Source organism: Anaerocolumna sp. AGMB13020 (assembly GCF_033100115.1).
Lineage (GTDB): Bacteria > Bacillota > Clostridia > Lachnospirales > Lachnospiraceae > Anaerocolumna.
On record NZ_CP136910.1, the window covers coordinates 4,073,358 to 4,188,700 of the forward strand.

Below are 115,343 nucleotides of genomic sequence, written 5' to 3' on the forward strand. Positions count from 1 at the left end.
TCGTCTGGATGATCCAAATAACAACCTGATTGAGAAGTATGCGCCAGATCTTTGGAAACAGCTGCCTACTGTACTTACAGATGGTGCCAAGATCAATGGTTCTGATGGTTACGGTGTATATGCAGTACCCGGCTATAAAGATATTGCTACGCAGAACTGCTGGGACATAAATGTGCCTCTTCTTGAGAAATACGGATATACGGTTGATGATATCAAGAAGGCAGATTATTACAGCTTCGGAGATATCCTTAAGAAGGTAAAGGAAGGGGAAGGTGCAGATTTTTACCCTCTGTTAGTTGAAGGTGCCGTATTAGAGAGAATGGTAAATAACTCTATTATCGTAACCGGTGACTCTGGTACCATCAACCTGTTATCTTATTATATGAACCCTGTAGATCCTTCTGCGGAAGGCATTTACGGCAACAAGATCTTAAGCAAGTTCGAAACACCGGAATATAAGAAGTTCGTAGAAAAGACCCGTGAATACTTCCTGGCTGGTTATATTGATCCTGCCATGGGTAATGCAAACCAGGCAAATGATACCCGTAGTGCAAAACAGCTTACCGGTGGATATCTGATCGGAACACAGAGCTATGCACTTGGTTATGAAGTGCAGGCTACCACAGAGCGTGGTTTTAAAGTTGATATGGTTCCCTGTACACCTGCATATGTAGATACAACCTCATCCCAAGGTGCCATGATGGCAATTTCAACTTCTTCCAAGAATCCGGAACGTGCCATGATGTTCTTAAACCTGTTAAATACAGATCCTTATCTTTTCACATTACTGGAATATGGTGTAGAAGGTGTACACTATAATCTAAAAGACGGTAAGGTTGAATTCACAGATAAACGTGCTGAATACACACCTTGGACCAATGGGATGGGTAATGTAACCCAGCTGCCTCCTCTGGACGGCCAGGATATCAACTTCTGGGATGATTTCAAAACTTATTATGGCTCTGCAAAGAGTATACCCGCTTTAGGCTGGGCATACGATCCCACAAACAAGCAGACTGAAATGGCTGCTCTTGCAAATGTAGCAGCAGAATATGCGCTTGCCTTAAATACCGGAACTGTCGATCCGGCACAGGCTTTGCCTGAGTTTATCAAGAAATTAAAAGATAACGGAATCGATGGACTAGTAGAAGATGCTAATACTCAGTTAACGGATTATCTTGCAGCAAAAGGAAAATAGAGAATTTCAACCAACAGCCCCATCAGGCCAGGTAATACTACAGCTGATGAGGCTGTTTTTTTGACCGCACCGAAGGAATACTTCCTTAAGTTTAAAGAGTAATATCAGCTAGAAGCTTAAACTAGTTTTAGCAATATGTGGCAAGCTCATAGCAATATTTAAGAAGTAAAAAGAAAGCTTATAAGTTATAATAAATTAATGGTAAAAAATCACAAAATATTACTGCATTCTACTTCAATTCTAACCATTATCATAAAGATACTGTCATGACACAATTATATTATTATGTTGTTCCCTTTATCAGACTGTCAGATAACCTCAACCAAAACCACAGGGAAATAAAATGAAGTAACCCATTCTCAGGGATACTTTTGCATGTTTATATTTCAAAGAAAGAGGTGTGCAATGAAAGCTTCAACCGATAAATTATCTTTAAGAACCAGAAAGACTATCGCATACATAAAGCGTTACTGGACCTTGTATCTTCTTCTGGCAATTCCCCTGACATATTTTCTGGTATTTAAGTATATTCCTATGATCTATATCCAGATTGCCTTCAAGAAATACAGCATTATACAAAATGTCTGGGACATGGAGTGGGCGGCTAATCACGGTTTTGAATATTTTATAAAGGCTTTTTCGAACAGAGATTTTCTCTATGCCCTGCGTAATACCCTGACACTTAATCTTCTTGACCTGGCACTTGGTTTTCCGGCACCGATTATATTGGCACTTTTATTAAATGAGCTGGTATTTAAGCGTTTTAAACGAATTACCCAGACAATAGTATACATGCCCCATTTCCTTTCCTGGATTATTATATCCGGTCTTGCCCTACAGCTTTTTGCACCTACCAACGGATTTGTAAATATACTCTTGAACAAGCTGGGATTAGAAGCCATTCCGTTTTTAAATGATCCGACCCATTGGATATTTACATATATTTTTCTGGGTATCTGGCAGAGTGTAGGTTGGAATACCATTATATATCTGGCAGCCATTACCGGTATAAACCCAGAGCTTTATGAAGCCGCGGCTGTTGACGGAGCTAGCAGATTGAGAAAAATCTGGCATATTACACTGCCGGGGTTAAGACCTACCATTGTAATCTTGCTTATTATGAGTCTCGGAAGAATTCTTGGAAGCGAGTTTGACAGGCCCTTTGCTTTAACAAATAAACTGGTAATAAGTGTATCAAATGTAATATCCACCTTTGTTTACACCTATGGTATCAGAGGTCTGCAATTTTCACTGACCACAGCAGTTGGTTTGTTCCAATCGGTTATTTGCGTGATCTTCCTTCTGATGGCAAATACAATTGCAAAAAAATTTGGTGAACGTGGAATCTGGTAGAAAGGAGAGTCAGGTAAGATGATTAAATCAAAGAAAACAAAATTAGGTGACTGGATTATTGTTGGGATCTGTGTTCTGGTAATTTCAGTATGCCTTATTCCGCTCTTGAGTGTACTGGCACGTTCCTTAAGCTCTCCGGAAGCCTTAATCCGCAATAAGGTGCTCCTGATTCCCGTAGGATTTAATCTGGAGGCATATAAGACCGTATTAGTGGATGCCAAGTATATTTGGTCCATTGCATGGACTGCAATATTAGCAGTGGTATTTACGATTGTATCCATGCTAATGACAGTTTTGTGCGCGTATCCTCTGATCTACGATAATTTAAAAGGAAAGGCATTTTTTAATACGGTGATTATTCTGACTATGTACTTTAATGCCGGTGCAATCCCCAGCTATCTGCTGATAAAGGATATAAATCTGTTAAATACCCCCCTGGTATTGATAATTCCCGGATGTTTAAGTGTATTTAACATGATCATAATGCGAAGTTTCTTTTACGGGATACCAGACAGTCTCAGAGAATCCGCACAGATTGATGGAGCAGGCTTTCTTCAGGTGCTGGTGAAAATTTATCTGCCCTTGTCCACTCCTGTAATAGCTACCCTTTCTCTTTTTTATGCAGTGGGCCGCTGGAATGGATTTTCAGATGCCTTAATGTATATGAATAACCGGAAGTTTTATCCCATACAGCTGCTTCTGTATAATATTTTAAATAATATGATGCAGGTCGAGGTTGCGACCCAGGAAGGCTTTAGTGCACCAGGTCTGTCAGAAACCTTAAAGGCGGCTACTGTAATCTTTGCAACGGTACCAATATTGCTGGTCTATCCCTGGCTGCAGAAATATTTTATAGCAGGTGTAACCTTAGGTGCGATAAAGGAATAGGATAGGTACCCTTATGGTTGGACGTAATAAGTCAAATTATATATATTAATAGGAGGTTTCAATGAGAAAGCTGATTTCTGTTTTGCTTGTAAGTATACTGATAGTACTTTCACTTACGGCATGCGGCGGCAAGGGGAACTCAAACAATACGCCGGCGGTATCCAAGGAAACAAATACGGATAAAAAAGGAGAAGTAACTCCGACAAAAGAAGCAGAAGATAAGAATGCAGAAATAGTGGACGGTAAATTCACGACTACCAGAAAGATTACGGTGGAAGTATTTGACCGTGGCAATGACGGTGGCTCCAAACCGGAGGATAATTTTTACACAGATTTTATCAAAGAGGGTATGCTAAGAGATCATAATGTAGAAGTAACTTTTGTACCGGTACCCCGCTGGACGGAGGTAGAGCAGATAAACAACCTGCTGGCAGCAGGAGATGCACCGGATATTTGTGTTACCTATGATTATTCTACTATCCAGACCTATGCTAATATGGGTGGTGTTACCGATTTAAATTCCTATGTAAATGATAACAAAGACATACTTCCCAATCTCTGGGGTTTACTACAGGAAACAAATATCAACTGGGATAAAGATCCCCAGGCCGGAACAATCTGGGCACTAGAGGCCAGACTGGCCAATTCCGCCCGTATCAATACCTTTGTAAGAGAAGACTGGCTAAAGAAGTTGAATCTTTCAGAACCCACTACACTGGAAGAGTTTGAGAGTATGCTAAAAGCCTTTAAGGAGAATGCTTCAACCCTCCTTGGTGCAGAAGCAGATAAAATGGTACCTTTCTCCATCAGCTTTGATGTTGGCTGGAGAGCAGACCATCTGATTGCCTCCTTTGTACCGAATGGTATATCCGACAAAGATAAATACATTAATGGCTTTGATGACAGGAAGCTCTTGTATCCGGGCATTAAGAACGGTATACAGGTATTAAATAAATGGTACAACGAAGGCTTGGTATGGAAGGATTTCCCCTTATACGGTTCTGGTGACCCTACAGAAGATAACATGATGAAAGCCGGATATGTGGGAGCTTTTATACATAACTGGGATTATCCTTATCGTAACGGAGAAGACAGTATAAACAATAATCTGAAACGTCTTGTAGGAGAAGATGCAGGTTATGTAGCGGTAATGCCCTTTAAGAATGAAGCAGGCCTTTATACGAAGTTCCTGCCGGGACCGATTGACCGAAAAATCTTCTTCCCCGCAACCAATGATGAGCCAGTTGCCTCCATGTTATACCTGGATTGGATCAGTAACCTTGAAAACCGTATCTTTTTACAGACCGGTGAAGAAGGTGTAACCCATGAAAAAATGGAAGACGGAAGTATTAAGACAATGGCAGCTACCGGTGAGAAGATCATGAATTCTCAGAATAACATTGACTATACCATAACCATAAATGGACTGGATCTTGGAAATGAGGAATTGACAGTAAAATCCATTGCATTAAGCTACGTGGGAGTGACTCCCAGCTATATTGAGAAAGCCTTCAAACTTTCCACCTATGACGGTGTTTATGAGAATAAATATAATGTGGGTGAAATTAAGTCAGAAGAAGGAATGGGAACAGCGCTTAGTGAGAAACGTAATACGTTATTGACCCAATCAATTGTAGCCGAAAGCGGTAAATTTGATTCTGTTTTTGACAGCGGATTTGCAGATTACTTAAATTCTGGCGGTCAGGCAATTATTGATGAACGCAAGGCGGCCTTTGAAAAGACCTTTGAAAAGTAAATGTAATTTTAATTTTATGTTATTTTATAAGTGAGTAAGATTGAAATTGTTAGAATTATTGATTATATTGAATTTAACAGTCACTTAGTTTTCAGGGTCAAAAGCCCACAGAAATATTGGGTATAGAATGAATACTTGCAGAATAGACGTAATTTGTCTATTCTGCAAGCTTTTTTTATGAATAGTAGTTAATTACCAAAATTATTATGTGCTTAAGAAGAGCAACTAAGCTTATCATTCAGTATGGTTCCCCCTGATATCCTTGACAATTTAGAAATATGTCCATATAATGATAATGAAACTCAAATGCATAAATATTAATTTAGGGGATTAGTTGTGAAAATGGATAAAGATAAATTAATACAAAGTTTCTCAGAAGGTATTTTCAAGGTAGACGACTTTTTTATCATATCAGTTCAGCCTTTTACAAAAATATATGATAATTATACAAAACCGGAGGTCTGCGGTCTTGTTATCCCCCTCAAAGGAAAAGCTGTATTTACGCTGAAAGGGGAGGCACATGAACTGGAACCGGGGATAGTTCTTCATGCCGGACCCAGTATGGAGCTTGATAAAAAGGTGGTAGGAGACGGAATATGGGAATTTGCTTTGCTGCATTATTATGTCAGCGGCCCCAAAGAAGTGAAAGAGTACCTTGAGAACCTGCATGGCAGGCTGTATTTAAATCCCGCCTGTTATAATGATCTGATGACCCTGGTAAAACAGCTGCATCAGGTAAGGAGAAGCCCGGGAGCTCTTAATGAGTTTCGAAGCAAAACGCTGCTTTATTCCATTATGGAACATTTACTGTCCCATGGTATGGATAAAAAGAAAAATTCTGACGAAGATACCGTAAAAGAACTGGTTGATTATATAAATAATCAGTATGACAGGAACATAACTGTCCTGGAATTGTCAGAAATGGCAGGTATGGATGTCAAACGTTTTTCCTATCTGTTTCGTAAGCTTATGGGAGAGTGCCCTAAAAAATACATAACCGGTTTTAAGATAAACCGGGCCAAAGAGCTGCTGATACATGATACCATCTCCGTATCAGAGATTAGTAGCATGATTGGAATTGAAGATTCGCTGTATTTCAGCCGCTTATTTAAGAAGTATACAGATTATTCACCAAGCAGTTTCCGTGAAACCTTCGGAAAAAATCCATGGTGAATTAAAATTATGTCTATTTCCTTTTGCTACAGGGTATGATATATTTCTGATGATAATGACAATCATATTCATAGATACATGGAGGACATAATGAAAAAAATAGTAAGGATAGTGGCTGTAACAGCCCTTTCAGCTATGGTTTTAGCTGGATGCAGTAAAGCCAATGACAATGCACAGACAGCTGCAAACAACAGTACAGAAGCAGAAGCAACGGAAGTACCGGCAACAGAAGAACCGGCAGCAACGGAAGCACCGGAAGAGACAGGCGATACTTCTGATTCCGCGGTTACACCACTGCAGGTGGAGGAAACCACCTATCCCTATACATATACAGACGGTGAGGGCAGAGAAGTAACCATAGAGAAGCAGCCAACTAAAATAGCAATCAGCTATCTGCCTCACTGGGAGTCCTTAATTCTTCTGGACGCAATGCCTATCGGTACTACAAATGCTGAGAACTATGCAAAGACCTGGGATGCTTTTAAAGGATACGATTTAAGTTCCGTAGTGAATCTTGGAGACACAGATATCAATCTGGAGCTGTTAGCGGAATTAGAGCCGGATATTATCTTACAGCAGAGCTACAACAAAGAGGCAATTGAGAATTTAGAGAAGATTGCACCTGTTGTTGTATTTGGCCCTCAGGTTAAAATGGACTGGAGATTCAGCTTAAGAGAAATTGGTAAAGTAATCGGTAAAACACAGAAAGCAGAAGAGGTTATTGCGGAAGTTGATCAGAAACTGGCGGATGCAAGAGTTAAACTTCAGGAAAAATATAATGGTAAGACAGTTATGCTGCTATCCTTAATGGGCGAAGATGAATACTACATGGCATACCGTCCGGATTTATATGACAGTGAGACTGGTCTTGGATTAAATGTACCGGAAGGCTTTACAACCAATACGCAATATGAGCAGGTATCCCTGGAGGCACTTGCCCAGATGAATCCTGATTACCTGTTTGTCAATGTTTTTGATGGTGATGAAGCATATTTTGAGGAATTGAACAATAACAATTCCGTATGGAAATCCCTGACGGCTTCCAAAGAAGGGCATATTTATCGTCTTGACGGTTCCGGCCACGCTGCCAGCGCCATTTCAACCGTATATACAGTAGATACCATTATTGAGACATTACTGGGCAGTGAATAAATAAAATCAGAAAAAGCTGTATAAAGGCAGGGGTGTCGAATAAAACAATATGGTTTATTCGGCAGCCCCTTTTATATGCGGAGGCATAAATGAAACAGAAGGTTGAAAATGAAATGAAAGGGAAGAGAGGAGTAAGGGCTATGTTCTTAATAATAGTCGGCTGCTTTTTTCTACTTTTATCCATGCTGATATCGATAACTCTGGGAGCGGCGACTATTCCGCTGTCTACAGTTGTGGATGCCCTGCTACATTTTGAAGCGGATAATTTACAGCACCTTATGGTAGTGGATTTGAGGCTTCCCCGGGTAATCAGCGCAGCTTTGGTGGGCTCAGCGCTGGCAGTAGCAGGTGCAGTGATGCAGGGAATGACAAGAAATCCACTGGCAGACTCCGGGCTAATGGGACTTAATTCCGGTGCTGCGCTTGCAATTGCAGTCTGTCTGGCGTATGGAACAAATGTTTCTTATAACCAGATCATAATAAGTTCCTTTATCGGAGCGGCAATTGGTGCCCTGGCGGTATATGCAATCAGTAATCTGGTGCCAGGAGGAAATAAACCCATGAAACTGGTTTTGGCAGGAGCTGCTGTCAGTACTTTTTTGGTGGCTATGAGCCAGGCCATAGCAATCGGTAATAAAATGAGCCAGAATCTAAATTTCTGGACCATGGGAAGTGTATCCGGTAACAGCTGGAATCAGTTAAGGGTAAGTGTTCCCGTAATAATCGGTGGATTGATTATAGCAATCGTTCTCTCAAGAAAGATATCCATACTGAATATGGGAGAGGAGGTTGCGTTAGGCTTAGGAGTTAAGCTGAGTTTTGTAAAGACGGCTGGTACCATTGTGGTGGTCTTACTGGCCGGAACCTCAGTGGCACTTGCCGGCAGCATAACCTTTGTCGGTATGCTGATACCTCATTTTGCCAGGTTTTTAGTAGGACCGGATTACAGGCTGATTATTCCTCTTAGTGCGGTAATGGGCGGGTTCCTCCTGGTTATAGCTGACATTGGGGCCAAAACCTTAAGTGCACCCAGTGAAATACCCATCGGTGCCTTAATTTCCTTAATTGGAGTTCCGGTATTCCTATATTTTGCAAGAAGACAGAAGGGAGAACTCTAATGAAGAAGAATAACAGGAAATACATATTACTACTCCTGCTCTTATCAATTCCCCTTATGTTCTTTATCAGTATCAATGCCGGTTATACGGATTTAAGCTTACCGGATATCTTAAGAATTCTTACAGGCGGAGGTTCTGTAAAAGAAAATCTGGTGGTGCTGCAGTTTCGCCTGCCAAGAATTATGGTAGCAGTATTAATAGGGGCAGGTTTTGCCTTGTCCGGTTGTATCATACAGGGAATCACAAGAAATCCACTGGCTGATCCGGGCATTCTTGGTATTAATGCAGGTGCGGGAGTTGTGGTAGTTATCTACGTAGTACTTAATGGAGCAGTGTCTTTTGGATCGGTATTCGGGCTGCCCTTTCTGTCACTGGCAGGTGCACTGCTTACGGGAGGCCTGATCTATTCACTGTCCACCAGAAAGACAAGTGGTGTATCCTCCATGCGGTTGGTACTCAATGGTGTGGCGATACAGGCAGGTATAAACTCCGTAATGACCATGATCATTATTCGTCTGGACGATTCTCAGCATGAATTTCTGGCCAAATGGCAGGCAGGAAGTATCTGGAATTCGAACTGGAAATTTGTAACGGCCCTTCTGCCCTGGATTGTTTTAGGGATAGTATATTTAATGCTCCGGGCAAGACATCTTGATATTCTCACTATGGGAGATGAGATTTCCTTTGGACTTGGAGTAAGAGTGGCAAAAGAAAAATACAGATTACTTTTTACTGCGGTAGCGCTTGCTGCGGCATGTGTAGCCGTCAGTGGAAGTATAAGCTTCGTGGGTCTTATGGCGCCCCATTTATCCAGAAAGCTTGTTGGTTCAGCTCACAGAATTCTAATTCCAGTGTGTGCCCTGGTGGGAGGTCTGTTGGTTTTGATATCCGATACCATAGCAAGAACTATCATTGAACCGTCGGAAATACCTACGGGTATCGTGGTATCCCTTTTGGGAGCACCTTATTTTGTATTTCTGCTGGTAAAAGAGAGAAAGAAAACCGTAAAAGTGTAAGGAGTTTGCGCCGTTATGCGGCAGATTGAGAGGTTGATATGAAAAGCGGTATTCAGGCGGAGAATATAGTAGCAGCATATGGAGAGAAAGTTATTATAGAAGATTTAAGTATTTCTATTCCCATGGGGCAGGTCACTACCATTATCGGACCCAATGGCTGCGGAAAATCCACCTTTTTAAAGACCCTTGGAAGAATTCTGGGGATAAAAAAGGGATGTATTTATCTGGATGGGGAAGAAATACATAAGCTTCCCACCAAGGAGCTGGCTAAGAAGATGGCAATCCTTCCACAGACACCTCAGGCACCCGATGGGCTGACTGTGGAGGAACTGGTGGCATACGGCAGATTCCCCTATCAGAAAGGACTTGGAAGACTGACCAAAGAGGATAAGGAAATCGTAGCCTGGGCAATTGATGCGACCGGCTTAACGGGGCTGGAAGACAGAGGAACCTCTGATCTGTCCGGCGGACAGAGGCAGAGAGTCTGGATTGCAATGGCACTTGCACAGGAGACGGAGATTATTTTATTGGATGAACCTACTACATACCTGGACATGGCATATCAGTTAGAGGTACTGGAATTGTTGGAGGAACTAAATAAGAAACATGGCTGCACCATTCTGATGGTATTGCATGACTTAAACCTTGCCTCCAAATTTGCAGATCATATGATTGCCTTTCGAGAAGGAAGAGTAATGAAAGCAGGTTCACCCTTTGAAGTTATGAATAAGGATATCCTGAAAGAAGTATTCGAAATAGATGCCAATATCGTAAATGATCCGGATTCCGGACGACCTATCTGCATTTCTTATAAGCTTTTAAACAGGCTTAAAAAAGCAGTAAAAAAGGGAGCATAGATGAATACGAGGGTGGTTGGATTATTAAAGAGGAGCAATCAGCATAAATAAATATTTTCAAACACGTTTAGAGAAAGCGCATAAGTTAATAACTGGCAGATTATTCAGTAAAGGAAAGCACATAAGTTAATAACTGGAAGATTATTCAGTAAAAGAAAGCGCATAGGTTAATAATTAGCAGTTTATTCAAGTAAGAGAAAGCGCATAAGTTAATAATTAGCAGATTATTCAAGCAAGAGAAATTATCATATACGGAAAAAGAAAAGAGGTATCATGAAAAAGATAGCAATATACGGTAAAGGTGGAATTGGAAAATCTACTACCGTTTCCAATCTCTCAGCTGCCATGGCGGCCAGAGGGCTTAAAGTAATGCAGATAGGCTGTGATCCCAAAGCAGATTCTACCAGAAACCTTACGGGAGGAAGTAAGATTCAGACGGTTCTGGATGTTTTAAGAGATAATACAGATATTACTCTTGAGGATATCGTTGTAGAGGGAGATCTGGGCGTACTGTGTGTCGAGGCAGGGGGGCCGGTGCCTGGTGTAGGCTGTGCAGGCAGAGGTATCATAACCGCCTTTGAGAAACTCAGTGAACTAGAAGCTTATGAACGATATCAGCCGGATATTGTATTGTATGACGTATTAGGTGATGTTGTCTGTGGTGGATTTGCTATGCCAATAAGAGGCGGTTATGCGGAAGAAGTCTGTATCGTGACCTCAGGTGAAATGATGGCGCTTTATGCCGCCTCCAACATTGCCTATGCGGTGAAAAGCTTTGGCAAGAGAGGTTATGCTTCCCTTAAAGGTTTAATCTTTAATGCGAAGAATATTGAGAGAGAGGATGAGCTGGTAAGCGATGCTGCCAGAGAGATTGATACAGATATACTGTTTAAGATTGACCGAAATCCAATGATACAAAAAGCAGAAGATCTTGGGAAAACAGTAGTAGCAGCTTTTCCAGACAGTGCTTTGGCAGAGGAATATAATAAATTATCAAGAATTATTTTCCCTTAACAACCCATTAAGTTGTAACTGGTCTTTTTACAGAGGTTAAAAGACTTAATTGGATTACTATCAACCAATGATACAACGAAATATAGCATAAGAAGCAGTAGGAGATATGAAATGAAAGAAAGAAACAAGCATGGCTGGTTACCTCTTTCCAAAATAAACGCAAGAACGGTCATACCTTTTTCCGGTATTCCTGAGGACCCCGGCAGGCACTGCCCGATGCATACTGCGTTGTCCCTGATAAGAAATATAAGCGGGGTTTCCACCCTTGTAGTTGGAAGTGCAGAATGCGGCTATTACAGCCGCTATGTCATGACAGATCAGAAAGGGCGAAACGGAGAACTTCATTATGTATATGAACTGGATGCAGGCGAAGTGGTATTTGGCTGTAGAAAAGGATTGCTGGAAGCTCTTAAGGAAATGGACAGGGAAGGTGCAGAAATAATAATGTTAATTCTGACCTGTGTACCTGCATTAATCGGAGAAGATATGGAGGCTGTCATAAAGGAACTGGAAGGCAAGATATCCGCAAAGCTTTTCTTTGTAGATGGAGCCCATTTTAAATATAACGGTTATTATCCAGGATTTTTAGATACTTATAGTGGTTTAGGTCTGCTTTATAAGGAGGCTGCCCTGAAAGAGGAAGCAAATAAGGGGGAGAGAAATGTAAACCTCCTTGGTGCTTTATTGGGCAAAGAAGGAAACGCTCTGAAGGAGTGCCTGCAGGAAGCCGGATGCAATCTATTAGAGGTAAATCTTCAGACAATTGTAAAAGCAGCAGAAAAGATCAATAAGGGCACCTTGAATGTGCTTCTGGATGCCAATCAGAGTCTGTTATCCGAAAAGCTTCATAAGCCTGAAATTCTCTTATGCAAAAGCTTTGAAGCAGAAGCCATCAGAACAGCTTATCAAAAGTTATTCGATCAATTAGAAATAGAGCGGGAGGATCAGAATTTTCTCCATTCTTCTTATCAGGCTTTGAAAGAGAAAGAGAAGCAGGCCAAAGAAGTATTAAAAGGAATTCCTTTTATTATGACCAGCCAGGAGCTGCTGGCATTGCCAACCGCTGCCTATCTGTCTGAGTTAGGTATGGAGCCAAAACTTCTTTCGGTAGAGAATCTCTATGAAACAGACCTTCCCTGGAAAGAGGATATCTTGAAGCATGGAAATGATCCTTACCTGGTAACCATAACAGAAAACAACAATATAGGTCATTGGGCAAGGGATTATAATCTGTTTTCCATTGGACACTGCTTACATATACCAAAGGAAAGAGTACTGTTTAATCCTGCTGTTCATAGAATTTTTTCGCTGACCGGTTATGAGCGAAGTATAGCGTTGCTTGACCGGTTGTTGGAATTAGCTGAGAATATGGAAGAAGTACCGGTTAAATTACAAAATAATTCAAAGCAGCTGGCAACAGATAAGGCAGCAGTTGAGTTACAAAGACCAGAGCAAGGGTCAGCAGAAAAGGCAGCTGTTAAGCAACAAAGAGCAGAGCAGGAGTCAGCAGAAAAGGCAATTGTTGAGTTACAAAGAGTAGAGCAGGGGTCAGCAGAAAAGGCAGCAGTTGAGTTACTAAGAGCAGAGCAGGAGACAACAGAAAAGACGACTATTAAGTTGAAAAGATCAGAGCAGAAAGTATTAAAACAGCCGGATAATATATAGCTAAAAGGAGGGGATAGTCATGGGTCTATATAAACAGCAGCCACTGCCCTCCGGAAGGATGGGTGCTCTCTGGACTCTTGGAACCATTAAAGATGCAGTTGTGCTGGAATTTGGTTCCATGGGGCATATGATATATGCCAGGAGATGGTTTGAACAGGCCGGTTATAATGAAGAGGATGTCAAGCTATATGTTACACATCTTGATGAGAAAGACATTGCCCTTGGTATCACAGACCGTATTGGCAGAGCTTTGGATGAGATCTTAGCGGAGTATAGAGCTGAGGCAGTATTTTTGATTCCGTCCTCCGTACCTGAAGTTATTGGAATTGATATGGAGGCCATCTGTGAAGAATTAAGTTATCAGTATGAGGATCTGCCAATATTATTCTTTCCGTGCGGAAGCTTTTCCTATAATTATCATAAAGGTATTGAGACCGCACTGTACGAGCTTCTGAAACATCTGCCGGTAAAGGTTGAAAGGACAGAAGAGCTTACCTGCAATATCATTGGTTCCTGTATAGACCTGCATTTGTTTGAGCAGGATGCAAGAGAGATCGAGAGAATCCTTAAGGGAGCTTTCGGAATGAAGGTATCCTGTGTATTATCCACAAAAGCAGATGTAAAGAGCATTCAGTCAATGGGAGCTGCGCAGGTTAATCTTGTTATCAGGAGTGAAGGCAGGAAAGGAGCGGAGGTATTAAAGAAAAAATTCGGAACCCCTTATCTGCTTGGCAGACCTTATGGCTATAAAGGAACGCTGGGATGGATAAAACAATTAGAAGAGCTGACTGGTCTGACAGCTGATGTTAAGTTTATCGAGGAAGAGCTCAGGGAAGGAAGAAGAGCATTTGAGAATATTGCGCATATGCTGGAATACTTCGGTGACAGGGCTGTTTTTCATGCCGGTGGTAACGCAGATGTGGTTCAAGGTTTAAGAGAATTTGCTTGCGGTGAGCTTTCTTTAAAAGAAGGGATTTTCTGGTGTGATTCCAAAGAATATGAACAGGCTAACCTGCCCTTTAGAACAGAAAATGAGTTACAGCTGATACTGGAGGATATGAGAACGGGAATTCTGATGGCACGCAAGGAGGTTCAGAAGAAAGTACAGGGAAATACTTCTGAGCTGGTTACAGAAAGAAGCATAAATGAATGGAGCTTTAATCCGCATACACCACCTTATGTAGGATTTCGGGGGGCTTTAAATCTATGTGCCAGATGGTTTGAGGAAATACAGTAAAGTCAATTTAGAACGTTAGGTAAAAGAGTTAGGTGAAAAGTAAGTTTTTCGCAAGGGGACGGCAAATTACAGAAAATAGAAAGAACTCATGCTTCGATTCCAAGGCATAAGAAGTCCTAATTTCTCTGAATATTTTGTGCTTGACATATGATAAAACAGATAACTCGCTTCGCTCAAACAATCTGTTTTATCATATAGCACAAAATATTCAGAGAAAAGGACGTCTAATGCCTTTCCATAGGCGCATTCGTTCTTTCTATTTTCTGAAATTTGCCTGAGCTCCTATGGATATATATAGTACTTTGATATTTAAATTTGTTTTAAAAGGACTTAAAACAGGCTGCACCTTCCAGTTAGGAGCTTTGTTCCCGGAAAGGTTCCCAGTTCTCTCCGGGTAAAACTCCCAAGTGGAAGGTGCAGCCTGTTATTATGCTTTACTAGCTATTCATTAAATTATATCCAGCGCTATCTGGGGTTAGAAGGCTTTCTAGAAGGTATTATAATTCTGAAAGAGATTGCAGGATTCTATTTAAATTATGTAGTAAAGCTCTTTAGAAATCAATTTCAGTTCCGTAATAAGTAGCTGTTAAGAGTTTCTCCATCTCAGCAGGAGTAATGGTCCTTGGATTGGAACCAGTACATGCATCCCCTACAGCAAGTTCTGCAATAGTGGCAACTTTTTCTTTGAATTCTGCTTCGTTGACACCGAATTCTTTTAAGGTCTTTGGAATGCTTAAATTAACATTGTAGGCATCGATCTTATCACATAGTGCTTTCACACATTCAGTATCTGTACCTGTGATTCCAACGCTTCTTGCAATTTCAGCATAACGTTTTTCCGCAGTTTTAGCATTGAATTTGATTACATAAGGCAGGTAAATTGCATTTGCACAGCCGTGAGGAATATGTCCGGTTGAGAAAGCAGCGCCAGTCTTATGTGCCATGGAATGTACAATACCAAGGAGAGCATTTGAAAATGCCTGTCCTGCAAGACATTGTCCATAGTGCATTTGTTCTCTGGCTGACATATCACCTTCATAGGAAGCAGGCAGATATTCAAATACCATCTGGATAGCCTTGATAGCAAGAGGATCTGTAAAGGGACTGTTAAGAGTGGATACATATGCTTCCACTGCATGTGTCAGAGCATCCATACCGGTATGAGCTGTTAAAGTCTTAGGCATGGTTTCTGCAAGGTCAGGATCTACAATAGCAATATCAGGAGTTATATTAAAATCTGCAAGAGGATATTTGATTCCTTTTGCATAATCAGTAATTACGGAGAAAGCAGTAACCTCAGTAGCAGTACCGGAGGTGGAAGGAATAGCAATGAATTTAGCTTTCTGTCTTAAAGTAGGGAAAGAGAAAGGCTGAATAATTGCTTCAAAGGAGGTTTCGGGATACTCATAAAATACCCACATAGCTTTTGCAGCATCGATAGGTGAACCACCGCCCATGGAAATAATCCAGTCAGGCTGGAACTCACGCATCATTTCAGCACCCTTCATAACTGTTTCTACTGATGGATCGGGTTCAACATTTTCAAAAAGTTTCGTTTCAATGCCGGCCTCTGTTAAATAATTAACTACTTTATCCACAAAACCAAAGCGTTTCATGGAACCGCCTCCTAAAACAAGGATAGCTTTTTTACCTTCAATGTGTTTTAACTGTTCTAATGCACCTTTGCCATAATACATATCTCTGGGCAGTGTGTATCTCATCATATGAAATTCCTCCTTATTATTAGCCAAATGTGAGCAGTTGCTTCAACATATATCATAAAAAGTAATATCTGTTAACTGGCACATTGTTTCTATTTCTGTATCTATTATAATATTGTTAAAGAATTAACACAATCATAATTTTTAACAATATTCCTTCGGATATTTGTATATAATTTAATAAAAATGGCAGGGACTTTTCGAATCTATATGAATAATTACTTATTTTGTTATGATATTGTCTGGATTCTTTATGCCAGCTATTATTTGCTTATAGAAAAGCAGTAGAATAACCTTTAAATCTCGAGATTTTCTATGTTCTACTAAAATAGCTGTTGTTGAGCTAAGGATAAACATCCGGTTGTTTTACTTTTCTTAAACACAATGTTATCATTGCCAGGAAAGATAAAAAAAGAGGAGGTAATTGATATGACGGTAAGAGGATTTGAAGAAAGATTAATGAATTTAAGAAAAGACGGTAATTATACCCAGGAGGAATTAGCAATGCGCCTTGGTGTCACTCCCCAGGCTGTTTCCAAATGGGAAAGAGGAATGGGATATCCGGACATAGAGCTGTTAGTAGCGCTCTGTCGTATTCTGAATTGTTCCATTGATTACCTGCTGGAAGGTGAGAATAAGGTGGATTTTTATGAAGAAGCTGGCTTAAAACCTACCCAGGAGATTCTGAATAACCTGCTTGCAGAACCGGTGCTGCTGGAATTTGGTATCGGTCTGTTAGGAGCTGCCTCTGAAGAAAGCAGTAAAGGTTTTCCCGAGATAAATGAAATACGTAAAAGAGCAGCAGCATCCCTTGGAATATTGATTCCTCAAGTCAGAATTCGTGATAATACTGATTTAGGACAGTTTACCTACCGTATCTGGGTTTATGATACAAATTTGTTTGAATATTCTTTTGAGAAAGAAGAAGCAGCGGCTTTTGGACAGATCTACAAGGATCTGGAAGAGACCTGTATAAAATATTACGGTAAGATATTAAATAAACAGCTAACAAAACAGCTGACTGATAATCTGGAAGAGAAATACCCCGAGGTTATAAAAGGGGTAATACCGGATAAGGTTCCACTCATTCAATTTCAAAACATCTTAATTCATGTCTATGAGAAAACGGGAACTATACATAATTTGATTAAAATAGTAGAGCTGTTGGATGATCTGGCTGGTAGAAGTAAGAGAACAGAAGAGCTAGCAGAAGAAATAACAAAACGATTAAAAGAAAGATAATTTATCCGAAATACAGGAAGGCCAGTCATCAGCTTCTGGCTTTTCCTGTATTAATAAATTAATATACTGAACCATTAGTATGCGATAAACAGGAATCCTGCTGCAAAAGTTTAAGAAGAATGTTTTCCAAAGCGGATCAAAAATTTATAGAAGCTGATAATTCCTGATTATAGAAAGAGGAGTATTGATTAATAAAATAAAAAACATTGAAACCTAGGTTTCAATGCGACGAGAATATTTGTTAAATTGTCAGATAATTCGACTACTTATTTTTAGGTAAACTTCATTATATATGATACCATAATTAAAAATAAAAGTCTAGTATTTTTTAAAATTTTCCATTAATATGATACAGGTAGCCTGTTAAACGGACTTAAACCATTAGTTCGCAATAGACCTGAAGGAGGTATCATGGAAAATAGTGAAAGACATGAAGAGCTAAGAAGTGAGTGGAAAAGAGAAGAAGAACATTTAAAGGAATGCGTTGCGCTTATCAGGTTTAATGTAGATAGCCAGAGTGCGGAATTAGCCAGAGTCCGTTCTGAAACCAAGGAGCTCTATGATAATTACCGTTCCAATAATCCGGAGCTGCATAATGACCTGGTTATCGGGCTTAGTATGCAAACTGATCTGGAAAAATCCCTGAGTAAGAATATGGCTGCCTTGAAAAAGCCTTTTTTCGGAAGAATCGATTACAGAGAACTTGGAGTTGTAACAAATGGAGAAGAATTAGAGGAAGAAAAGAAGGAATTTTCTTTATACATTGGTAAGAACGGAGTAAGCAAGAGCAGCACGGAGATTATTATTATTGACTGGAGAGCACCGGTATCCAGTGTTTATTATGACAGTGATGTTGGTGAGAGTTCCTATCTGTCACCCTATGGGGACAGAATCCTGATTGGTTTGGATTTAAAGAGAACCTTTGAAATACAGGACAGCAGTCTGGTGGATTTCTATGATACGGATGTTATCGCCAACGATGAATTTCTAACCAAATACCTTGGAAAGAACAAAGAAGTGGTATTAGGGGAAATCATTGCAACAATCCAGAAGGAACAGAATGAAATTATCAGAGATACACCCTGGCACAGTGTAATCGTACAGGGAGTTGCGGGCAGCGGAAAGACTACGGTGGCAATGCATCGTATTTCCTATATTTTATATAACTACAAGGAAAGATGCCGCTCCGATGAATTCTATATTATAGGCAGTAATAAAATGCTGCTGAATTATATCACAGGTGTACTGCCAAACCTTGATGTATATAATATTAACCAGATGACGCTGGAGGAATTTCTGATCTCTCTTTTGGATAAGGAATTCGATAAGCTCAGGAAAAAGTATAAACTTACGAATCCTTTTGCCAGAAGCCGTACAATAGGAGACAGAAACAATCATACGATAACCCGTCTGAAACGGTACAAAGGTTCTTTGGACTTTATAAAAGCCCTGGAGTATTACCTGGATTGGTATGAAACCACAATTATTAAGACAGAGGATATTAACTATCATGGCAAGAGTGTATATTCAGAAACGGAAATAAGAGATTTTCTCACAATCTTTCAAGAGAAGCCGCTGCAGGAAAAACAAGAGCTCCTTAATAAACGCCTGGTCAGTAAGATTAGGCTTATCAATGAAAGAGAACAGCAGGAAAAGGAAATCATAAGCATAGAGACTAAAAAATACAAAGACTACTTCGGAAAAAAAGTAGCGAAGTTCGATTATGAAAAGATGTATTTAAATTTCATGGAAAGTCTTCTTACAAAGGAACTCTATAAGGAATTCACACATCACCTTCCAGAGGAAGAGGTGGTGAAGGAGCTGCAGGCAGGTTTTCTGAGAAAAGAAATTGATCTGTATGACCTTTCCATGTTTGCCTATCTGAAAAGAAGAATCAAAGATACCAAGGATTTTGAGTATGTAAGTCATATAATTGTTGATGAAGCACAGGATTTCGGTGTGTCAGTATTTTATTGTATGAAGCAGCTTTTTTCCGGCTGTACTTATACTATAATGGGGGATATTACACAGAATATTCACTTTGATACGGGTATGAATGACTGGGAAGCTCTGCGCAGTGATGTGTTTTCAATAGACAAAGATAAATTTTATGTACTTGCTAAAAGTTATCGTAATACAGTAGAAATCTCAAACTATGCCAGCCGGGTGTTAAAGCACTGTACCTTCAAAACCTATGATATCGAGCCTATCATACGTCATGGTAAAGAGGTAGAGGTGTGTAAAGCAAAAGACCAAGAAGAGATGTTAAAGAAAACAGCCCGGATTCTTAAAAGCAGCAGGGAGACCGGTTATACCACACAGGCTGTTATTTGCAGAACGGAGGAGGAGACCAAGGAGGTATATCTTAAGCTTAAGGAATTAATCGAGGTGGAACCTCTAAATGAGGATATGGAGCAGATGAACTTTACCAATGGAATCATGGTATTACCCATTCATATGACCAAAGGTTTGGAGTTTGACAGTGTATTATTATGGAACCCTGATGTAAACAATTATGAAAAGAGTGATGCTGATGCCAAACTCTTATATGTAGCAATTACACGGGCACTCCATGAACTTCACATAGTTTACATGGGTGAGCTGGCTGAGCTACTGGTATAAGAAAACAAAAGGATTTTATAAAAGAGATAGCTGTCTGAAAATAGCAGCGAAATAATATTGCCGATCTTGTGTGAAGTGATCTTAACTATCAGATCACACACAATCGGCAATATCTTTCATTATACGCATTTCCGTTCAGCATTTAACAGCTGGCTATAGGTTCTGTACATTGAATACCAGGTAGCAGCGTCCACGACTCCGGTGGCAGGCAGCAGGACAAGGTTTTGATAATTTTTCACTGCACGTTCTGTTACCGGTCCAAAAACTCCATCCTCCTCAAGGGGGGGTATGACCAGATATGCCCTTGCTATCAAATCCAGCATTTTCTGCAGGGCATTGACATTTCCGCCAATTGCACCATTGCTTAGGTCCTTGCCCTGCCAGGGATATATAACATTGGCTATCTCGTCGGTATAACTAACATAAAGATCATCATCATAATAATAATGCAGGATGAACATGACATCATAGCCCGTATCCCCTAGTAATTTTGAACCCCAGATAGATAACATTCCAGTGCAGTCGGTAAGTGTCCCCCGACAGCTCTGGGTTAATATAGGCTGCAGTATCCCCGGCCTTGCCAAAAATAAATTAAACAAATAATCCACCGAAACACTGATGTTATCATAAATATTACGCCCATAGATCCATAACTGGTCATAGGCCGGTGAAGAGGTAATATTAAAGGTATAACCCTGTCTCTGATACCAATTGGTATAATAGCGGTTCATGGCGAAGGACAGGGTTGTAAGAATAATGGCATTAATGGTGTCAGCAGGCCAATTGGGATAACAGATACTGGATACAACATTTTTGATATAATCTCTGTACTCCACAAAATAATCCCCTGCTTTATAATCGCTGGGTATACCATTGCGTACTACCAGAAATTCAGGCACTACTATGTGGGGAGGATTATTCGACTCAGGCATTTCCTTTACTTCATCTTCGTAAACCTTGAGGGGATAGGTTCCATAGAGATAATGAGGTTGTATCACGATTACTTTTGAACTTTCATCAGAATCTATATTACGCGGCATAACGACTCTTTGCCTGGAGGAAGAATCGGGAAATATCTGAACACCGTCAATAATAACTGTTTTTAGACCCTGTGCCGTTACTATAAGAATGTATTCCGAATAAGGCCTTTCACCGGGAGGCTCCATGCTGTATTCAAGGGCAGGTGCCGGGAGGTTTATTGGTTTTGTCAGGCCGGAGTAATCAGTAGTAAGAGTGTCTATTAAAGTATCGGGATCGTCGCGGTTATAAATTTTAATGGTAGCTATATCAATAGGTCTGGAACCTGCTTCACAAATAACCTGTACCTGAAGCTTACCAAAGTACGGGCCTTTGTTTTTAGGAAGTAAAATTTTCTCGTTATTATCCATTGCCTTCTCCCGCTATAAATGCATCCATAAAAAGAATAATATAAATTACTTTTATATATGCAGGGAAACACAAAAAGATGCAGAGATTCAGCCTTTTGTAAGCGACTCCAGAGTGTCCCAGAATGAAAGGGCTTCCTGTATATTAATACCGCAGATTTCCTCGGTAGGTGTCAAACTTTCACATACCTTAGGCCTGGTATCCAAGCCGAAAATCTTACATTTATTATCACTTGTAAGCTGGATACAGCGTATACCTGCAGGCTTACCATCAGGCATACCGGGTATGGGGGATGAGATGGAAGGAGCGATGCAGCATGCACCGCAGCCAATTCTGCAATTCATAGTAACTCCTTTCTGCGAGCAGTAGCACGCTCTAAATCAAATGCAATTAATTTTTTACAATTCACCTGACTCTATTTTGTATGCATCTATTTTGTATGCAATCACATACATTGAAACGAAAATTTTAAAGTTTCTAACAATTACACAAACACCTAATTGTGTACGGTAGTCTGAAACAGCTGCCAAAGATTCACCCTTAGACACTCAAATCACAGTATAGCACACCCCAATTCATGAAAAAAGTCTGATATGTATAAAAAGTAAATTAAGAATGCCTTCAATCCATTGACAAGACTCCTTTACTACTGTAAGGTTGTAACAGAATTAATAATTTATAAACATTATTCCGTGCTGTAAGAAAAACGGAACTGAAAATAGAATTGCAAAGAAGCAGATGGAGGTCATTATGAAAGAAAAATTCAGGCAGTTTATGGTTGGCAGATATGGAATGGATCAATTAGGCCAGTTCTTGTTATGGATAGGTGTTATTCTAATGCTTTTGTCTACCTTCCTTACAAATGCTATCATATCTTCTCTTTCCTTTCTCTTGCTGATACTTTGTTATATCAGAATGTTCTCTAAAAACACAAGCCGCAGATACAGCGAGAATCAGAAGTATCTGATGCACAAAGAGAAATTTCTTGGTTATTTCAAAAACTTTAAAAGCCGCAGAGAGAAGAATAAGAATTACCATATCTATTCCTGCCCTACCTGTAAGCAGAAAATCAGAATACCAAAAGGCAAAGGGAAAATCTGCATTACCTGTCCAAAATGCCATGCTGAATTTGTAAGAAAGAGCTAACTGACAAATGAAATAGCCGCTTGTTAAGGATAAAAACATCTTATAGGGCATTATTTAAACAAGCCCTATGGGGCGCTAAAAAACTTAAGTTGAAAGATTCTGAAATGAGCATACTTAAAGTAGCTCATTTCAGTTTTTGTATTTGAGACAAGAATGAATGAACAAAGGAGTCATGATGTTTGGTTATATCACCATAAATAAACCGGAACTAAAAATAAAGGATTTTGAGAAATACCATTCCTATTATTGCGGTCTCTGTCAGGCACTAAAAAAGAAACATGGTGTAATGGGACAGGCTACCTTAACCTATGATATGACATTTCTAGTAGTACTTCTAAGCGGCTTATATGAACCGAAGGAAAAGATGGAAAGTCATCGCTGTGTAGCTCATCCCACAAAAAAACATAATATGAGGATGAATGATATCTCCGAATATGCGGCTGATATGAATATCTTACTGGCATATCATAATCTTATGGACGATTGGGTGGATGATAAACACCTTGGAAAGCTTTCCTTAGCCAAACTTATGGAAAAGGATTATAAGAGACTTAAAGTCAGGTATCCAAGACAGGCTCAGGCTGTTGAGAAATATATGGAAGACCTGAAAGCTTGTGAGGAGAAAAAAGAGACAGATATCGACCTGGCAGCCGGCCTGACCGGCAGAATGTTAGGCGAGATTTTTGTGTATCAGGAAGATGAGTGGGCACAGAATGTCAGAAATCTTGGTTTCTATCTTGGTAAGTTTATCTATCTCTGCGATGCCTTTGAAGACAGGGAGAAGGATAGGGAAAGCGGCAGCTATAACCCTTTTCTTCTGCAAACAGAAGAGATTTCCGCAAGAGAAATCTTAAACCTTATGATGGCAGAATGTGCCAGAGAATTTGAGAGGCTTCCGGTATTAATGAATGCAGATATACTCCGTAATATTCTTTACGCAGGAGTCTGGGTCAAATTCGAAAGAGCTCAGGGAGAAACGAAAAAGGATGCATAAATGGCAGATTTGCCTGTATTCTATAGTAATTGGCAGTATCCCGGGTGAGCCTGAGATATGCATTGGAGGTAATTTATGATATATGATCCATATAAAATCCTGGGAGTAGCACCGGATGCAACTGCCGATGACATTAAGAAAGCTTATCGTGCCTTAAGCCGCAAATATCATCCTGATGCAAATATCAATAATCCCAATAAAGATCAGGCAGAAGAACGATTTAAAGAAATACAGGTAGCTTATGACCGAATTATGAAGGACCGGGAAAATGGTAACTATACCGGCAGCAGTGCCTATGGTGGAAATACCTATGGTCAGGGGTCTTATGGGGCAGGAGGTTTTGGAGCCGGTGGTTTTGGAGCTGGTGGGTATGGACAGGGAACCGGCGGACAGAACTACGGTCCTTTTGGTTCTGGGAATACCGACAGCAGCTCCTCCTCCTATCAGAACCCGGAGGATATGAGAAGACTCAGGGCAGCAGCTAATTATATCAATGCAGGCAATTACAGAGAAGCCATGACGGTACTGGATTCCATAGGAGAAAGAGGAGCTATCTGGTATTATTATGCCGCAGTTGCTAATCAGGGACTTGGCAATAACATAGGAGCATTAAATGCTGCCAGACAGGCAGTTGCACTAGATCCCGGGAACCCCTCCTATCGCATGCTGCTGCAGAGAATGGAAGGCGGGGGAATATGGTATGAAAATATGGGAAGCGGATACGGAAGGGCAGCACAGGGAGCAGGCAGTGTCTGTACCACCTTATGCTGGATGACACTTTTATGTAATTGCTGCTGCAGGCCGTATTGATGGCAGGTTATACGATATGCAGCGGGCGATTGCAGAGTTATCATTTCTATGATTACCGCAGTATGGTAAAGAATGAAGTATTGACTTTATAAAAAAAATTTTATAAAATAGTTGTTAGACATCTAACTAATTGGATAACAAATAAAGAATGGATATAGGTATGGATTATGTGTAATAAGGGACGTCCGGAGGATTACGGATATCACATTCAAAAGCTCGGGAAAAATATAAAATATCTGGCAGATGAAAATCTGATAAAACATGGCATTACCTTTGAACAAGTCAGGGTAATGCGTTTTCTTGACGGCTATAGTAGTGATAATCCTGCGAATCAGAAGGATGTGGAGATTATGTTTGAGCTGAAACGCTCCAGTGTCACGAATATTCTTCAAAATATGGAGAAGCATGGCCTGGTTACACGAAGCGGAGATGTGTTGGACGGAAGAATTAAAAAGGTCTGGCTGACAGAGAAGGGGAAAGAACTATATCTGCATTTAAGAAGTTATCTGGTTATGTTAGAAGAAGTTATCGTTCAGGGAATGACGGAAGAAGAGAAAGATATGTTTCGGCTTCTGCTTAAAAAGAGCATTCAGAATGTAGAGACTTTTATGAAATAGCAGGAAGGAGAATGTCAATGTATAAGAAAATACTTGGCTGTGTTGGTGAATATAAGAAATACACCATTTTGACACCGCTGGTTATGATCGGGGAAGTAATAATGGAAATTCTCATCCCTTTTGTTATGGCCAGCATGATTGATAAAGGTATATTGGGAGATGGGGGTATCAGCTATATTGTTAAGATGGGAGCGCTTATGGTAGTTATGGCTCTTATCTCCTTAAATTTCGGAAGGATGGGAGCAAAATTTGGAGCGAAGGCGGGTATGGGCTTTGCCAAGAATTTAAGAAAGACTATGTTTGACAAGGTGCAGGATTTTTCCTTTGCAAATGTGGATAAGTATTCTACCTCATCGCTGATCACAAGACTTACGACAGACGTAACAAATACACAGAATGCATTTATGATGATTATCCGTATGGCAGCCCGGGCTCCGGTAATGCTTATTGGAGCAACCATAATGGCTGTTATCATTAACAGAAGCCTGTCAGTGGTATTCCTGGTAGCCGTTCCTCTTCTAGGAATAGCACTTGGAATTATTCTGGTGAAAGCGCATCCAAGATTTGTAGCTATGCTTGGGCTGTACGACCGAATGAACGGAGACGTACAGGAGAACCTGACTGGTATCCGCGTGGTGAAAGCTTTTGTCAGGGAGCCGCAGGAAATAAAGAAATTTGAAGCTTCTGCGGATGCTGTTAGAAAAGCTCAGATTTTTGCTGAGAAGCTGATTATATTAAACGGCCCTATCATGCAGTTAAGTATGTATGGCTGTATGATAGCCATTCTTTGGTTTGGCGGAAATATGGTTATTGACGGTCAGTTTGAACTTGGTCAGTTATCAAGCTTTATCAGTTATATCTCACAGATTCTAATCTCACTTATGTTAATTTCCATGATATTTATTATGGTTGTAATCTCACGAGCTTCCATGACACGTATTTATGAAGTCCTGTCAGAAGAGATAGACCTTACAGATACAGGGGCTGATAAGGAGTTAAAGGTTGCTGACGGTTCCATAGAATTTAAGAATGTATCCTTTAGTTATTCCAGGGATAAAGAGAATACTACTCTTTCAGGCGCTAACTTTACCATTAAACCCGGTGAGACCATCGGTATCATTGGAGGCACCGGTTCATCAAAAACTACTCTGGTACAGCTTATTCCCAGACTTTACGATGTGCTGTCGGGAGAAATTTTAGTTGGCGGAAGGAATGTAAAAGACTATACCTTAGAGCATCTGAGAAGTGAAGTAGCTATGGTATTACAAAAAAATGTGTTATTTTCCGGTACCATCATTGACAATTTGAGATGGGGTAACAAGGAAGCGACAAAAGAAGAAATAATGGAAGCCTGTAAGGCAGCACAAGCCCATGATTTTATTTCCGCCTTCCCCGAGGGTTACGATACCTGGCTGGGTCAGGGTGGTGTCAATGTGTCGGGTGGACAGAAACAGCGGTTATGTATTGCAAGGGCGTTACTTAAGAATCCTAAAATAATTATTCTGGATGACTCCACAAGTGCGGTCGATACGGCAACGGATAAGAAAATAAGAGATGCTTTAAAGAGTAAGCTAAAGAATACTACAACTATAATCATTGCACAGAGAATCTCATCCGTCAGTGAGGCCGACAGAGTACTGGTATTGGATGACGGTGAAGTGAATGCCTTTGATACTCCAAAAGCGCTAATGGAAACCAATGCAATCTACAAAGAAGTATACGAATCCCAGCAGAAAGGAGCATAAAGATGGAAAAACAAAAAGAACAACAGAATGGATTTCTGACAGAAGGCTCTATGGGAATAGAGGATAAAAAGAAGAAAAAGAAGATGATAAAACCCGGCAGCAGGCCTAAAAATGCAGGTAAGACCTTAAAGAGAATCTTTCTATACATGTCTGCTTACCGATTCCGTTTAGGTTTGGTGTTAGTAGGTATAGCCATCAGTTCCCTGGCACAGATAGCAGGAACTGCTTATCTGAAGACAGTGGTGGATGATTATCTGGCACCACTCTTAAAAGAATATGACAGTTCCTTATTTCAGGGCTTTGTTAAGACACTGTTCATCATGGCTGGCATATATCTGGCAGGAATCTTATCAACGTATATTTACAGCAGGATAATGCTCAGTATTTCAACTGGCACATTATACCGTCTCCGTACAGACCTGTTTAAAAAGATGGAATCCTTGCCGGTTAAATATTTTGATACCCATCCCCATGGCGATGTTATGAGCCGTTACACCAATGATACGGATACGATCAGAGAGCTTTTCAGCAATACCGTTGCAAACTTTATAGCATCTGCTATCAGTGTGACAGGTGTATTCATCATGATGCTCTACTTAAGCTGGCAATTAACCATACTGGTAATCCTTATGGTAATTCTTATGGTATTTATCATCAAGAACATAGGGAAACGAAGCGGTTCACGCTTTAAAGCACAACAAAAATACTTAGGTGAAGTAAACGGCTATATTGAAGAAATGTTCGAAGGACAGAGGGTTGTTAAGGTATTCTGCCATGAGGAAGAATCCAAAGAGCAATTCAGGGAAATGAATGATAAGCTTTGTGAGGCTGCAACCAGCGCCAATGCCTCTGCCAGTGTATTGATGCCTATTATGGGTAATCTTTCTTATACACTGTATGCAATAACAGCGATATTTGGAGGTATTCTCTCACTTGGCGGCTATTTGACCATTGGTGCGGTCGTTGCGTTCCTTCAATATACCAGAAATTTCTCCATGCCCATAACACAGATGTCACAGCAGTTTAATTCCATACTGGCAGCCTTAGCTGGTGCGGAGAGAATCTTTGATATGATCGATGAAGAACCAGAAGTGGATGACGGTTACGTAACGCTTATCTATGCAAAAGAAAACAGTGATGGAACTCTCTCAGAAGCCACTGGGAAGACTGGAATCTGGGCTTGGAAGCATCCTCATCAGGATGGTACCATAACTTATACCAGGGTAAAAGGCGAAGTGGAATTTGATAATGTAACCTTTGGTTATGTTCCGGAGAAGACGGTATTAAACGGTGTATCCCTCTATGCAAAAGTTGGACAGAAAATCGCCTTTGTAGGCTCTACCGGTGCCGGTAAGACTACCATTACGAACCTGATCAACCGTTTCTATGATGTACCCGATGGTAAGATTCGTTATGATGGCATTAATATCAATAAGATTAAGAAAGATGATTTAAGACGGTCCCTTGCCATGGTATTACAGGATTCCCACTTGTTTACCGGGACGGTTCTTGAAAATATTCGCTACGGAAGACCTGATGCTACAGATGAGGAAGTGAAGGCAGCCGCCAAATTAGCCAATGCCCATTCCTTTATCAAACATCTGCCAAAGGGTTATGATACGCTTCTGACAGCTGATGGTGCAAACCTGTCCCAGGGACAGAGACAGTTGCTTACCATTGCCAGAGCTGCAGTGGCTGATCCCCCGGTACTGATACTGGATGAAGCGACTTCCTCTATTGATACTCGTACAGAAGCGCTTATTGAAAAGGGGATGGACGGACTGATGGAGGGACGAACGGTATTTGTTATCGCTCACAGATTGTCTACTGTACGTAATTCTCATGCTATTATGGTTTTGGAAAATGGTCAGATCATTGAAAGAGGAAACCATGAGAGCCTGATTAGCCAGAAAGGTAAGTATTATCAGCTTTATACGGGGATGTTTGAATTGTCGTAGAAAGAATTGGGCTGTATTAACGGAAGATAATAAAGGGGTTGTTTATATGTTTTGCTTTTCGAGGACCCTTATTCTACTTAAGTGCCAGTAACCGTTCCTGAAGGTAAAAAAGTGCCAGACTCACTGTTAGTTTGTGAGGATGGAGGGCATTATGCTCCAGCTATTGGCACTGTTTTACCTGGTCGCGGTTTCTGACTCTTAAGTGCTAGAAGGAATCTCTCCAAGCAAAACGAGGAACATAAATCCCTTATCATCTGATTGTTGCTCTACGGTTTACTTAGAGTTGGAGGCATTAAGTGTGAAGCAGAATGGCTATTAAGGATAGAAGAAATAATTAGAGGTAGTAATTAATTGTAGTAATCATCTAAGTAAATGGATACAGCGATTCGTGTGATATAATGTAATTAATTAAAATAAGATTGACAATTAGTATAGTTTTTAGGTATTATTTAGTAAAACAGATTTTTATCCGGTTGGCAGCTGCTAATGCTGTTTCAAGTTTCGGCTTCAGGGTGGTAGCTTCCTTTCAGGAAGCTTTTTTTTATTTAATATAATACCTATTTGGGGAAGGAGGTAAGAAAGATGCCTGTGGGAGATAGCTTAATATATGCATTTTTTTGTATGTTAATCGTTTTTATTGTTCTGATTATGTTATGGGTAGTAATTAAAGCTTTTTCAGCTATTATATGTTTCATTGAAAAGCAACAAAAGAAATAAGGCTTTATTAAATGGATTAAACAGAGCCTTGAGCAGAATAAAATAAATAATATATAAGTTTTACATACACAGTAGAGAAGATTCAATCATAAATTGGAACTTCAGGAAAGAGGTCAGTATGTTAATCGATGCATTATTAAAATTATGGAATCAATCAGGATTTACCCACTTAACCTGGCAAGGGTGCGTTATGCTAGTTGTTTCATGCGTTTTAATCTATCTGGCAATAGCAAAGAAATTTGAACCTCTGTTGCTTTTGCCGATTGCTTTTGGAATACTGCTTGCTAATCTGCCTTTGACTGGTCTAATGAATGGACCTTTAAGCAGTTCAGAACCAGGAGGATTACTTTATTATTTATATCAGGGTGTAAAGCTTGGGATATATCCTTCTCTGATTTTTCTCGGTATTGGAGCTATGACAGATTTTGGACCGCTTATCGCAAGACCCAGCAGCCTGTTAATCGGCGCAGGTGCACAGTTTGGAATTGCCATAGCTTTTATACTGGCAATAGCTCTTAAATTTCTTCCAGGGGAAGCAGCTTCCATTGGAATTATAGGCGGAGCTGACGGACCTACTGCAATTTATCTTGCAACGAGACTGGCTCCGGGGTTATTGGCACCTATTTCAGTGGCCGCCTACTCTTATATGGCTCTTATCCCAATGATTCAGCCTCCCTTAATGAGAATGCTGACGACGAAGAAAGAGCGGGAAATAGTGATGGAACAGGCTCGTAAAGTATCAAAGCTTGAAAAAATATGTTTTCCTGTGATTGTCGCTACACTGTGTATTTTACTGCTTCCTTCAGTTGCACCCCTTATTGGAATGTTAATGTTTGGGAATCTATTAAAAGAATCAGGGGTAGCGGAAAGGCTGTCGGATACGGTGCAGAATGCTATGATTAATATTGTCACTATTTTTTTAGGAGTTACAGTTGGAGCAACAGCGCAAGGGGAAAAGTTTTTACAACCAGAGACGGTTAAGATTATACTGCTTGGTTTAATTGCCTTTATATTCAGTACAATTGGTGGTCTGCTGATAGCGAAAGTAATGAGTGTTCTTACAGGCGGCAGAATCAATCCACTGATAGGATCAGCCGGGGTGTCAGCCGTACCGATGGCTGCTCGTGTGGCACAAATAGAAGGGCAGAAAAGCAACCCCAGAAATTACCTGCTAATGCATGCTATGGGACCAAATGTAGCAGGTGTTATAGGGTCTGCTGTTGCAGCCGGTATATTATTGTCTCTATTCGGCTAATTGGAAGAAAACACTTGAAAAGATTGTAATTTACATAAAATGGGATATAATTTACTTGGAATATCTCTAAATATAAGGGGTTTATTCAGTGACTTTAGGTGTGCAAAAGCATACAGATAGGAACGAGGTATGAAAATAGAAAAAGCTGTACTGGGGGATTTAGATAATATTATTACAGTACTTGATGAAGTAACTTTGAGACTTCTTGAGAAAGAAATTCCTCAATGGAGTTATCCCTGGTATAGGGAAGAGATAGAAAAAGACCTTCCGTCCCAGTATGTTGTAAGAGAAGAAGGAAGTGTCATAGCAGTATTCTCACTCAAACCTCTTGATAGCTGTTTTGATAATAAGGCTCAAAGCAAAGAGGATTATTATCTGCACCGGATTGCAGTTTTGCCGGAATATCAAGGGAAAGGGATTGGTGAGAAAATCCTGCGCTTTGTACAGAAGTTTAGTATAAAGCAGGAGAGAAATATCTATCTGGACTGCTATCAGGGGAATAAGAAGTTAAGACAATTTTATGAAAAGGCAGGCTTTTATTATCAGGGGGATTATCCGGAAGAAAATTATCTGGTCAGTGTTTTTCGATTTCTATGGCAGAAGGATTCCCCGGCTAAGAATCGCTTTCGTAATGCCTGTAAAAGAAGACAGAAGGAACTGCGGGTTGCTAAATGGTCCTTACTTTCAGTCCTCCTCCTTATGCTGATTTTTGGAGGCTTTTGGATGTGGGATAATGTCTTTCATCAGAAGATTCCTTTGAATCCAGCCATTGTTGTTGGAAATACGGTTTACTGGCAGGAGGAGGGGAGCCTTCTTACGGAATTACCTTATGGTGCTACAGAAGCAGGAAAGATTGAGGATGTTTTAAAGGACGATATATGGCCTTCAAAAGAAATGCAGGCGGTAGGAATCTCTGGAAAATTAAAGGGCGAGACGGTTTATCTTGATTCTAATCATGATAAAGTTTATATAAAGGATGAGAGTAAGAATTACCTTATTTTCAGCCAGGAATTTACGGTGGCAAACAACAATTACAGCAATGGGTTTTATGAGATGCTCTTGAAAGCCTGCGGTGAAAAAGATACTATCCCACTAATGGAAATACCAGCTGATTATACCGTGGAGCAGGCAATAGAGGATAAGATTCCATATTACAAGGAAATCAATAATGGGGTCACATTTGATGGAGTAGCCTATAGCGGCATCACCAGTGAAGGTGTGGAATACATGGAAGCTTTTATGCAGAAAGCAAAAGATAAAAAAAATACATTTATAAGAATTGGTTATTTTGATAAAAATAATACTTCTATGGAAAGGTTTATAGATTTATTTTATTATAAAGGTGGTTATTATATATTTTCCGGTATTAACCCGGATATAGTCAATGCTAGGTTTTCCTACTTGATATCTGGAAAATATTACTATGATAATGTAAGCAATGTATTTTTATTGACTCGGGAGAAAGAGGATACTTCAATTCTTGATGGTGAAATAGGGATGTCAAGTATAAGTATACCGATATTTATAGAATATCAGCAATAGACTAGACGGTATAAACAGACGCTAACAGACGCATTAATAACAATGGTCATTGTAGAAAGGACTACGTATATGGAGAAGAATAATGGAAACCCAGGAAAATATAAAAAAGCTGACAAAGAATTCCTGAAAGAGAACCTGACCTCCCTTCAATACAAGGTTGTTATGGAGAATGGTACGGAGCCTCCTTTTCAGAATGAATACTGGAATAACTTTCGTGAAGGTATTTATGTTGATATTACTACCGGCGAACCTCTTTTTACCTCCAGGGACAAATTTGAATCCGGCTGCGGGTGGCCTAGTTTTACGAAACCCATTGACGCAGAGGTACTGCTGGAAAAAACGGATACCACCCATGGAATGCATCGTACGGAGGTCCGCAGCCGATTAGGAGACGCACATATGGGGCACGTATTTACGGATGGTCCAAAGGAGATGGGAGGATTGCGCTACTGCATAAACAGTGCGGCGGTTCGCTTTGTTCCTGTTGAAGAAATGGAAAAAGAAGGGTATGGACATTTGCTTCCCTTATAAGATAAAAACAGATAAAGTCTGCAACTTATATCAAAAAATAATCTGACCGATATAATATAATAGACGAAAGGAGTGAGTGTATGTCAGCAAAAGTAATTGAAACTATGGTAAACTGGATAGATGAAAATATAACAAATGATCCCACTCTGGAGAGAATGGCAGACTTTATCGGTTACTCCCACTATTACTGTTCCTCACAGTTTCATGAGGCGGTAGGAATGACTTTTAAGCAGTATGTATCGGAAAGAAGATTAACCCACGCGATTACCGATATCACCCAATCCAGAGAGAAACTTTTGGATATAGCAGTGAAATATGGCTATTCTTCTCAGGCAGCCTTTACCAGGGCTTTTGTCAGCAATTTCGGATATACACCGAATCAATGCAGGAGAGATGCTTACAGGATGTGAAAACTAACGGATGTATACTTTTTAAAATCCTGATAAGTATGTGTGTAAAAGCACACGGATGGGAGTTCGTATGGAGAAAAAAATAGGTAAAAATGATCCCTGCTGGTGCGGCAGTGGAAATAAATACAAATTTTGTCATGCAGGCTTAGATGATAAGCTTGAGGTATACAGAAGAAACGGTCATAAGGTTCCGCCAAGAAAAATAATTAAAACACCAGAGCAGATAGCAGGTATCAAGGAAAGCTGCAAGGTCAATATTGCTGTATTGGATTATGTTGGTGAGAATCTGAAAAGCGGGATGTCCACAGAGGAGATAAATCGAATGGTCCATGAGAAGACTCTCCAGCTGGGGGGAATTCCTGCGCCTTTGAATTACAATGGTTTCCCCAAGAGTGTTTGTACCTCCATCAACAGTCAGGTATGCCATGGCATTCCGTCTGAAGAAGATATTTTAGAAGACGGAGATATTATTAACATTGATGTGTCCACTATTTACAATGGTTATTTCTCCGATTCCTCCAGAATGTATATGATTGGCGAAGTCAGTGAGGAGAAGCAGAAACTGGTTCAGGTCGCCAGAGAATGTCTGGAAAAAGGGCTGGAGCAAGTGAAACCCTGGGGTTTCTTAGGGGATATGGGGCAAGCTGTTAATGAGCATGCAAAGAAAAATGGTTATACAGTTGTAAGGGAAATCGGCGGTCATGGTGTAGGTATTGAGTTTCATGAAGAACCCTGGGTAAGCTATGTCAGCAGAAAAGGCAAAGAAATGCTGTTGGTTCCGGGTATGATCTTTACGATTGAGCCTATGGTGAATATGGGTACGAATGAGATCTTTATCGATGAAGCAGATGACTGGACTGTTTACACAGCAGATGGTGCGCCCTCTGCACAGTGGGAGATCATGGTACTGGTAACGGAAGAGGGTTATGAAGTGCTTTGTTATTAGACGTGAAAGCTATTATAATTTTTACAGGGGAACGGCTAATTTCGTTCTTTCTGTTCTGTGCAAGTTGCCTGAAGTTGTATGGACGTTATGCTTTAACAATAATTTTTGTAAGAACAGCAGCTTAAAAAGGTGTTTATAAAAACATATTAGAAATTGAAAGAAGCTCTTCCTGACATTTATGAATATTTCTGTCAGTAAGAGCTTTTATATTACAAGGATTGAAGCTTATGCTTTGGGTTATGGGTAAAATTAAATGCCCGGAAGGCTTGAAATAAATGACGAACCCTTATAATTTTCCAATAAGTATCGAATTATGAATTGGGCGTCTGCTCCATGTACTCTATCATAGCTTCCGCTACGACTTTGGATACACGTACCGCCTCAACTACAGTTTTTGCACCGGTAACAACATCACCGGAGGCAAAGACTCCTTCTCTGGTGGTTCGGCCAAATTCATCGGTTAACAGCAGTCCTCTGTTATTGACATCAATACCTTTGGAATTATTTACGATGTTTCGTCTTGGACTCTGTCCAACTGCAAGAATAACAGAATCACAGAGAAAGAGTCCTTCGTTATCTTCCAGTAGCTTAACCGTTTCTTTTCCTCTTTCGTCCGTACCTGTTACTTCTGTTTCATGATATTTAACACCGGTATCGGTAATCTCAAAAGGAGCTCGGTAGAAACTGAACTTAACACCATCAAGCTTCGCATATTCTATCTCGACAGGCTCTGCTTCTATGCTGGTTTCTCCTTTTCGATAGAGAATCGTTACTTCCCTGGAGCCGTTTCTTAAGGCAGTTCTGGCAACATCCATAGCAACGTTACCGGCACCGATGATACAGACTCTTTTACCCAGTGTATAAGCATCGGGACTCTTGAGATAATCGATGGCAAAATGCACATGTCCCAGAGTTTCGCCTTTTATTCTTAAAGTATTCGGATTCCAAACGCCGGTTCCGATAAATACAGCACTATAACCGTCACGGAACAGATCTTCTACCGTAATAATAGGTCCAATCAAAGTATTGGGACGGATTTTAATTCCCATTTCAATTAATTTATCTTTAAGCTTATCCAGTACAGATTTCGGCAGACGGAACTCTGGAATACCGTAACGCAGTACACCGCCGATCTTATCATGGGCTTCAAAAATCGTTATATCGTAACCTTTGGAAGCAAGGATAATGGCAATGGTGATTCCCGCAGGGCCAGAGCCTACTATCGCTGCCTTTTTACCGGATTTTGGCACCTTAGGGCTTTCAACGTAATTCAGGTAATAATCAGAGATATAGTTTTCAACCATACCAAATTTGATGGGGTCACCTTTTCTGTTAAGTATACAATGACCTTCACATTGCTTCTCATGGGGGCATACAAGTGAACATACAACGGAAAGTGGATTATTGAGAAACAGCTTTTCTCCCGCCTCTACGATGTTTCCGTCAAGCAGCATATGAATTACTTCATTTACCGGTGTGTGAACGGGACATCCTTCTTTACACAAGGGACGTTTGCATTGCAGGCATCTTTTAGCTTCGGAAATTGTTATATCAGACATTAGGTCCTCCTCGTATATTTTAAAAAGTAAACAATTTAATTACATGTAATGAAAATGAAACTATTGTAATTCTATCACAAATAAAGTAAAATGACCAGTAAACCTTTACGAAAAACAGCGAAAAATTAAAGGACTTGACTTGATGATGTAAATTATATTATTATTACAGTGCGAAAGCGAAAATGGAGATATATAAGCTGAATTCTGCTTCTGCAATGACCATTGGTTGAAGGTGGTCATGAAAATGTTACATAATAAGGGGTCAGGTAATGAGTGAGAAGGCAATAACTGTATATGACATAGCCAGAGAAGCGGGTGTATCTCCGGCTACAGTATCAAGGGTATTGACAAATAATGCCAGGGTTAGTGAAGAGAAAAGAGTAAGAATTGAGGAAATCATTAAAAAATATGATTTTGAACCAAATGGTTTAGCCAGAAGTCTGAGCAAACAGGAAACCAAAACCATCGGAATGATGGTTCCAGATATCCGCAATCCGTACTTCTCTAATATATTTATTGAATGCGAGATGGTAGCCAGCCAATATGGCTATAATATGATTCTATGCAATACAATGAACGATCTTTCATCCGAATTGAGCCATCTTAAGAACCTGTGTGAAAAGCATGTAGACGCGATTATACAGGTAGGAGGCAATGCCGATGAAATCAAACCGGATGAAGAGTATGTGAAGTTAATCAATAAAACAGCGAAAAAGATGCCCGTGGTAGTTGGCGGTGAATTTCCCGGAGCGGAATGTTACAAGGTCTACACAGAAAAAGAACATGGAATGAAAGAACTGATAGATTACCTGTTAAGCTGCGGTCATCGGAAGGTGAATCTGGTGGGAGGACGCAATACAGTTATACCTACCGTAAGAAAGCGGGAGTCCTTAAAGAACTGTCTGAAGCTTCATAATCTTGAGCTGGCTGATGAACTTATAATTGATTGTAAATATGATATAGATGGCGGATATGAAGCGATGAAGCAGCTTCTTAGCAGTGATAACCTGCCGGAAGTTATCATAGCAGTGAATGATCAGGTAGCAATGGGTATATTAAAAGCTTGTCAGGAAATGAAAATTAAAATTCCAGCAGAGATTTCTCTGGTGGCTTATGATGATACCTCCTTTTCTGAAATAGCAACGCCTCAGTTAACCTCCGTTAACTACAATTTAAAAATGCATTCTGAAAAAATGATGAAAACGATAATTGATATAATTAGCGGCAATGAGACAGAAAAGATAAAGTCAGTTGATACCTATCTGACGATCCGTGATTCCTGTAAACATGTATTAGTTTAATTAATTAAAATAAAAAATATTGAAATGAGAAAAGACCATACTCCAGCTAGACAGAGTATGGTCTTTTCTTCGTAAAAATACTGATTTAATGGTTATTATGCTGATAAGTACAAAACGTTATTTTACTAACAATGTAGAATATGTGAAGTAAATAACAGCATTTATAAAGCATTCATAAATAAAATGTTAAAAATCACAAATATACCTCTTGACAAGAAAAAAGCTTATTGTTATAATCGTGATATGAAAGCGATTTCAATAACTACCATTACAACAGAATGCACAATTCAAAGTACGATAAAGGTAAACATGTTATTTGAATATAAATCGCATTTTTTTAATAATCACTATGAAAGCGGTTTCGTAAAAGGTATTGTTAGGGCAGAATTGCTGATAATAACATAAACAATACAATTGCCTTAAAAGCTATTATGAAAAGTATACAAGGCTAAAGCAACAGAGAATATTTTTCGTCTATGAATTTTAATGTCTGATTTTACAGATATTATGGAGAGAGGCTGGAATGAAAGTTGGATAAGGAGAAGAAGCATGAAAAGAAATCAAAAAGCAGAAGCAGCTAGCGTATCGACAGTGGGAAAGACATCATTTATCAAAAATTTATGGAAATACAGGGTACTTTGCTTCATGTGTCTTCCTGCTATTTTATTTTTCCTGGTATTTTCCTACATACCTATGCCAGGTGCGTACATTGCCTTTACCAATTTTAATTATGCCAAAGGAATTTTCGGCAGTGAATTTGTTGGTTTCGACAATTTTAAATTCCTCTTTACTTCCGGTAAGATTACAATGCTGACAAGGAATACACTCCTTTACAATCTAGCATTTATATTAATAGGAAATACACTTCAGATTTTTGTAGCTATTCTCTTAAATGAGATTAAAAACAAACACTTTAAAAAGGTCACTCAGACATTTATGTTCCTGCCATACTTTATTTCGGCAGTACTTGTAGGTCTTTTAGTTTATAACCTGTTAAATTATGATTTTGGTTTTATCAACAGTATTATCAGACAGTTCGGCGGAGATCCCATTAAAGTTTACGCCAACAAGACGGTTTGGCCCTTTATCATAGTACTTGTTCATTTATGGCAGCAGACCGGTTATGGTTCCATCGTTTATTTTGCGGCAATTATGGGTATTGATGCAGAAACAGTTGAAGCTGCAAGGGTAGACGGAGCAAACGCTTTCCAGAAGATCAAATACATCATTCTTCCCGGCTTAAAACCTACTATTATTATATTATTATTGTTCTCTATGGGTAGCATCTTAAAAGGAAACTTTGGATTGTTCTATAATATTATCGGACCTTCCAACTCCATGCTGTTCCCTACAACAGATATTATTGAAACCTATGTATTCCGTACCATGATGAATAACTTTAACTTTACTCAGGCAAGTGCGGTAGGTCTTTATCAGTCAGTTTTTGGTTTTGCTCTGGTACTTTTCTGTAACTGGATTGTAAAGAAGATTGACAGTGATTATTCATTATTCTAAATTTCGTTGTTGCTAAAAGTAATAAATGTAGAAAAGAGGTCAAAATGCAAGAGAATAGTAAAATTAAACTGGGTTCATCAGATATTATCATAAAAACTATTGCTTATATATTTATCGGGCTGTTTTCCTTAGCCTGCCTGTTGCCTTTCATATTAATGATATCCACTTCCTTCAGTACGGAAGGCTTGATCAGAAAAACAGGTTTTGCAATTATACCAAAGGGTTTCACCACATACGCTTATGAACTGGTATTAAGAAACTCCAAGCAGCTGTTCGGCTCTTATGTGGTAACAATATTAATGACAGTAGGTGGTACCTTACTTGGTTTATTCATTATTTCCATGACAGGATACGCACTGCAGAGAAAGGATTTTCCTTTCCGTAATCAGATATCCTTCTATATTTACTTTACAACACTATTTTCAGGTGGTTTAGTTCCTTTCTACCTGTTGATATCCAAATATCTTGGATTAAAAGACAATTACCTGGCAGTATTTCTGCCGCTGCTGATGTCACCCTGGCTGATTATTCTTATGAAGAATTTTATTAAGGCCATACCCTTTGAGATTACCGAATCCGGTAAGATTGACGGTGCCGGTGATATTACCATCTTTGTCAAACTGATTCTGCCAATGTTAAAACCGGCCCTTGCAACAATCGGTTTATTCCTGGCTCTTGGTTACTGGAATGAATGGTATAACTCCATGTTATTCCTATCCGCTAAGGTAGAATACAGACCCTTACAGTATCACTTGTATAAAATCGTCAACGAGGTTGCATCCTTAAAGAACTCCGTTGCAGGCTCCAATGTCGTAGTAACTTCACTTCCTCTGGAAACGCTCAAAATGTCTACAGCGGTTGTGGCAACTGGTCCTATTATTTTACTTTACCCTTTTGTACAGAAGTACTTTATCGCAGGTATCACAGTTGGTGCTGTAAAGGGCTAAAGTGCAAGTAACCCGGTGGTGTTTTTCTTCGCAAGACGAAGTAAACATAGATTAATTATATAACAGGAGGAAATTTATGGGGAAAACATTTAAGAAACTACTTAGCCTCTGCCTGATCTTAAGCATGGCTGTCAGCCTTGCTGCATGTGGTTCAAAAAGCAACAATTCAGGACAGGGAACAGATGGCGGTACAACAACTGCTCCGACAGATGGCGGATCAACCGGCGCAATTGATACATCAAAACATGAAGTTATTAAATTCGTCGTACTTGGTAACAAACCTACCAACGGCCGCTTAGAAGCAATGATGACAGAGCTTAACAAAAAGCTTACAGAAAAAGTTAACGCAGAACTTGAGTTATATTATGTAGAGTGGGCTGACTGGCAGACACAGTATAACCTTCTCTTAGCATCCGGAGATTCCACAATTGACTTAATCGGTACAGCTACCGACTGGTTAGATGCATGGCCTAACTCCAAGAAAGGTGCTTTCTTAGAATTAACAGATGACATGTTAAAAACTTATGCACCTCAGACCTATGCTTCCGTTTCAGAAGATCATTGGAACATGTGCAAATATGATGGCAAGATTTATTTAATACCTGAAGATAACTACAAACAGTGGACAAATCACGGTTTCATGTACCGTGGAGACTGGGCAAAACAGTTCGGTTTAACAAACGGTGTTAACAGCTTTGCTGATCTTGGTAAGTACTTCCAGGGTATCAAAGACAACTATCCTGATGTTATTCCCTGGGATGCAGCAGCAAGCGGCCAGGCATTTGGTTCTCAGTTAGCTGGTGGTTACTTCCAGTCCAATACACAGACTCTTTTCCTTGACGGTTTAGAAGTTCCCGTTTTCTTCGGTGCTTCCAAGGATGATCCTTTTACACTTGTTTCTCCTTACATGGAAGGTCAGGAATACATCGACTTTGCTAAGATGATGAAACAGTGGGGCGATGCTGGATACTGGAGAGAAGACGTACTCAACTACACAGGAGATACCCGTGAAGAGTTCTATGCAGGTCAGACTGGTGCAGATCAGCATCATACGCAGACTTACTACACAACGGTACGTCCTCAGATGGATACCAAACAACCCGGTTCTGATGTTCAGTTCTTCTCTTTCTCAGAGCCAAGCAAGAACCTTGTAAACCTTATTATCACACATGGTGCTTTAGCAGTAGGTGCTAACTCCAAGCATCCTGAAAGAGCTTTAATGGTATATGACTTACTTCGTAATGATGAAGAAATCTACCGTTTATTCAACTATGGTATTGAAGGTACAGATTACGTTGTAACAGATGACGGTAAACTTGGTCGTCCTGAAGGATATGATGATTCAACAGATGCTCTTGGAACGAACTACTGGTATGGACGTAACGATAACTTAGAGCTTGATAACGAAACCTGGTATTCAGGAAAAGCTGATATCTTTGCAAACTATGATTCTTATGCAATTGACTCACCTTACTCACAGCTTGTATTTGAAACAGATGACATTGCATCTTATATGGCTAATATGTCTGATGTATTTGCAAGTTATGTAACTGCTATTGCTTTCGGTAAAGCCGGAGATCCTGAGAAAGCTGTTGCTGATTTCAGAAAAGCAATGAAAGATGCAGGATATGATGAAGTGTATAAAGTGCTTCAGGATCAGTTAACTGCTTACAAAGAGTATTTAGGTAAATAATAATTACGGAGTTACTGATTGAAGAGTAACCTGTATAAATAAGTTGCCCCAAAAAGCTTCATACAAGTTGCAATGTTAATTTGTGGCTTGTATGAAGCTTTGCAACTTTATAGAGAAAGAAAATTGCAATATAGAGAAAGAAAGCTGCAATATAGAGAAAGGTTTGTCATAATTGTTTTTAACATTTTTGTTTCTTCCAGATATAAATACCTCATATGCTAAGCCTGTTTATACCTGGAAGAGGTAAAAATAAATCCGATGAATACATCAGGTAAGAAATACAATAGCGTTATATATTTCTATACATCTTAGAAAGTTTAAGAAAAGAATAGAATTTTAAATCCGGAAATAAGCGCAAGAGCTTTAACAGGTGAATGCCGCTTAACATAAAGAAACATTCAGTTGCAGAAAGGAAGGTTATCTAGCATGCAGAACAAGTTTGACATAAGGGATAAATTTTACCTTAATGGAGATGAAATACAAATAATTTCAGGTGGAATACATTATTTTCGAGTTGTACCTGAGTATTGGAAAGACAGATTAGAAAAATTAAAAGCCATGGGATGTAACACCGTTGAAACGTATGTACCCTGGAATCTTCATGAGGAAGAGAAGGGGAAGTTTAATTTTGACGGTATTCTTGATATAAAGAAATTTATCGAAGTGGCAGGAGAACTGGGATTATGGGTTATTGTAAGACCCTCACCTTATATCTGCGCGGAATGGGAATTTGGCGGGCTTCCAGCCTGGCTGCTAAAAGAGGATGGAATGCGCCTGCGCGGACTTTATGAGCCTTTCTTAAACCATGTGAAGAGTTACTACAAGGAATTGTTTAAGATATTGACCCCTTTACAGATTAATTACGGCGGACCTGTTATTATGATGCAGGTAGAAAACGAATACGGTTATTATGGAGATGATACCGAATATCTTAAGTGGATGGCACAGGTAATGAGAGAGGAAGGTACTGTAGTTCCTCTTGTAACCTCAGATGGGCCTTGGGGAGATGCATTAGACTGCGGAAAAGTAGAAGGTGTACATCCTACCGCTAACTTTGGATCCAAGGTGGCACAGCAATTTGAGATTTTAAAAAAACATACAGACGGACCTTTGATGTGTATGGAATTCTGGGTAGGCTGGTTTGATAATTGGGGAGTAGACAAGCATCAGACTTCAGACCTGGAAGAAAATAAGAAAGATCTGGAAGAAATCATGAAGACCGGAAACGTTAATATCTATATGTTTGAAGGTGGTACGAATTTCGGATTTATGAACGGTTCCAATTATTATGATGTACTGACCCCGGATGTTACTTCTTATGATTATGATGCGGTACTGACGGAGAGTGGTAAGCTTACACCAAAATACGAAGCCTTTAAAGAGATTATCGGAAGATATAAGGAACTTCCAGAGGTGACCTTAACTACAGATATACAGGAAAAGGAATATGGTACAGTTAAACTTCACAGTAAGACCGGTCTGTTTGCAAATCTTAATAATTTGACGGAAAAGCAAACCGGTAAATACCCTGTATCCATGGAAAGAGCTGGGCAGAATTATGGATATATCCTCTATCGTTCAACTCTTAAGAAAGAAAAAAACATAGAAAAAATAAGACTCTACGATGCCAACGACAGGGCACAGTTATTTGTCAACCAGAAGCCGGTATTAACGCTTTATGACAGAGAGCTGTTAACAGAAAGTGAGCTTGCAGTAGAGTTAACGGCTAATAGTCAGCTTGATATTCTGGTGGAAAATATGGGACGTGTGAATTTCGGTCCCAGATTAGAGAAACAGAGAAAAGGAATTGACAGTGGCGTTCAGGTAAATGGTCATCTTATATTTGATTGGGAGATGTACACATTACCTCTAAAGGATATTGATAAAGTAGATTATGAGAAGGATTATGAGGAGGGCAGACCCGGATTTTATAGATTCTTCTTTGAAGCGGAGGAAGCAGGGGATACCTACCTTGATTTTACCGGCTGGGGTAAAGGCTGTGCATTTATCAACGGCTTTAACCTGGGAAGGTTTTGGGAAATCGGCCCGCAGAAAAGACTTTATATACCGGCACCTTTGCTTAAAAAAGGTAAAAATGAAATTGTGCTGTTTGAAACGGAAGGTAAATGGAAGGATGAAATTTACCTGAGCAATGAGCCGGATATCGGCTAGTTCTCCGCAATAAATATAGGAAGAAAAGCACCGTAGCTTCCTGACCGAAGTAGAGCGTGTTTGAAAAATTATTTTTTCAAACACGCTCTAAAATGCCATGGAGCTTCTTCTGCTTAGCGGAATAAAGGGGTGCTAAACAATGGTTTTTGCCTTCCACTTACCGCTTTGAAAACGTCTGAAGTATAATATACCGCGGAACAGCTCATCCATAGCAAAGGCAATCCAGCAGCCTAAGAGCCCCAAACCAAAAACGATACCCAGAAGATAAGCAAAGAGGATGCTTATGACCCAACAAGAGGTGAGAGAAATTATCATGGGGTAGAAGACATCTCCGGCTCCTCTTAAGGAACTATTCTCAATGTGATTAAATCCCCGGCCTATTTCTACCAGTATGTCAAAGAGCATAATCTGATGACCTACTGCAATTATGGCAGGATCGTCCGTAAATATACCAAGCAGATGTTTTCCCAGTAGAAAAATAACCACAGAAAAGAAGATATTACACAGTAAGGTGATTTTCAGATTCTGCTTATTTAGCTGCATAGCCTGTGTGTATTTGCGGGCACCTGCCAAACGGCTGATTATAAGGGAAGTTGCCTGTCCAAGAGCCAATCCGATAACATATACATAGAAGAATATGTTATCCAGATATATCTTGGTGGATACAGCTTCCGTTCCAATGAAGGCCACAATAGAGGTTGAGACCACCTGGGAAAGTGAATAGGACAGATTGGCAATGCCCCCCGGAACACCGATGTAGAGTATTTTCGTTATAAGATTCAGCCTTCTAAAGATTTCTTTGTGAAGATGAGGAAAGAAACCGGAGCGTTTTAGCAGGAAGAACATAAGTATCATACCAAAACATTGGCTGATTACAGAGGATACTGCGATTCCCCAGACCCCTCTTAGTGGAATTTCAAAGGGTCTGAAAACCACCAGGATATTTAACAGAGCATTGATTAAATTTACAAGCAATGAGATTTTGACAGCTGTTTTGGGTTTGCCATAACTCCTGAAAATGCTTGATAAGGCGGAATACACTGCCTGAAAGAAGGAAAAAGTGATGCAGATACGGAAGTATAGGATTGCATCTGACAAAAGCTCGCCTTTTAAGTTCATCATGGTAAGTATAGGTCTGGCTGACAAGGCAAGGATTAGGCCGATTACCAGACTAAGGGCAGCGCTGAAGCAGATGGAGATTATACTTGCATCACCTGCGGTTTCCTTCTTGCCTGCTCCTAAATTCTGACTGATGACGATGGAAGAGCCGGCACTGACCACACCGTAGAAGGTAAATATCATATTAATAAGCTGTGTTGCTGCACCAACAGCTGCAACAGAGTTTTGGGAATAGTGGCTTAAGGAAAGTGTATTAATGGTACCCATGGTATTGATAAGGACCATTTCAATAAAAAATGGGAGAAACAGTGAAGATAAAGTTATGGTACCAGAGGGAGTCTCAATTTTATTCAACTGTTTATCATAAGAAAACAAAGCCATAGCAGGATCCTTTCATTGTAGCGTTCTGACCGACCCACTTAAGAGTATACTTGCGTTGCGATTGTGGAAAAATAACAGTAATTAGAAAGGCAGTGTGTAATATGTTCTATGAATTGAATTCCAGACAGATTCCCAGAGTACGATTAATGAATACAGCAGCCATACAACCGCCTTTTGTACATAACAAAAGAAGGGCAGAGGAGTATATCGTCTACGTGATAAAAAAAGGTGAGATGTATCTGAAAGAAGGCAATGTTAATTATGTGCTTCGTACAGGTGATTTTCTTCTTCTTGACAAAGAATACTTCCATGAAGGTTATAAGGCTTCCCACTGTGAATATTATTATCTGCATTTTAAACAGGAAGATATGAAAAGATTTCCCATGCCTCCGGAAGAGGAGTTTATTAAGTTTATTCTGTCAAGACACAACGATTCTCTGAAAAGTGATCCTTTTTCTTATAAAACCATAGACAATGATGTCTTGTTGCTGCCCAAGTATTATCATTTTAACAGTATGGCGGATTTTATTAAGGTGAGCTGCCTTTTGGATGAGGCCATAAAACATAACAAAGACCATATGGACAATTATAAAATTATGTGTTCCATTAAGGTAATGGAAGCCTTTATAGAAACATATCGAAGCTATTTGCTGTACACACTTCAGAAAAGTACCTCTGTTATGCCCAAATCCTATCATAAGGTTCAAATGCTGTTGGAATATCTAAACACGGAATATGCCAGAAAGATTACCAGTCATGATATAGAAGAAATATCGGGCAGTAATTTTGATTACATAAACCGCATATTTAAGAAAATGACTCATAAAACAATTTTTACTTATCTGAATTCTGTACGTATTAATCATGCAATGGAGCTGATCACCACCACAAACATGAAAATGTCTGAGGTGGGTCAGTCCGTTGGATTTACGGATTTATATTATTTCAGTAAGGTATTTAAAAAAGCGGTGGGGGTATCTCCTTCTAATTACAACAGAGAAGGCTGAAGTAATTCTTCAAAGCTGTTAAAGAGTTATACTTCTTGTCTTCAGGCTGCTGCCTTTTACAGTAAGGACCCCTTGGCTATCTTCGCTAAGGGCAGCATAGATAAGAAGCTTTCCGTTATAAGCGCGACGTTCTAAGGAAGTATATTCTCTTACATCGGCTAAATTACCATTCTCAAGACCAAGGATCTTACCACCCTCTAAGGAGACTCTTAGTAAGCTGCTGTCTGTTAAGCAAGGAAGGCCATTACCGTCAATGAGGGTTACTTCTATCTGTTTTAAGCGAAAGCCGTCAAAGGTTAAAATATCTTCTACATAAGCTTTATTAAAGGCTAAGATTTCAGCAGAGGGTTCCCAGTTTGTAAGAGAAATATCGCAGGGTGCACCATTTGTAAGAAGAAGATCTGAAGTAATTTCCGTTTCGTTATTCTTTAAGTAACCAACCGCTTTTAATTCTCCGGGTTCAAAGGACAGGGTAAAAGGGATGTAGCCCAGAGTGTCATCATAAGCTTTTCTTCCCAGGCTCTTACCATTAACAAACAATTCGATACCATCCAGATTGGTATAACATCTTATTTCAACCTTTTCTTCCGGAATATAATTATAACTGCGGAACATTTCTTTCCATTCCCATTCGGTAGCGGCTTCGTTCTCAGTTTCTGCAGCTCTGGCTGTTGTTAAATATACCGTAGGCTCTGACTGCCAGAAGCTCTTTCTGCGGTAGAAGGAGGTCTTTTTAAACCCTGCGGTTGTAAGCAGTCCGGCATAGGAGCCTCTTATGGGCCAGCCGTGGGCTTCTCCAAGGTAATCAATTCCTGTCCATAGGTATTGACCAGAGATATAGTCACAGTCTCTTACTGCTTTCCAGGCACTTAAGGAGTGACTGTTCTCACTGCCCAGGAAAGGTTTGTCAGGAAAACGTCCATGATCTCTTTCATACCATTCTTCCTTATAGTTGTAACCTACCACATCAAAAGAATCAATGTAGCCTAAGAAGGTTGAAAGCTCAGGAAAAGCTACGGCAGCGGTAACCGGTCGGGTTGTATCTGAAGTCTTTACAATGCGGGTTAAATTGGCTGCTATTACAGAAAGTCTTTCTGCATTAGGTTTATTCGGGTTATACTCTCTTTCGGCAGAGGGTTTGTCTTTATCATTGTTTCCGGTCATGGTTGTAAAGAGGGGATGGCAATAAGGGTCGTTTGGATAATCTATTTCATTGCCGATGCTCCACATAATGATACTTGGATGATTTCTGTCTCTTTTAATCAGATCGGTCAGGTCCTGTTCATGCCACTGAGGGAAATCCTCCGCATAACCCTGATGTCTGGGCGGATACACATTATGTCCTGTCCACCATTTATTCTTAGGGCTTTCCCACTCGTCAAAAGCTTCATCCATTACCAGGAAACCTAAAGCGTCACAAAGGTCATAAAGCTCAGGCATATGAGGATTATGGCTCATTCTGATGGAATTACAGCCCATTTCCTTTAAAGCCTCCAGTCTTCTAAGCCATACGGAGGGAAGCACGGCGGCACCAAGACAACCTGCATCATGGTGAACGCAGACACCTTTTAATTTCAGTGGTTCATCGTTTAAGTAAAACCCATTATCCGCTGTGAAACGGAAACTTCTGATTCCTACCATGGATTCATAGTTTTGCTGCGTGTTGCTTGCACCTGTAATCGACTGAGCTTTGATTTCGGTAGTAAGTTTATAAAGATTTGGTTCATTTACTGACCACAGCATAGGAGAGGAGAGCAGACCTTCTACAGTTATCTCCTTCTTCTCATTAGGACTTAGTCGTAAGGAGCTGGTGACAGTAAGAGCTTCTTTTGCCTTAAAACCAAGAGTGTGCTTCACTGTGACTTCAGCAGCTTCAGCAGCTTCATTTATAATAGTGGAGGTAATCTTTACAGAGGCCTCCTCTTTTGAAACCTCAGGAGTGGTAAAGAAAATGCTGTTATACTCTGCGTAAACGGGTTCTTCAGCAGTGACAGTGACTTTTCGGGTGATACCGGAACCTGTAAACCAGCGGGAATCAGAGATATCCTTGTGGTCTACTCTGACAGCCATAACATTAGGGGTGTCGCCAAAAACGGCCTGCTCGGTGATATCATAACGGAAGGTTGCATAACCGAAGGGACGTTTTCCAAGATAATAACTGTTGCACCATACCTGACTGTTCTTATAAACACCGTCAAAGGTTATAAAGATCTTCTTTCCCTTTAATTCCTCCGGAAGATAAAAGGAACCACGATACCAGCCGATTCCTCCTGCCAGATAACCGGTACCGCTGGAATATTCCTTGGAAAAAGGCATATGCACGGACCAGTCGTGTGGAACGGTAACTGCTTCCCAGCTGCTGTCATCGTAACCCTTATACCAGGCCTCCGGGCAGTCATTATATTGGAATTTCCAATTGTTTAATAGTTGTGTATTCATATTTTGCTCCCATCTGCATGCTTTAGCACGCGTTTTAAAATCAGGCATAGACTTCGGTATAAGAACTGTCTGTTTATTTCGTATTACATCCTGCATAATACAGGTTTGGAATTACTACTTATCTACAAGCTATGCTTTCTAAATTTGTGTGCACTTACCTACACAAATGTTACTTTTATTATAGTTTTTTCCCTGCTTAATACAATGGCTAATAAATGTTTAAATTGTAATATAGCGACTTTTAGTTGGGTTTTCAAGTAATTTCGTTGTATTGCACAAATATTACTGAGAGTATATTATTTAAAAGAATGAATTCGGTTTCATAAACTGTGGATAAAGTGGTTTTTTAAGAAAATATAAAAATTGATTATTTGTCAATATTGCATAAATGTTGTTACTAAAGATTTATAAATAGGACTACTGGTGATACCATTTTGTACTGGATATCCTTATCCTTTGACAGAGGACTGCTTTCTTTTTGTATTTATGAAGTGAAGGAATAGTTAACGCAAGACCGCATTATAATTTTTCCTTATTCTTTAATTTTATATGCGGTATTTTTTATTTAATAGGAAATTGTGTTTGCATTCTATTACATAAAAGCCCTGCTGGGTTGAGAATATGACATGCGAAAGCGAGAATATCACTATGTTGAAATCGAAGTATTGGTATCCGTCAGGGCAGATGCTTTCTCGGCCTATCCTTATCCTATTGGAAATGCTGTATACTGCAGTATTTATTGTGCTTCGCACCTTTCTGTTATTCCCCAAAAGGGCACAGACGGTATTCTTTGGGGATTTTCATGAATGCCAGAATATAATGAAGCGGTTGGCTAAAAGAAGAATGCCGAAAGAGACGGAAAAAACAAAAAGCCCTGCAGCAGGGAAAGGGTAAAAGAGCTGCAGGGTAAGAGATAGGTTATTTCAGATGATACATAAATTTATCTTAAAGCATCAATCGGGTGGATGACGGAAACAGTAGCTCCTTTATCAAGTTCACCCGGCACATTTATATACTCTGCAAGTGCTGTCTTGGGCTTCTCGATTAACTCTATGAGCTTCAGTCCGGCATATCTGCCGATTTTATCAGTGTCCTGACTGATGGTGGTAAGCTGGGGTTCCAGGTATTTGGTGGTCTTAATACCATCGTAACCTGCTATGGAGATATCCCTCGGAATTTTTAATCCCTTGGATTTGATAGCATTTATTCCTCCTAGACACGCAAAATCATCCGGAAAGAGAATACAGGTTGGAGGATCAGGCAGTTCTAACAGCTGGCTGGTCATCTCGGCAGTCGTAAAGATATCTCGGAAGGCTGAAGCCTTGATATATTCGTCGGGAATCTCTACACCGTATTCCTCTGCTGTCCGGTAAAGGGCAGTGAGCCTTATGGTAGTTACATAGTTGTTTCTTTCGCCGTGAATGTATGCTATCTTGCGATGGCCGCATTCATAGACATATGTAAACAAATCCTGCATACCTTTAATATTGTCAGACATAATACCGGTTCTTCCGTTGAATATATGATCTATGGTCACCACCGGAAGATCACTCTGTATCAGCTCTGTTACCTCTGGATTATCATAATCGATGCAGGCTATGATTACTCCGTCAAAACCTCTGTATCTGCAATGCTCCAGATAAGACATCTTATCCTTACGCTGCTTGCTGCCGCTGATGAAGGTGATATCATAACCCTGCTGTTCTACCGTCACCTTAAAGCTTTCAAGTACATTCCCAAAGTAATCATGGGTCAGACCGCTTCTTGCTTCATCTATGAATAACACACCAATATTAAAGCTCTTGTTGGTTTTGAGTGCCCGGGCTGATGAATTGGGAAAATAGCCCATTTCCTTGGCGGTTTTTCGTATCAGTTCCCTGGTATCCTCCCCGATATCTTTGTGGCCATTCAGTGCTTTACTAACGGTGGCTACGGATACTTTACAGGCTATGGATATATCTTTCATGGAGACCATGCTTTAATCCTCCCAGTAATTCTCTCAATATTATAACAATTTATATGTATATTTTGACCAACGTAAACGATTAAGGATAGGATTAGTGTATAATATTTTACTAGAAAAAGCAAGAAAATTTTCCGGATTTTTTCGGTTTTCGTACAGTTGTTTTCTAAAAAACATGGAAATAATTTCATTTGCCTGAAAAAAATTAACAGGTAGCAATAAAATCAAAAGAGTTCTTATTGATAACCATTATCAAATTATATCTTGTATTCTGATTTCGTTTGTGGTAGTATTTGGGTAGGTCTAAGGTAAATGTGACTGTTCAGGCTCAGCCGATATATATAGGAAATGTATGAAACATCTGAAGGGCTTAACGGCCACGACGACTAATTATAAAAGGAGGAACACCAAATGAAATACTTAGAAATTGAGAAGGTAACAGGCAGAGAAATTATTGACTCCAGAGGTAATCCTACTGTGGAAGCAGAAGTGGTGTTAAAGGATGGTACAATAGGAAGAGGAGCAGCTCCAAGCGGTGCCTCCACCGGTATCTTTGAAGCATTGGAATTAAGAGATGAGGATAAAAACAGATTCGGCGGAAAAGGTGTATTAAAGGCAGTTGCGAATATCAACGGACCTATCAGTGAGGCTTTAAAGGGTAAGAATGCTGCGGATATCTATGCAGTAGATGCAGCAATGATCGCTCTTGATGGAACCAAAGACAAATCAGGACTTGGTGCCAATGCTATTCTTGCAGTATCCATCGCGGCAGCAAGAGCAGCAGCAACTGCACTTGAACTCCCTTTGTATAAGTTCTTAGGCGGCAGCGCAGGCAACAAACTTCCGGTGCCTATGATGAACATCCTAAACGGTGGTGCTCACGCTGCCAATACCGTTGACGTTCAGGAATTCATGGTTATGCCTACCGGTGCAGAAAGCTTTAAGGAAGGACTTCGTCAGTGTACAGAAGTATTCCATGCACTTGCGAAAATATTAAAAGAAAAGGGTCTTGCTACTTCCGTTGGTGATGAAGGTGGTTTTGCACCTGACCTTGCCAGTGATGAAGAGGCAATTCAGTTAATCCTGCTTGCTATTGAAAAAGCCGGTTATGTACCTGGTAAAGACTTCGTACTTGCTATGGATGCTGCCTCCAGTGAATGGAAAGGCAAAGAAAAGGGCGAGTATGTTCTTCCAAAAGCAGGGACACATTTCACAAACAAAGAATTAATTGCTCACTGGAAAGAGCTTACAGAGAAATATCCTATCTACTCCATTGAAGATGCTCTGGATGAAGAAGACTGGGAAGGCTGGGAGTTACTTACCAAAGAGCTTGGTAGCAAAGTACAGTTAGTTGGTGATGATCTGTTCGTTACCAATACCAGCAGACTGAAAAAGGGTATTGAACTTGGCTGCGGTAATTCCATCCTGATCAAACTGAACCAGATCGGCTCCGTATCAGAGACGCTGGAAGCTATTAAGATGGCACACAAAGCAGGCTACACCGCAATTTCCTCTCACCGTTCCGGTGAAACAGAGGATACTACCATTGCAGATCTGGCTGTAGCTCTTAATACCTGCCAGATTAAGACCGGGGCACCCAGCAGAAGTGAGCGTGTTGCGAAATACAATCAGCTGTTACGCATAGAAGAAGAACTCGGAACAAGTGCTCAGTATCCTGGCTTTGATGCTTTTAACATCAAAAGGTAATTGGTAGAGGTTGTAAGTAATGTACTGTTATAAAAGCAGGTTTGTAAATTGCTCAATCTGTAAGATAAATCTTAGTATAATAGATATCTGTATTTAACAATAAAAGCTGCGGCAGATTACTGCCGCAGCTTTTATTGAAAGGAAATCTATGGTTGATTCGTTGTAAGCTTATTATTTAACAAAAACCATGTTACCAAATTTAGCTGTCTGGGGTTTAGCCCATAGCCACTCGTTGGTGGAACTGTCGTCAAAGTAGAACATTGCGCCTTTTGAGGGATCGGTTCCTAACAGGGCTTCTCCTGCAGCTTTGATGGCTATATCGGATGCGGGTTTCTTAATATAACCATTCTTAACGGGTGTGAACTGGTAGTAACCGCCGGGGACATCATTTATAACAGCAGTTATGGTATCAGGCCATTCTTTACTTTGTACACGATTGACTACGACACCTCCGATAGCAACCATTGCTTTATAAGGCTGTCCGGTAGCTTCTGCAGTAATCAATCTTGCCAGTAAATCTTTTTCTTTCTGAGTATATTTAATTACTGCTTTTGAGGATGCAGCCTCTACTTTAGCGGAAGTTGTAGCAGTTGTGGCAGTTCTTGCAGTAGCAGTAGTTTTTGCAGTGGTTTTTATGCCTGGAAGTATCAGTTTCTGGCCTACTTTTAAGGTATCATTGTACTTGTTATTGGCTTTTCTTAAGTTGGCAAGGGAAATCTTATTTGCTTTTGCAATCTTATTGAGGGTATCCCCTTTCTTTACTGTATATATCTTAGCGGAGATCGTTAATTTCTGCCCCTTTTGTATTGTATCGCTTTTTAAGTTGTTGGTTTTCTTTATGGTAGCCACAGTAGTCTTGAACAATTTACTGATTTTATATAAAGAATCGTTTGCTGCAACCTTGTATGTGGCGGCAGATACATTTGCCTGGCAAAGTACAAGGGATAGTAAAGATGCAGCTAACACAACTCGTACAGATTTCAATTTTATCATAAAAGCCTCCTATTGGTGGGCCAAAGCTCGGCGTCAACGGGTTAACAATATTGTAATATATTTGTCACAATTAGACCATATGGCATTACTGGAAATAAAGCCAGATCTAAACAAAACTACAGATAACAGGTGAGTCTGGAAGGAAAAGGGGAGAAAGTAGTTATAGGAGGGAACCCCTTCAGAATAACAAAAAGCTGTTATACTACCCATTTATAATGGAAGGAAGGTCAATCAGACAGAACTGCTTTCTGTAAGTCTGCAGTGAGGCTAATTGATATTTCTTCCTTGTATAAAGGGATAGCTAACAGCTAATGAGTGAATAAATTTGTTAAGAAGGATACTTTAAACGTTTTGGAGACGAATGTCAGTTACAGCTCCGGTTAATTTCTGTTCTTTCAGCTTATCGTTTATAATCTTTAGCACATCCTCACGATAAATAGAGAAAATTCCGGAGAGTAGTTTATTCATATCCTGACCAGGAAGTTCGGCAAATGCAGCCGTAAGCATTCTGGCAGGGGCGTCACCCAACCCGTTAATGAGGTTTACGACCTCTTTTGATTTCTCGTCCCTGGAGGAGAGATTATCAAGGATCATAGGAATAAGTCCTGCTAGAAACTCACCATAATTGATTTCATCAAAGGTTACTTCTAATTTTAACATCGTTGGCTCCTATCTGCGTGTTCTGACACGCCTTGCTCTATAACTCTTTTTGATATTTCAACTGAATATTATTTACTTTAAGGGGAAGGGATTTTTTTTCTGTATTTTTGTTAATTTCCCGGATTATCTTGTCCCTGTTAGCATTAATAAGGAAAGCAGTAAGCTGTTCTTTGGCAGGGAGGATACGTATGCCGGCTTTAAGCAAGATACCAGCCAGGTCCTCGGGAAGGAATTTTTCCGCAGCCTCGTTAAAGTTGAGATCTCGGATATTGACTGAAAATCTTAGCATGGGAATCTCCTTTCTTGGCAGTTTTTTCTATTATATATGATGTGTGGGAATTAGACAAGGTTGGATATAGAACGGGAATAGATATTGGAAATGCTTGGTGGTAGTGAAAGGCTGACGGTAGTGAAAGGCTGACGGTAGTGAAAGGCTGACGGACGAGGATTTGTGGTTCTGTTTCGCTGTATTTTCTTCGAGAATCCCTATTCCACTAAAGTGACAGGAACTATTCATGGCAGGTAAAAAAGTGCCAAACTCGCTGTATCTCTTTGGGGATGGAGGTGTATTTTGCTCAGACAGTGGCACTGTTTTACCTATTCATAGTTTCTGTCACTTAAGTGTCATAAGGATTCTCTCAAGGCAATACTGCGAAACAGAACTACAAATCCTCTGTGTGTTGGCTGTTGCGTAGGTTGGATGTTTTTCGTTGGAGGGTGGAGAGGAAAATGATGTACAATTAGTTTGATTTGCAATATTTTTAATCGGTTTAGTGTATTTAAGGTATGGCTGCCTTTTATAGTGTATGGGGAAGAGATTGGTTTGTGCAGAATTATTAGTTGGATTGTAAAGATTTATTACTTTACTTGAAATATTTCTATATTTGTCATGTGAAGATTTATTGCTTGAATTGTAAGCTATTATTCCGCTGGTTTATGAGTGTATGTATTTTTGTTTGGAGCTAAATTTATGTTGTTAGAAATAATTAGAAATAGTATAATAATTACAGAGATTGTAGCGGGTTAAGGATTTTTCTATATTGGGAGTAAATTTTATGTATAATCGTTTAACAGATCCTTCAAGTATTAACAAACAAGTAATTCCTAAGAAGAAAAATGAGATTTATAACAGGGAGTACCTTGATGACCTCTTTATTATCTGCTTTTTGAGATGAATTTATCATACCAGCCTGCCAAGGGGTTGGAATTTCAGGTAATGGAATATTCAAAGAAAGATAAAATACTTACTCTTAAGATCAGCAGTGGTACTCCGTTAGCGGATAATTATAGCATTGAATCCTATGAAAGCAATAACAAGGATGTTTTTATACGCATTCGTAAACCGTTGTTAGCCTTAAGACCCGACAAGGGTAGAAGTGGAGAGGATTCAGATTCCTTTAGTATTACCTGCCAGATTTTTGCTGAGTTAAATGACAATGTTTATTTTAAAGGTACGGAGAGTGAAGAGGCTATATATATATGGTCGGAGAATAGGGTTAATTAGTTATGCTGGGTTAGCAGCAGATTGAGAGAAATTAAATGTACGGAAATACGAATTTAAGTAGAAATACAAATGATAATAGAAATACAAATGATAATAGAAATACAAATGATAATAGAAATATAAATGGAAATAGAAATACAGATGGAAACAGAAATACAAATGGTAACAGAAACAAAAATGGAAATAGAAATACAGATGGAAACAGAAATACAAAAGGAAACAGAAATACAAATGGAAACAGAAACAAAGGAAACAGAAATACAAATGGAAACAAAATGAGAAGAATCAAGAAACATGACCTGATGATTCTGTTGCTTGTGACCTTTAGTGCACTTTTTGTTATGGGAAAGGATACGTTTTTTCAAGAGGGAGATCCACTTCAATATGTTAAGCCTATTTTTATGCTGATAATAGGCAATGAATATGCTAAGGCGGAGAGAGTGGATGCCAAAGGGGAGCAAGAAACGGTATATCTTACGAGAAAAGCGGATAGTGAGGCTTTGTTTTCTTACATAGAAGATAAGTATCAGGTTAAATTCAAAGAACAGATGGGTGGAGGGTACCTATTCGAAGGTGCATCAAAGAACAGAGTTTTAACGGGAAGAATATATCTGAAGTATTTTACTATATGGACAATTTCTCCCTGACGGTAAAAGTAGCATAATTATATTTAGTAAACCAGAGTATTATATACTGAGAAAGCAGGAACCGGAAACATTATGGTCCTATGTCAAGATTTAGTACAAATTAAAATGAGAAGTTCTGCATGTTAAGCAGCAGGCAGAGACTTAGCCCTCTCATACAGTTTTTCATATTCGTCTGGAGACAAATAATCACAATAGCTGTGTATTCTGACGGTGTTATAAAAGGCTTCAATATATTCAAAAACAAGCTTATATGCATGGTTGTAGTTATGAATACTAAACCGGTTCAACCATTCTCGTTTGATGAGAGAATGGAAAGATTCAATACAGGCATTGTCGTAAGGATAGCCAGTATGAGAATAACTTCGTTGCATATTTACAGTGGCTTCTCGCCAGGCATTAGAAACATACTGGCTACCACGGTCTGAGTGTATAATCAAAGGAAAATCGGTGTCTCGACAAGCTTTTGCTTTATTGATTGTTTCGATAACGGAACACACTTCCATAGTATCAGAAAGAGTCCAGGCAATAATCTTTCTCGCAAATAAGTCCATAACGCAGTTGAGATAGACAAATCCGTCCTGTGTCCAAATGTAAGTGATATCGGTACACCAGACAGCATTAGGGCGTTCTGGATTAAACTGTTCATCAAGAATGTTGTGAAGTTCATCACTGAAATCAGAGTCTCTGGTTGTAGTGGTCCAAGGTCTAATCCACTGAGCTTTGATACCCATTTCACGCATGTATTTACCTACTGTGCGCTGGGCAATGGTTTCCCCAGATTTGCGAAGTTCCTTGGTGATTTTAGGAGCGCCGTAATTCTGTTTTGAACTATCATAAATCTTCTGGATTTCCTTTTTGACAGCCTCTTTACGTTGCTTGGTGGAAGAGACTTTTCGGTTCAGAAAAGCATGATATCCAGAGCGAGACACGCCTAAAAATTTCAGCATTCCGGAAGTAGAGACTCGGCGTTTTGTGACTTTAGATGCCTCTACCTTGGCAGAAACTTCGGTATAGATAGCTTCTGTCAATCTTTCCCCAGAATGCCGATGGCTTTTTTTAACACATCAAGTGCATCCTGAGCGTCACGGAGCTCACGTTTGAGACGAGCGATTTCCTTTTGTTCATCTGATTCGTAGTTACCGGAACCTCTAACGGGAATGTCACCATCATGGTCACGGAACTGAGCCTCCCATTTGGCTAAGGTACTTATACCAATTCCGAGATTCTTGGCACATTCAACCTGTGTAAGATCAGGATGTTCCTTGCGATAGTTGATAGCATCCAACTTGAACTGCTTAGTGTGTTGTTTTGATTTTCTTGGCATAATGAGTTCCTCCTCTTGTTATTATACATTATTTCAAGGGATTGTCTCATTTTGTTTTGTACTAATTAGATGCTAACATCATTATTAACTGGGAAGCATGTTTAGGTAGTTTGACATCGTATTTGGTAAACAAGAGTATAAGAACACAGAAAATTTCATATTGGTGCCGCTTAAGACGGCGAAAGAGAGGAAAGTATGACTAAAATATCCAGAGGTAAATTATACTTTGCAGTTAGTGCAACGGTTCTATTGATCTGCCTATTTATTGTACTTACTTACAAAATCTACTATCCGGTTCTGCATAGTGAAAAAGTTCTGAGTGAATATGGCTGGGATATCGCAAGCAGTGATAAGTTTAGTAAAACTACGCCTATATTATCAAAAGACTTTTTGAATCAGGAACTTACAAAACTACAGATTGCAGCGTCTGTGCAGATTGGTCTTGACCCAAGGAATTATGAAGGAGAAGCTTTTCGAAAGTATTCCTTTGACCTGCTGCAGGAAGGTCTTAGTAAGAAGCTAAGGGCAGACATCTGGATGCAGGATAATAAAAGTATCTGTGCTTATATATACCATACAGAAGATAATATTGCTATAAAGTACTGGTCACCTGATACATCTTATGAAGAAATTCTTGAGGATCTTGCTGAAGGAATGTAGTTGAAATGGAAAATGTAACTTTTGTCCTGACTGATTGAAAATATTCAATTAGTCAGGACAAAACCTCTGTCACCACTCTGGTTATTGTGTCAGCATAAAAGTATTTCTTAAACACAAGGCACCATAACCAAAGGTTGGGTTGGGATACACCGGTTCGAAAGGAAGCTCTCTGGCTCCTGCAATCAGATAGGCACGCATCTTCTCGCCGTACATAAAGAGGTCGTGTCCATCTACTATTCCCCACTGCATCATCAGGGCACAACTGCCGGTTACAAATGGAGTTGCCATACTGGTACCGGAGCGAACGGTATAACCGCCTCCGGGGGAACAGGAATTTATATTTACACCTGGCGCTACCAGATCCGGTTTAATGGGAAAACCACCCCTTGGAAAACCTCTTCCTGAAAAATAAGCAAGGCTGTCATTAGAGCCATCATAAGCGCCTACAGAGATTACTCTTTCAGCTGTTGAGGGAATAGTAAGAGTCGTCACTTCGGTGGGCCTTAAAAACGCTGTCTGAGGATTTAATACCCCTCCTGACGGAAGCCACATATCGTAATTTCCTACTACAATACTGCGCGGAATCAGTTCGATGGTCCATATACCGGATTCCACGTAATCGTTCACCGGTATAAATTCCAGATAAATTTCCTGCTGGCTGTTATAGGGTACCGGTTTTCCGTAATACAGATAGATTTCTGTGGGACCGATACGAAACTGCTGAGTTCCAAGCCGTTCTGGGATTGGTCCTACCCTGGTCCCACCGGGAGATGTTATTGCAATATCAAACTGGTCATAAAAGTTCTTCCAAAGCTGCAGGTTAAAGGTGAACTCATATTCTCCAACAGCCAGCTCCACCAGTTCTCTTGACGCACCCGGAGTCATACTCAATACTCCGCTGGTATGTTTTGCTGCGGTGCCTTCATTTCCTGTTCCCACACAGATATTTATACGCCCTCTGTTGGCAATATCGCTCATGTAGGTCTCCAGAAGAGAATTCCCTGTATGGGAACCATAGTTGGTGCCAAAGCTGATATTAATAGCCATAGGCCTGTTCAAAGCAAGGGAGCGTTTTACGCAGAAATCGATCCCCTGCATTAACTGAGTAGTCCTTGGAAAGGAGTTGCTGATGGAGGACCCAAGCTTTACGATCAGCAGCTCACTCTGGGAAGCTACGCCACGGTACAGACCATTACTGGCTCTGCCATTTCCTGCTGCTATGCCGGTCACATGTGTCACATAGTTGAAATCGAAAATTGTATATATGCCGAAAATACTGATAAATCAAGATATTGACAGGTGAAATATAAGCCGATCAGTGTCTTTTTTATTGCAGTTCTATCGGTATTACGAGGAATATTTTTTCTTGCGGTCAGAATGTTCTTACCTTAATGGAACTGTTTTTATTGATTGAACAATGGGCAGGTGAAATTTGACAAAATTCCAATATGTGTTATAATATCCAATAAAAGTAAGAATATAATACATAGATAAGAAGGACTGCAAACTACCTAAAAAGCATAAGGAGAAAAAAATGAAAAAGAACAACATTATTCGTAAAATAGCAACACTTGTACTTGCAACAAGCCTTATATTAACTACTGCTGTTTCAGTAGCAGCAAAGACTGCGGTAAAAGAAGGGCTGGTGGATATCGGTGACAAAAGCTTATATGCCAAAACTATGGGTATTGACAGTAATGTTACCGTTGTTTTTGATTCCGGCTATGGCGATGGAATTTATACATATTCAGAAGATCCGGCTTATGAAACCTGGGGTAATATTCAGTCAAAGATAGCTAAATTCGCTAAAACCATAACCTATGACAGAGCCGGACTGGGACAAAGCGATCAGGGTGTTAACAGAAATCCATTAAGTGAGGAATCAATGGCTGCTTTTCTAAATGGTGAGGACATACCCTATGATGAATCAGTGTTTGAGAATGGTTCTGGGAAAACAGCCATAGACAGAGCAAGAGACCTGCATGCATTATTAGAGGCAGCAGAAGTTGATGGGCCATATTTATTAGTTCTTCATTCTGTTTCAATGTTAGAGGCGGTAGAGTTCGCCAAGGAATATCCTGGTGAAGTAGCAGGTATTGTTAGTGTTGACGGTACCTCAGCAGATACTTTACAAAAAAATGTCGAGTTTTTTAGAGCATATGCTCCTGAGGTTGAAGATTTATTTTTAGGACAGTTTCAAGAGAATGATGGTACTTTAAGTGAGATAATTCAAAGTTCTCTGCAGGTAATGAACGCAGGTGATGTTTTAAGAAATATCCCCTTCACAATACTTCACCCCTCTGATAGCGGAAGCGGTCCAGAATACCAACAGATGTCAGATGAAATCATGAGAGAATGGCTGACCTGGTCGAATGATTCGAGACTTATATTTGTACCTGACACAAGTCATTATATTATGAAAGACCAGCCCCAGTATGTAATTGATGCTATAAAAAACATGTTGAAAGAAATAAATAAAAGGTGTAAGTAATAGATAAAAGAAATACAAATTAGATTTTGACAGACTTCCTTTTAGGCAGGCAGTTGTAGGATTAAACTGCATGCTTAGGAGGAAGTTTTTCAATATTCTTTCAATTTTACTTAAGAAGAAAAAATCTCAAGTTTCTCAATACCGTCGAGAGCTAAAAATAAGTTCACGACTATAAAAAGTATGACCCATAAGGTAGTAAAGGTATATTTATATTGATGCTTGGGTGATTTGTTGTCACGCAGATAAGTAAACAGCTTCTTTCTATTAATAAATAAAATAATCATACCTACAAGAAAGAAAATTGAATTAATAAAGGTAGTTATGAAATCCTGCTGATTTTCTGAGAGACCTTTTATCAGGAAGCCCAGTACATCACTAAAGATAAAATTATTTATTATATGTAAGAGTACCGCCCATTTAAAAGAATATTCCATGGCTACATAACCTAATATTAAACCTACCACTGCAGCAAATATCCCCTGTATGAAATTCGAATGAAAAACACCGAATAGTAGTGCAGACATTACGATGGCGTAAAGCTTTCCGAACTTTTGAAAGGAGCGCAGCATAGCTCCGCGAAAAACAATCTCTTCCATTACAGGTCCCAGAAAACTGGCATATAAGAACATGGAAAGGGTAGTACTGGTTGCAGTGGCTGTTTCAATCTGCCCTAACATGGTATAACCAAAGGTGTTCAAGAGAAACTCTGCCAGCATACCAAAAAGTCCAAAAAGGGTTTGTACGGACATGAAAACGAATAAGATCCCAACAAAGGAACATGCAGTCATTCTCTTATTTACGACGGTCAAATCATTTTTAAGTATTTCTTTATTTCGATATATCAAAATAACGATCAATCCAAGGGCAATCCCCAGTATACTGGACCAAGCATTTTCACCTATTGAAGTAATAAACGCATCATAATCGCTATCACTCATATTCCTATCTCTCAGCATAGTTATTAATATTGAAAACATGGAATATACAACAACTGTCGAAAACATAACTAATTCATATAGAAAGAGTGTTCGGACAGTATAGTTGATTTCTTTCTTAAAGTTCTTTCTCGTCTCTGTCACATTGATATCGCGTTCCATTCAGAAGGTCTCCTATTCTTTTATCATTCTGTAAAAAATAGCTGCTTGTTTTACACGAATATCTACTGAGGAGCATATCGGTATTTAAAGATTGCGCTACGTTCTTAAAGCTCGTCCTGCTATAACATGGGTCTACTATAACTCGTCCTGCTATAAAATGATTTAAGTAATCGATACATGAAAGAAACCACATAATTAACTTATGTCAATTATATATAAAAGAAATAATATATTAAACTTATTTCAATTATACATGAAAGTAATCCTTGTAACAATTGGTAAATAACCATATTATTTGTTACTTTATCACTTTGATTAAGACAATGGTTAAAACAGACGTCTCATTGTTAACTGAAAGTGAACGAAATAAAATCCATAATGGTTAAAGCTTTCGTTGGATTAATTGCTTAAACCAAAGCAAATCAAGTAAAGGCGCTTCTCATTATGGAACGGACTACCCGAATAACATCAGAGTTAAGGGAAGGTATCATCTGAGAATATGATTTGTGAATAGGACAAAATTAACAGAAATATATTTACATAAGAATAGATTTGCTAAGGGTAATGCCAATGTTTATCATAAAAGATGCGTACAAGAGTCAGTCATTGGAGGAGAGGCAAAAAGCGATTACTAAAATACTCGTAAGGCTTCTTAAGAACAGGCAAGAGAAAAAGAGCGATTCGTATTAATAACAGGAAAATCTTCAATGCAACAACCAGGTACATTCTCTGATAAAAATGGAAAGTTTGATAAAGGAGAGCAGGGGAGGTGTAATTGTGGATAAAGCAGCAATTTATTGCAGATTGTCGAAGGAAGACCAGGATAAGATGAATCAGGGAGATGACAGTGCCAGCATCCAAAATCAAAAGCTTCTTTTGGTGGACTATGCAATTGCTCATCAATTTATAATTCATGATATCTATTCCGATGATGATTATTCCGGGCTTGACAGTGACAGACCTGCCTTTAACAGGCTAATAAACGATGCGAAGGAAGGGTGCTTTCAGGTTATTATCTGTAAGACACAGTCCAGATTCACCAGAGAGATGGAGCTCGTTGAAAAGTATCTTCATGGACTTTTTCCGGTAATCGGTATACGTTTTATCGGAGTTATTGATCATGTGGATACGGACATCAAAGGTAATAAAAAAGCCAGGCAGATTAATGGACTTATCAATGAGTGGTATTGTGAGGACCTGTCAGAAAATATCCGCAGTGTTTTTCGCAGTAAGATGGAAAAAGGACAGTTTCTTGGCTCCTACGCCGCATATGGTTATAAGAAATCTCCGGAGGATAATCATAGACTTATCATAGACGAAGAGGCAGCTTGGGTGGTAAGAAAAATTTATCTTTATGCACTTAAGGGATTGGGGAATAAGCAGATTTGTGACAAGCTGTACGAAGAAGATATTCCTACACCCAGTGTCTATAAGAGAATGCAGGGAATCACCGATAAGGAGACCTTTAAAGCGTCTGCCTATAGCAATAAAAATATATGGGGTACCTCTACCATACAGAAAATACTTTCTAATCGTATCTATACAGGTGACATGGTACAAGGAAAGGAAAGAAAGGTAAGCTATAAAAGTAAAAAGGTAATAGCTGTACCGGAATCGGAATGGGTTATCGTACCGGATTGTCATGAAGCAATTATTGATAAGGAATCTTTTGCACTGGTTCAGGAATTAAGAAAGAGCAGAAGGTATGCTTGTTCTGCCGATGAAGCAGGAAAGAAACAGATTAATCTTCTTGCCGGAAAAATAAAATGCATGGATTGCGGCAGCACAATGGTCAGGTGTAATGGTGATAAAAGATATGTCACGCTGTATTGTCAGTTATATAAAAGAAGCAAAAAAGAGCAGTGTTCTGCTCATTCGGTGAATTATAATAAGCTCGTTGAAGCAGTAAAGCTGAAAATACAGGATATCCTTCAGACTAATTTGCAGCATATTAATCTGGAGGAGTATCTTGTAACAGAAAGTAGCAGTGCTTCAGGAAACAAGTTATTGAAAGAGAAGGAAAAGAAATTTACTGTGTTAGAGGATAAGCTTAGCAGAATTAAGAAGGCTTTGGCACTGTTATATTTAGATAAGGCGGATAACAAAATATCGGAAGAGGAATATAGAGAGCTAAAAAGCAATCTTATTCAGATGACGGAGGAATTGGAGGGCAAGGTGAAAGAAGCAGATTTTCAAATACAGAAACAGGAGAGAAAGAATGATACTTATATAAATAGGGAGGTTATATTAAACGATCTGCTGAATTTGAAGGAATCGGATCAGGAAATCTATCATGAGTTCATTGATTTCATAGAGATTGGAGAAAAAGGCAGAGATAAAAATCAGGAAATAATTATACACTGGAGATTATAACTATGATTATCGTTAACCCGCCATGGATTCCTCGTGATTAATCTTATTGATTTTCACCTTCAACCACTTCACATGTGTCCCGTGGCCTGATAAATCCACACTGGGAACAATTGCAAGCCTTGCTGCCTGGTCTGGTGCATTTAAGGCTTCATTGATTTTTTCCCGGGTATATAAGGTGCCAATGGCATAACCTTCCGGAGGAGCACCATCAATAGTCTGATCCCATAACTCCAGTATTCGGGTGGAGCCATCGGGATTTCTGAAATCAGGGTGGGCATAGTCGATGCCGGAATCAATAACCGCAACAATAACACCTGTACCAAAGAGATTGAACTGGGCAGTCTGAAGAGGGTTGATGCAGGAGACGCTTCTGCCCTGGTTTACAGAATAAAAGAGACGTTTTGGTTTTTCTATAAATTCCACTTCCTGGTATTCTGAGAGCCTTGGTATCAGTTCCTGCCGAATCGTTATGATAGCATACTCATTCTGAAGAGGTACCACCACAGCACCTAGTTCTTCTGCAATTCGTGTTATATTACCACTGAATTTCACGATTAGTTCCCAGAGTTTCACTTCCGGTATAAAACCCACATTTAGATCCAGTGTCTTATCCCTTACCTGCTCTGGAACATCCAGTGCAAGATTTAATTGATTGTCTGCTTTTCCGTCAGGCATAATCTAACCTTCCAGAGTTTATTAATTTAATATATGCACACAGGAAAATCTTGCGAATTTATTCTCAGAAATACAGCCTGCTAAATAGCCCCCTCCAACATACATTGCTTGAGGGAATTATCCGCAGGCTGCAAGGAACAGATGAATAATTTGTACCCTTTAGATACTCAGCCAATATACAGGCACCATCTGAGAATCCGCAGTTGTGAGATAATAATCAAAAATATCATTATTACGGCAGCTGGCAATTATTTTATCTCCGTAATAGGTTCTGGAATCCTTACGGAAGACGGTATAAATAATTGAGCTGCCGTCATATTGGAGTATGCTTTTGGTTGATATCTCTCCATTATCGGTTTCAAATGCGGTTATTCTTATTTTATCTGGTATACCCTTGTCTATATTTGATAGAAAACTATAGAATCGTTCCGTATTATGAGGTCTTACGGCGCTTAAAACCACATCTTTGCTTTTAACAGCCATATCAACCGTATATGTTTCAGGTAAAGTCTCCAGCTCTGTTACATGTTCCTTGGAATAATTTCGGTTCATGTGTTACCTCTGATTATGTTGATACTATAGTATATGGTTTAGCTGTTTGAATGGTGTATCCGGATATATAAATACTACCGAGAGAAGTTTTCAAATAAAAATTTTAACGGCAAGATTCTAATGTAATCTTAATTTTACAAATAAATACAATTAAGTTATGATATTCATAAGCTATGTCAATTAAAAGAACTGGATAGAAGAGCAGGAGGTAATATGAAAAGGTTTTTATTTATTATGTTAGTTCGAATAATGGTTTTTATGGTTTTATTTGGAACAGTGATGGGGATTTGCTATTTAATCAGCAGACATTACGACTATAGTTATATGCGTATTATTGAATATGCAGGTATGCTATTACTTATTATTGGAGGACTTTCCGTACTTGGAGGGCTGAGTATACGAAGTGATATCAGGGATAATGAGACGAAGTTATCACTAAAATGGGGCAGGGGCTTGCAGGAGGATATAAAACTGGCTGCCGATAATAGAGTCTTTTTTGTCTGTATGGCATTGGCAGGGTTGATACTGATTGTGGCGCCATTGATTTTTAATATCCGGTAAAAGTTCTTATCAGGGAATAAGAGTATAAACTTATATTGACAGAAATTCTTGAACTCAGTATAATAAAGATTACTTATTAAAGAACTTTTAAAAAGAGTTATATAAAATTGCTTTGATTCACAATCAGTATTAGGAGGTGTTTTATGTTAAGCGGAAATACCCTGTTGATGAAAGAAGTTAATAAAGATCTGGTAAGGGAGCAGTTAAAGACCTTAAGAAAAGCAACAAAGCAGGATTTATCTCAGAAGACCGGGCTAAGTGTGGTAACTGTCAATTCCATTCTGACGGATATGGTGAAGCACGGAGAAGTACAGGAAGGTGAGATGATACCCTCTAACGGAGGCAGACCCTCTCTTTTGTATCACTATAATGTAAATTACAGCTACGGAATTGTTATCTATGGCCATCAGAAAGAAAATCAGAACTGCATTCATCTGGCAGTAGTTAACCTTGCAGGGGAGAGTGTGTATAAAGAAGAAGCCTTTATGGAGGATATCCAGCTGGAAAGCTTTGAAGAACTTATAGACAGGGGAAAGGAGAAGGTTTCCCATATTTCAATAATCGGCTTTGGTTTGCCAGGGGAAGAAGAGGACGGCGTTGTAACCCTTAATGATTACAGAAACCTGACCGGTGATGTCTTTATGAAGCATTACAGGGAGAAATACAAAGTACCGGTTATCTTCATCAATGACATCAACGGGGCAGTAAACGGTTATTATCACTACAAAGCCCCCGGAGGTATGTTAAATGTTGCCGGTATTTATTTTCCGAGGCTTTATCCCCCAGGTGCCGGGCTTGTTCTAAACGGTGAAGTTTATACAGGAAATAAAAGCTTTGCAGGTGAGATTGCAGGTCTTCCTATTGGAGTGGATTGGATTAAGCTTGACTATGATAACCGAACAGAAATAAGGGAAGCGATTGGCAGGCTTGTGGCGGCTTTAGCCTGTGTTATTGCACCGGAGCAGATTGTTTTATATGGTGATTTTTTTCAGGAGGACGATGTGGCGGGAATCAAAGAAGTTGCAGAAAAGCTTCTTTTTAGAAAATTTGATATTTATCTGGTGCTATCTCAAAACTTCGAAGAGGATTTTGAACAGGGTATGATCCGGTTCCTATTGGAGCATTCGGTGGATAAGTATATACTTTCAAGAAAAGGAATCGAAACCGTTATGCTATAAATAATTTAATTTATGAAGAAAATGTCCTGTGAAAATACAGTGTCAATAAATACAGTGTCAATAAATACAGAGTAGTATGTATTGGATAATTAAGAATATACATCTTGGACTTTCAGAAAGAGGTTAGAATGACAATTTTACTTTTAATGATAATATATCTTGCATTTATCAGTCTGGGGCTTCCGGACTCCTTACTCGGCTCAGCCTGGCCGGCAATCCATCCGGGGCTTAATGTGCCTGTATCCTATGCCGGTATTGTAACCATGATAGTATCAGGTGGAACCATTGTTTCCAGTTTCTTCAGCGGTGCTGTTATTAAGAAGCTTGGAACAGGCCTTGTTACAGCCATCAGTGTTATCATGACAGCTGGTGCTTTGCTGGGATTTGCTTACTCTGACAGCTTTATCTGGTTATGTCTGCTAGCCATTCCCTTAGGACTGGGAGCAGGATCTGTGGATGCAGCACTTAACAACTTTGTAGCCTTACATTATAAAGCCAATCATATGAGCTGGCTCCATTGCTTCTGGGGAGTGGGTGCAACCCTTGGACCTGTTATTATGGCATCTTTTCTTAAACAGGGGGGAAGATGGGATTTGGGGTATAGAACAATCGGAATCCTGCAGCTAAGTCTTTCTGTAATATTGTTCCTGTCCTTGCCTTTATGGAAAAAGGTCAAAGAGGATAACAAAGAGGTGGAAGAGGAAGGGCAGAAGGAGCTTAAAAAAGGTGAAATATTAAAACAGAAAGGCGTACTTTCTGCCTTATTTGCTTTTTTTGCTTATTGCGCTATTGAGGCTACTGCAGGCTTATGGGGCAGCAGCTTCCTGGTATATACCAAGGAGGTTTCACCGGAAACTGCTGCTAAGTGGGTGTCACTTTTTTATCTTGGTATAACGGTTGGAAGATTCCTCGGAGGTTTTGTTACCATGAAGGTAAAAAGCAGCAACATGATACGTATGGGAGAAGGAATTATACTTCTTGGTATTCTCCTGTTGATACTGCCTTTGGGAAATTACACCTTGATGGGAGGTTTGCTTCTAATGGGATTAGGTTGTGCACCTGTCTATCCGGGTATGATTCATGAAACCCCAAGACGTTTCGGTAAAGCGGCCTCCCAGTCCATGATGGGAATGCAGATGGCTTGTGCTTATATTGGCTCAACTTTTATGCCTCCGCTCTTTGGTGCAATTGCCAACTCGGTAACGTTTCTTTTATATCCTTTTGTATTGCTGGTATTCTTGATAATGATGGTAATTCTATCAGAGCGAAGTGCAAAAAGCACTCTGGCAAGTTAACTTGGTAAACCTTGCATTTTTCCATGGTTTGACTTACAATAGGACGGTATACAATTACATATGATGCTTCAGGCAGCATAGACAGGCAATGTACCGCAGGGAATAATACGGCACAGGCAGAAAGGAATTTTCTGATATGAGCAAAGTGCAGACACTGGAATATAAAGAAAAACTAATCAGTGAAATTAAAGGTTTTAAGGAAAAAGGCGAAAGTTTCCTTCGAAAAGAACTAACGGTTGCTGAATTTAAGGGTATCTCAGGAGGAATGGGGGTTTATGCGCAAAAGGGCGGTGAGCAGTTCATGCTTCGTCTTCGTGTGTCCTCTGGAATACTGAGCAGAGAGTATTCTGATTTAATTCTTCGTTTAGCGGAGAAGTTCGGTATTGAGAAACTTCATCTGACTACCAGGCAGGCGATTCAGCTACATGACCTGAACCTTGATGAAGTATGTGAGATAATGGAAGAATCCATTCGAAATGGTTTATATACAAGAGGAGGCGGTGGTAATTTTCCAAGAAACGTTGCCCTGTCACCTCTCTCAGGTGTAGAAAAGGGTGAAGCTTTTGATGTTACCCCATTTGCTGTCTGTACCGGAGAGTACCTAATGGAACATATTACCGAATATCGATTACCAAGAAAATTTAAGATAGCTTACTCCAACGGCGGCAGGGATAATGCCGGATGTACCTCTACGGACTTAGGTTTTCTGGCCGTTGTAAAAGAAGGTAAGCCCTATTTTAAAGTTTATCTAGCCGGCGGACTTGGTAATAATCCGGCTTTTGGTATTGAGCTTAAGGAATTGATTGAACCCTCCAAAGCCCTTCATTATGTAGAAGCAGCAATCAGGCTGTTTATGGCAGAAGGTGACTATCAGAATAAAGGAAAAGCAAGACTTCGTTATGTACCGGTGAGGATCGGTGAAGAAGCCTTTTTGGATGCCTTTTATGATAAGCTAAAAGAAGTAGAAGGCGACGACAGCTTTACCGAATTCGCGGAGGAGTTTGCAGCCTGTGATACTAAGATAGAGAAAAATACCAAAACAAATCAGGAAGTCATATCTCCTGATAAGGGGGAAGTAATCCTTGAGCAGAAACAGGAGAGTCTGTTTGCAGTGAGAATCCATCCCATCTGCGGACAATTTAAAATTTCGGATTTTAAAATTCTCAGGGATTTCATGGATGAAATCCTAGAAGCAGAAAAGGAAAACAATACGCCGGATATTCGTTTGTCCATGGATGAAAGCCTTTTTGTAAGAAATCTGACAAAAAAGCAGGCAGAGATACTGCTTGATAAGCTTGCCGCGATGAATATGGTCATATCACTTTCCAGAAGTATATCCTGTGTGGGGACACCCTCCTGTCAGGTTGGCATGATAGCAAGTCAGGAACTGATTCACGCTGCCCTTGATTATATGAAGGCAGAAGGAATAAACCCAAACAGGCTGCCCCAGCTTTCAGTGTCCGGCTGCCTGAATTCCTGTGCAAGACATCAGATAAGCCCACTGGGTTTCACCGGTATCAAGAGAAGAGTAGACAATGAACCGGTAGATGCTTTTGACCTGCATATCTGCGGTTCTTCTTTAGAAGGTGCCTGCCATCTTGGTAAAATGGTTGGAAGTATGAGAAAGAAGGATATCCCGGCCTTTCTTGGTAAGCTTGCTGCTACCTTGGAGAATTTGGACAAGGAGTATACGGATTATGCCAATGATATGGAAGAGGATTTTCTGAAATTGATAGATGAATTTAAGATTTCGTAAATAGAAGCAAGGAACTATGCAAATAGCTGTCTGCCCCGTGGTCAGACAGCTATTTGCATAATTCCTTGCAGAAGAGAACGGATATCTCCCGCAGATTTAGCTTATGCTTTGAAACTTAAGCAGAAGATTAGTTTACTGCTTTATACAACTTCTTATTAAGATAGATATAATCGTTTATCTGCTCCTCTCTGCCATAAGGTGCATAGATATGGTGATCAGCAGCCAGATACATACTTTGCTCGCCATAGGCAGCACCTATATATTTTGCCGGGGTATCAACAGAATCGGTAGTCTGAAAGATTATACTGACTTCTTCATCAATCATGTTGCCAATAGAGAGTATTATCTCCTTCTGTCCATCCTCATCCAGATCAAAGAAGCTTACCTGAAAATAATAATCTTTTTTCGGAAGAGTTCCTTCCTCAAACGCATTTATATTCTCTAATGGATTGTTCTTAAATGCATGTAACAGATTGACCGCTGCTTTGTCATTGAAGTACATAATTTCAGTCCCACTTTTAACATCTGCCCGTATCCTGAACATCTCCCTTGTACCATCGTTTTTACCCATATCAAATTCCATATAGGCATTGCTTCCATCTGAGTTGATATCCTCTCCTTTGATGAATATAAAATCATCATTATTCGTATCAAATAAGATATCCTTTCTGATTGTCAGGTTTTCATAATCAGTATTGCTTTTTATGTTTTCTCTGCTGCAACCTGTAAACAAAGCCAGCGAAAGAAGAATTATAAATTTTTTAAGTTTCATAAGCGCTCTCCTTAAGGAAGATATTTAATTCAAATAACCAGTAAATCTATGACTATTATTATAGTATAACCTCCTCAAAATAGAAACACCATAATTACTAAATTATAACAAATCTTTATGATAAAATCTATTGCTGGAAAAGGAAAATCAAAAGTCAGCTAATATAATAATACTTCTGTGGGATACTAATAGTAAATTTTAATGCTGGAGCAATTTTTCTTCTAACATAAGAATGGAGGTTAACATGGGTGAAAAGCATGAAAAAGGATTATCAGCCTGGCAGCTGACAATGATGGCAGTAGGTTCCGTAATTGGCGGTTCCTTCTTTTTAGGGTCTTCAGTAGCAATACATTCTGCAGGGCCGTCAATAATCCTTTCTTATATATTGGGCGGTGTACTTGTATATTTTATTTTATTTGCGTTGTCTGAAATGACTGTAAATAATCCGGGCGTGGGTTCCTTTCGAGGATTTGCAGCCGATGCCTATGGACCGGGAGCAGGATTTATAACAGGGTGGGTATATTGGACAGGAATGGTGCTTGCCATGTCCAGTGAAGCAACAGCTATATCGTTATTGTTTAAGAATTGGTTTCCGGAGGTTTCGACTACAATTTTGGGAAGTACCATAATAATTGGTGTAACCCTGATAAATCTACTTGGTGCAAGCAGACTAAGTAAGTTAGAGAGTGGTCTTGCAGCTATAAAAATGCTGACTGTAGTAGCTTTTATCATAATGGGTGTTTTGCTTATATTGGGGATTGTAAGAGGGGTAACAACAAGTGGTGCTGTCGTTTACAATACTCCGGCTATAACAAATGAGGCATTTTTTGCAGATGGCTTCAGAGGACTTGCAGGCAGCTTACTAATAATTATGTTTGCGTATGCAGGGTTTGAGATAATCGGCCTCGCAGCCTCAGAAGCAAGAGAACCAAGAAAAACAGTACCAAAAGCAATTCACCGAACAGTGGTGATACTGTTAGGTTTATATATACTATCTGTAGGTACCACTCTTTTTCTGATACCCACAGGAGAAATAAGGGAAGATATCAGCCCTATGGTAGCAGTACTTAACCGGTACGGATTTACCTGGGCAGGAACCGTCTTGAATATTGTATTGATAACTGCCATCCTATCCACTATGTTAGCCTCCATGTTCGGACTTGGAAGAATGATAAGGTCATTGGCAGATGACGGCTGGGCACCGCCATTCCTAAAAGAAGTAAAAGAAGTGCCTTATAAGGGGATTTTATTCTCTGGTGCAGCTATGCTACTTGGTTTATATGTAGGCTTACTGCTTCCCCAGGTGTATTTGTTCCTTATCAGCGCCGGCGGCTTTTCCGCCCTGTTTACCTATTCCATGATAATGGCAACCCATATCCGTTTCCGGAGAAATCACGGGAAGCCGGAAGACAGGCTACGGTTAAGAGGTTTTCCGTATTCCTCCTTATTTGTGCTTCTATGCCTTATTGTTGCCATAATAAGCATGCCCTTTATCAAAGGACAGGGAACAGGGCTAATCGCAGGAATTGCAATTGTTATATTCTATGGTATAACTTATCTGATTGTAAAACAGTTCCGAAAAGAAACAAAAAGCAACATGGATTCAAACCATCTGAACAACAGGCTAAGTATGGAGACTTCCAGGGAACTTACCAACTTAAGAGATTATAAGCGAAAACATCAGAAAGACAACAACGATAACAGTATAAATTAGGATAATTATATTAGGCTTATTCTATTTCAGCACCTGTTCTTTACACGGCTTCTTCCCTGGTGCCATTCTCCACCTGTCTCAGTGTAAAAAGCAGGTGATGTTATTGTTAAAAGACCATCGCCCGTATTACCAGCCGGTACCACAAAATTTGACTTTTTACACCGAAATGGTTGCATTAACGGAAAGGGAAGAATATAATAAAACCCAAACATGAGGGAAAGGGCCGGAAAGCAGATATGGCAGGCAGTATGAAGTGGTTACAGCATTTAAAAACAATTAATCATCATAAATATTTGGTGATGAGATATTGTTTCAGGGCAGGGCTTTACAGGCAGGGATTGTTACACGATATGTCCAAATACAGTCCGGTAGAATTTCTGGTAGGTGCGAAATATTTCCAGGGAAACAGAAGTCCAAACAATGCAGAAAGAGAAGACCGTGGCTACAGTCTGGCATGGCTTCATCATAAAGGCAGAAATAAACACCATCTGGAATATTGGATTGATTACAGTGTAAATGAGGGGGCTCCCATGTCTGGCATGAGAATGCCGGTAAATTACGTTGTAGAAATGTTCTGTGACAGAGTAGCAGCCAGTAGAATCTACAACAAAGAGGCATATACCGACAGAGATGCCTACGATTATTTTAATACCTCAAGACAACACTACTTAATTCACCCGGAAACAGAGAAACTCTTAGAAAAACTATTGGTAATGTTAATGGAAAGAGGAGAAGATGAAACGTTTCATTACATTAGAACCAAGGTTTTGAAACAAGGTTATGATACCATACAAGTAAAAGATATTAAAAAATAAAAGATATCAAAAAATAAAAAATATTAATAAGTAAAAGGCATCAAAAAGTAAAGACATCAAAAAGTAGAGACATCAAAAAGTAGAGACATCAAAAAGTAAAATTATTGCAGAATTAAAATGATATATTAATATAAAGGATCCATAAGCTGCTTTGCATTAAATGATATTTATATTAGTAACGAAAGAATACGAAGAAAAAAATTTAAAAGTTTACGCTTTGTGAAGTAAAATGCAATATTTTGTAGAATTTTACACTGATTTAATAAATACTTTACATATTTATAACATTATCGGGATACAATGCCAGTAGGCTGTACTCTGGCGGACAGGAGGAAATGATATGCTGTATGCAATTGTGGATTTAGGTTCCAACACGATGAGACTTTGTATTTATGAAACAAGTGAAACGGGGTTAAAGTCAATCTTTGAAAAGAAAACCATGGCAGGCCTTGTTAACTACATCAAAAAAGAGAGGCTTAGCACAGCAGGAATCAAGCGTGCCTGTGATATATTAAATGAGTACAAGCATTATATCAGTAATTTTGGAATCAAAAAGGAAGAGTTAAATATATTTGCGACAGCTTCCCTTCGAAATATAGTAAATACCAAAGAAGTAATCCAGACGATCAAAGATATAACTGGTCTGGATGTCGAATTGATATCCGGGGAGGAAGAAGCTACCCTTGACTTTAAGGGAGCCATAAAGGCATTTCCGGAAAGCTCCGGTGTGCTGGTAGATATCGGCGGCGGAAGTACTGAGCTTGTGTCCTTTCAGGACAGACAGATTCAATATGCAACCAGTATGCCTGTTGGTTCCCTGAATCTTTACGTAAATTATGTAAAAAAGATTATACCCAAAGAAGAAGAAAGAGAATCAATCAGAGAACATATAAAAGAAACTTTAAAATCTCTGGAGTTAAAAGAAGAAACGGCACCTTTTATCTGCGGTGTTGGCGGTACCATGCGTGCAGCCGCCAAGCTTAGCAACCAGATTTATGGTTATGGAAAAGAAAATATCATAATAAAAACTTCTGACATAAAAGAAATCCTTGATACCATAAAAAATAGCAGAAAGCAGACCATATCACCGGTATTGCAGGTAATCCCGGATAGAATCCATACCATAATCCCGGGGCTGATTGCTGTGGATACCATAGCAGATTTCTACAATGCAAAAGAAATATTTGTCAGTCGTTATGGTGTCAGAGAAGGATATCTATACGAAAGAATAATAAAGGAGAGTGTGTATGCCCCATCTGGAAAATAATTTCCTGAAACCCTTTATGCAGAATAGGGAACTGTCGTGGCTTCGCTTTAACAGACGTGTGCTGGAAGAAGCAGAGGAGGAGACTGTGCCTCTTTATGAGCGGTTGAAATTCGTATCCATCTTTACCAGCAATCTGGATGAATTCTTTATGATAAGGGTAGGCAGTCTTACTGACCTTATGTATATAGATAATAATGTGGACGATAAGACCGGACTTACGGCAAAACAGCAGCTGGAGCTTATATTCCAGGCAGCGATACCTTTGTATAAAGAGCGGGATCGGGTATTTCAGACGGTGGAAGAGCAGCTCCGTGAATTTGGAATACGTAATCTGGAGAGCAGTGAGCTGAAAAAAAGTGAGAAAAAACAACTGGATAAAATCTTTGAGGAGGATATCAAACCCATACTGTCCCCTCAGGTGATAGATTCCAGACATCCATTTCCTCATCTTGTAAATAAAGGAATCTATATCATATGCGAGTTTACAGGGGAATCCACGAAGTTTGGTCTTATTCCCATATCTCAGTCCCTGCCTGCTTATTTTATGCTTCCTGGTACAGACAGCAGCTACATACTGACGGAGAAGATTGTATCAGAGCACATAGCAGAAGTGTTCGGCATGTACAAGGTAGATTGTGCGGCAGTCATATCTGTTACAAGAAATGCAGATATCAGCCCTGAGGATGAAGTCTTTGAGGTAGATGACGATTTCAGGGAGAGAATGAAAAAGGTCATTAAGAAAAGAGCCAGACTTTCACCGGTAAGGCTGGAGGTTCAGGGACACTTGAGCAAGAGCCTGAGTAGCTTTCTGCTTTCAAAGCTGAATCTGACAAAAGAACAGGTATTCACAAGTATAGCCCCCTTAGTGCTTGGATATGTATTCGATCTGCAGGGGCATTTACCCTCTGCGCTGGTGAAGCAGTTAAGCTATCCGGTGTTTAAACCACAATATCCGTCCTTTTTAAACAGCCATGAGAATATCTCGGTGCAGGTAAAACGTAAGGATATCCTGTTGTTCTATCCCTATGACCAGATGGAGCCCTTTCTTCAGCTGCTGAGAGAAAGCGCCCAGGATACATCTGTGATTTCCATTAAAATTACCATTTATCGTTTATCCAGAAATTCAAGAATCATTGATTACCTTTGCAACGCTGCTGAGAATAACAAAGAGGTAACGGTTCTTATGGAGTTAAAGGCAAGGTTTGATGAGAAGAATAACATAGAGTGGGCAGAACGTCTTGAAGAGGCCGGCTGTAATGTTATATATGGATTTGAGGGTTTTAAAGTACACAGTAAGATCTGTCTCATTACAAGGAGAGACAGAAACCGTATCTTTTACATCACACAGATAGGAACGGGAAATTATAACGAGAAAACCGCTAAACTGTATACGGATCTTTCCCTTATGACAGCTAATCAGGTAATTGGTCAGGAAGCAAATGAATTCTTTAAGAATATGTCCATCAGCAATTTAAAGGGAAATTACAACAACCTCTTTGTGGCCCCTTATTCTTTTAAAAATAATCTGATTGCTCTCATTGATGATGAAATAGAGAAGGCAAGAAGAGGGGAAGCTGCCAGTATTGTAATGAAATCCAATTCCCTGACAGATAAAATAATTATTAATAAGTTATCAGAAGCATCTCAGGCAGGGGTTAAGATCAAGCTTATAATCAGAGGAATTTGCTGCCTTCTTCCCGGAATTAAAGGAAGAACAGATAATATTACAGTGTACAGTATAGTAGGACGATTCCTGGAGCATTGCAGAATCTACTGTTTTGGTCTGGGTAAAGATGCCAGATTGTATATCTCATCTGCTGATATGATGACCAGAAACACCCAGAGAAGAGTTGAAGTTGCCTGCCCTATCCTGGATGAGGATATAAAGGAAAGGATTCAGCATATTCTTGAGGTTATGTTCAGCGATTCCGTAAAAGCAAGAATACTAGGAAAGGATGGCACTTACGAAAAAATTGATCGTGATGCGGAGCCCATAGATTCGCAGCAGCTATTTATCGAAGAAGCCATGCGGGAGGACAGTAAGACTGCAGCCTCCAAAGAATATATCCTTAAATTTTTTCGTAAAATAAGAAGATTCTCAAAATAAAAACTTCACGAAACCAACAATACCAGAATCTCAGGATGTGCCTGAAAACTCATTGCACCGTTTTGAATGACCGCTTTGTGGTTTTCAGTGTTACAATTTTGGGAACGTAAACCAGCTACGTTCCCAAAATCGTGTTTTGTCTCCTGGAAAGCGGAAACTGGGCCCGGCACAGGCAGGTTTTAATCTGCATTGCGGCAAATACGCAGTCCCTGGTCGGAACCTTTACCGTTGGCTTCGAATTTACCTCGGAAGGAGGGCTCCAGGCAGCTTACATCGCCAATCCATCCGCCTCCCTTTGTAACCCTGGAAGAGCTGCTGTTAGCATCGCCTTCACCATACCAGTCAAAACACCATTCCCGCACATTTCCTGACATATCATAAAGCCCTAATTCATTTGGCTTACAGCTGCCTACTGCTTTCGTGCTGCTATTGTTGGCTGATATGGCTGGCCAGCTCCAGTCTCCAGATAAAAGGTCTTTTCCTGAATTTCTCCAGTACCAGCCAACTTCTTCTGCTATGCCGCTGCCGCTATAAAGATAGCTTTTGCTCTTCTGACCGCCGCCGGCAGCATATTCCCATTCGGCTTCAGTAGGAAGACGGTAACCATCGGCATCCTGATTGATTGTAACAAGCCATTTCACATCATCGAATTCATTGGTATTGTCTGAATCGACCTGTTCTTTGTTTATATTGTAATATAACTCTTTACCTTCCTTCTCACTTCTTTTATTGCAGTATTCAATTGCTTCATACCAACTGACTGATTCAACCGGCCTGGTATCACCCTTGAATTCGGAGGGATTTTGTCCCATTACCGCAGACCATTCCCTCTGGGTAACTTCCTGTTTTCCAATATAAAAATCGGCTATTTCTGTTGTCTCTCCATAAAAAGAGGAGTGCGTATTAACAAAATTGCCGCCTTCTATAAATACCAGTTCATCGGAAGCTTTGCTGGAGCAGCCGCTGTTCTGTATGAGAACAACAAGGAAAAATAATATTAAAACACTTTTTTTCATTTTATTCTCCTATAAGCATAATGAGTTACTTTAATCATTTGAGGATATCAACAGGGGCGGAAGTAATATCCAAATAGTATGTAGGTAAGTTTTTGATAGTTCTTCGTTATGTTACCGGACCGTATCCATAGGACATGCTTTTGCTGAAGGAAAGCAGAATAACGCTAAGGAACGATCTTCTTTCATTACCAGACAGTTACATTGGCATAACCGCTGCTCTGGTAACCTTCTACACATAATGACTGATAAGACCAGCTGCTGCCCAGATACATCCCTTTACTGGACCAGGCATTTGCATGATTAGCAAAGTTTATCTGAACATTGCTGCCAGTCGCTCTTTTAGACTGCCGTACGCTCCAGAATTGCTGAAAAGTCTGGGTACCGTCAATAGAGGGTGCATTGTAGCGCATGCTTGTATAGATATCATAGGTTGCGCCGTCACTGTAAACAGTTCCCTTATAAGTTCCCGTTGGTCTGTAGGTTCCCCAGCTATCCACAACATAATACTCAATAAGGGAATTCCGTGTCCAGCCATAGAAGGTCAGATAACCGTTACCGGAAGGAGAAAAGGCACCGGCATTGTAATTTACAACCCTTGAAGCATTACCGCTGTTCCAACCCTTTCCAACAACGAAATTACCACAGTTTGTCCAGCTTACGCTGAAATTGCCGCCTGAACCATTGACCGCGTTGACAGTACCACCGCCGTCTGTCCAATTCTGCCAGTAATCTGTAGCAGCACTGGCATTCATGGTAAATAAACCTGTAAAACCCAGCATAAATGCAAAGAAGAATGATAGAACTTTTTTAAATGATTTACTCATAAAAACCCCTCCAATTATATAGTTTTATTTACACTTACCTACATACTGTCTGAATATCAATACCTTCCTCCTTTCACTTTTAATCTGAGCTCTCTGCCGGTACCTTGCCGGGTCCGGTAATCAGAACCATTGGTTTTGCTTACGGTCTGGAAGCCTTGCAGAAACGTTTATAAGTGTGCCTGCCTGTACTTAATTTGTGGAAATGTAATAAATTATGTTCAAATGGGAGTCGATGATGAAGCCCTAAAGAAACTAGAAAAATCATTTGATTAGATAGGGAGCATAGTATCTGTGAGATATAGTTTAGTCAAAAAACTAATACTGAGGACTTCATTATATCAAACATGTTAATATTTGTAAATACATTAATTGTTTTTTTCTTTTGCTTTTTTTCCAGCTGTTCTATTCCATCTGAAAGCCTACGTACTAATTTTTGAGGCAAACCCCATAAAAGGTATATTTTGAAAAGGTGTCAGAAATTTATCAGGTATCACCTGCTATCTAAAAAAATAACACCTTTTTGAAAATCTTGTATCTTTTTCATTTTATAATGTCTGCTATACTAGAATCAAAGAACAGCCGTTTCAGACAGAAGGAGGACAAATGAACCGTAACGGAATAAAAATAAAAGATGAGCTCCGGGCAATCGAGAGGAAATCGGATGGCAGGAAATCTTATTTGAGGCATAGAATTTCGGTCCTGTTCCTGTTTATCATAATGACAGTATTACTAAGCGGCTGTCAGAAGGATCTGAATTACAAAGCTACAGTTGCTTTTACTTTTGATAAATCAACGATTTATCTCAATGAAATGATGTATCACGTTTTGTTAGCCAATATGCAGGAGGAACTTTATACTTCTTACATGAAGGAAGACGGGAAGGATTCCGGTGACAAAAAGGCAAAGGAACTGGCAAGGGAACTTACAGATGCAGCTGTTGACAATGCAATAAAATACCAGCTGTTCTATGAAATGGCTATAGAAGAAGGGTATACCCTGACAGAAGAGGAAAAGTCTGAGTGCCGAAGAAGAGCAGAAAGCATTCAGAAAAATTTCGGTGAGGAAACCTTAAGTTCCTATGGACTTTCAATTGAGAGCGTTACAGCCATACAGGTAAAGCTTGCATTAACCGCTAAATACTACAGTAACTACATAGACAAACTGGAAATTGATAAAGAAGCTATACAAAACAAACTGGACCGGAAGGATTACAGACAATATAAAATCACCTATCTCTTCGGACAGAAAGAGGAGAAGGATCTTCTTTTAACATTGAAGTCGAAAGCTTTGACGGAGAACTTTAAAGAACTGGGTGAGGAAGCCGGAATAAGGTCCGGAGAACTTACCTTTACAGCTGGGAAAGATACCTTCGGGGAAGAGAAGATACTGGAAGATACCGTTATCTCCATGAAAGAAGGAGAAGTAAGCGAAGTAATTGAAACCGTAAACGGATACTATCTTCTAAAGCTCGATTCAGATACCTCCGAGGAGGCTTTTCATGAGGCAGTAGAGGAAGAATATAACAAGGCAAGAGAGGAAGCAACAGAAACAGGATATCAATCCCTAAAGGCAGAGCATTCCATAGAATTGAACAAGGACCTGAGAAAGTTTATAAACCCCTAGGGAATGACTGAAAAGCCATATCACTGTTTGGGATAGATTGATAAATTAACTGAGTGAAAGAAAATACAAGTCAGAAAGGATGCCACATGGAATATCTTTCACTCTTTCTACTGTGGCAGCACTGCTGGATTTTAAGCGGTATGCGGAGGGCTAAGAAATGTCTGTAAAAAGAGGAGCAGGAGTAAAACAAAAAGGAAACTTGGGGAGATGGTGGAACCAGAGGTATTTGCAGTTCATGGTACTTCCGGGGCTTATCTGGATGCTGGTATTTAACTATATACCAATGGGCGGCATCATCATAGCTTTTAAGAAATTCAAGATTACAAAATCTATTGCGGAAGCGCCTTGGGTAGGACTCCAGTATTTTAAAGAGTTCTTTCAGGATTCCAATTTCTCAGATGTAATGATCAATACCATGGGCATAAGCTTGCTAAAGCTCTTTATCGGATTTCCGCTGCCTATTATATTTGCATTATTAATTAATGAAATCAGGGGTATTAAATTTAAGAAAGTTACACAGACCATATCTTATCTGCCTCACTTCCTTTCCTGGGTCGTACTGGGCGGTATATTGACTACCTGGCTTTCAAAAGAAGGCGTTATCAATGACTTTTTAGTAACCTTTCATTTATTAAAAGAACCGGTATCCTTTTTAGGAAATCCCAAATATTTCTGGGGTGTGGCATTGATCTCTGACATATGGAAGGAACTTGGCTGGTCGGCTATTTTGTACCTTGCAGCCATTACCAGTGTAGATCAGCAGATTTATGAAGCAGCTACGGTAGATGGTGCGGGAAAACTGCAGAAGATCTTTTATGTTACCTTGCCTTCTATAACCGGAACCATAGCAATTATGCTTATTTTACAGATATCTGGACTTCTAAATTCTAATTTTGATCAGATATTAATTTTAAAGAACCAGGTGAATATATCAAGAAGCCAGGTTATTGATACCTATGTGTATCAGGTAGGTATGTCACTTGGAAAGTATTCCTATGCAACTGCCGTAGGATTGTTCAAGTCAGTAATTGCATTGTTCCTGCTGCTCTTTGCGAACAAGACATGCAAGAAACTTCTTGGAAGGTCGCTGTATTAATGAGATTTTTAACATTGACACAACTATCCGACAAGAAACCTTATAGAAAGAAAGGATGCCATAACTGATATGAAAACTGTAAAAAGCACACATATAAAACGTTCCAGAGGAACTTTTATCTTCGATACCTTAAATACCATCTTTATGATTATATTATGTTTCCTATGTATCTACCCAATCTGGTATGTAGTGGTAAACTCCTTTAACGACGCAAAGGATGCTATGATGGGAGGAATCTACTGGTGGCCCAGAAAATTTTCTCTGGAGAATTACCTTACCGTATTTGCAGACAGCAGCGTATTACAGGCCTTTAAGATAACAGTCGGAAAGACCTTATTGGGTACCGCCATAAATGTATTCTTTACAGCGATGGTAGCTTATCCTTTGTCCAAGAGCAATCTGATAGGCAGAAAGTATTATATGGCCATGGGTACCATAACCATGTTCTTTGCAGGCGGTATGATTCCTACCTTTATCCTGTTTAAGCAGTTGAATCTGCTAAACAACTTTCTGGTATATATAATTCCTGCAGCCTTTAACTTTTTTAATCTGCTGATATTTATTAACTTCTTCCGTGAAATACCTGCTTCATTAGAGGAGTCCGCTAAAATTGACGGAGCGGGGGACTGGAAGATTTTTATGAGGATTATACTTCCTCTGTCCAAACCGGTTCTGGCAACTATCGCACTTTTTGCAGGTGTAGGCCAGTGGAATGACTACTGGGGCGGATTAATGTATATGACAAACAGGGTAGACCTAGAGCCTATCCAGACCTATCTTTACCGAATGGTTGCCCAGGTACAGTCCAGCCAGGTAGCAGGTTCCATTTCTGCTTCCAATATTACAGCGTCTGATACCACCTCTACCTCAATCAAGCTGGCGGCCATGGTAATTACAACCCTGCCTATATGCTGTGTATACCCCTTCCTTCAAAAGTATTTCGTAAAAGGAATGATGGTAGGCGCAGTTAAGGAATAAAGTAAATAAAAATGGAGGATGTAAGATGAAAAAAAGTTACAGAAAACTGCTTTCTCTTGCACTGGTATTTGTATTGGTGCTCGGTCTTGCAGCGTGTGGCAAAAACAATTCAAAAACAACGAAGGGGAATGATGCGACCGGTGAAACAACTACTCCGGAAGCCACAGCAACAGAAGCACCTGCAGAGACAGGTACAGATAATACAGCTGAGGTTGTACCCGGCTGGCAGCAGCATGCATCAGAAAAAGTAGATTTAACCTGGTATATTAACTTTTCCTGGTTCACAACTCCCTGGGGCGAGAACCTGATATCCAAAACAATCACAGAAGAAACCGGTGTTAACATTGAATTCGTAGTACCTGCCGGTAATGAAGCAGAGAAACTCAATTCCCTTATCGCATCCGATTCCCTTCCTGACCTTGTAACACTTGGCTGGTGGGAGCCTCAGGTAGGCGATATGATCGAAGATGGCATGGTATATGCTCTTGACGAACTGGCAAAAGAATATGATCCTTACTGGTTTGATGTAGCAGATTCCGGTCGTGTAGGCTGGTTTACACAGGAAGACGGACATATCTACGGATATCCTAACTCCTCCTTCTCCCCTGCTGACTATGAGAAATATGACAATATTTCCTCCAACCAGACTTTCTTAGTAAGAAAAGATATCTATGAAGCAATCGGAAGTCCTGACATGACTACACCGGAAGGTTTCAAAGCTGCTGTTAAAGCAGCAAAAGAGAAATATCCTGAAGTTAACGGACAGACATTGATTCCTGTAGGTGCTCATGAATTCGGAGCAACCGGTAATACATCCTTTGACCAGTATTTAAGCAACTTCTTAGCAATACCTTATGAAAAAGACGGTAAGTTCTATGACAGATACACCGATCCTGAACTTGTAAGATGGTTAAAAGCTTTCAGAGAGTTAGGTGCAGAAGGTTATCTTGCAGATGATATATTTATTGACAAGAGAGCGCAGATGGAAGAAAAGATTGCTCAGGGACGTTATTTCTGTATGCTTTACCAGAGAACAGACCTTGCAGAGCAGGAGAAGATTCTTTATGCAAACGATCCTAACAGCATTTATATTGCAGTGGATGGCCCTAAGAACAGCAAAGGAGATGCTTATACTCTTCCCGGAACAGGTATCAACGGCTGGACTGTAACTATGATCTCCAAGAATTGTGAGAACCCTGATCGCGCGATTCAGTTATGCTCTTATTTAATGAGTGAGCACGGACAGCTGATGACCTGGTTAGGTGTTGAAGGAGTAACCTGGGATTATGTAAATGATGTTGCAACCATGAAACCTGAAGTTAGAGAACTTCTGACAAAAGACAGAGCAGCTTATGACAAGCAATATGGTGCAGATTCCGCATACTGGATGTTCCAGGATAATGCTATGGCATTAAAATGGGCAGTTGAGACACCTGAACCGCTGGGACAGATGGAGCGTTGGACATATCCTTATGTTATGACCACTTCTCAGTATGATGTAACCTTAGCTACCGGTTCTGATGAAGCAGATATCCAGTCCAAGGTTGACAATGAGTGGGGTATTGTTCTTCCGAAATTATTATTAGCAAGCTCTGAACAGGAATTTGACTCTATCTGGAGTGACTTTATCAAGAAGAGAGATGATTTTGGTATCAGTAAAGTACTGGATACCAAAACAGAATTAATGAATAAAGCCAAAGCTAAATTAGGTTTAAAATAATAAAGATTGAAAAAACAGCCTGATGAAAAATCAGGTTGTTTTTTCCCGTAGTATTATCTATAATTACCATAACAAATAATAATATATCTCGAAATTACAGAAAATATATACAATTAAAGCGGCAGAATGAATAAAAGACAAAGGTCAGGTAGAAGCAGTTGAAAGCACTTAAACGTTATTTCTCATCCTTAAAACTTAACTACAAAATTGGTTTACTGACTACGGCAATTATTATTCTGCCTCTTGCCATTCTGTCCTCACTTTTTTTTGACAACTACAAAGAATCCAGGATCAAGGAAAAGATAAAGAATGCAGAGATTAATTTCACCCAGAATTATGAGCAGATTCAAAAAAATGTGGAGATGTGCCAGATGTCCACACAGGTAATGCTTAACAGTCAGAATTTCTGGGCATATGTGGAGAGATTCTCTGCCGGTGAAAAATTCAAGACCCAGGAGCTGCTTAACTTCTATCACACAGAGATTAAATCCCTGGAGAAGATAGTGAATTCGAACCCCTACCTTTACCAGGTGCGGGTATATGCACCTTTTAGCAATATGCCTGAGATGATGCCGGTACTGTATCAGACGGAGCGGCTTAAGAGGCTGAAATGGGGAAAGGAGCTGCAGGAATCCGGAACCTGGCAGTTCGATTATGAGGATGATCTGTTTCCCTCCTATTCCTCCTCTGGTAAACTTCATCTGGTAGCTCTGGTTACAGAAAAGAATCTTAGCGGCGACAAAAAAGCTATTATCGAAGTATCTACGAAGATGGAGCTGCTGTTCCCCCAGATGTATTCTCCTACGGACACCGAATGGACCTGCTTTGTAGACAAAACCGGAAATTACTTCTACGACAATGATTATTACAGCAGGTGGTTGAATTACAAGGAAGAGGTAATGTTAAGCAGACCCAAAGAGTATGATGCCACCTATTATAAAGAAATGACCTTAAACGGCGAACCGGTATTGGTGTGTTACAAACCAGTGAAAGAGTTATCTGGAATGATCTTTCGTATTGTAAGCTTAAGAGAAGAATACGCTTCTGTTATCGTATTTCGAAATATTTTCTGGAGCAGCTTCCTTGTGCTTTCAGTACTTTTACAGGTACTTTGTAACCATATGGTCAGATTGATTTTAAAGCGCTTCTATGAGATTATGGATGCTGTTCACAGTGTTCAAAAAGGTGACCTTGATATAAGAATTCAGGAGTCCGGCACTGACGAATTTGGAGAATTGGGACTACAGATTAATAAGATGCTTGACCGGATAAATCAGCTTATGGGAGATAATATCAAAAGAGAGCTGCTGGTGAAAGATTCAGAAATCCGGGCTCTCCAGAATCAGATTAATGCCCATTTTATCTATAATGTACTGGAGTCTATAAAGATGATGGCTGAAGTGGAGGAGAAATATCCCATAGCAGATGCGGTTACAGCGCTTGGTAAACTGCTACGCTACAGTATGAAGTGGGTTTCAAAGAATGTTACAGTAAGAGAGGAAATAGATTATATTAAAAACTATCTGGCACTTATCAATCTGAGATTCGATTATGAAATCTATCTGAGCCTTAATATACCGGAATCTATTTACGACCAGGAGATTCCTAAGATGTCTCTTCAGCCTATCATAGAGAATGCGATCTATCACGGAATTGAGGAAATGGCAGAGGACACCAGCATATATGTAAAGGGAATAATCTATGATAATTATTGCGTGATTGAAATAACTGATTCCGGAAAAGGTATGACGGAGGAAGAGACCATAAGACTTCAAAAGAAAATTGAAGGTGAAATTGAAGCTGCCGGCAGCTCCGGTAATGGTATTGGACTTAAGAATGTACAGGATCGTATAAAAATCAGTTTTGGAGATGAGTATGGTATCAGCATTGCTTCCATGAAGGATTGTTATACCAAGGTATGTGTGAAGATTCCTCTGGTGTGATTTGCGCACGCAGGTGCTCACTGACTCGTTTAGAAAGAGGTGAGCTTTGAGGGAGATCACACAGGACGAAGAGAAACAATATCTGTGTCCTGATTTGTATGTGTGCCAAGACACACAGATGGGAGTTGTCATGCAAAAACTGTTAATTGTAGAAGATGAGAAAATGATACGGCAGGGAATAGCTGCCATAGCAGAACGTTCACCGGTACCAATCGATGAGATCATACAATGCAAAAATGGGGAAGAAGCATTAGAAATTATTAAAAATACAAAGATAGATGTAATGATTACGGATATCCGTATGCCAAAAAAAGATGGTATCACGTTGGTGAAGGAAATCAAGGATCTGCCCCACGTACCAAAGGTTGTGGTAATAAGCGGTTATGATGATTTTTCTTATGCAGTGGAGCTGCTGCGTTACGGTGCAAGGGAATACCTGTTAAAACCAATCGAGCGTGAGAAGATTACCTCTGTACTGGAAAAATTGGAGGAGGAGCTCCAAAGTGAATGCCATAAGAAAAAAGAAGTGGAGAAAATCAGCCTGTCGCAGCTGAAATACATGATCTTAAATGAAAATATCAGTCAAAGTGAGATTGATACTATTGTAAAGGAATACGCTGAATATTTCTTAAAGGAAGATTATGTGGTTATCTGTACCAACTATAAATCTGCAGACAATATCCAAAAGGAGGGGGTACTCCTTTTGAATGATATGTCCGGGCAGAGTATTTTTATTGTGCAGAAATCAGAAAAGGAACAGCTCCTTACCCAGGTGCTGAAGGATTATTATGTTGGTATCAGCAAGATCCATGCAAGTCTTTCAGAATTAAGAGTGGCTTATCTGGAGGCATTAAAGGCAAGAAAGAATGCTTTTGCAACAGGTAACTTTATAGCAGAATATGAAAAGAATGAAGAAGGTAAAGATATTGTTTCTGAGGAGATGATTGCACAGTTTGTACAGCTTGCCGGTACGGAGAAGCTGGAAGAGGCCAATAAATTTCTCTCAAAGATACTCTATAAAACGAAACAGGGAGGTATCGATCCTGACAGCTTTAAGCATATCATGAACCGTATTGTAGAGGGTATTTGCGATACCTATAAGAATCTTGTAGGCGATATGGCAGAAGAAATCGTTTTGCTCAGAAATGTCTATGATTATGATAATGCCTGCGTTTATTACGAGGCTTTAACCGCATGGGTTGAAAAAATCAATGAAAAAATATTAACAGAATTCGATAATTATAAAAATAAGCAGAAGATACAAAAGGCGCTGGTATTTATCCAGGAGAATTACAGCAAAGATCTTAACATGGCGGTAGTATCAAACTATATATCCATGAACTATTCTCTTTTTTCCTATTGCTTTAAGGAATATACAGGCATGAATTTCATTAACTATATTAAGAACATCAGGCTTAGTGAAGCCAAAAGGCTATTGGAAGAAACAGATGAGAAGATACTGGATATCAGCAGCCGGATCGGTTACGAAAATGAAAAGCATTTTACGAAACTATTTAAGGCAGTAACGGGAGTATCCCCATCCGAATACAGAAAGAATGCCCAGGTGGGTAAGAGAAAGACTCTCCCGTAAATGCAGTGTTTCCAACCATATAACTGATGTAATCCTCACAGCTATAAAGTGAACAATATACTAGGGTATATGGCAGAGAAGGGTGAGTATGATACGAAAAGATAAAATCTCAAGAAAGCTTAACGGAATAATTCTGATTCCTGTTATGTTCATTATCCTTTTAGGAGCAGTTTCCTACTTAAAATCCTCAGAGGAATTAAAGAAAAGCTGTGAACAATCCGGCAATGCTGCTTTGGCCATGTTGGAGAGCTACTTTAACATGGGGTTTGAATCTGTTAACAGTATGGCGAACCAGATTATCACCAATGATGTCATTCGAAAATACTACTCAGGTGCTTATAAGGAGGACCCTGTCAAAGAACTGGAGCAGTATAAGTCCATTCAGAATGTTGTGAGTTCCAATGTTGTTAACAGCTCTGTGGTAGCTGATATTTATTTGTTCGGTGATTATGGAAAAGGAACCTCTACCAAAGGTACACTTCCGGATAAGCTGTATAACGAATTTAAGGAATCTGAGGAAGGTAAGGCTTTCCTTGACAGCAAGGCACGATACAAGTGGAGCGGCTACCATGCCTTTTTTGACGATGTGGTCAAGACAGAGGCTGAGGGCTACGGGACTACTTTAAGCTACTATCTTTATAATACTTCAAATAAAAAGACAGGGCTTGTTATAATTGATCTAAAGAAAGAATTTTTTCTGAATGCCATAAGAAATACTGATTTTGGTGAAGGTGCTGTTATTGGATATATAACGAAAGACGGCAGAGAAATTCTGGAGGGGGATTATAAAGAGGATTTTAAGTTTCAGGAAACGGAATTTTATAAAGACAGTCTGGAGCCTTCGCAGAACAGTGCTGCAAAGACCGGAAAGAAGAGCAAGGCTATAGAAGGCGGAAGCAGGTATATCACTTATAAGGGAGAAAGCTACCTTTATCTTTATATGCCGGTACTAGAGGATGAGATGCAGGTATGCGCGCTCATACCGGAGAAGACCATTACCGGTGCCTCCAGAGAACAACTGGTGCTTACCGTTATTTTTGTAATAGCGGGAAGTTTCATTGCACTGCTGATTGGAAGCAGAACGGCAAAGGGAATCGCCGCTGCCATTAAAGGCACCAATGAAGTACTGTTAAAGACCGCAGAGGGGGATTTGTCTGTATCGGCCCGTGTCAGGAGGAGTGATGAGTTCAGTCAGTTGGCAGAGGGGATTAATACCATGATTCAAGGGATGAAGAACCTGATCCTTCGTATGATGGGGGTAAGTGAAGCCGTAACCCTCTCAGCAGGTGACATAGCAGAAAAATCTGAACTTCTTATAACAGCTGCCGGAGAAATAGAAAAGACAGTACTGGAACTGGAAGCAGGTGCGGAGAATCAGGCGGAAGATACGAGAATCTGCTCTGAGAGGATAGAAACCCTCTCGGAACAGATTGAAATGGTAGGAGAGAAGACGGACAAGATAAAAGCTTTGACCAAAGAGGCGAAAGAGATTGCAGAACAGGGAAGGTCAATTGTCGGACAGCTTTCAGAAAGAGCAGAGGATACCAGGGAAATTACCGGGAAAATCATCGATGATATAACGACCCTGGCAGTTAAATCCCAGGCAGTAGGTGAAATTATCCTGTCCATTAATGAGATTGCCGAACAGACCAATCTGCTGTCCTTAAATGCTTCCATAGAAGCAGCCAGAGCAGGCAGTGAAGGCAAAGGTTTTTTAGTTGTAGCCGATGAAATCCGGAAACTGGCAGCCAAATCCCATGAAGCGGCTGCGCAGATAGGCAATATCATAAACGAAATAGACCTGCGCACCAGGAAAACGGTAGCAACTGCACATACAGCGAAGGAAGCTGTAAATTCCCAAAAGTCTGCTCTTACCAATACCATTGAAGTCTTCTATGACATTAACCGGAAGGTGGAGTATTTAGACAGTAATCTCCTTGATATTCTTTCTGGTATAACAATCATTAAAGCCTCCAAGGAGGAAGCCTTAGAAGCTGTGGAGGGTATTGTGGCAGCAGCCAGGCAGAGTGCCGCAGCTACGGAAGAATTAGGTGCTACGGCAGTGAATCAGATGCTTTATGTAAAAGATTTAAGAGTCACAGCAGACAGACTAAGCGATATGGTAGCAGAATTAAAGCAATCCGTAGGTGCTTTTCAGGTCGAAGAGAAAAACGCAGAAGTAAGAACAGTTTAGAGGTTACTCTAAGACAGATTGGAGCAAAAATGAGTGGATATAAATATCTGGATAACCATGGGACCTTTCAGTTAAATAATCCTGAGCTGACAGGCTATCTTTATTTTCCTCTGGCCAATGAAAGCGGTGTAATGGCAAGTATCACCCCCACCCTTGGCGGAGACAATAAGCTGGGGCAGAATAGCTTTCTGCTGGCACCCGTAAGCAGCGAAGACCTTCATAATAACAGGAGTACCAGAAATTTCTGGGTGGATATTAAGGGGAAAGGCCTGTGGTCGGCTGCAGGTGTATCCGCCTGGCAGGAAGGAAAACTCTTTTCGGAGGGGAAAGAGAAAACCACTCTGACGGCAGGTATGATGTGGCAGAAGGTCACCAGAAGCTCTAAAGAGTATGGAATAGAAGCAGACATAACTTCTTTTGTACCTCTAAAGGATTCCGTAGAGATAATGCTGGTAACCTTAAGAGCACGGGAGGATATTACCCTGACACCTGTTGCAGCCATACCCTTATATGGACGTTCTGCGGATAATATCAGGGATCACAGGCATGTAACCTCGCTTTTACACAGAACAATAACCACACCTGAGGGAATCCTGTTAGATCCGACGCTGACTTTTGATGAGAGAGGTCATCGTAAAAACGAAGTGGTATATGGAGTATTAGGCAGCGCGGAAGAAGGAGAACTACCGGAAAGCTTCTATCCTGTGGCAGAAGAATTTATTGGGGAAGGCGGTTCCTTTACGAATCCCAGGGCATTACAGGAAGGTAAGAAAGGGGTAAGTGCCGGATTCACGAAAGACGGCTATGAAACCCTTGGAGGAATAGCCTTTAAGACCTGTTCCTTGAAAAAAGGAGAAGAAAAAACTTTTCTTCTGGTTATGGGATATGGCAAAGACAAAGAAGCTTTTCTTTCAAATGCCAGACCTTATTTGAAGAAAAACCGCTGCATAGAAGCTCTTGCAGAGACCAAAAAGAGCTGGCTTGATAAACTCAATATTAGTTACAGCACCGGTATGCCTGATTTTGATGCCTGGATGCAGTGGGTGAATTTTCAGCCGATGTTAAGAAGAATCTATGGCTGTTCTTTTCTGCCACACCATGATTATGGAAAAGGCGGCAGAGGCTGGCGGGATCTGTGGCAGGATTGTCTGGCACTGCTGATCATGAATCCGGAAGGTGTCAGAGATATGCTCCGGGCTAATTATGCAGGGGTGAGGATAGATGGAAGCAATGCCACTATCATTGGAACAAAACCCGGTGAATTTATCGCTGACAGAAATAATATAACCCGTGTATGGATGGATCATGGTGTATGGCCTTTCCTGACTACAAGGCTGTATCTGATGCAGACCGGTGATTTAGACCTTTTATTCCAGGAGAATTCCTATTTTAAGGATTCGCAGGCGGTCAGAGGGGAAGAAAAGGATACCGAGTGGAAAACAGAAGAGGGAAATATACTTAGAAATAAGGAGGGAGCAGAATACCGGGGAACGATCCTTGAGCATGTATTGGTGCAGCTCTTAACAGCCTTTTACGATGTAGGTGAGCATAATCATATGCGGCTCCGGGGAGCAGACTGGAATGATGCTCTGGATATGGCAAAAGAGCGGGGGGAAAGTGTGGCTTTTACCAGTCTCTATGGACAGAATCTGAATCAGCTGTCAGAACTGTTAAACTATCTTGCTGCCAATGGAAGGGATAAGATAACCCTTTTGAAAGAATTAATACCGCTGCTGACAGACAAAATAGCAATCTATGAGGATGTAACTGCCAAAAAGGAACTGTTATACCGGTATTGTGATTCCGTAAGACACAGCGTAAGCGGAGAAAAACAGGAAATCTCACTGACAGAACTGGCAGATTACCTGAAGGCAATGGGAAACTGGATTAAGGCGCATATCAGAAAGACAGAATGGATAACAGATCAGAAAGGTTATTCCTGGTATAACAGCTACTATGATAACAATGGAAGAAGAGTCGAAGGGGAGCATGACCTTGGAGTGCGAATGATGCTGACAGGTCAGGTATTTGCCATAATGTCAGGAACTGCAACAGAGGACCAGGTAAAAGAGATAACGGAAGCGGCAGATAGGTACCTGTACGCAGCAGAGATAGGCGGATACCGGTTAAATACAGATTTTCATGAGGTGAAGACAGATCTGGGACGAATGTTCGGTTTTGCTTATGGAAGCAAAGAAAATGGTGCGGTATTTGCCCACATGGCTGTAATGTATGCCAATGCCCTGTACGGAAGAGGTTTTGTAAAAGAAGGATATAAGGTAATCAACAGCCTCTACTGTCATTTAAGTGATTTTGAAAAAAGCAGAATATATCCAGGCATTCCGGAATACATAGGAGAAAACGGCAGAGGCCTTTATCATTATCTTACAGGTTCAGCCAGCTGGCTGCTTCTTACTGTTTTCAATGAGATGTTCGGGGTGAAAGGTTATTACGGTAATCTGGTATTGGAGCCAAAACTTCTAAAAGAGCAGTTTTCTGCTGAGAACAAAGCAGAAGTATCCTTTCAATTACACGGCAGGAAATTCACTGTGTGCTACTATAACAGGAATGCAAAGGAATACGGCGAATATGAAGCTGTAAAGGTTTCTTTCAACGGCTCAGAGCTTCCAAAGGTTCAGGATAAGATTATGCTGCTGAAAGAAGACATCATAAAACTAAAGGAAGATATAACCCATGTAATTGAAGTAGAGCTGATCTAAAAAGGGGAGAGGTAAATTGGAAAAGCAATATATAGATATAACGGCTTATGAGGGAGAAGGCTATAAGCCTATGATTGATTACATGAGCTGGCGGGTTGCAATACTCCGGTATTGTGAAGAACTCGAGGTACAGAACTTAAAGACCATGCAGCAGCATAACGAATCCGATGAAGTATTTATCCTGTTAAAAGGGAGCTGTACTCTGTTTACCGGCGGGCTTGGCCATGCCATAAACCGTATGGATGCAGTCAAAATGGAACCATTGAAGCTGTATAACGTAAAGCGGGGAGTATGGCATACCCATACCCTAGATAAAGAAGCAACTGTCTTAATCGTAGAAAACCAGGATACCTCCGACCTTAATTCACCTGTTGCAAAACTGACAGAGGAGCAAATCCGCAATCTGAAGGAACTATATCTGCAGTAATTGCTGTTGATTTTAATCATTAGAATTATCAGCGATAATTCTAGCTGTACAAATAAAATAATTAGCTTTAAACGAAACAAAAACAGGGCATCTATAAAAAAGAAAGGCACGGAGATGTGCCTTTCTAAAATCTATGCTACAATTATCTGCCAGACCAGTCTATATCATCTTATAATAATTGCTGTCATTCTTACAATTCAAGCACCAAAAACATATTCGTTATAAGATTTCAGGCAAATTGGGCAGACCAGAAAGAACGAATGCGCCTATGGAAAGGTATTAGAGGTCCTTTCTATGGAGATTTAATGCTATATTTTAAAACAGATTGTTTGAGCGAAGCGAGTTATCTGTTTTAAAATATGTCAAGCATAAAATCTCCATAGAATTAGGACCTCTTATACCTTGGAATTGAAGCATGAGTTCTTTCTGGTCTGCCCAATTTGCCGTCCCCTTGCAAAAAACATATTTTAACCCATCAATCACTATTCCTGCTAATTCTGAAGTTAACGACAAATACCCGTTTTTTTGCTGATATTCCGATATCCAATTGTCTCAATGCCTAAAATAGTATATGATTAGGGTATTAAGAAAGAAAAGCCCATATCCTATGGGTTGTTACATTACAGTTATTACAGGAGGAAGGAAATGGGACTGGATGAAGTAAAATACAGCGCATATTTAAAGATTCTGCAGGAGGAACTGGTGCCGGCTATGGGATGTACAGAGCCCATAGCCATTGCTTATGCGGCAGCAGTTGCGGGAAATACACTCTCCGGAGTACCGGAAAGGATAGAGGTAGAATTAAGCGGAAATATCATTAAAAATGCGAAAAGTGTTTATGTTCCCAATACCGGTGGTTTAAGAGGTATCAAAGGAGCAGTGGCTGCCGGAATAATAGCAGACTGCCCCCATAAGAAACTGGAAATACTGGAGGAAATTACAGAGAAGGAGCAGGAAAAGATTGCAAGATTTCTAGAAAGCTGCCCTATTGAGGTAAAAGAAGCAGACACCTCCCGGGTATTCGAGATCCTGGTCTCTGTATATAGAGGAAGTGACCGGGTTCGAGTACGTATTACAGATTATCATACAAATCTGGTACTCATAGAGAAGAACGGTGAGATATTATTAGAGCTATCCCGGGAAGCAGCAATCAATTCCGTTCCGTCGGCGGCAGGAGATGGGGATAAAAAGGAGCTGCTCACTGCGGAGGATATCCTTACTTTTGCTGATACTGTAAGAATTGAGGATGTAAAAGAGCTGATAGAAAGGCAGATTGCATATAATATGGCAATTGCCGAGGAAGGCTTGCGGGGAAATTACGGTGCAAATATTGGTTCCGTACTTATGCGGACCGGCAGAGAAGATATACGCAACAAAGCCAAGGCTATGGCGGCAGCCGGTTCCGATGCCAGAATGAGCGGCTGTGGAATGCCGGTGGTTATTCTTTCCGGCAGTGGCAATCAGGGGATTACAGCTTCGGTACCCGTGGTGGTATATGGCAGAGAAATAAAAGCATCAGAAGAGAAAATCCTCCGTGCAGTGGTATTGTCGGATTTAATGACAATGTATCAGAAGAGTAAGATCGGAAGACTGTCTGCCTATTGCGGCGTAATAAGCGCAGGCTGCGGAAGCGGTGCAGGAATAGCATATCTCCAGGGAGGCGGTTTTAAAGAGATAGCTCACGCGGTTGTTAACGGAGTTGCGATACTTTCCGGAACAATCTGTGATGGAGCCAAGTCCTCCTGTGCGGCAAAGATTGCGATGGCAGTGGAAGCCGGAATCCTGGGGTATGATATGTATGAAAACGGTCAGGAATTTTATGCCGGAGAAGGTATTGTTACAAAAGGAATAGAAAATACCCTCAATAATATCGGAATATTAGCTACAAAGGGAATGAAAGACACAGACAGTGAGATAATGAAGCTAATGCTAGCTTGTGATTAAAGCCTGAAGTAAGGCAGGCATGTTTCTATTTTTTCTTATGCGTTGGAATAAATAACAGGCAATAGCTGAATTAATGAACATTATCTAAGGTTATACCAGATGCAGTACTTAACTTTTTAGAGAGTAACGATAGAAATTATGAAAACGGAAGGTACAGGATGATACGTTTAATTGAAGAAGTTATGAGCAAGAAGATAATTGCAGAGGAAGTGCTTTATGATCTTCCGGAGTGGTTTGGCATACCTGATTCTACCAGACAATACATAGAGGATTCAGTACAGATGCCTTTTTTTGCTGCGTTTACAGAAACCGGAGTTGCCGGCTTTCTTACTGTGAAAGAAAATAACCGTTATACCGCAGAAATACATGTAATGGGCATAAAAAAAGAATATCACAGGAAAGGTATCGGCAAGGAATTATATCGTGCCTGCTATGCCTGGTGTAAAAACAAAGGCTATGAATATCTTCAGGTAAAAACACTGGATGAATCCCATCCGGATGTTAATTATGCTATAACCAGGAAATACTATTTTGCAATGGGATTTCGTCCTATGGAATGTTTACCGGATTTATGGGGAAAAGAAAATCCATGTCTTATTATGGTGCAAGGTATTCAATAGTTTCGTGTATTATTATCTGTTGTTCAGGTGGTATGAAGTGAACCAGTACCAGGCACAATAAGCAAGGCGTGTGTTCCGGGTCGTGTTTGAAGGCTCATTGCACTGTATCTGACCGTAAAGTGGGACACAGCCCTGTTGCTGCAGGGATTCAACCCTTGTACAGGAACAAAAATCCGACATATACAAAATGAAAATCTGAAGGAAAAGGTTTGTGGTATTATGGGAGCGAAGATACGTGATTTAAGTTTATATGAAAAGAAAATCATTAAAGACGAAGAATTCCCGGTGCAGATGTTTAAGAACCAGATACGCAGTCCGGGTGTATATTTTCAAACTCACTGGCATGAGCATCTTGAGCTGCATTATGTATTAAAAGGTACCGGGTACTTTGTTTATGACAGAAAAAACATAATGGTAAAGGAAGGCAGCCTTGTAATCTTCAACAGCAATGTGCTGCATCAGGGAATCAGTGAAGACAAAGAATTTGATGCATTGGTAATAATTTTTGAAATGAGTGCTTTTTCAAAAGAGATAGCAGATTATAACGTTATCTTTCAGAGCCTGATCGAAGAGGATGATAGAGTTCAGGAACTTCTGACCTCGATCTGCAAAGAAGACATGGAGCGTAACCATGGCTATAAACTGGCAATTAAGGGTAAGCTTTATGAGCTGATAACTTACCTGTTTCGTAATTATGTTACAGAAAGCCTTTCACCCAGGGAGAATACCCTGAGGTTATATAATCTTGGCAGGATAAATACGGTAGTGCAGTATATACAGGAGAACTACAGTGAGCCTGTTACCAACAGGGAATTAGCTGATTTGATACATTTGAGCGAATACCGTTTCTGCCACCTCTTTAAAGAGAGTATGGGGAAAAGCCCTATCAATTATATAAACGAGGTTCGTCTAAAGAAAGCATATGAACTGATTAAAGAAAAAGAAAATTCTATTTCAGAAGTTGCAGTAAAGGTAGGTTTTTCTGACTACAATAATTTTGGAAGACTGTTTCGTAAGTATTATGGATTTCCACCGTCAAAAGTATGATATAGCAAAATAATATGACTATTCAGCAATACATCTATAGAAATTTACGTTGGGAAATAATATGATTGTAGTATCAATATATAAGTCGAAGGAAAGCTTTTATACATGATGTTATAAAGTGTACATTTGCTTAGAAGGTAAAGGAGGTAACTTATGAAATTAGGAACATTTTCAGTAGTACTTGGAGATCTGACACTGGATAAGGCTTGTGAATTCCTGCATGGTAAAGGAGTTCAGATGATTGAAATCGGATGCGGCGGACATCCCGGTAAAGCTCATTGTGATGCAGAACTGTTACTGAAGAATGAGGAAAAATACGAAGAATTCAAAGCAACAATAGCAAAATATGAGTTACAGATCAGTGCATTAAGCGCCCATGGCAATATGGTTCATCCTGTTAAGGAGATTGCAGATAAATTTGATGAGGATCTGACCAACGCGATTCTTCTGGCTGAGAAATTGGGAGTTCCTGTAGTAAATACTTTTTCCGGCTGCCCTGGCGGAAGTCCTGAGGATAAGACACCTAACTGGGTGACCTGCTCCTGGCCGGAGGACTATATGCATGCCCTGGAATATCAGTGGAATGAGGTACTTATACCATATTGGAAGAAAAAAGCCGCTTTTGCAAAAGAACACGGCATAAAGATAGCCTTGGAACTTCATCCGGGCTTCTGCGTATATAACACGAAGACACTACTTCGTTTGAGAGAAGCAGCAGGACCTGAAATCGGTGCCAACTTCGATCCCAGTCACTTAATCTGGCAGGGGATGGATCCTTGTGCTGCAATCAGAGAGCTTGGCAAACAGGGAGCTATTTTCCATTTCCATGCCAAAGATACCAAGATTGACCCCATTAACTGCAAGGTAAACGGTGTTCTTGATACCACTCATTACGGTGATGAAATCAATCGTTCCTGGATTTTCCGTTCCGTTGGATATGGTCATGGAGAGGATTATTGGAAAGCAATGATTTCCGAGCTAAGACTGGCAGGTTATGATTATGCGATCAGCATTGAGCACGAAGACAGCCTGATGACAGGAAAAGAAGGTCTCTCCAAAGCAATCAGCTTTCTTCAGAATGTACTGATATTTGAAGAACGCGGGCAGATGTTCTGGGCATAACAGGAAGGGTAGTGCTAGTAAAGGATAGGATATACCAGTTTTATCAGAGACAAGATGAAGGAGACTTGGATAGGAGTTGGATATAGGCTGTAGCTACAGTACTATAACCGTTCCAAAATCCAGAAAGAGGAATTGTATGTTACAGGATATGAAGATTGCTATTGTAGGCCTTGGCGGAATGGGAGACTGGCACAGAGAGCTGATAGAATCCATTGATGGTCTTACATTAGCTGGAATATATGATATCAAAGAAGAAAGACAGGAATACGCAAAAGAGAAAAATATCAGGGTATATGGAAGCTTTGATGAACTTTTGGCTGATGAAGAAGTTGAATTATGTCTGATTGCAACACCCAATGACCTTCATAAACCACTTGCCATAGCTGCAATGAAAGCCGGTAAGCATGTGGTAAGTGAAAAACCCGTAACTCTTAGCTCAGAAGATCTCAAGGAGATGATAGCAGCATCGGAGGAGACCGGCAAATTATTCACAGTACATCAGAACAGGCGATGGGATGAAGATTTCCTTACCATGAAGAAGATATATGATGACAATCTTTTGGGAGAAGTATTCCGCATAGAGTCCCGTGTTCATGGTTCCAGAGGAATTCCGGGAGACTGGAGGCAGCTTAAGGAACAGGGTGGCGGAATGGTTCTGGACTGGGGCGTACATTTACTGGACCAGATCCTTCTTATGCTGAAAGGGGTTAAGCTTAACAAGGTATATGCAACCATTACCCATGTCACCAATCAACTGGTGGATGATGGCTTTACCACCAGTCTGCTGTTTGAAAACGGAGTGGAGGTTATTATTGAAGTAGGGACCAGTAATTTCGTTAACCTGCCCAGATGGTATATGCTTGGTGCCAATGGTACAGCAATTATTGAAGACTGGAGCTTAAAAGGTGAGATTGTAAGTGCAAAAGGCCAGAATGAAAAGGACGTAGTTCCCGTTAAGACAGCAGCAGGACTTACAAAGACCATGGCTCCCAGAAGAGATGACACCATCGCTAAGACAGAACTTCCTGTTGTAAAGAGTGATATCAGAGACTTCTACCGAAATGTAATCAAGACTATTCGCGGGGAAGAAGAAATAAATGTTAAGCTGCCGGAAGTTGCAAGAGTTATGAGGCTGATGGAAGCAATCTTTGAAGCTGCAGAGAAACAGCAGGTAGTGGATTTTGAATAAAACTAGAGATTGAAAGCGGGGAAAACAATGGATAAAGTAAAGATAGGTATTATTGGTTGTGGCGGAATTGCCAACGGTAAACATCTGCCGGCTATTAAAAGAAATGGAAACTTTGAGATCATAGCTTTTTGTGACCTGCAGAAAGAAAGAGCTGAAAAGGCTAAGACCGAATATGGTACAGCTGCTTCCAAAGTTTATACAGATTATCGGGAATTATTAAAGGAAAAGGAAATACAGGCAGTATATGTCCTGACACCAAATAAATCCCACGCATCCATATCAATTGATGCCATGGAAGCAGAGAAGCATGTAATGTGTGAGAAGCCTATGGCAAAGACTTATGAGGATGCAAAGAAGATGGTAGAAACTGCAAGGAATACAGGAAAGATTCTTACTATCGGCTATCAGAACAGATACCGTGCAGATTCCACTTATCTTAAGAGAGCCTGCAGCAATGATGATCTGGGTGAAATCTATTATGCAAGAGCTCACGCTGTCAGAAGAAGAGCAGTACCTACCTGGGGAGTATTCTTAAATGAGGAAGAGCAGGGGGGAGGACCTTTAATCGATATCGGAACCCATGCGCTTGATTTAACTCTCTGGATGATGAATAACTATGAAGTGGAATCCGTAACAGGTTCTGTGTACCGTAAGCTGGCAGAACAGAAGGAACAGGGAAACGCTTTTGGGGAATGGGATCCGGAAATCTTTACAGTGGAAGATTCTGCTTTCGGTTTTATCAAAATGAAGAATGGTGCTACAATTCATTTGGAAGCCTCCTGGGCGCTTAATACACTGGAAGTGGATGAAGCAAAAGTAAGTTTATGTGGAACCAGAGCCGGAGCGGATATGAAGGAAGGCCTTAGAATCAACAGGGTTCAATATAACAAACAATGCGTCGAGAAACCGGATCTTGGTTCTGGCGGTGTGGCATTCTTTGACGGCAAAACAGAGAATGATTCTGATGTAGAACAGAGAATCTTTTATAATGCCATTACAAAAGGGGAAGAACTGGTGGTAAAACCGGAACAGGCACTTGTTGTAACCCAGGTATTGGAAGCTATCTATGAAGCAGGCAGAACGGGTAAAACGGTATATTTCAATTAACATAGAAATCAAAGGGAGGCTGCGGCAGACACCTGCTGTATTCTCCCGGATGGTTCTGCTGGATGGTCAAATGTATGAAAAATTCACATTTGGGCCATCCTTTTTCTGTTATATTCACTTGACAAATCAGGGTACATTTTAGATAATTCTAAAGAGGCGAGAGAACTGACAGGGGGCATTCCCCTGAATTCGTATGCGTTGACACGCAGATGGGAGGAAAGATGAAATATAATAAGGGAATACAAAGGGCAGGACTGCCTTTTCATATATCTGGAAAGTTACTGGCTATCATAATGATCATACCGGTATTTTTGTTAACCGGCTGCGGCGGCAAATCACCGGGAGATTATTATAAAGAAGGACAGGCGTATTTTGGCAGCGGCAATTATGAAAAAGCGGACGAAAGTTTCTCCAAAGCCATAGAAGGCAACAAAGAGAGAGCAGATTATTACATCAGTTATGCTATGAACTTAATACAGCTTAAGAGATATGAGGATGCCATTATTAATTTTGAGCGAAGTATTCTGGATAAAGACAACGGAGTAGTAAGAAAAAATAATAAAAGAGCCTACAGAGGAGAAGGGATAGCATACTATAGAGCCTATGATTATGCCTCCGCCATAGAAAATTTTAATAAAGCTCTTAAAATCAATGAATTAGAGGATATGAATCAGGACATTTTATCTTATAAGGGGAAAGCACAAGAGAAATCAGGCTTGTATAAAGAAGCGGCAAAAACCTTTACAGAAATCATAGAAAATAACAAGAGCAACGCCCAGGCTTATATCAACAGAGGTGATATTTACCGTAAGATGGGTGAGTATGAGAAGAGCCTGACTGATTATGATAAAGCAATCAAGCTGAAAACTTCGAATTATGATTACTACCTCGCGAAATATTTTCTGCTCCTTGATATGGAGGACAAGGAAGGGGCAGGGGAAGTATTGAACCAGGCAGCAGCCATAAACGGTACCACCGAGGAAGATAAGTTTAATATGGCTAAGATAACATATTATAAGGGAGATTTTGAAACTGCCATACAGATGTTTGGAGAAGCTTTTGGCAATGGATTTACGGAGAGTTACTATTATCTGGGAAGTATCTATGAGCAGCAGAAGGATTATGAAAATGCTGTAACGAACTATGGCAAATATCTTGAAACTGATTCGGGCTCCGACAATGGCAGGGCTTATAATCAGACAGCAGAATGTCTCATAAAACTTAAGAATTATGAAGAAGCACTGGTTTATATTGAAGATGGTATTAAGGTAAATGATATATCCGTAAATCAGGAGCTTAAAAGAAACCAGATTATTGTATACGAGCATCTGGATCGCTTCGAGGAGGCTTATAAGCTTGTGGAAGCTTATTTAAAAGTCTATCCGGAGGATGAAGCTGCTAAGAAAGAAGCGGTATTCTTAAAGAGCCGGCTTCCAGACACTGTTCTTATCAAAAAAGAAACAGAATAATCTATACACGGAAATCAATCAAAATATTCAGTCAGAATGGGAGACGACCATGAGCGATTTGTATGATGTAAAAGAGCAGGAAGAACGCCTGATCTTAGTGGGTGTGGAAACAGGTCCGGGAGATGATACGAGAGATTGTCTGGAAGAACTGAAAGAGCTGGCAAAGACTGCCGGAGCAGAGACCCTTGAGATTGTAATCCAGAACCGGGAAAGCGTACACCCTGGAACCTATATTGGTAAGGGAAAGATAGAAGAGGTAAGGCTGTTGGCGGAAGAACTGGGAGCTACCGGCGTAGTTTGTGATGACGAGTTGTCACCTGCCCAGTTAAAGAATCTTGAAGATGCTCTGCAGATGAAAGTAATGGATCGTACCATGCTGATTCTGGATATCTTTGCACAGCATGCAGTCACCAAGGAAGGAAAGATTCAGGTAGAGTTAGCGCAATTAAAATACCGGGCAACCCGCCTTGTCGGTATGAGAAATTCCTTATCCCGTTTAGGAGGCGGTATTGGTACCAGAGGACCCGGTGAGAAGAAATTAGAGGTGGACAGAAGATTAATAAGAGACAGGATATCTCAGTTAAACAAAGAACTTACGGATGTCAAACAAGCCAGAGAAACAACAAGGGAATTAAGAAGTAAAAATCCCATTCCGGTTATCGCAATCGTTGGCTACACCAATGCAGGCAAATCAACTCTTTTGAACCACCTGACCGGAGCAGGTGTACTGGAGGAAGATATGCTGTTTGCTACGTTGGATCCCACTACCAGAAACATTGTACTTCCAAGCGGAGAACAGGTGCTCTTGACAGATACCGTAGGTTTTATCAGAAAACTTCCACATCATCTGATAGAAGCATTTCGAAGCACCCTGGAAGAGGCGAAATATGCCGATATGATTCTCCATGTGGTTGACAGCTCCAATCCATCGGCCTACAAGCATATGCACGTAGTTTATGAAACCTTACGGAATCTGGGCATCAAAGATAAGACAGTTGTAACCTTGTTTAATAAACAGGATCTGCTGGAGACCGATATTATCATCAAGGACTTTAAAGCCGACAGAACCTTAAAGATATCTGCCAGAGAAGAAAAAGGCCTTGACCAGCTGCTGAATGTAATAGAGGAACTCTTAAGGGAGAGCAAGGTCTTAATTGAGAGGGTATTTTCCTATCAGGAGGCAGGACGGATTCAGATAATCCGCAAGTACGGCCAGCTGCTGTTAGAGGATTACAGAGAAGAAGGTATCTATATCAAAGCTTATGTACCCAGAGACGTGATTGGGATGATTTAAGGATATATTGGAATATCCAGATCGATACGGGCAGTTTTAAGACACACTGCAGTTTTTGGATTTCCGTTATTTAATTGTTTGAATAACTAAAATATTATAAGAAATTAGAGTAACAGAAGCAATTTACTAAAATAATATATAACTAAAATTTAATTATAAAAGTGTCTGATATCATGAAAATAAATAGGCAAATGGCACTATATAAAAATACTATATATAGTTTGGTTGTTATATCAAAATAATATATATAGTATTTTTTTATTGACTGGCGAGGAGAAGTTTGCTATTATTTTACCAAGCGGTTTAACGCTTTGATTACCATAATATGGTCCAACAAAATACATATTTACAAATCAATAATCCTAAATTGACTGATACGGAACCAACTACGTGATACTATGTGGCAGCTGTGGCAAAAAGGCCAAAGACTGTTATTATAGTATCACATTGTATTATAGGGGAAGCGCGAATGCGAAATAAGTAATTCACAAATTTTGTAATCCACAAACAGATTCGTTTAAGTATATCAGCTGCAAGCAGATAAGTATGTAACAGGAATATTCTTTTTGATGTAGTATTTTGCAGACTTGCTATTTAGACGAAGTATCAGCAGATAGTTAGGGATTGGAATGATAATAAAAGGGGGAAAATTATGATTCAGGTTGTAAAACGAGATGGAGAAATAGCTGATTTTGATCTGGCTAAAATATCCGGAGCAATCGAAAAGGCCTTTACGGCAACGGAAAAATTCTATACGGGTGATATCATAAATTTGCTGACGCTAAGAGTAACAGCAGATTTCCAGCAGAAGATAAAGGAAGATAAGATTACAGTGGAAGATGTACAAGACAGTGTGGAACATGTCCTTGAACAGACAGGTTATACCGATGTGGCCAAAGCCTATATCCTTTATCGTAAGAACAGGGAAAAAATCCGTAATATGAAATCCACCATCCTGGATTATAAAGAAATTGTTAACAGCTATGTAAAAGAAGAGGACTGGCGTGTAAAAGAGAACTCTACCGTTACCTATTCCGTAGGTGGACTTATTTTACATAATTCCGGTTCGGTTACAGCAAATTACTGGCTGTCTGAGATTTATGATGAAGAAGTTGCTGCAGCTCACAGAAATGCAGATATTCATTTACATGACCTGTCCATGCTCACCGGCTACTGTGCCGGCTGGTCTTTAAAACAGTTAATTAAGGAAGGTCTTGGAGGAATACCCGGAAAGATTACCTCCTCCCCTGCAAGCCATCTGTCCACTCTCTGTAACCAGATGGTTAATTTCCTTGGTATCATGCAGAATGAATGGGCCGGAGCACAGGCTTTCTCCTCCTTTGATACCTATCTGGCTCCTTTTGTTAAAATAGATGACCTGTCCTATAAGGAAGTAAAGCAATGTATACAATCCTTTATTTACGGAGTAAATACCCCCAGCCGCTGGGGAACCCAGGCACCCTTTTCCAATATTACGCTGGACTGGACAGTGCCGGCAGATCTTGCAGAGCTGCCCTGTATCGTAGGCGGTAAGGAAACAGACTTCTGCTATAAAGACTGCAAGAAAGAAATGGATATGGTGAATAAGGCTTTCATTGAAATAATGATTGAAGGTGATGCAAACGGCAGAGGCTTCCAGTATCCTATTCCCACCTATTCCATAACAAGAGATTTTGATTGGTCTGATTCAGAGAACAATCGCCTTCTCTTTGAAATGACAGCAAAATACGGAACACCTTATTTCTCAAATTATATCAACAGTGATATGGAACCCAGTGATGTTCGCTCCATGTGCTGCAGGCTTCGCCTGGATTTAAGAGAACTTAGAAAGAAAACCGGAGGTTTCTTCGGTTCCGGTGAAAGTACCGGTTCCATTGGAGTAGTAACCATTAATATGCCCCGTATAGCATACCTGGCTGATTCTGAGAAGGATTTCTTCCTGCGGCTGGACAGAATGATGGATATCTCCGCTCGTTCTCTCCATGTAAAACGTGGCGTTATTACCAAACTTTTAAATGAAGGACTTTACCCTTATACCAAACGCTATCTTGGTACCTTTGACAACCATTTCTCAACCATCGGTCTGCTTGGAATGAACGAAGTCGGACTCAATGCAACCTGGCTGGGTAGCGATATGACGAATGAAGAGACACAAGCCTTCAGTGTTAAGGTATTAAATCATATGAGAGAGCGTTTATCCGATTACCAGGAGAAGTACGGCAGCCTCTTTAATTTGGAGGCAACACCGGCGGAATCCACCAGCTACCGTCTTGCAAAACACGATAAGAAACATTATCCGGAGATTAAAACGGCGGGAAATGAAGGAGACACACCTTATTACACCAACAGCTCTCATTTACCGGTAGGATTTTCAGAAGATGTTTTTGAGGCACTGGATATACAGGATGAGCTTCAGACACTTTATACCTCAGGGACTGTATTCCATGCCTTTTTAGGGGAGAAGCTTCCCGACTGGCAGGCTGCTGCCAAGCTGGTTAAAACCATTGCGGAGAATTACAAACTGCCTTATTATACTCTTTCACCTACCTATTCCATCTGCCGTGACCACGGTTACTTAAGCGGCGAACAGTTTACCTGTCCTCATTGCGGACAGTCAGCAGAAGTATATTCCCGTATCACCGGATATTACAGACCTGTGCAGAACTGGAATGAAGGAAAATCACAGGAATATAAGAACCGAAAGGTATATGAAGTAAATAAATCCAGAAAAATGACAGGCTTTCGAACTGTAATAAGCAGCAGTGAGGTATTAAAAGAAGAAGTTGCTGTATCAAATGAGAAGAAAGCAATGCTATTTACTACAAAGACCTGTCCTAATTGTAAGATAGCAAAGGAATATTTAAAGGATATCTCCTATATGACAGTAGATGCGGAAGAGAATACAGAGCTTGCCAGAAAATACGGAATTATGCAGGCCCCCACGCTTGTTGTATTGGAAGAGGACAAAGTAAATAAATACGTTAATGCTTCTAATATCAAACGATACACAGAAGAAGTATTCATTAAGTAAGAAATGCAAGAAGCCCGGTATTGATAAGAAAGCAAGGGTCAATAATTATCAATACTGGGTTTTTAGGTTATTACAGAGTACAAAGTTAAAAATAGAGAAGGAGGGAAACCAATGAGTTTAGCAGATAAATATTTTATAGCGACCTGTAAGGATATTTTAGAAAATGGTGTATGGGATAAAGGGATGAATGTTCGTCCCCGTTGGGAAGATGGTACACCTGCGTATACGATCAAAAAGTTCGGTGTCGTTCATAGATATAATCTACAGGAAGAATTCCCTTTGACAACTATACGGAAAACAGCCTGGAAGTCTGCAATCGATGAGATTTTATGGATGTGGCAGAAAAAATCGAATAATGTCAATGAGTTAAGCAGCCATATTTGGGACGCGTGGGCCAATGAAGAAGGAAGCATAGGAAAAGCCTATGGTTATCAGTTAGGTGTAAAACATAAATATAAAGAGGGTTTGTTTGATCAGGTAGATAGAGTGCTATTTGATCTAAAGCACAACCCATCCTCCAGAAGAATCATTACCAATTTATACAATCACAGTGATTTGAATGAAATGGCTTTGGCACCCTGTGCTTATTCAATGACATTTAATGTTACAGGAAATAAATTAAATGGAATGTTGAATCAAAGGAGTCAGGATATGCTTACAGCTGGATGTGGCTTTAATGAGTTTCAATATTCGGCTTTACTTGCAATGATGGCTCAGGTAAGTGGTTTTGAAGTTGGGGAATTCATCCATGTTATTGCAGATGCACATATCTATGACAGGCATATGCCGATAGTAGAGGAACTGATAAAAAGGGAACCAAAAACTGCACCTACTGTAGAAATTGACGGTGATATTAAGGATTTCTATAAATTTACTGTTGACAGCTTTCAGGTAAAAGAGTATCAGACACATGAATTTAAAGAAAAAATTGAAGTGGCGGTTTAGCCGCTTCTTTTTTTTGTCCAAAATTATTCCAAAGTTAAGTAAATGGATAAATAAGTTATGCAAAAAAAGTATAAAGGTTATCAAAAAAATAAACGAATTGATAAAATAAAATCGTACTGAATAAAATTGAATATCAAAAATATGGAAGAATTTTGACAGAAATATCCTGATACGTTATAATTATGTCATATTAGTATTAGAGAAGTAGCAGATAAAAGGTTTGTTTTAATTTGTTTGCTTTAAATATTTTTATAGTAAATATAATTTGCGATTTTATTTAATAATCATGCAGTAAAACAAATAAGGGAGGAATAATATGGCAGGTATATATTGGTATGAATGCAGAATCGAAGAGGCACAACGTAAGATAGCTTCTTTAAAAGCTGAATTGGATAATTTAAAATCAATGAAAAGAGAAGTATCAGATGGTGCGGATATAACACAGGGTCAAATTGAGAAGAAACGCAAGACGGCACAGGATTTATTGATGATGGAATCAAGATTGCCACTTGTTCGTAGCTTAAATGATAAAGTTCAAAAAAATGTTGATGATACTTTTCGGTATAATATGATGTCTAAATTTGATGATGCAGATGCAGAGGTTAACTCTGCGATACATAAGGTACAAGAAGAGATAGAGGAACAAAATGAGATTATCAGGCAATGCAGAATAGAAATAATTCGTATCCAGGAAGAAGAAAGAAGAGAGGCTGAAAGAAGAGAGGCAGCAAGAAGAGAATCAGAAAGAAGAGAATCAGAAAAAAACAAAATATAACAGGTTTTGTGTTTTATTTCTAAGTGGAATTATGAAACTTTCAGAAATAGGTAAAAAATAAACTAAGTACATAAAAGAGGTGTATACATCAATAAGAAAAATAATTGTAATTTAAAGGAGAGAATCTGTGACGAAATATATGAAAGTGGGGATTTTAATTATGGCGATTTCAATGTCAATGGCAGGATTAACAGGATGTAAAATGGCAAAAGATAAAATTGAAAACAAAATCGAGGATAATCTAAAGGCTGAAATAGGGGAAGAGTTTAATGTTTTTAGATTACAAGGTTCGAATTTTGATACGGAATATGAAGCAGAGGTATCTTTAGTTAGTAATCCTGATATTAGTTTTACGGTGTATACAGATAAATATGGCAAACCAGATGGTTCTTATAAAAGCAGTTATTATACAGCAAAGGTTTGGAATGACTTTGCGCAGGAGATAATAAAGGCGTTTGATGAAAATGAGATAGAGGTATCCTGCAAAGTAGAAGCTGGGCCGCCTGTTTCAGAAGAAAAGCCGATTATACCAGAAATCACGTCTCTTAATACAACAGTAAAAGAATATATGGAAATGATTCCAGATTGTACGTTTGGTATATATGTAATATTAAATGAAAGTGATGCAATGAATAAAGAGATTTTAAATAAGATTGTAAAGGTGCTAGAAAAAGAAAATGAAATATACCCGGGAATTCGCATAAATGGTATGTTCTATTTTTATGACGAAGAGTGGTATATAAAAACGAAAGATCTTTTTAAAAATACTGTACATCCTTCCAGTACAATATTAGAACAAAATAATTTGAAATATTCTTTAAGAAATGGAATTAAGGATAATAAGATAATCTTTTCTGTAGAAGAGATGTTGAAAACATTAGCAGAAAGTAATGTAGCTCAATAGTGATTAGGAGGTACTTATGGGGTATACAGATAAAGAACTAAGGGATGCAACACAGATCGCATATATGGACTTGAGTGCTGGGTATGATAATCTAATAATTAACGGGATAAAACCACCCTATACTATCAGGCAAATCATAAATAACACAGTGAATTTAAAGAAACGTACGGAACTAGAGAATAAAGTTATAGAAGGAAATATAACAATCGATTTGGATTCGTGGAAAATAAGGCAGATTCATGATACGAATACGAAAAATGGTTTTTACGGATGTATTATTGAAACTTCAGAGAAAGAAGCTATCGTAGCTTTTCGCGGAAGTGAATCAACAACCGAAGCTCAGTTCGAATATGATTGGATAAATGCCGATATCGGATTACTAAATAATAACCAGACTCCACAGCAGGCAGAGGTTGATGTGTTCCTATCAGCGATGAAAGACAACGGATATCTGGATAAGTATACATATGTGGCCTCCACAGGGCATTCTTTGGGAGGAAATCTCTCTGACTACTTTACGATTAAAGCCGCTAATGATTTTAGTGATAAAATGAAGCAAAGTGTTAATTTTGACGGACCTGGTTTTTCAAAAGAATTCCTGGAAGATAATAATAAAGAAATTAGCGTTATGTCAGAAATAATGAAGCATTATCAATGGAGTGCTGTAGGGAATCTGCTGTTTCCTGTTCCGGGTGTGGAATTTGTTACAACCGATATAAAAGATTATAGTGATACCTCAACTTATTTACAGAATGACTTTGATAAGGAATATTTGTATAACTTAATTTGCAGACATGATACACGAAGCTTAGAATATGACGAGCATGGAAATCTTGTAAATGGTAAAATGGATAACTTAGCCTGGTTTATGGGGAAGATCTCTAAGTTAATTGACAGAATGCCCTCTGCCATAGGGAACTCGATGAAAGATTCCCTTACCTATTTCCTGCTTCATGGAGAAGAAATCAAGAGTCTGTTCGTTGATGAGAAAGGTCTTACAACCTTAGGGAAAAGTCTGGTGGTTGCCGCTGCTGTTGCTGTGTTATCAAATCCCATTGGTACCATTGCAATTGCAGCTAAAGTGATCGTCACTGCAGCGACTGTCGTATTAGCAGCTGTTGGTTTGGAGTGCTTAATCGAATTCATTGAAAGTACTGTGGAGAAGATAGGCGAATGGGTAGCAAATGAAGTAAAAATGGCTGCAAAAAAGTTTGAAGAATTTAAGGACTTTTTAAAAAAAGAAGTTTCCAAAATCAAAGACCTTGCCAAATATGCCATAACATTACTGACAAATAAGGTGGCTAGAGATAAATTGGTAAATGAGGTTGCAGGTAAGATTAGAGATTATAGTGCCGGAATATTAGAGGAGTTAAAGAAAGCCTATTCCCTCATCATATCGGAAGAATTTTTCGATATGAGGATATGGGATAAGAAATATTTACAGGAAAAGTGGTATGGCAGATTGCTTCTTTCACCCATTCAGGCTGTTGCTTTTCGTTTAGCCGGTTCTGTCCTGGAAGCTGGAATTGGCTTTATCAATAAAGTGACGGGAGTATTTGAAGAGGTGCAGGAATTGGATGACAGCTTTGCTAAATTTCTGAATACAAAAGCAGATGAATTGAACGCTGTCGCGGAGTTATTGGAGTAGCTGATTGGAGGGAGAAAAAAATAGAGGAATTAAGGATACTGTTAGTGATATGATTTGACGGAGTTGAAAAATAGAATCCCCAAACATCAAATAAATCATTCGCAATCTGCTGTTTCCGGTTCCGATGGATATACATGAATAAAACTGTAATTCGAAAGGAGAGAATTGTGATAATTATAAAAAAATATAAGAAAGTGGGAATTTTAATTATGGCAATTACAATATCAATGGCGGGATTAACAGGTTGTAAAATGGCAAAAGATAAAATTGAAAATAAAATAGAGGATAATCTCAAAGCTGAAATAGGAGAAGAGTTTAAAGTTTTTTGGCTGCAAGGCTCGAACTTTGATACGGAATATGAAGCCGAGGTATCCTTGGCTAGTAATCCTGATATTAGTTTTACTGTTTATACTGATAAGTATGGCAATCCAGATGGTTCTTATAAAAGTAGTTATTATACAGCAAAGCTTTGGAATGACTTTGCGCAAGAGATAATTAAGGCATTTGATGCTAATGGAATAGAGGCAATTTGTAAAGCAGCAGGGAATACTACAACTGAAGTTACTTCTCTGGATATGACAGTAAAAGAGTACATAGAGACGAATCCAAACTTCCATTTTAGCATAGATGTAATTTTGAATGAAAGTGATGCCATGAAGAAGGAAACGTTAAATAAGATAGTAAAAGTATTAGAACATGAGAATGAAGTATATCCAGGCATAAATATTTATGGTATTTTTTACTTTTTTGATGAAGAGGGATATTCCAAGAGTAAAGCTTATTATGAAAAGACAGTTGTGCTTTCCGATACGATATTAAAAGATTATGGTTTAAAGTATTCATGCCTGAATGGAATAAAAGATAATAAGGTAAATGAAACCGTAGATGAGATGTTGCAATCTTTAGAAGATAATAACGTAGTTCAATAGTGAATAAGGTGATACTAGGAAAAGTGTATGGCAGATTCTTCTTTCACCTATTCAGGCTGTTGCTTTTCGTTTAGCCGGTTCTGTCCTGGAAGCTGGTATTGGCTTTATCAATAAAGTGACGGGAGTATTTGAAAAGGTGCAGGAATTGGATGACAGTTTTGCTAAATTTCTGAATACAAAAGCAGATGAATTGAACGCTATGGCGGAGTTATTGGACTAGCTGAGTGTATGGAGAAACGATGGATTTACACAATAAATTCTGCAATTCGGAAGGAGAAAAATTGTGATAAATGTAAAAAAATATATGAAAGTGGGAATTTTAATTATGGCGATTTCAATGTCAATGGTGGGATTAACAGGTTGTAAAATGGCAAAAGATAATATTAGTAATAAAATAGATGATAATTTAAAAACTGAATTAGGTTAAGAGTTTAATGTCTTTAGTCTGCAGGGCTCAAACTTTGATACGGAATATCAAGCATATGTGTCGCCAGTGAGTAATCCGGAAATTCGTTTTTCAGTGAATGAGGATAAAAATGGAAAACTAAAAGATTTTCAAAAGAGTAGTTATTATTCTGCAAAGGTTTGGAATGACTTGGCACAGGAAATAATAAAGGGATTTGAAGAATATGAGATTGAAGCGTTCTGTAAAGCATCAGCAGGGAAAGTTACAACAAAAGCTGCCTCGCTAGATACGACAGTAAATGATTATATAGAGATGAATCCAGACTGCCAATTTGGCTTAGATGTTATTCTGAATGAAAATGATGCAAAAAATAAAGAGATATTGAGTAAGATTGTAAGTGTATTGGAAAAACAAAATGAAATATATCCTGGAATCTGTATTTACGGTAAATTTTATTTTTATGAGGAAGAGTGGTATTTAAAAACCAAAGAATTTATGAAAAGTACAGTACACCCTTCCAGTACAGTCTTGGAACAGAATAACCTAAAATATTCGTTACTGAATGGAATAAAGGATAATAAAGTAAATGAATCGGTAGAAGATATGATGAAAAATTTAGAAGAAAATAACGCATGAATAAAACTGTAGTACAAAAGGTTTGGATTGGACAATCAAAAAAATATATATCTATAAAAACTAATTCGAAAGGAGAGAATTGTGATAAATGTAAAAAAATATATGAAAGTGGGGATTTTAATTATGGCAATATCAATGTCAATGGCTGGATTAACAGGATGTAAAATGGCAAAAGATAAAATTGAAAATAAAATAGAGGATAATCTACAAGCTGAAATAGGAGAAGAGTTTAAAGTTTTTTGGCTACAAGGCTCGAACTTTGATACGGAATATAAAGCATATGTATCACCAGTGATTAATCAGGAAATCCGTTTTACAGTATTTGCAGATAAAGATGGAAAATTAGATGGTTCTTATAAAAATAGTTATTATACAGCAAAAGTCTGGAATGACTTTGCACAAGAGATAATTGAAGAGTTTGACGTAAATGGGCTGGAGGCATTCTGTAAAGCAGAAGCAGGGCCGGCTACAGAAGAAGAAATGTCGATTGTGCCAGAAGTAACTTCACTTGATACAACAGTAAAAGAGTATTTAGAGTTGATTCCAAACTGCGAGTTTGGCTTATATGTGATTTTGAATGAAAGTGATGCAATGAATAAAGAAACATTAAATAAGATTGTAAAGGTATTAGCAAAGATGGATGAAATATATCCTGGAATTAGTATTTATGCTAAGTTTTATTTTTATGATGAAGAAGGGTATAAAAAAACCAAAGATTATTTTAAAAGTACAGTATATCCTTCCAGTACGATATTGAAAGAGAATAATTTGAAATATTCATTAAATAATGGAATAAAGGATGGTGTGGTAAATTATTCAGTCCAAGAGATGTTGGAAACATTGGGAGAAAGTAATGTAACTCAATAGCGTATAGGAGGTACAGATGGGATATACGGACAAAGAACTAAGAGATGCAACACAGATAGCATATATGGATTTGAGTCATGGATATAATTATCTGGTAGAAATAAAAAATGAAAAACCGCCATTTTCCATTAGGCAGATAATAAATAGTACAAAAGAAGAAATGATACAAAAAAATCTGGAAGATAAAATAAAAAAAGGCGATATATCAATTGATTTGGATTCCTGGAAAATTACTGAGATTCATGATAAGAATGATGAGAATGGATTTTATGGATGTATTATCGAAACCTCTAATAATGAAGCAATCGTAGCTTTTCGTGGAAGTGAAGAACCAAGTATAAATAATCAGTTGCAGTTTGATTGGATTGATGCTGATATCGGATTGCTGAACAGTACAGAGACTTTGCAGCAGACAGAAGTCAATCTATTCCTATCAGACATTAAAAACAAAGGATTATTGGATAAGTATACGTATGTGGCCTCCACAGGACATTCTTTGGGAGGAAATCTCTCTGATTACTTTACTATTCAAGCTGCTAATGAACTTAGTGATAAAATGAAGCAAAGTGTTAATTTTGATGGACCTGGTTTTTCAAAAGAATTCTTGGAAAGTAACAAAATAAACATTGAATCTGTATCTGGAATTATGAAGCATTATCAATGGAGTGCTGTAGGGAATCTGCTGTTTCCGGTTCCGGGTGTGGAATTTGTTACATCCGATATAAAAAATTATAGTGAAACCTCAAAATATCTTCAAGATGAACGTAAGGAATATTCATACTATTTAATCGCCAGACATGATACACGAAGCCTGAAATATGACGAGCATGGAAATCTTGTAAATGGTAAAATGGATAACTTAGCTTGGTTTATGGGAAAAATCTCTAAGTTAATTGACAGAATGCCCTCTGCCATAGGTAACTCGATGAAAAAAGACCTTAAATATTTCTTACTACTTGGAGAAGAGATCAAGAGCTTGCTCGTTGTTGATAAAAAGCTTACAACATTAGGTAAAGAAATGGTAGCAGCCGCTGCTATAGCTGTGCTGTCAAATCCAATCGGTACCCTAAAAATTGCGGCTAAAGTGATTGTTACTGCAGTAGCTGTTGTATTAGCGTCTGTTGGATTAGAGTGTTTAATCGAATATATTGAAAGTATTGCCGAAAAGGTAGGTGAATTAGTAGCAGAAGCAAAAAAAATGGTTGCAAAAAAGTTTGAAGAATTTAAGGAAGCATTAAAAAAAGAAGTTTCCAAAGTCAAAGATTTGGCCAAATATGCAATAACATTAATAACAAACAAGGCTGCTAGAGATAAATTGGTAGACGAGGCTGCAGGTAAGATTAGAGATTATAGTGCCGGAATATTAGAGGAGTTAAAGAAAGCCTATTCCCTCATCATATCGGAAGAATTTTTCGATATGAGGATATGGAATAAGAAATACTTACAGGAAAAGTGGTATGGCAGATTACTTCTTTCACCCATTCAGGCTGTTGCTTTTCGTTTAGCTGGTTCTGTCCTGGATGCTGGAATTGGCTTTATCAATAAAGTGATGAGAATATTTGAAGAGGTGCAGGAATTGGATGACAATTTTGCTAAATTTCTGAATACAAAAGCAGATGAATTGAACGCTGTGGCGGAGTTATTGGACTAACTGATTGGAGGGAGAGAAACAATGGAAGAATTAATAGTAAATTATTCGAATATAAAGGATGCTGTTAGTGATCTGACGGAGCTGAAAAATAGAATCCAAAAATATTCCAATAAATCATATGCAATGCATCAGAGTTCGGGTTCGGCAGCAGAGGCTATGCTGACCACCGGCAAGTCTTTTACGAAGGTAGCAAAAAAACTGGAAGAATACATAGAGGACCTGATCAAGGATTTAAATTATGCCTCAAGTACCTTTGAAACGGCAGATAATAAGCTGGCAAATGAAATGTAATAGAAGGAGATAATTTATGGCAAGTAATGTTGTAATTGTTGACAGTGAGTTTATAACAATGGCGCGTGAGCTTTCAGAAGGTACAGATGAAATAGAGGAAATTATAAAAAAATATAAAGCGATCATAGAGAATCTAACCCAGAAGGGTATTGTTGATATTGCGATCAATAATGTAATGGCTGAAAAGGTTGAGAAGGCAAATGATGTAATAAAACAACTTACGCCGATTATCAATGAAATCTACACAAAGACCATAAATTTTATTGATGACGTTGCAGAGAAAGATGATTTATAATAAAAGTGAATTGCACGGGATTAAACGCTGCGACCCAGTATTCAGGGTGGTGGCGTTTTTTAAGATGATTAATGATTAGGACTCTTTAATACTTTAATAAGGAAATGGACTGTTATCTGGTTTATTTCATAGGTTTATTCTGATTTATCTGTAGGTTTATTCTCTCTTGAAAAAGAATATAAGAAGTAACATACGCCCCCTTATAGGATAATGTATTATATATTTTGTTTCTTTTCAGATGTTCTGTTATAATTAATATAAAGCTATCCCTGTAGCTTTTGGCCAGATGGGCCAGAGCCGCCAGTGCACCAGTGCCACCAGCGCCATCAGCGGAGGGAATTTAGATGGGTTTGAGTAATTGAAATACATAATTCACACCCGATTTATGGCAGTGCCGTATCTGCTGGCAGATGTGGTATACAAGGAGAGCTTGTGTGAAATAAAGAGTTTAGAAAGGTAGATTATTATATGAATTTAATCGTTGCAGTAGACAAAAACTGGGCTATTGGTTACCAGAATCAGCTTTTGATCAGTATCCCCGAAGATATGAGATTTTTCAGGGATGAGACTTCCGGAAAGGCTGTTATCATGGGCAGAAATACCATGGAGACTTTTCCCGCAGGTAAGCCTTTAAAGAACAGGCTTAACGTTGTCATCACTTCGAAGGATATAGAAATCAAAGACGCAGTTGTTGTACACAGTATTGAAGAAGCCCTTGAAGCAGTAAA

General features: G+C 39.5%; 95 protein-coding genes (2 of these 95 cut by a window edge). 76 read left to right on the plus strand and 19 right to left on the minus strand.

All coding sequences use genetic code 11. The features are described 5' to 3' along the window. The 12 genes from R2R35_RS16895 to R2R35_RS16950 form a co-directional block, all read left to right on the plus strand. Positions 1-1,198: the 3' portion of an ABC transporter substrate-binding protein gene (locus tag R2R35_RS16895; protein WP_317731006.1), read on the plus strand. Its footprint begins 437 nt before the window's first position; the window shows 1,198 of its 1,635 coding nt (coding positions 438-1,635); its start codon lies off the left edge, out of view; the stop codon is at positions 1,196-1,198. Positions 1,199-1,603: 405 nt separating this feature from the next. Then, positions 1,604-2,551, plus strand: a complete 948-nt coding sequence (locus R2R35_RS16900; RefSeq protein WP_317731007.1) for an ABC transporter permease — start codon at positions 1,604-1,606, stop codon at positions 2,549-2,551. A gap of 18 nt (positions 2,552-2,569) precedes the next feature. Then, positions 2,570-3,439: a carbohydrate ABC transporter permease gene (locus R2R35_RS16905; protein WP_317731008.1), complete on the plus strand. Its 870-nt coding sequence runs from the start codon at positions 2,570-2,572 to the stop codon at positions 3,437-3,439. A 61-nt stretch (positions 3,440-3,500) separates the two neighbouring features. Continuing rightward, positions 3,501-5,195 (plus strand): extracellular solute-binding protein, encoded by a 1,695-nt coding sequence (locus tag R2R35_RS16910; protein WP_317731009.1) that lies wholly within the window; start codon positions 3,501-3,503, stop codon positions 5,193-5,195. Between the two features lie 342 nt (positions 5,196-5,537). After that, on the plus strand, positions 5,538-6,368 hold the full coding sequence (locus tag R2R35_RS16915; RefSeq protein ID WP_317734807.1) for an AraC family transcriptional regulator: 831 nt from the start codon (positions 5,538-5,540) through the stop codon (positions 6,366-6,368). A gap of 90 nt (positions 6,369-6,458) precedes the next feature. Then, complete coding sequence (locus R2R35_RS16920) at positions 6,459-7,520, plus strand: iron-siderophore ABC transporter substrate-binding protein (RefSeq protein WP_317731010.1); 1,062 nt, start codon at positions 6,459-6,461, stop codon at positions 7,518-7,520. A gap of 89 nt (positions 7,521-7,609) precedes the next feature. Next, positions 7,610-8,638, plus strand: a complete 1,029-nt coding sequence (locus tag R2R35_RS16925) for a FecCD family ABC transporter permease (protein WP_317731011.1) — start codon at positions 7,610-7,612, stop codon at positions 8,636-8,638. Then, a complete protein-coding gene (locus R2R35_RS16930; RefSeq protein ID WP_317731012.1) occupies positions 8,638-9,654 on the plus strand; it encodes a FecCD family ABC transporter permease in 1,017 nt (338 codons plus the stop codon). Before R2R35_RS16925 ends, R2R35_RS16930 begins: the two co-directional genes overlap by 1 nt. 38 nt (positions 9,655-9,692) lie before the next feature. Further along, complete coding sequence (locus R2R35_RS16935; RefSeq protein ID WP_317731013.1) at positions 9,693-10,511, plus strand: ABC transporter ATP-binding protein; 819 nt, start codon at positions 9,693-9,695, stop codon at positions 10,509-10,511. Between the two features lie 273 nt (positions 10,512-10,784). Then, positions 10,785-11,525: a nitrogenase iron protein NifH gene (locus R2R35_RS16940; protein ID WP_317731014.1), complete on the plus strand. Its 741-nt coding sequence runs from the start codon at positions 10,785-10,787 to the stop codon at positions 11,523-11,525. A 111-nt stretch (positions 11,526-11,636) separates the two neighbouring features. After that, positions 11,637-13,190 carry a nitrogenase component 1 gene (locus tag R2R35_RS16945; RefSeq protein ID WP_317731015.1) on the plus strand — a complete coding sequence of 518 codons (1,554 nt, stop codon included), beginning with the start codon at positions 11,637-11,639 and terminating at the stop codon, positions 13,188-13,190. Between the two features lie 19 nt (positions 13,191-13,209). After that, positions 13,210-14,427: a nitrogenase component 1 gene (locus R2R35_RS16950; protein WP_317731016.1), complete on the plus strand. Its 1,218-nt coding sequence runs from the start codon at positions 13,210-13,212 to the stop codon at positions 14,425-14,427. Positions 14,428-14,978: 551 nt separating this feature from the next. Here the strand turns inward: R2R35_RS16950 and R2R35_RS16955 are convergent. After that, the gene (locus R2R35_RS16955; protein ID WP_317731017.1) at positions 14,979-16,151 is read right to left on the minus strand and encodes an iron-containing alcohol dehydrogenase; all 1,173 of its coding nucleotides are present in this window, start codon (positions 16,149-16,151) and stop codon (positions 14,979-14,981) included. A gap of 426 nt (positions 16,152-16,577) precedes the next feature. Between R2R35_RS16955 and R2R35_RS16960 the strand changes: the two genes are divergently transcribed. Next, positions 16,578-17,390: an FHIPEP family type III secretion protein gene (locus tag R2R35_RS16960; RefSeq protein ID WP_317731018.1), complete on the plus strand. Its 813-nt coding sequence runs from the start codon at positions 16,578-16,580 to the stop codon at positions 17,388-17,390. A 411-nt stretch (positions 17,391-17,801) separates the two neighbouring features. Further along, on the plus strand, positions 17,802-20,012 hold the full coding sequence (locus R2R35_RS16965; protein WP_317731019.1) for a HelD family protein: 2,211 nt from the start codon (positions 17,802-17,804) through the stop codon (positions 20,010-20,012). Between the two features lie 119 nt (positions 20,013-20,131). Here the strand turns inward: R2R35_RS16965 and R2R35_RS16970 are convergent, their stop codons facing one another. Together R2R35_RS16970 and R2R35_RS16975 are read right to left on the minus strand one after the other, a co-directional pair. Further along, on the minus strand, positions 20,132-21,400 hold the full coding sequence (locus R2R35_RS16970) for a peptidoglycan-binding domain-containing protein (protein WP_317731020.1): 1,269 nt from the start codon (positions 21,398-21,400) through the stop codon (positions 20,132-20,134). Between the two features lie 87 nt (positions 21,401-21,487). Beyond that, positions 21,488-21,742 (minus strand): YkgJ family cysteine cluster protein, encoded by a 255-nt coding sequence (locus tag R2R35_RS16975; protein ID WP_317731021.1) that lies wholly within the window; start codon positions 21,740-21,742, stop codon positions 21,488-21,490. Between the two features lie 406 nt (positions 21,743-22,148). On the opposite strand from R2R35_RS16975, the gene R2R35_RS16980 reads away from it, so the two are divergent. From R2R35_RS16980 to R2R35_RS17030, 12 genes are all read left to right on the plus strand, one after another. Further along, positions 22,149-22,544 carry a hypothetical protein gene (locus R2R35_RS16980; protein ID WP_317731022.1) on the plus strand — a complete coding sequence of 132 codons (396 nt, stop codon included), beginning with the start codon at positions 22,149-22,151 and terminating at the stop codon, positions 22,542-22,544. A 157-nt stretch (positions 22,545-22,701) separates the two neighbouring features. Beyond that, positions 22,702-23,538, plus strand: coding sequence for a DUF5685 family protein (locus R2R35_RS16985; RefSeq protein WP_317731023.1), 837 nt, complete (start codon positions 22,702-22,704; stop codon positions 23,536-23,538). A gap of 75 nt (positions 23,539-23,613) precedes the next feature. Next, on the plus strand, positions 23,614-24,348 hold the full coding sequence (locus R2R35_RS16990) for a DnaJ domain-containing protein (protein WP_317731024.1): 735 nt from the start codon (positions 23,614-23,616) through the stop codon (positions 24,346-24,348). Positions 24,349-24,515: 167 nt separating this feature from the next. Beyond that, positions 24,516-24,965, plus strand: a complete 450-nt coding sequence (locus R2R35_RS16995; protein ID WP_317731025.1) for a MarR family winged helix-turn-helix transcriptional regulator — start codon at positions 24,516-24,518, stop codon at positions 24,963-24,965. Between the two features lie 17 nt (positions 24,966-24,982). Then, positions 24,983-26,710, plus strand: a complete 1,728-nt coding sequence (locus R2R35_RS17000) for an ABC transporter ATP-binding protein (protein ID WP_317731026.1) — start codon at positions 24,983-24,985, stop codon at positions 26,708-26,710. Positions 26,711-26,760: 50 nt separating this feature from the next. Then, the gene (locus R2R35_RS17005) at positions 26,761-28,668 is read left to right on the plus strand and encodes an ABC transporter ATP-binding protein (RefSeq protein WP_442872297.1); all 1,908 of its coding nucleotides are present in this window, start codon (positions 26,761-26,763) and stop codon (positions 28,666-28,668) included. 648 nt (positions 28,669-29,316) lie between these two features. Beyond that, positions 29,317-29,385, plus strand: coding sequence for a hypothetical protein (locus R2R35_RS24745; RefSeq protein ID WP_442872298.1), 69 nt, complete (start codon positions 29,317-29,319; stop codon positions 29,383-29,385). Positions 29,386-29,503: 118 nt separating this feature from the next. Further along, positions 29,504-30,640 (plus strand): sodium ion-translocating decarboxylase subunit beta, encoded by a 1,137-nt coding sequence (locus R2R35_RS17010; protein WP_317731027.1) that lies wholly within the window; start codon positions 29,504-29,506, stop codon positions 30,638-30,640. Positions 30,641-30,769: 129 nt separating this feature from the next. Further along, the gene (locus tag R2R35_RS17015; protein ID WP_317731028.1) at positions 30,770-32,182 is read left to right on the plus strand and encodes a GNAT family N-acetyltransferase; all 1,413 of its coding nucleotides are present in this window, start codon (positions 30,770-30,772) and stop codon (positions 32,180-32,182) included. Positions 32,183-32,251: 69 nt separating this feature from the next. Further along, entirely contained in the window at positions 32,252-32,713 is a 462-nt protein-coding gene (msrB, locus tag R2R35_RS17020) for a peptide-methionine (R)-S-oxide reductase MsrB (RefSeq protein WP_317731029.1), read from the plus strand. Positions 32,714-32,793: 80 nt separating this feature from the next. Beyond that, positions 32,794-33,123: a helix-turn-helix transcriptional regulator gene (locus R2R35_RS17025; protein ID WP_317731030.1), complete on the plus strand. Its 330-nt coding sequence runs from the start codon at positions 32,794-32,796 to the stop codon at positions 33,121-33,123. 70 nt (positions 33,124-33,193) lie between these two features. After that, positions 33,194-34,069: a methionyl aminopeptidase gene (locus R2R35_RS17030; RefSeq protein ID WP_317731031.1), complete on the plus strand. Its 876-nt coding sequence runs from the start codon at positions 33,194-33,196 to the stop codon at positions 34,067-34,069. Positions 34,070-34,380: 311 nt separating this feature from the next. On the opposite strand, the gene R2R35_RS17035 is transcribed toward R2R35_RS17030, so the two are convergent. Continuing rightward, entirely contained in the window at positions 34,381-35,628 is a 1,248-nt protein-coding gene (locus R2R35_RS17035) for an NAD(P)-dependent oxidoreductase (protein ID WP_317731032.1), read from the minus strand. 269 nt (positions 35,629-35,897) lie between these two features. On the opposite strand from R2R35_RS17035, the gene R2R35_RS17040 reads away from it, so the two are divergent. The 5 genes from R2R35_RS17040 (at position 35,898) to R2R35_RS17060 (ending at position 43,256) form a co-directional block, all read left to right on the plus strand. After that, the gene (locus R2R35_RS17040) at positions 35,898-36,929 is read left to right on the plus strand and encodes a LacI family DNA-binding transcriptional regulator (RefSeq protein ID WP_317731033.1); all 1,032 of its coding nucleotides are present in this window, start codon (positions 35,898-35,900) and stop codon (positions 36,927-36,929) included. Between the two features lie 549 nt (positions 36,930-37,478). Next, positions 37,479-38,444 (plus strand): ABC transporter permease, encoded by a 966-nt coding sequence (locus R2R35_RS17045; protein WP_317731034.1) that lies wholly within the window; start codon positions 37,479-37,481, stop codon positions 38,442-38,444. A gap of 44 nt (positions 38,445-38,488) precedes the next feature. Beyond that, complete coding sequence (locus R2R35_RS17050) at positions 38,489-39,391, plus strand: carbohydrate ABC transporter permease (protein ID WP_317731035.1); 903 nt, start codon at positions 38,489-38,491, stop codon at positions 39,389-39,391. Positions 39,392-39,467: 76 nt separating this feature from the next. Continuing rightward, positions 39,468-41,084 (plus strand): DUF3502 domain-containing protein, encoded by a 1,617-nt coding sequence (locus R2R35_RS17055; RefSeq protein WP_317731036.1) that lies wholly within the window; start codon positions 39,468-39,470, stop codon positions 41,082-41,084. A 426-nt stretch (positions 41,085-41,510) separates the two neighbouring features. Beyond that, positions 41,511-43,256, plus strand: a complete 1,746-nt coding sequence (locus tag R2R35_RS17060) for a glycoside hydrolase family 35 protein (protein ID WP_317731037.1) — start codon at positions 41,511-41,513, stop codon at positions 43,254-43,256. 132 nt (positions 43,257-43,388) lie between these two features. Here R2R35_RS17060 and R2R35_RS17065 read toward each other — a convergent pair whose 3' ends face one another. Beyond that, on the minus strand, positions 43,389-44,756 hold the full coding sequence (locus R2R35_RS17065; protein WP_317731038.1) for an MATE family efflux transporter: 1,368 nt from the start codon (positions 44,754-44,756) through the stop codon (positions 43,389-43,391). Between the two features lie 101 nt (positions 44,757-44,857). Between R2R35_RS17065 and R2R35_RS17070 the strand changes: the two genes are divergently transcribed. Beyond that, complete coding sequence (locus R2R35_RS17070; RefSeq protein WP_317731039.1) at positions 44,858-45,763, plus strand: helix-turn-helix transcriptional regulator; 906 nt, start codon at positions 44,858-44,860, stop codon at positions 45,761-45,763. Positions 45,764-45,781: 18 nt separating this feature from the next. Here the strand turns inward: R2R35_RS17070 and R2R35_RS17075 are convergent, their stop codons facing one another. Both R2R35_RS17075 and R2R35_RS17080 read right to left on the minus strand, forming a co-directional pair. Further along, the gene (locus R2R35_RS17075; protein ID WP_317731040.1) at positions 45,782-48,202 is read right to left on the minus strand and encodes a glycoside hydrolase family 2 TIM barrel-domain containing protein; all 2,421 of its coding nucleotides are present in this window, start codon (positions 48,200-48,202) and stop codon (positions 45,782-45,784) included. A 940-nt stretch (positions 48,203-49,142) separates the two neighbouring features. Then, positions 49,143-50,177 (minus strand): LacI family DNA-binding transcriptional regulator, encoded by a 1,035-nt coding sequence (locus R2R35_RS17080; protein WP_033168285.1) that lies wholly within the window; start codon positions 50,175-50,177, stop codon positions 49,143-49,145. 399 nt (positions 50,178-50,576) lie between these two features. On the opposite strand from R2R35_RS17080, the gene eno reads away from it, so the two are divergent. Beyond that, entirely contained in the window at positions 50,577-51,872 is a 1,296-nt protein-coding gene (gene eno / locus R2R35_RS17085; protein WP_317731041.1) for a phosphopyruvate hydratase, read from the plus strand. A 171-nt stretch (positions 51,873-52,043) separates the two neighbouring features. On the opposite strand, the gene R2R35_RS17090 is transcribed toward eno, so the two are convergent. From R2R35_RS17090 to R2R35_RS17100, 3 genes are all read right to left on the minus strand, one after another. Continuing rightward, positions 52,044-52,865: a cell wall hydrolase gene (locus tag R2R35_RS17090; RefSeq protein ID WP_317731042.1), complete on the minus strand. Its 822-nt coding sequence runs from the start codon at positions 52,863-52,865 to the stop codon at positions 52,044-52,046. A 342-nt stretch (positions 52,866-53,207) separates the two neighbouring features. After that, the gene (locus tag R2R35_RS17095) at positions 53,208-53,525 is read right to left on the minus strand and encodes a hypothetical protein (RefSeq protein ID WP_317731043.1); all 318 of its coding nucleotides are present in this window, start codon (positions 53,523-53,525) and stop codon (positions 53,208-53,210) included. A gap of 37 nt (positions 53,526-53,562) precedes the next feature. Beyond that, positions 53,563-53,814, minus strand: coding sequence for a hypothetical protein (locus tag R2R35_RS17100; RefSeq protein ID WP_317731044.1), 252 nt, complete (start codon positions 53,812-53,814; stop codon positions 53,563-53,565). Positions 53,815-54,741: 927 nt separating this feature from the next. Here R2R35_RS17100 and R2R35_RS17105 point away from each other — a divergent pair. Together R2R35_RS17105 and R2R35_RS17110 are read left to right on the plus strand one after the other, a co-directional pair. Continuing rightward, entirely contained in the window at positions 54,742-55,029 is a 288-nt protein-coding gene (locus R2R35_RS17105; protein ID WP_317731045.1) for a hypothetical protein, read from the plus strand. Between the two features lie 35 nt (positions 55,030-55,064). Beyond that, positions 55,065-55,676 (plus strand): hypothetical protein, encoded by a 612-nt coding sequence (locus R2R35_RS17110; RefSeq protein ID WP_317731046.1) that lies wholly within the window; start codon positions 55,065-55,067, stop codon positions 55,674-55,676. 122 nt (positions 55,677-55,798) lie between these two features. On the opposite strand, the gene R2R35_RS17115 is transcribed toward R2R35_RS17110, so the two are convergent. Next, positions 55,799-56,704 carry an IS3 family transposase gene (locus tag R2R35_RS17115; protein ID WP_317731047.1) on the minus strand — a complete coding sequence of 302 codons (906 nt, stop codon included), beginning with the start codon at positions 56,702-56,704 and terminating at the stop codon, positions 55,799-55,801. Further along, positions 56,701-57,000 carry a transposase gene (locus R2R35_RS17120; protein ID WP_317731048.1) on the minus strand — a complete coding sequence of 100 codons (300 nt, stop codon included), beginning with the start codon at positions 56,998-57,000 and terminating at the stop codon, positions 56,701-56,703. Before R2R35_RS17120 ends, R2R35_RS17115 begins: the two co-directional genes overlap by 4 nt. Positions 57,001-57,195: 195 nt before the next feature. Between R2R35_RS17120 and R2R35_RS17125 the strand changes: the two genes are divergently transcribed. Then, entirely contained in the window at positions 57,196-57,660 is a 465-nt protein-coding gene (locus R2R35_RS17125) for a DUF4830 domain-containing protein (protein ID WP_317731049.1), read from the plus strand. Between the two features lie 81 nt (positions 57,661-57,741). On the opposite strand, the gene R2R35_RS17130 is transcribed toward R2R35_RS17125, so the two are convergent. Next, positions 57,742-58,890 (minus strand): S8 family peptidase, encoded by a 1,149-nt coding sequence (locus R2R35_RS17130; protein ID WP_317731050.1) that lies wholly within the window; start codon positions 58,888-58,890, stop codon positions 57,742-57,744. 304 nt (positions 58,891-59,194) lie between these two features. On the opposite strand from R2R35_RS17130, the gene R2R35_RS17135 reads away from it, so the two are divergent. Next, positions 59,195-60,151 carry an alpha/beta fold hydrolase gene (locus R2R35_RS17135; protein ID WP_317731051.1) on the plus strand — a complete coding sequence of 319 codons (957 nt, stop codon included), beginning with the start codon at positions 59,195-59,197 and terminating at the stop codon, positions 60,149-60,151. 110 nt (positions 60,152-60,261) lie between these two features. Here the strand turns inward: R2R35_RS17135 and R2R35_RS17140 are convergent, their stop codons facing one another. After that, positions 60,262-61,248 carry a CPBP family intramembrane glutamic endopeptidase gene (locus tag R2R35_RS17140; RefSeq protein WP_317731052.1) on the minus strand — a complete coding sequence of 329 codons (987 nt, stop codon included), beginning with the start codon at positions 61,246-61,248 and terminating at the stop codon, positions 60,262-60,264. Positions 61,249-62,025: 777 nt separating this feature from the next. On the opposite strand from R2R35_RS17140, the gene R2R35_RS17145 reads away from it, so the two are divergent. Next, positions 62,026-63,621, plus strand: a complete 1,596-nt coding sequence (locus R2R35_RS17145; protein WP_317731053.1) for a recombinase family protein — start codon at positions 62,026-62,028, stop codon at positions 63,619-63,621. Between the two features lie 12 nt (positions 63,622-63,633). Here the strand turns inward: R2R35_RS17145 and R2R35_RS17150 are convergent, their stop codons facing one another. Beyond that, positions 63,634-64,296 carry a S8 family serine peptidase gene (locus tag R2R35_RS17150; RefSeq protein ID WP_317731054.1) on the minus strand — a complete coding sequence of 221 codons (663 nt, stop codon included), beginning with the start codon at positions 64,294-64,296 and terminating at the stop codon, positions 63,634-63,636. A gap of 159 nt (positions 64,297-64,455) precedes the next feature. Continuing rightward, a complete protein-coding gene (locus R2R35_RS17155; protein ID WP_317731055.1) occupies positions 64,456-64,848 on the minus strand; it encodes a hypothetical protein in 393 nt (130 codons plus the stop codon). Between the two features lie 213 nt (positions 64,849-65,061). Between R2R35_RS17155 and R2R35_RS17160 the strand changes: the two genes are divergently transcribed. The 4 genes from R2R35_RS17160 to R2R35_RS17175 all read left to right on the plus strand — a co-directional run bounded on the left by R2R35_RS17160 (position 65,062) and on the right by R2R35_RS17175 (position 69,638). Beyond that, complete coding sequence (locus tag R2R35_RS17160; protein ID WP_317731056.1) at positions 65,062-65,409, plus strand: hypothetical protein; 348 nt, start codon at positions 65,062-65,064, stop codon at positions 65,407-65,409. A gap of 143 nt (positions 65,410-65,552) precedes the next feature. Then, positions 65,553-66,587, plus strand: a complete 1,035-nt coding sequence (locus R2R35_RS17165; protein WP_317731057.1) for an ROK family transcriptional regulator — start codon at positions 65,553-65,555, stop codon at positions 66,585-66,587. 128 nt (positions 66,588-66,715) lie between these two features. Beyond that, positions 66,716-67,882, plus strand: a complete 1,167-nt coding sequence (locus R2R35_RS17170) for an MFS transporter (protein WP_317731058.1) — start codon at positions 66,716-66,718, stop codon at positions 67,880-67,882. A gap of 136 nt (positions 67,883-68,018) precedes the next feature. Continuing rightward, positions 68,019-69,638 (plus strand): nitrite/sulfite reductase, encoded by a 1,620-nt coding sequence (locus R2R35_RS17175; RefSeq protein WP_317731059.1) that lies wholly within the window; start codon positions 68,019-68,021, stop codon positions 69,636-69,638. 127 nt (positions 69,639-69,765) lie between these two features. Here the strand turns inward: R2R35_RS17175 and R2R35_RS17180 are convergent, their stop codons facing one another. Further along, positions 69,766-70,410, minus strand: a complete 645-nt coding sequence (locus R2R35_RS17180; RefSeq protein ID WP_317731060.1) for a hypothetical protein — start codon at positions 70,408-70,410, stop codon at positions 69,766-69,768. 244 nt (positions 70,411-70,654) lie between these two features. On the opposite strand from R2R35_RS17180, the gene R2R35_RS17185 reads away from it, so the two are divergent. From R2R35_RS17185 to ppk1, 4 genes are all read left to right on the plus strand, one after another. Continuing rightward, on the plus strand, positions 70,655-72,124 hold the full coding sequence (locus tag R2R35_RS17185; protein ID WP_317731061.1) for an amino acid permease: 1,470 nt from the start codon (positions 70,655-70,657) through the stop codon (positions 72,122-72,124). A gap of 248 nt (positions 72,125-72,372) precedes the next feature. Continuing rightward, complete coding sequence (locus R2R35_RS17190; RefSeq protein WP_317731063.1) at positions 72,373-72,939, plus strand: DUF5662 family protein; 567 nt, start codon at positions 72,373-72,375, stop codon at positions 72,937-72,939. A 340-nt stretch (positions 72,940-73,279) separates the two neighbouring features. Then, positions 73,280-74,206: a Ppx/GppA phosphatase family protein gene (locus R2R35_RS17195; protein WP_317731064.1), complete on the plus strand. Its 927-nt coding sequence runs from the start codon at positions 73,280-73,282 to the stop codon at positions 74,204-74,206. After that, positions 74,187-76,313, plus strand: coding sequence for a polyphosphate kinase 1 (ppk1, locus tag R2R35_RS17200; protein WP_317731065.1), 2,127 nt, complete (start codon positions 74,187-74,189; stop codon positions 76,311-76,313). Before R2R35_RS17195 ends, ppk1 begins: the two co-directional genes overlap by 20 nt. A gap of 179 nt (positions 76,314-76,492) precedes the next feature. Here the strand turns inward: ppk1 and R2R35_RS17205 are convergent, their stop codons facing one another. After that, positions 76,493-77,329: a formylglycine-generating enzyme family protein gene (locus tag R2R35_RS17205; RefSeq protein WP_317731066.1), complete on the minus strand. Its 837-nt coding sequence runs from the start codon at positions 77,327-77,329 to the stop codon at positions 76,493-76,495. Between the two features lie 185 nt (positions 77,330-77,514). Then, on the minus strand, positions 77,515-78,153 hold the full coding sequence (locus R2R35_RS17210) for a glycoside hydrolase family 11 protein (protein WP_317731067.1): 639 nt from the start codon (positions 78,151-78,153) through the stop codon (positions 77,515-77,517). Between the two features lie 603 nt (positions 78,154-78,756). Here R2R35_RS17210 and R2R35_RS17215 point away from each other — a divergent pair. The 30 genes from R2R35_RS17215 to R2R35_RS17360 all read left to right on the plus strand — a co-directional run. Continuing rightward, positions 78,757-79,776: a peptidylprolyl isomerase gene (locus R2R35_RS17215; protein WP_317731068.1), complete on the plus strand. Its 1,020-nt coding sequence runs from the start codon at positions 78,757-78,759 to the stop codon at positions 79,774-79,776. 157 nt (positions 79,777-79,933) lie between these two features. Continuing rightward, positions 79,934-80,872, plus strand: coding sequence for an ABC transporter permease (locus R2R35_RS17220; RefSeq protein WP_317731069.1), 939 nt, complete (start codon positions 79,934-79,936; stop codon positions 80,870-80,872). Positions 80,873-80,941: 69 nt separating this feature from the next. Then, positions 80,942-81,850, plus strand: coding sequence for a carbohydrate ABC transporter permease (locus tag R2R35_RS17225; protein WP_317731070.1), 909 nt, complete (start codon positions 80,942-80,944; stop codon positions 81,848-81,850). 25 nt (positions 81,851-81,875) lie between these two features. Beyond that, entirely contained in the window at positions 81,876-83,570 is a 1,695-nt protein-coding gene (locus R2R35_RS17230; protein ID WP_317731071.1) for an extracellular solute-binding protein, read from the plus strand. A gap of 158 nt (positions 83,571-83,728) precedes the next feature. Further along, entirely contained in the window at positions 83,729-85,513 is a 1,785-nt protein-coding gene (locus R2R35_RS17235) for a sensor histidine kinase (protein ID WP_317731072.1), read from the plus strand. A gap of 46 nt (positions 85,514-85,559) precedes the next feature. Beyond that, positions 85,560-87,104 (plus strand): response regulator transcription factor, encoded by a 1,545-nt coding sequence (locus R2R35_RS17240; RefSeq protein WP_317731073.1) that lies wholly within the window; start codon positions 85,560-85,562, stop codon positions 87,102-87,104. 88 nt (positions 87,105-87,192) lie between these two features. Further along, positions 87,193-89,298: a methyl-accepting chemotaxis protein gene (locus tag R2R35_RS17245; RefSeq protein WP_317731074.1), complete on the plus strand. Its 2,106-nt coding sequence runs from the start codon at positions 87,193-87,195 to the stop codon at positions 89,296-89,298. A gap of 29 nt (positions 89,299-89,327) precedes the next feature. Then, positions 89,328-92,018, plus strand: coding sequence for a GH36-type glycosyl hydrolase domain-containing protein (locus tag R2R35_RS17250; RefSeq protein WP_317731075.1), 2,691 nt, complete (start codon positions 89,328-89,330; stop codon positions 92,016-92,018). A gap of 16 nt (positions 92,019-92,034) precedes the next feature. Next, entirely contained in the window at positions 92,035-92,445 is a 411-nt protein-coding gene (locus tag R2R35_RS17255; protein WP_317731076.1) for a hypothetical protein, read from the plus strand. Positions 92,446-93,090: 645 nt separating this feature from the next. Then, the gene (locus R2R35_RS17260; RefSeq protein WP_317731077.1) at positions 93,091-94,389 is read left to right on the plus strand and encodes an L-cysteine desulfidase family protein; all 1,299 of its coding nucleotides are present in this window, start codon (positions 93,091-93,093) and stop codon (positions 94,387-94,389) included. Positions 94,390-94,547: 158 nt separating this feature from the next. Then, a complete protein-coding gene (locus R2R35_RS17265) occupies positions 94,548-95,009 on the plus strand; it encodes a GNAT family N-acetyltransferase (RefSeq protein ID WP_317731078.1) in 462 nt (153 codons plus the stop codon). Positions 95,010-95,228: 219 nt separating this feature from the next. Then, positions 95,229-96,056 carry an AraC family transcriptional regulator gene (locus tag R2R35_RS17270; protein ID WP_317731079.1) on the plus strand — a complete coding sequence of 276 codons (828 nt, stop codon included), beginning with the start codon at positions 95,229-95,231 and terminating at the stop codon, positions 96,054-96,056. Positions 96,057-96,209: 153 nt separating this feature from the next. Beyond that, a complete protein-coding gene (locus tag R2R35_RS17275; protein ID WP_317731080.1) occupies positions 96,210-97,178 on the plus strand; it encodes a sugar phosphate isomerase/epimerase family protein in 969 nt (322 codons plus the stop codon). Between the two features lie 136 nt (positions 97,179-97,314). Then, on the plus strand, positions 97,315-98,367 hold the full coding sequence (locus R2R35_RS17280; RefSeq protein WP_317731081.1) for a Gfo/Idh/MocA family protein: 1,053 nt from the start codon (positions 97,315-97,317) through the stop codon (positions 98,365-98,367). Positions 98,368-98,394: 27 nt separating this feature from the next. Then, entirely contained in the window at positions 98,395-99,474 is a 1,080-nt protein-coding gene (locus tag R2R35_RS17285) for a Gfo/Idh/MocA family protein (protein ID WP_317731082.1), read from the plus strand. A 221-nt stretch (positions 99,475-99,695) separates the two neighbouring features. Then, positions 99,696-100,943 (plus strand): tetratricopeptide repeat protein, encoded by a 1,248-nt coding sequence (locus R2R35_RS17290; protein ID WP_317731083.1) that lies wholly within the window; start codon positions 99,696-99,698, stop codon positions 100,941-100,943. Positions 100,944-100,992: 49 nt separating this feature from the next. Continuing rightward, positions 100,993-102,237, plus strand: a complete 1,245-nt coding sequence (gene hflX, locus R2R35_RS17295; RefSeq protein WP_317731084.1) for a GTPase HflX — start codon at positions 100,993-100,995, stop codon at positions 102,235-102,237. A gap of 652 nt (positions 102,238-102,889) precedes the next feature. Further along, positions 102,890-105,268: a ribonucleoside triphosphate reductase gene (locus R2R35_RS17300; RefSeq protein ID WP_317731085.1), complete on the plus strand. Its 2,379-nt coding sequence runs from the start codon at positions 102,890-102,892 to the stop codon at positions 105,266-105,268. Between the two features lie 111 nt (positions 105,269-105,379). Continuing rightward, positions 105,380-106,213: a thymidylate synthase gene (gene thyA, locus R2R35_RS17305; protein ID WP_317731086.1), complete on the plus strand. Its 834-nt coding sequence runs from the start codon at positions 105,380-105,382 to the stop codon at positions 106,211-106,213. A gap of 316 nt (positions 106,214-106,529) precedes the next feature. Beyond that, positions 106,530-106,988, plus strand: coding sequence for a hypothetical protein (locus R2R35_RS17310; RefSeq protein ID WP_317731087.1), 459 nt, complete (start codon positions 106,530-106,532; stop codon positions 106,986-106,988). Positions 106,989-107,115: 127 nt separating this feature from the next. After that, complete coding sequence (locus tag R2R35_RS17315) at positions 107,116-107,892, plus strand: hypothetical protein (RefSeq protein WP_317731088.1); 777 nt, start codon at positions 107,116-107,118, stop codon at positions 107,890-107,892. Positions 107,893-107,908: 16 nt separating this feature from the next. Next, positions 107,909-109,540, plus strand: coding sequence for an Mbeg1-like protein (locus R2R35_RS17320; RefSeq protein ID WP_317731089.1), 1,632 nt, complete (start codon positions 107,909-107,911; stop codon positions 109,538-109,540). Positions 109,541-109,707: 167 nt separating this feature from the next. Then, a complete protein-coding gene (locus tag R2R35_RS17325) occupies positions 109,708-110,469 on the plus strand; it encodes a hypothetical protein (RefSeq protein ID WP_317731090.1) in 762 nt (253 codons plus the stop codon). A gap of 283 nt (positions 110,470-110,752) precedes the next feature. After that, complete coding sequence (locus R2R35_RS17330) at positions 110,753-110,896, plus strand: hypothetical protein (RefSeq protein ID WP_317731091.1); 144 nt, start codon at positions 110,753-110,755, stop codon at positions 110,894-110,896. Positions 110,897-110,962: 66 nt separating this feature from the next. Next, positions 110,963-111,511 (plus strand): hypothetical protein, encoded by a 549-nt coding sequence (locus R2R35_RS17335; RefSeq protein ID WP_317731092.1) that lies wholly within the window; start codon positions 110,963-110,965, stop codon positions 111,509-111,511. A gap of 81 nt (positions 111,512-111,592) precedes the next feature. Next, the gene (locus tag R2R35_RS17340) at positions 111,593-112,378 is read left to right on the plus strand and encodes a hypothetical protein (RefSeq protein WP_317731093.1); all 786 of its coding nucleotides are present in this window, start codon (positions 111,593-111,595) and stop codon (positions 112,376-112,378) included. A gap of 16 nt (positions 112,379-112,394) precedes the next feature. Then, positions 112,395-114,029 (plus strand): Mbeg1-like protein, encoded by a 1,635-nt coding sequence (locus tag R2R35_RS17345; RefSeq protein ID WP_317731094.1) that lies wholly within the window; start codon positions 112,395-112,397, stop codon positions 114,027-114,029. Between the two features lie 21 nt (positions 114,030-114,050). Continuing rightward, the gene (locus R2R35_RS17350; RefSeq protein WP_317731095.1) at positions 114,051-114,320 is read left to right on the plus strand and encodes a hypothetical protein; all 270 of its coding nucleotides are present in this window, start codon (positions 114,051-114,053) and stop codon (positions 114,318-114,320) included. Between the two features lie 16 nt (positions 114,321-114,336). Beyond that, positions 114,337-114,615, plus strand: coding sequence for a hypothetical protein (locus tag R2R35_RS17355; protein ID WP_033168222.1), 279 nt, complete (start codon positions 114,337-114,339; stop codon positions 114,613-114,615). Positions 114,616-115,083: 468 nt separating this feature from the next. Further along, positions 115,084-115,343, plus strand: the 5' portion of a protein-coding gene (locus R2R35_RS17360; RefSeq protein ID WP_317731096.1) for a dihydrofolate reductase. It continues 229 nt past the right edge of the window; 260 of the gene's 489 nt are visible here — the first part of the coding sequence; the start codon lies at positions 115,084-115,086; its stop codon lies beyond the right edge, outside the window.

Excerpts from the sequence above, each read along its gene's own strand:
- R2R35_RS17110 (WP_317731046.1), top strand. The coding sequence starts at position 55,065 with ATGTACGGAAATACGAATTTAAGTAGAAATACAAATGATAATAGAAAT.
- R2R35_RS17220 (WP_317731069.1), top strand. The coding sequence starts at position 79,934 with ATGTCTGTAAAAAGAGGAGCAGGAGTAAAACAAAAAGGAAACTTGGGG.
- R2R35_RS17030 (WP_317731031.1), top strand. The coding sequence starts at position 33,194 with ATGGAGAAAAAAATAGGTAAAAATGATCCCTGCTGGTGCGGCAGTGGA.
- R2R35_RS16965 (WP_317731019.1), top strand. The coding sequence starts at position 17,802 with ATGGAAAATAGTGAAAGACATGAAGAGCTAAGAAGTGAGTGGAAAAGA.
- R2R35_RS17320 (WP_317731089.1), top strand. The coding sequence starts at position 107,909 with ATGGGGTATACAGATAAAGAACTAAGGGATGCAACACAGATCGCATAT.
- ppk1 (WP_317731065.1), top strand. The coding sequence starts at position 74,187 with ATGCCCCATCTGGAAAATAATTTCCTGAAACCCTTTATGCAGAATAGG.
- R2R35_RS17355 (WP_033168222.1), top strand. The coding sequence starts at position 114,337 with ATGGCAAGTAATGTTGTAATTGTTGACAGTGAGTTTATAACAATGGCG.
- R2R35_RS17075 (WP_317731040.1), bottom strand. The coding sequence starts at position 48,202 with ATGAATACACAACTATTAAACAATTGGAAATTCCAATATAATGACTGC.
- R2R35_RS16905 (WP_317731008.1), top strand. The coding sequence starts at position 2,570 with ATGATTAAATCAAAGAAAACAAAATTAGGTGACTGGATTATTGTTGGG.
- R2R35_RS17055 (WP_317731036.1), top strand. The coding sequence starts at position 39,468 with ATGGGGAAAACATTTAAGAAACTACTTAGCCTCTGCCTGATCTTAAGC.
- R2R35_RS17275 (WP_317731080.1), top strand. The coding sequence starts at position 96,210 with ATGAAATTAGGAACATTTTCAGTAGTACTTGGAGATCTGACACTGGAT.
- R2R35_RS17140 (WP_317731052.1), bottom strand. The coding sequence starts at position 61,248 with ATGGAACGCGATATCAATGTGACAGAGACGAGAAAGAACTTTAAGAAA.
- R2R35_RS16940 (WP_317731014.1), top strand. The coding sequence starts at position 10,785 with ATGAAAAAGATAGCAATATACGGTAAAGGTGGAATTGGAAAATCTACT.
- msrB (WP_317731029.1), top strand. The coding sequence starts at position 32,252 with ATGGAGAAGAATAATGGAAACCCAGGAAAATATAAAAAAGCTGACAAA.
- R2R35_RS17170 (WP_317731058.1), top strand. The coding sequence starts at position 66,716 with ATGACAATTTTACTTTTAATGATAATATATCTTGCATTTATCAGTCTG.
- R2R35_RS17310 (WP_317731087.1), top strand. The coding sequence starts at position 106,530 with ATGGCAGGTATATATTGGTATGAATGCAGAATCGAAGAGGCACAACGT.
- R2R35_RS16930 (WP_317731012.1), top strand. The coding sequence starts at position 8,638 with ATGAAGAAGAATAACAGGAAATACATATTACTACTCCTGCTCTTATCA.
- R2R35_RS16945 (WP_317731015.1), top strand. The coding sequence starts at position 11,637 with ATGAAAGAAAGAAACAAGCATGGCTGGTTACCTCTTTCCAAAATAAAC.
- R2R35_RS17040 (WP_317731033.1), top strand. The coding sequence starts at position 35,898 with ATGAGTGAGAAGGCAATAACTGTATATGACATAGCCAGAGAAGCGGGT.
- R2R35_RS16985 (WP_317731023.1), top strand. The coding sequence starts at position 22,702 with ATGAACAAAGGAGTCATGATGTTTGGTTATATCACCATAAATAAACCG.
- R2R35_RS16920 (WP_317731010.1), top strand. The coding sequence starts at position 6,459 with ATGAAAAAAATAGTAAGGATAGTGGCTGTAACAGCCCTTTCAGCTATG.
- R2R35_RS17215 (WP_317731068.1), top strand. The coding sequence starts at position 78,757 with ATGAACCGTAACGGAATAAAAATAAAAGATGAGCTCCGGGCAATCGAG.
- R2R35_RS17080 (WP_033168285.1), bottom strand. The coding sequence starts at position 50,177 with ATGGTCTCCATGAAAGATATATCCATAGCCTGTAAAGTATCCGTAGCC.
- R2R35_RS17345 (WP_317731094.1), top strand. The coding sequence starts at position 112,395 with ATGGGATATACGGACAAAGAACTAAGAGATGCAACACAGATAGCATAT.
- R2R35_RS17025 (WP_317731030.1), top strand. The coding sequence starts at position 32,794 with ATGTCAGCAAAAGTAATTGAAACTATGGTAAACTGGATAGATGAAAAT.
- R2R35_RS16960 (WP_317731018.1), top strand. The coding sequence starts at position 16,578 with ATGACGGTAAGAGGATTTGAAGAAAGATTAATGAATTTAAGAAAAGAC.
- R2R35_RS17045 (WP_317731034.1), top strand. The coding sequence starts at position 37,479 with ATGAAAAGAAATCAAAAAGCAGAAGCAGCTAGCGTATCGACAGTGGGA.
- R2R35_RS16925 (WP_317731011.1), top strand. The coding sequence starts at position 7,610 with ATGAAACAGAAGGTTGAAAATGAAATGAAAGGGAAGAGAGGAGTAAGG.
- R2R35_RS16935 (WP_317731013.1), top strand. The coding sequence starts at position 9,693 with ATGAAAAGCGGTATTCAGGCGGAGAATATAGTAGCAGCATATGGAGAG.
- eno (WP_317731041.1), top strand. The coding sequence starts at position 50,577 with ATGAAATACTTAGAAATTGAGAAGGTAACAGGCAGAGAAATTATTGAC.
- R2R35_RS17230 (WP_317731071.1), top strand. The coding sequence starts at position 81,876 with ATGAAAAAAAGTTACAGAAAACTGCTTTCTCTTGCACTGGTATTTGTA.
- R2R35_RS17195 (WP_317731064.1), top strand. The coding sequence starts at position 73,280 with ATGCTGTATGCAATTGTGGATTTAGGTTCCAACACGATGAGACTTTGT.
- R2R35_RS17205 (WP_317731066.1), bottom strand. The coding sequence starts at position 77,329 with ATGAAAAAAAGTGTTTTAATATTATTTTTCCTTGTTGTTCTCATACAG.
- thyA (WP_317731086.1), top strand. The coding sequence starts at position 105,380 with ATGAGTTTAGCAGATAAATATTTTATAGCGACCTGTAAGGATATTTTA.
- R2R35_RS17185 (WP_317731061.1), top strand. The coding sequence starts at position 70,655 with ATGGGTGAAAAGCATGAAAAAGGATTATCAGCCTGGCAGCTGACAATG.
- R2R35_RS17015 (WP_317731028.1), top strand. The coding sequence starts at position 30,770 with ATGAAAATAGAAAAAGCTGTACTGGGGGATTTAGATAATATTATTACA.
- R2R35_RS17000 (WP_317731026.1), top strand. The coding sequence starts at position 24,983 with ATGTATAAGAAAATACTTGGCTGTGTTGGTGAATATAAGAAATACACC.
- R2R35_RS17050 (WP_317731035.1), top strand. The coding sequence starts at position 38,489 with ATGCAAGAGAATAGTAAAATTAAACTGGGTTCATCAGATATTATCATA.
- R2R35_RS17060 (WP_317731037.1), top strand. The coding sequence starts at position 41,511 with ATGCAGAACAAGTTTGACATAAGGGATAAATTTTACCTTAATGGAGAT.
- R2R35_RS16910 (WP_317731009.1), top strand. The coding sequence starts at position 3,501 with ATGAGAAAGCTGATTTCTGTTTTGCTTGTAAGTATACTGATAGTACTT.
- hflX (WP_317731084.1), top strand. The coding sequence starts at position 100,993 with ATGAGCGATTTGTATGATGTAAAAGAGCAGGAAGAACGCCTGATCTTA.
- R2R35_RS17120 (WP_317731048.1), bottom strand. The coding sequence starts at position 57,000 with ATGCCAAGAAAATCAAAACAACACACTAAGCAGTTCAAGTTGGATGCT.
- R2R35_RS17065 (WP_317731038.1), bottom strand. The coding sequence starts at position 44,756 with ATGGCTTTGTTTTCTTATGATAAACAGTTGAATAAAATTGAGACTCCC.
- R2R35_RS17035 (WP_317731032.1), bottom strand. The coding sequence starts at position 35,628 with ATGTCTGATATAACAATTTCCGAAGCTAAAAGATGCCTGCAATGCAAA.
- R2R35_RS17100 (WP_317731044.1), bottom strand. The coding sequence starts at position 53,814 with ATGCTAAGATTTTCAGTCAATATCCGAGATCTCAACTTTAACGAGGCT.
- R2R35_RS17210 (WP_317731067.1), bottom strand. The coding sequence starts at position 78,153 with ATGAGTAAATCATTTAAAAAAGTTCTATCATTCTTCTTTGCATTTATG.
- R2R35_RS17005 (WP_442872297.1), top strand. The coding sequence starts at position 26,761 with ATGGGAATAGAGGATAAAAAGAAGAAAAAGAAGATGATAAAACCCGGC.
- R2R35_RS17290 (WP_317731083.1), top strand. The coding sequence starts at position 99,696 with ATGAAATATAATAAGGGAATACAAAGGGCAGGACTGCCTTTTCATATA.
- R2R35_RS17300 (WP_317731085.1), top strand. The coding sequence starts at position 102,890 with ATGATTCAGGTTGTAAAACGAGATGGAGAAATAGCTGATTTTGATCTG.
- R2R35_RS17090 (WP_317731042.1), bottom strand. The coding sequence starts at position 52,865 with ATGATAAAATTGAAATCTGTACGAGTTGTGTTAGCTGCATCTTTACTA.
- R2R35_RS17245 (WP_317731074.1), top strand. The coding sequence starts at position 87,193 with ATGATACGAAAAGATAAAATCTCAAGAAAGCTTAACGGAATAATTCTG.
- R2R35_RS17260 (WP_317731077.1), top strand. The coding sequence starts at position 93,091 with ATGGGACTGGATGAAGTAAAATACAGCGCATATTTAAAGATTCTGCAG.
- R2R35_RS17265 (WP_317731078.1), top strand. The coding sequence starts at position 94,548 with ATGATACGTTTAATTGAAGAAGTTATGAGCAAGAAGATAATTGCAGAG.
- R2R35_RS17070 (WP_317731039.1), top strand. The coding sequence starts at position 44,858 with ATGTTCTATGAATTGAATTCCAGACAGATTCCCAGAGTACGATTAATG.
- R2R35_RS16970 (WP_317731020.1), bottom strand. The coding sequence starts at position 21,400 with ATGGATAATAACGAGAAAATTTTACTTCCTAAAAACAAAGGCCCGTAC.
- R2R35_RS16980 (WP_317731022.1), top strand. The coding sequence starts at position 22,149 with ATGAAAGAAAAATTCAGGCAGTTTATGGTTGGCAGATATGGAATGGAT.
- R2R35_RS17105 (WP_317731045.1), top strand. The coding sequence starts at position 54,742 with ATGGAATATTCAAAGAAAGATAAAATACTTACTCTTAAGATCAGCAGT.
- R2R35_RS17190 (WP_317731063.1), top strand. The coding sequence starts at position 72,373 with ATGAAGTGGTTACAGCATTTAAAAACAATTAATCATCATAAATATTTG.
- R2R35_RS16975 (WP_317731021.1), bottom strand. The coding sequence starts at position 21,742 with ATGAATTGCAGAATTGGCTGCGGTGCATGCTGCATCGCTCCTTCCATC.
- R2R35_RS17250 (WP_317731075.1), top strand. The coding sequence starts at position 89,328 with ATGAGTGGATATAAATATCTGGATAACCATGGGACCTTTCAGTTAAAT.
- R2R35_RS17225 (WP_317731070.1), top strand. The coding sequence starts at position 80,942 with ATGAAAACTGTAAAAAGCACACATATAAAACGTTCCAGAGGAACTTTT.
- R2R35_RS16995 (WP_317731025.1), top strand. The coding sequence starts at position 24,516 with ATGTGTAATAAGGGACGTCCGGAGGATTACGGATATCACATTCAAAAG.
- R2R35_RS17280 (WP_317731081.1), top strand. The coding sequence starts at position 97,315 with ATGTTACAGGATATGAAGATTGCTATTGTAGGCCTTGGCGGAATGGGA.
- R2R35_RS16915 (WP_317734807.1), top strand. The coding sequence starts at position 5,538 with ATGGATAAAGATAAATTAATACAAAGTTTCTCAGAAGGTATTTTCAAG.
- R2R35_RS17010 (WP_317731027.1), top strand. The coding sequence starts at position 29,504 with ATGTTAATCGATGCATTATTAAAATTATGGAATCAATCAGGATTTACC.
- R2R35_RS16955 (WP_317731017.1), bottom strand. The coding sequence starts at position 16,151 with ATGATGAGATACACACTGCCCAGAGATATGTATTATGGCAAAGGTGCA.
- R2R35_RS17180 (WP_317731060.1), bottom strand. The coding sequence starts at position 70,410 with ATGAAACTTAAAAAATTTATAATTCTTCTTTCGCTGGCTTTGTTTACA.
- R2R35_RS16990 (WP_317731024.1), top strand. The coding sequence starts at position 23,614 with ATGATATATGATCCATATAAAATCCTGGGAGTAGCACCGGATGCAACT.
- R2R35_RS16900 (WP_317731007.1), top strand. The coding sequence starts at position 1,604 with ATGAAAGCTTCAACCGATAAATTATCTTTAAGAACCAGAAAGACTATC.
- R2R35_RS17095 (WP_317731043.1), bottom strand. The coding sequence starts at position 53,525 with ATGTTAAAATTAGAAGTAACCTTTGATGAAATCAATTATGGTGAGTTT.
- R2R35_RS17135 (WP_317731051.1), top strand. The coding sequence starts at position 59,195 with ATGAAAAAGAACAACATTATTCGTAAAATAGCAACACTTGTACTTGCA.
- R2R35_RS17270 (WP_317731079.1), top strand. The coding sequence starts at position 95,229 with ATGGGAGCGAAGATACGTGATTTAAGTTTATATGAAAAGAAAATCATT.
- R2R35_RS17160 (WP_317731056.1), top strand. The coding sequence starts at position 65,062 with ATGAAAAGGTTTTTATTTATTATGTTAGTTCGAATAATGGTTTTTATG.
- R2R35_RS17125 (WP_317731049.1), top strand. The coding sequence starts at position 57,196 with ATGACTAAAATATCCAGAGGTAAATTATACTTTGCAGTTAGTGCAACG.
- R2R35_RS17155 (WP_317731055.1), bottom strand. The coding sequence starts at position 64,848 with ATGAACCGAAATTATTCCAAGGAACATGTAACAGAGCTGGAGACTTTA.
- R2R35_RS16950 (WP_317731016.1), top strand. The coding sequence starts at position 13,210 with ATGGGTCTATATAAACAGCAGCCACTGCCCTCCGGAAGGATGGGTGCT.
- R2R35_RS17165 (WP_317731057.1), top strand. The coding sequence starts at position 65,553 with ATGTTAAGCGGAAATACCCTGTTGATGAAAGAAGTTAATAAAGATCTG.
- R2R35_RS17175 (WP_317731059.1), top strand. The coding sequence starts at position 68,019 with ATGAGCAAAGTGCAGACACTGGAATATAAAGAAAAACTAATCAGTGAA.
- R2R35_RS17350 (WP_317731095.1), top strand. The coding sequence starts at position 114,051 with ATGGAAGAATTAATAGTAAATTATTCGAATATAAAGGATGCTGTTAGT.
- R2R35_RS17150 (WP_317731054.1), bottom strand. The coding sequence starts at position 64,296 with ATGCCTGACGGAAAAGCAGACAATCAATTAAATCTTGCACTGGATGTT.
- R2R35_RS17285 (WP_317731082.1), top strand. The coding sequence starts at position 98,395 with ATGGATAAAGTAAAGATAGGTATTATTGGTTGTGGCGGAATTGCCAAC.